This is a genomic window from Kineococcus sp. AC630 (assembly GCF_979255925.1).
The window spans coordinates 82,988-173,649 of the sequence record NZ_CEEDMJ010000013.1 but is presented as its reverse complement, the minus strand read 5'-3'; the positions used below and the strand labels follow the sequence as shown (position 1 = coordinate 173,649).

The window sequence follows — 90,662 nt, the reverse complement described above, 5'->3', positions numbered from 1 at the left end:
CACCTCCCCCACCCGCCCGATCGGCGTCGCCGTGATCGGCGCCGGCATGGCCGGCCGCGCCCACCTCGCCGGCTACCGCGCCGCCACCACCCTCGCCGGCGGCCGCTACAGCGAGGGCCTGCCGCCGGTCCGCCTGGTCGCCGTCGCCGACGCGCACGAACCCTTCGCGATCGCCGCGGCGCAGCGCTACGGCTACGAGCGCGCCGAGACCTCCTGGCAGGCCGTCGCGCAGGCCGACGACGTCGACGCGGTCAGCGTCGTCGTCGCCAACCACCTGCACCGCGAGATCGTCGAGGGGCTGCTGGCCGCGGGCAAGCACGTCCTGTGCGAGAAGCCGCTGGCCCCCTCCGTCGCCGACGCGGAGGCGATGGTCGCGGCCGCCGCCCAGCACCCGGACCTCGTCGCCGCGGTGGGTTTCACCTTCCGCCGCTCCCCCGCGATCAACGGCCTGCGCGAGCAGGTGCTCAACGGTCACCTCGGTACCGTCCGCCACTTCAACGGCCACTACTGGTGCGACTACGCCACCAATCCGAACGCGCCGATCAGCTGGCGCTACAAGGGGGGCCTGGGGTCCGGAGCGCTCGCGGACATCGGCAGCCACCTGATCGACCTCGGTGAGTACTTCTGCGGACCGCTGGAGTCGGTGCGGGGGACGGTGTTCTCGCAGGTGACGAAGCGCCGGCCGAAACCGGTCGGCGCCGTCGTCGGGCACGCCCTGTCCGAGGTGAGCGCCGAGTTCGAGGACGTCGAGAACGAGGACCTGGCGACGTTCACGGCGACGTTCGCGAACGGAGCGACCGGGACGTTCTCGGTCTCGCGCATCGCGCACGGCCTGCCCAACGGATTGGGTTTCGAGATCTTCACCGAGCACGGCGCGGGCGCCTTCGACCTCAACCGCACCGGTGAGTTCACCATCGCCGACTCGACCGCGCCCGGTGCGGTCAACGGCTACCGTCAGGTCCTCGTCGGCCCCGAACACCCCTACGTCGCGGGCGGGCTGCCGATGGACTTCCCCAGCGTCGGCCACGGCCAGAGCGACTTCTTCACCTTCCAGTGCCGCGCGTTCCTCAACGAGGTCGCCGGTGGGGTCGGAACCCCGATCGGCGACCTGCCCGTGGTGCCGCCTATGGCCCACGGCCTGCACAACCTGCGCGTGCTCGAGGCGGTCACCCGGGCCGCCGACGGCACGGGCGAACCCGTCCCCGTCGACTGAGGGAGAACAGACCGTGAAACTCGGCGTCTACAACGCGATCCTGCACGACCGCCCCCTGCCCGAGGCGCTGCAGGTCGTCGCCGGCCTCGGGCTGGAGGGCATCGAACTGAACTCCGGCGGGTTCCTCCCCCCGGTCCACATCCCCACCTTCGACGACATCCTGGTCAGCGACACCGCCCGCGACGAGTTCCTCGGGACCTTCGAGGGCACCGGGGTCTCGATCGCCGGCCTGAACTGCAACGGCAACCCGCTGCACCCGAACCCGGTCATCGGCGACGAGCACGCCGAGGACGTCCGCCGTTCGATCCGGCTGGCGAACCGCCTGGGCCAGCACCGCGTCGTCACCATGTCGGGGCTCCCCGGCGCCGAGCCCGGGGCGACCCGCCCCACCTGGGTGGTGAACGCCTGGAACTCCCGCGACCTCGACGTCATCGACCACCAGTGGAGCGTCGCCGTTCCGTTCTGGCGCGAGATCGACGCCCTCGGTCGCGATCTCGACGTCAAGGTCGCCCTGGAACTGCACCCGCAGAACGTCGTCTTCAACCCGGCGAACGCTCGCGAACTCGTCGAACGCACCGGGGCGACCCACGTCGGCGTCGAACTCGACGCCTCGCACCTGTTCTGGCAGCAGATGGACCCCGTCGCCGTCGTCCGCGACCTCGGTCCGCTGGTGTTCCACGCCGCGGCCAAGGACGTGCGGATCAACCCGGCCGCCGCGGTCTACGGCGTGCTGGACAACCGGTTCCGTCGCCTCGACCCCTCCGAGGACCGCACGAACCTCGGGGGCGACGAGTGGGTCAACGAGTGGCCGAAGGAGTCCGCGTGGGACTTCGTCGCCCTCGGCAGGGGCCACGACACCGCGTTCTGGGCCGAGTTCCTGCGTGCCCTGCACGAGGTCGACCCGGACATGGCCGTGAACATCGAGCACGAGGACACCTCCCTCGGGCGGATCGAGGGCCTGGAGGTGGCGGCGGAGGTCCTCAAGGACGCCGCCCGGGCCGCCGGGGTCTGAGCGGCGGCCCGGACGGACGGGACGCCCTGTCGCGCAGGGCGTCCCGTCACGGGTAGGCGATGGTCTCCGTCCGTCCGCTGGCCAGGGCGCGGGTGGCCGCGTCGGCCACGGCCTGCGCCGCGAGACCGTCCTCCAGCGTGACGGGCGGGGTGGTCCCCCGCTCCAGCGCGTCGACGAAGGCGGCCAGCGTCGCGGCGTAGGTCGGTTCGACCCGCTCGAACCAGCCCGGCGGCAACGCGTCGGCGACGGCCCCGGTCGCGCCGTAGTGCACGACGTTTCCCCGGTGGTGACGCCGGGACTCCACCAGCCCCGTGGACCCCATGACCTCGATGCGCTCGTCGTAGCCGTACCCGGTCCGCCGGACGCTGTCGATCTGCACGAGCGCCCCCGAGGGCAGGGTCAGCACGGCCACCGAGGTGTCGACGTCGCCGAAGCGCGCGATGCGGGGATCGGCCAGGGCGGAACCGGTGACGGAGACCGAGACCGGGTCCTGACCGCTGATCCACCGCGCGAGGTCGAAGAAGTGCACGGTCTGGTCGCGCAACTGGCCCCCGGAGACCTCGAGGTACTCGATGGGCGGGAGGGAAGGGCCGCGCGACGTCAGCTGCAGGAGTTCGACCTCCCCGACGCCCCCCTCCGCCACCACGCGACGGAGCGCGGCGTGGTCGCGGTCGAAGCGGCGGTTGAAGTCCAGCATGGCCGGCACCCCGCTGCGGCGGACGTGCGCGACGACGTCGCGCGCCGCGGCGAGGTCGGGGGCGAGGGGTTTCTCGCAGATGACGGCCAGGCCGGCGTCGGCGGCCGCGCGCAGGTGCTGGGCGTGGGTGTCGGTGGAGGAGGCGATGAACACCGCGTCGACGCGGTCGGCGTCGAAGACCTCACCGAGATCGCCGGCGGCCCGCGAGCCGTGACGGCGGGCGAGGTCGTGGGCGCGGGCCTCGTCGATGTCGTAGACGAGGACGAGGTCGACGTCCGGGTGCGCGGCGAGGTTGCGGGCGTGGACGGAGCCGATGAACCCGGCACCGACGAGGGCGAAGCGTTGCACGGGGCTCAGCCGACCAGGATGGCGAGCAGGTTGCGCATGGTCGTCGCCACCACCAGCGGATCGTGCTCGTTGGCGCGGTCGGAGAACATCTCCGAGACCCACCAGCCGTCGTAGCCGGTGGACTCGATCGCGTCGACCCACTGCTGCAACGGGATCGCTCCCCCGCCGATGACGACGTTGCGGTGCACGCCCTGGTCGGCGACGTCGTGCTCGCGGTCGAGGTCGAGACCGTCGGAGAGGTGGACGGCCTTGATGAGTTCCGGTGGCAGGGCGGCGACCTCCTCGAGGGTGTCCCCCGTGGACCAGAAGTGCCAGGTGTCCAGCGCGATCCCGACGTTGGGCCGCCCGGCGGTCTCGATGATCCGCAGCGCGTGGCGGCAGCGGTTGAGCCGGGCCCAGGCGAGGGGTTCGAGGTAGAGCTCGAGGCCGTGGTCGGCGGCGATGTCGGCGGCCTCGCGGACGTTGCCCGCGGTCACGGCGACGGCCTCGGCCTCGTCCATCCCCAGGGTCGCGCGGTAGCGGGCGTCGTCGTCGGCCAGGGTTCCCGCACGGTGGTCCTTGACCACGCCGACGTCCAGCGGGCCGGTGCAGAGCTGGACGATCGGGGCGCCGAGCGTGGCGGCGATCGAGCACATGCGGCGCACCTCGGCGAGGAAGTCCTCCCGCGCGGCGCCCTGGCGTTCGACGTCGAGGACCGCGCCGAGGCCCGTCACCTCGAGGCCTTCCAGGAGGGGCGGCAGCGTGTGCACCGAGAAACCCGCGTCGAGGTAGCGGTAGAGCTTGGGGCTCTGCAGCTCGATGCCCCCGAACCCGGCCTGCCTGGCGACGGCGATGTCCTGGACGACGTTGCCGAAGAAGGTGGTGGTGACGTTCATCGACAACTTCGGCAGCGACGACGGGGACGACGGGGACCCCGCCGGGGGTGCCGCCGGGACCGGGCGGGTCGTGGAGGTGGACACGGTGCTCCTCACTGAGCGACTGGACAGGTGTGGACCGGTCCAGGTTAGCGTCCAGCGATCCACGTGTCTGCCCCTAAGCTGCCCCCGTGGAACACCGCGACGGACGCACGCCGGCACCGCGGATGCCCACGATCCGGGACGTGGCCGAGCAGGCCGGGGTGTCGAAGTCGCTGGCCTCGCTGGCGCTGCGCGGGGATCCCGGGGTGAGCGAGGCCCGCCGTGCCTCGGTGCGGCAGGCGGCGGAGGAGCTGGGCTACCACCCGAACCGGCTGGCCCGGGCCCTGGCCCAGCCGCGGTCGGGCACGGTCGGGGTCCTGCTCAACGACCTGCGCAACCCCTGGTTCGTCGAGCTCCTCGCCGGCCTGACCGCCTCCCTCGACGGCGCCGGGCTGGCGCCCGTGCTCGCCGACTCCTTCACCTCCCGGCGGGTCGGGCGCTCGGCGGTGGACCAGCTGCGCTCGCAGCGGGTCGACGCGGTCGTCGTCGTCGGCACCACCGACGACGACCAGGAGCTGCGCCGGGCCGCGAGCGCCGGCCTGCCGATCGTGCTCGCCGGGACCTACGACCCGGGCGACCTGGACGCCGACGTGGTGGTCAACGACGACGAGGCCGGCGCGACCAGCGCGACCCGGCACCTGCTGGACCTCGGTCACCACCGCCTCGTGCACCTGCGCGGCCCGGGACGGGTGGGTTCGCTGCGCGCCCAGGGGTTCGACCGGACCCTCGCAGACGCCGGCCTGCCGGCGTCGGTCGTGGCCGGCGGCACGGGTGAGGAGAGCGGGTACGCCGCCGCCCGGCGGGTCCTCGAGAGCCGTGAGCGCCCGACCGCGATCTTCGCCTACAACGACCTGGCGGCCATCGGCACCCTGTCGGCGGCGCACGACCTGGGGCTCGGCGTTCCCGGGGACCTGTCGGTCATCGGCTACGACAACACCTACCTCGCCGCCATCCGCCACCTGTCCCTGACGTCGGTCGACAACGGGACCTTCGCCATCGGCGTCCAGAGCGGACGTTTCGTCACCGAACGCCTCGCCGGCGGCGGCCAGGGGGGCCGCGTGCACCGGGTCGCCGCCACGCTCGCGGTCCGCCGCACGACGGGGCCCGCACCGGCGACCACCGGCTGAACCGCGGCGCCGGGTGCCGACCCCGTCCGCCGGGGCGACGATGGGCCGGTGCCCCTCCTGCCTCCCCCGCCGACCGAGCGCGACGCCGTGCGCGCCTGGGTCGCCACCCACCTCGGGCACCTGACCTGCGAGGCCCCGGACGAGGAGGTGCCGGTGTCCCCGGTGCGCGGCGGGCAGACCGCCGCCGACACCGCCCTCGCCACGCTGGACCTGACCGGCTACGCCGCCCGCCGCAACGAGGTGTTCCCGCGGGAGCGCCGCGGCGCGACGCGGCTCTCCCCCTACATCCGCCACGGCCTCCTGCCTCTGCCCGCCGTGTGGACGGCGGCCGCCGACGCACCGGCCCGGGACCGCTCGAAGTTCCGCGACGAACTGCTCTGGCAGGAGTACGCGCGCCACCTCTACGCCCGCCTCGGCCACCGCACGGCGGACGCCCTGCGCTTCGAGGCTCCCGTCCCGGCGCAGGCCTGGCCCCGCGAGCCCTGGCCGCAGGAGATGGCGTGCGTCGCGGCGACCACCGCGGAACTGCACGAGGACGGCTGGCTGGTGAACCAGACCCGGATGTGGCTGGCGTCGCAGTGGTCGGTGCGGGCCGGGGCGGACTGGCGTGAGGGCGCGCAGGAGATGTACCGCCACCTGCTCGACGGTTCCCAGGCCGCCAACCGCCTCGGCTGGCAGTGGGCGGTCGGGACCGGGACGGGCAAGGTCTACGGCTTCAGCCGCTGGCAGGTCGAGAAGCGCGCCCCCGGTCTGTGCCGCAGCTGTCCCCTGCAGCGGGCCTGCCCCGTCCAGGAGTGGCCGGACACCGAGGCCGGCCCCCGCGCCGAGGCCCCGGACGCGCTGGTGGGCGGTCCCACCGACGCCGGCCCCCGGTCACCGGAGGTCACCGGGGAACCCGACACGGTCTGGTTGACGGCGGAGTCCCTCGGGGACACCGACCCGGCCCTGCTCGCGCACCCGGACCTCCCCGCGGTCTTCGTGTTCGACGAGCCGTTGCTGGCCCGCCTGCGGTTGTCCGGCAAGCGACTCGTCTTCCTCGCCGAGACCCTGGCGGAACTCGGCTGCGACGTGCACCTCGGCGACCCCGTGGCGGAACTGGCCGGACGCCGTCTGGCCGTCACCCATGCCCCCGTCCCCGGGTTCGCCCGTCGGTCGGCGCGGGCGGACGTCGTCGCCCGCCACCCGTGGCCCTGGCTGCGCCGACCCGGTTCAGGGTCCTTGCGCTCGTTCAGCGCGTGGGTGCGTTCGGCGGGCTGAGGACGCTTGACCTCAAGCGCTTGAGGGCGCGCAGGATCTCCCTGTGCGCACACGAGTCGACGACCTGAGCATCGCCGAGATGGCGGCACGGTCGGGTTTCAGCGAACCCACGCTCCGCTACTACGAGAAGATCGGCCTGCTCGGCCGGTCCCGCGCGACGTCGACAGCGGGCACCGGCGCTACGACGAGGCCACGGTCGTCCGGATCGAGGCGCTGGCCTGCCTGCGCTCGGCCGGCGTCGGAGTCGCCGACCTGCGTCGCTACCTCGACCTGCTCGCGCGTGGTGACGCGGAATCCGCTGCCGCGCAACGTGACCTGTTCAACACTCAGGCGGCACGCGTCGAGGCCGAGATCGCCCGGCTCCGGGTCCGCGCCGAGTACCTGCACCGCAAGACCGACCTGTGGGACGCCCGGGTGCGCGGGGACGCCGACGCCGAACAGCGCGCCGTCGCCGCCGTGACCGAGATCCTCACCAGATTCTGAAGGAGAACACCGTGGACCGCACCATCGTGGTGACCGGGGCGACCGGTCACGTCGGGAACCACTCGCTCGTCCGCCTGCTCGCCGACGGCGAACGCGTCCGGGCGCTCGTCCGCGGCCCGGAGGGGAGGGGCGTCGTGCTCGCGGCGGTGGACCGGGCCGGCGTCGACGCGACGGCGTTGGAGTTCGCGACGGCGACCCTCGACGTCGACGACGGCTGGAACGAGGCGCTGGCCGGCGCGGACGGGGTCCTGCACCACGCCTCACCGTTCCCGTCGCGACAACCCGAGGACCCTGACGACGTCATCCGGCCGGCCCGGGAGGGCGCACTCCGCGTCCTGCGCGCCGCCCGGGAGCAGGGCGTCCGCCGGGTCGTCCTGACGTCGTCGTTCGCGGCGGTCGGCTACTCCCGCAGCAGCGGGGGACCGTTCACCGAAGCGGACTGGACGGACGGTGACGACGTCACCGCCCCGCCCTACGTCCGGTCCAAGGCGCTGGCCGAACGGGCCGCGTGGGCGTTCGTGGCCGACGGCGGACCGGAACTGGCCGTGGTGAACCCGACCGGGATCTTCGGCCCGACGCTGTCCCCGCGCCTCTCGGCCTCGGTCGCGATGGTCGCCGCGCTGGTCGAGGGCCGACCCGTCGGCGATCCGGGACGGGCGTTCGGGATCGTCGACGTGCGCGACGTCGTGGACCTGCACGTGCGGGCGCTGGACGATCCCGGGGCGGTGGGGCGCAGGTTCCTGGCGAGCGCGGGGCCGGCCGTGACGCTCGAGTGGCTCAGCCGGGTCGTGGCCGACCGCGCCGCACCCGATCTCGCCCTGCCGGGTTCTCCGGTCATCGCCACCGAGGCGGCCCGCACGGTCCTGGGGTGGCGCCCCCGGGACGTGGTCAGCACCGTTCTGGACACCGTCGACAGCCTCGGGTAGTCAGCCCGCATCGGTGGCTCTCCACGTGCTGAGCTTGGCGGGGTTCAGCTGGATCCAGACGTCGGTGACGAGACCCGCCCGCACCCGGAGGTTCAGCAGGGCCCGGACGTCGGGGCCCTGCTCGAAGCGGTAGGCGAGCCCGTCGCCGGTGACCTCCTCGACGGCCACCGTCCCCGGGTTCTTGCGGGTGATCCCGAGGAGGAACCGGGCGGCGTCGTCGACGCCGCGCACCGGTCGACGGGCCGCGCTGACGACACCCCCGCCGTCGGAGCGCACCGTGACCGACGGGTCGAGCAGGGCCGCGAGCGCGGCGAGGTCCCCGGTCCCGGCGGCCCGGGCGAAGGCCCGGACGACGGCGTCGTGCTCACGCCGGTCACCCCCGACGGCGTCGTGCTCGCGCACCCGCCGCCGCGCCGAGGACGCCAGCCGGCGCACCGCGGCCGGGGTGCGCCCGACGACCAGCGCGATCTCGGGGAAGGGCAGGCCGAACACGTCGTGCAGGACGAAGGCGACCCGTTCGGCCGGGGTCATCGCCTCCATGACGACGAGGACGGCGGTGCTCACCGACTCCTCGAGGGTGATCCGGTCCAACGGGTCCTCAGCCCCGTCGCGGGAGCCGGAGAAGAACTGCGCCGGAACGGGTTCCGGCAACCACTCCCCGACGTAGCGTTCGCGGCGCTGCCGGGCGGAGCCCAGGACGTCCAGGCAGACCCGGCCCGCGACCCGGGTCAGCCACCCCTGCGGGTTCCCGATCGCGGCCCGTTCGGCGTCGCTCAGGCGGTACCAGCGGACGTAGGTCTCCTGGACGGCGTCCTCGGCCTCCGCGATCGTGCCGAGCATCCGGTAGGCCGACGACACCAACCGCCGACGCTCCTCGGGGACCTCACCCATCCCGGCTCCTCCCGCTCCTCGTGAGCGGACAGCCTGCCCGGTCGTCGGGCCACCTCACACTCCGGCCCGCCGCGTCGTCAGGAGGACGTGAGCACACCGTCCCAGGAGGTCAGCCCGTGAAGATCGCCGTCGCCGGGGGAACCGGCACCGTCGGACGCCACGTCGTGGACGTGGCCCGGGAGCACGGACACGACACCGTCGTCCTGTCGCGGGCCACCGGCGTCGACCTCGTCACCGGATCGGGCCTGCGACCCGCACTGGAGGGGGCCGACGTCGTCGTCGACGTCTCCTCGGTCGGGACGCGGTCGGCAGCCACCTCGCGGGAGTTCTTCCGGGCGGTGACGCTCAACCTGCTGCGCGCGGAGGAGGCCACCGGGGTCGGGCACCACGTGGCGTTGTCGATCGTCGGCGCCGAGCGCGCTCCGTTCGGCTACTACGCCGGCAAGGCCCTGCAGGAGGAACTCCTGACCCGGAGCCGCGTGCCCTGGACGGTGCTGCGCGCCACCCAGTTCCACGAGTTCGCGGAGCAGGTCCTCGGTCAGGCCACCCTCGGCCCCGTCGACCTCGTCCCCGTCATGCGTTCCCGGCCCGTGGCGGCGCGGGAGGTTGGCGAACGCCTCGTCGAACTCGCCGGGGAGGGGGCCGCCGGGCGCGTGCGGGACCTCGGCGGACCCGAGGTCCTGCGCCTGGTCGACATGGTCCGCGCCTACGCCCGCGCCACCGGCCGCAGGGGGCCGGTGGTCGCGGTGCCGCTGCCGGGCGGGTTCGGGAGGGCGCTGCGGGACGGGACGATCCTGCCCGGCCCCGACGCCGACCGAGGGCGGCAGACCTTCGGCGAGTGGGTCGCGCAGTCGTGAACGGGTCCTCCCGCGTCAGGCGCGGGGGTCGGCCAGCACGTCGCGCCAGGAGTGCTGCGGCTCGTAATCGAGCAGTCGGCGCGCCTTGTCGATGCTGTAGAGGGTCTCGTTCCGTCCCAGTTCCCGGCGGACCTCGACCCCCTCGTAGAAGGTGTCGAGGAGCTCCTGGGTGCTCGCCGCGACGGACGTGTCGTCGTTGGCCACGTTGAACACCTCGAACCCGAGGCCGTCGGTCTCGAGTGCGCGCAGGGTCATCTGCCCCAGGTCGCGGGTGTCGATGTAGGAGAAGATGTTGCGTCGCCGCAACGCCGGGTCCGCCAGGAAGGGCGGGAACTTCTCGGCGTACTCGTGGGGCTCGATGACGTTGTTGATCCGGAAGCCGTAGACGTCCGCGCCGGTCCGGGCCTGGAAGGAGCGCGAGACGACCTCCCCCGCCACCTTGGACATCGCGTAGGAGTCCTCCGGGACGACGGGGTGGTCCTCGTCGACGGGCAGGTACAGCGGTTTGCGCTCGCCGCGGGCGAAGCAGATGCCGTAGGTCGTCTCCGAGGAGGCGAAGACCACCTTGCGGATGCCGAGCCGGGTCGCGGCTTCCAGCACGTTGTAGTGCGCCAGGATGTTCGTCGCGAACGTCGTGGCGTCCGGGGCGATGAGGATCGCGGGGATCGCGGCGAAGTGGACGACGGCGTCGTAGGCCGAACCCTCGGCCGCGGCGGGGCCCAGCTCGTCGAGGTCGGCCATCGTCGGCATGCCCGCCATCGCGGAGTAGACCTGGCCGGCGTCGGTCAGGTCGACGCGCAGGTCGGTGACGTCGGGGTGGCGCAGCGGGGTGAGGTCGGCGTTGGTGACCTGGTGGCCCTGGGAGGCCAGGAACGGGGCGACGTGGTGTCCGGCCTTGCCACTGCCGCCGGTGAAGAAGATGCGCATGGGACCAGCCAACCACCCATCTCGCGTTGCGCCAGGCCGGGCTCCCGCCGACCCCGGACGCGGAAGGACCCCGGCAGGGAAAACCCTGCCGGGGTCCGGTGGTCCGATCCGCGTCAGGTCAGCGCGTGCCGGCCTTCGCGTACGCCGACACCGCGTCGATGTTCGAGGCGTCGATGAACGCCGGGCCGGTCAGGACGGCCTCGCCACCACCGATGGTGTTCCCGTTGGTCAGGTACAGCCAGAGCGAGTCGACCGCTTCGTAGCCCTGCAGGTAGGGCTGCTGGTCGATCGCCCACTGGACCTTCTTGTCCTGGACGGCCTGGACGAGTTCGGCGTTGGTGTCGAACGTCTCGACCTTCGCGGAACTGCCGGCCTCCGTGACCGACTGCGAGGCGATCAGGGCGAACGGGGCACCGAGGGTGATGACGTTGTCGATGCTCTTGTCCTCCTGCAGCTTCGCCGTGATGGTCGACTGCACGGCGGAGGAGTCGGTGCCGTTGACGTAGATGTTCTCCACGGACCCCGCGGAGCCGAGACCGGCCTTGACGCCGGCGCAGCGCGCCTCGAGCTGGACCTGGCCCTGCGCCTGGATGACGCAGAGGACCTTCTTGGCGCTCTCGGAGGCGAGGCGGGTGCCCGCGGCGGTCCCGGCGATCGTCTCGTCCTGACCGAAGTAGCCGATGAGCTTCTGGGCCTTCCAGTCGCCGTAACCGGCGTTCAGCCCGATGACGGGGATCCCCGCGGACTCGGCCTTGCCGATGGCGTCGGAGAGCGCGGCCGCGTTCGGCATCGTCACCGCGATCGCGTCGACCTTGGAGTCGATCGCGTTCTGGATGAGCGTCGCCTGCTGGGAGGCGTTGTCGTTGTTGGTGTACTGCAGGTCGATGTTGTCCTTGTCGGCGGCCGCCTGGGCTCCCTTGCGGATGATGTCCCAGAACGTGTCACCGGCGGCGGCGTGGGTGATCAGGGCGACCTTGTACTTCGGGGTGCTGGCTGTCTTGCCGCCGCTCCCCGAGTCGCCGCTCTTGTCCTCTGCGCCACCGGTGCTGCTGCAGGCCGCCAGACCCAGGGCCGCGACCGCCAGAACAGCAGCGGTGCGCAGGCCTCCACGAGCGATTCTCATGTCTTTCCCATCCTCGTCGACAGGCACCACCCGCACCGTGCGGGTGGCCATCAGTCCGGCCTAGTAGAACTCACCTGCGCCGACGGCCGGGCCGGGCGGTGCGTCTGTGGTTCACCAGCGGTCGACGTGCTCCTGGATGCGCTGGCGCATCAGGCGCGACGACTCTTCGGCCTTCTCCTCCCAGGCGAAGACGCTGGAGCAGAGGGCTCCGGAGAACCCGACCTCACCCAGAGCGGAGAAGATGCCGTCGAAGTCGACCTCACCCTCGCCGATGTTCAGGTGCTGGTGGATCCGGGCGGTGGAACCCGGCGGGTTGACGATGTAGCGCAACCCGCTGGAGGCCCGGAAGTCGAAGCTGTCCGCCACGTGGACGTGGCGGACCAGGTCACCCGCGTAGCGGATGATCCCCGGGCCGTCGCCGCCCTGGTGGTAGGTGTGCGGGGTGCAGTAGACGAACCCGATCCAGGGCTGGTCCAGACCCCGGACGAGGTCGACGGCCCGGTAGCCGTCCTCGACGAAGTCGTCGGGGTGAGGTTCGAGGCGCAGTTCGATCCCCTTCTCCTCGAAGTGCGGGAGCAGTTCCTCGAGGGAGTCGAAGAACCGCGCCTCGCTGGCCTCGGGGAGTTCCGGGCGACCGTTGAACTCGCTCTGCACCACGGGGACGCCGAGTTCCGTCGTCACCTCGAGGATGCGCTTCACGTTGCGCACGGCCTGCTTGCGCTCGTCCTCGCCCGGACCGGACCACCGCTGGACGAACTGCGTGGAGGCCACCCCGACCCCGGCCGCGTCCAACGCGGACCGGAACTTCCGGACGGTCGCGAGGTCGACCCGCGGGTGGCGGAAGAAGGGGATGAAGTCCTCGCGCGGCGAGAGCTCGATCCACTCGTAGCCGAGGTCGGCGACCAGTCCGGGGAGGTCCAGCAGCGGCACCTCGCGGAACATGTAGGTGTCGAGCGCGATCTGCAGGTCCGCGTTGCGCGGTACGGCGTCGGCGACGAACCCGGGAGCCAGGCTCACGGTTTCGCCCCCAGGTCGATCTCGACGCGCTCCCCGGTGCGCAGGGACTCCACGCCGGCGGCGCACACCGCGGCCGCCGCGTAGCCGTCCCAGACGCCCGGCCCGTCGACGTTCGCCCCGGAGCGGACGGCGTCGATCCAGCGCTGGAACTCCACGTCGTAGGCGGCACCGAACCGTTCCTTGAAGTCCTTGGGGATGCTGCCACCCCAGCCCTGGCCGGACTGGGTGACCATGCCCTCGGGCAGGCCGATGCGCGCCTGCCCCTTCTCGGCCACGAGTTCGGTGCGCACCTCGTAGCCGAAGGTGGTGTTCACGAAGATCTCGACGTCCACGAGGATCCCGGATTCGGTCTCCATGATGACGAACTGCGGGTCCCGCAGTCCTTCGGGGGCGGCGCTCGTCGACCGCGGCGCGATGACGCGGATGGCCACGATCTCCTCCCCCGTCAGGTAGCGGGCGATGTCGACCTCGTGCACGACGGAGTCGAGGATGAGCATCTCGGAGGAGAAGTTCGGCGGGGTCGTCGCGTTGCGGTGGGCGCAGTGCAGGAACAGCGTCCGGCCGTACTCACCGGACTCGACGAGCCCCCGCAGCTGCTGGTACCCGGCGTCGAAGCGACGCATGAAACCGACCTGCACGAGCGGGCGCCCCAGGGCCGCCTCGGCCTCGACGATCCGCCGCGACGTCTCCGGCGAGGTCGTGAGGGGCTTCTCGCAGAGGACGGGCTTGCCGGCCTCGAGGGCCACCAGCACGAGGTCCTCGTGGGTGAAACCCGGGGTGGCGATGACGATGGCGTCGACCTCGGGGTCGAGGATCGCGGCCTTGGGGTCGTGGATGGCCCGGACCCCGAACTCGGCGGCCACGGCGTCGGTCCGCGCCGCGTCGACGTCGCTGACGGCGACCAGTTCCGCGCCCGCGGTCAGCGTCGCCAACCGCCGGGCGTGGTCCTGGCCCATCATGCCGACCCCGAGCACGGCGACCCGCACGGCGCGGTCCCGGTCGTAGCCCGCCCGGGCGCTGTCCGGTTCCAGGGCGGTGGTGGTCGAGGTGCTCATGACGGGTCGTCTCTCCTTCTCGTGCTGCGTGTTCTTCGGGGTGTTCGGGGTGTTCGGGGTCAGAGCTTGTCGGTCGCCGCGGTGACGGCCGACAGTTCGTGGCTGAGGGCTTCGAGCTCGGCGCCCCCGGCCATCTCGTTGGTCAACTGGTCCAGCGAGATCTCCGCGCGCGAGGAGTCCAGGGACACGTTGCCGCGGTTGAGGATCACGAAGTGGTTGCCGACGAGGTACGCGTGGTGGGGGTTGTGGGTGATGAAGATGACCCCGAGCCCCGCGTCACGGGCCTTCGCGACGTACTTGAGCACCACCCCGGACTGCTTGACGCCGAGCGCGGCCGTCGGCTCGTCCAGGATCAGCACCTTCGCCCCGAAGTAGATCGCCCGGGCGATCGCGATGCACTGGCGCTGGCCCCCGGAGAGCGCGCCCACCGGACGGTCCAGGTCGGGCACCGAGATGCCCATCTTGGTCAGTTCCTCGCCGGTGATCCGCATCATCGACTTCACGTCCAGGCTGGCGAAGGGACCCCAGCCCTTGCGCATCTCCTGACCGAGGAAGAAGTTCCGCCAGATCGACATCAGCGGCACCAGCGCCAGGTCCTGGTAGACCGTCGCGATGCCCCGTTCCAGCGAGTCGCGCGGCGAGGAGAAGCGCACCTCCTCACCGTTCACGGTGAGGACCCCGTCGGAGTGCGTGTGCAACCCGGCGATGATCTTGATGAGCGTGGACTTCCCGGCGCCGTTGTCCCCCAGCACGCAGGTGATCTCGCCCTGGCGCACGGACAACGTCACCCCCCGCAGGGCGTGCACGTTGCCGTACTTCTTGCCCACGTCGTCCAGGCGCAGGATCTCCTGGTTGGGCGACTGCGCGCCGTCCTGGGAACCGTCGATGGGCTGGGCGTTCGTGTTCGGGGTCATCGCTTGGCCGCCTGGTTCTTCACGACGAGGTTGACGACGGTCGCGACGACGAGCATCGCGCCCAGGAAGAGCTTGTTCCAGTCGGCGTTCCAGCCGGCGTAGACGATGCCGTTGGTGACGACCCCGTAGATCAGCGCGCCGATCGCCGCACCGATCGCCGAGCCGTAGCCACCGGTCATCAGGCAGCCGCCGACGACCGCGGCGACGATGTAGTACAGCTCGTTGCCGACGCCGTTGCCCGACTGGACGTTGGAGAAGGCGAACAGGTTGTGCATCCCCAGCAGCCACGCCGTGAACCCGACGCCCATGAACAGGCCGATCTTCGTCGCCCTGACCGGGACACCCACCGCGCGGGCGGCGACCGGGTCACCGCCGGCGGCGAAGATCCAGTTCCCGACCCGGGTCCGCAGCAGGATCCACGTCGCCACGACCACGAGGACGACCCAGAAGATGATCGGCACCCGCAGCCCGTTGCCCACCGGCAGCGAGTAGTTGAAGAACGCCCGCGCCGAGGAGTACCCGGCCATGTCGGTGATCGTCGGCGAGGACACGCCACCGGAGACGACCTTCGTCACCCCGAGGTTCAGGCCGGTCAGCATGAAGAACGACCCGAGGGTGATGATGAAGCTCGGCAACCCCGTCCGCACGAAGAGCCAGCCGTTGAAGAGACCGACCGCCAGCGCGACCACCAGCGAGATCAGCACGCCGACCCAGATGTTCAGGTGGAGCTGGTAGGCCGTGGTCGCTGCGGTCAACGACGCCGTCGTCACCGCGACACCGGCGGAGAGGTCGAACTCACCGCCGATCATCAGCAGCGCCACGCTGACGGCCATGATGCCGATCGTGGAGCTGGAGTAGAGCACCGTGAAGATGCTCGCCCCCGACCGCAGGGTCGGTGCGACCGCGAAGAACAGCACGATCAGGGCGATCGCTCCGATGAGCGACCCGATCTCCGGCCGCGAGACCAGCGAGGCCAGCACCGAGCGGCGCTGGACGCGGTCGTCGGCCGAGGTGGCCTTCCCGCCCGAGTGCGTGGTCGGGGGTTCCTGTCCCGTGGCGCTCTGCACGCTGTGACTCACGGGGTCACGCTCCCCGTCTCAGTGCGAATCTCCATCGATCCGTTCCTCTCTGGTGTGCCGAGCCGATCCGGCGTTCGAACGGCGAAGGTCTAGCGGCAGGAGTTGAGGTACGTGCGGGTGCGGGTGGCGATCGGCAGGGGTGCGTCGAAGGCCACCGGGTAGAGGTCCTGCTCGACGATCGCGAAGAGGTCGCGGCCGAGGCCCTCGAGCGCCTCGAGGATCGGCGGCATGGCCGGGATCCCGTGCGGCGGCTCGACCATGGCGCCCAGCTTGACGGCCTCGCCGAACGGGAGGTCCTCGGCCTTCACCCTGGCGACGATCGCCGGGTCCACCTGCTTGAGGTGGACGTAGGCGATCCGGTCGGGGTGGTCGGCGATGATCTTCAGGTTGTCGCCACCGGAGTACGACACGTGCCCGGTGTCGAGGCAGAGCTTCACCACGTCGGGGTCGGTCAGTTCGAGGAACCGGTCGACCTCGGCGTGGGTGTCGATGTGGGTGTCGGCGTGGGAGTGGACCGCGATCTGCAGGCCGTAGCCGTTGCGCACGTCCCGGCCGAGGCGGTCCATGCCGGCGGCGAGGCGGGCCCAGCCGTCCTCGTCCAGCTCGCGCGGTTCGATCTGCTCGCCGGTCTTGTCGCTGCGCCACTGGCCGGGGATCACCACGAGGTGGGTGCCGCCCATGGCCTGGGTGAGCTTGGCGACCTGCTCGACCTGCGCCCACGCCTCGTCGTAGTGGTCGGGGCGGTGCAGGGCGGCGAAGATCGTGCCGGCGGACACCTTGAGCCGGCGCTTCTCGAGCTCGTCGGAGAGCTCGGCGGGGTCGGTCGGGAGGTAGCCGTACGGCCCCAGCTCGATCCACTCGTAGCCGGCGTCGACGACCTCGTCGAGGAAGCGGGCGGCGGGGGTCTGCAGCGGGTCCTCGGCGAACCAGACGCCCCAGGAGTCCGGAGCGGTGCCGATGGTCACGGCGCCTGTTGTCGGGGTGCGGCCCATGGGGAAGTTCCTCCACGTCGTCGTGCGTCGCCGTCCCGGCGGGGAGGGCGACTGCGGAAACTGTCGCGCGTGAACGCGCGAACTGTCAAGCGATTGTCGTTACATACTTACCTCTCCGCGACCTCAGGAGAAGCGGCACCCGGCCCCACCGGGGCCGGGACGACGAACGTCCCCCCGGGTAAGTGCTTACCCGGGGGGACGTGACGTCAGAGGAGGGGGCGCTGCGTCTCCTTCTTCCCCTCGTACCAGGTGCGCGCGGTCCGGGTGGACTCCAGGCGCGACACCTCCGAGACCGGGACGTCCCACCAGCCGCCCCCGTCGGGGGCCTCCGAGTAGAGGTCGGTCTCGACGTACACGCAGGTCGACTCCGTGGACGCCTTGGCGTCCTGGAGGGCCGCCACGAGCTCCTTGCGGGTCCCGGCGCGCAGCGTCCGGATCCCGAGGCTCTCGACGTTCGCCGCGAGGTCCACGGGGAGCTTCGCGCCCTCGAGACGACCGGACTCCGCACGCCGGCGGTACTTCGTCCCGTAGCGCTGCGACCCGTGCTGCTCGGACAACGCGCCGATCGAGGCGAAACCGTGGTTCTGCAGCAGGACGACGATGAGCTTCACGTCCTCCTGGACCGCCGTCACGAGTTCGGTCGGCATCATCAGGTAGGAACCGTCCCCGACCGTGACGAACACGTCCCGGTCCGGGGCGGCGAGGGCCACCCCGATCCCGCCGGGGATCTCGTAGCCCATGCAGGAGAAGCCGTACTCGACGTGGTACTGCTTCGGGTCGCGGCTGCGCCACATGCAGTGCAGGTCACCGGGCAACGAACCCGCGGCGCACACCACGACGTCGCGGTCCCCGGCCACCTCGTCGACGGCGCCGATGACCTCGGCCTGAGCCAGCAGCCCCGTCTCCTCACCTCTCCCGGAGTGGAAGAACTCCTCCACCACGGCGTCCCACTCCCGGTTCAGCCGGGCCGCGCGCTCGCGGTAGGCGTCCGGGGTCGAGAAGCCCTCCAGCGCGGCGGTGAGGGCCTCGAGGGCCTCCCGGGCGTCCGCCTGGACGGGCAGGCCGGCGTGCTTGACCGCGTCGAGGGAGGCGACGTTCACGTTCACGAACTTCACGTCCGGGTTCTGGAACACCGTCCGGGAGGCCGTCGTGAAGTCGGAGTAGCGGGTGCCGATGCCGATCACGACGTCGGCCTCCGCGGCGATCTCGTTCGCGGCCGTGGTCCCGGTGGACCCGATGGCCCCCAGCGACAACGGGTGGTCGTAGCGGATCGCCCCCTTGCCCGCCTGCGACTGCCCGACGGGGATGCCGGTGGCCTCCACGAACGCCTTGAGCGCCTCGGTGGCCCGGGAGTACACGATCCCACCCCCCGCGACGACCATCGGCGCCTTCGCGGAGCGGATGAGTTCCGCGGCCTCGGCGATGACGACCTTCTCCGGGACGGGCCGGGCGATGCGCCAGGTCCGTTCCCGGAACAGCTCCACCGGGAAGTCCCACGCCTCGGCCTGCAGGTCCTCGGGCAGGCAGATCGTCGCCGCTCCCGTCTCCGCCGGGTCGGTCAGCACGCGCATCGCGCCCAGCAGCGCCGAGGGGAGCTGCTCAGGGCGCCAGACCCGGTCGAAGAACTTCGACAGCGGTCGGAACGCGTCGTTGACCGACACGTCGTAGCCGTAGGGCTGTTCGAGCTCCTGCAGCACCGGCGAGGCGACCCGGGTCGCGAACACGTCGCTGGGCAGCAGCAGGACGGGGATCCGGTTGACCGTCGCGAGCGCGGCACCGGTCAGCATGTTCGTGGACCCCGGGCCGACCGACGCCGTCACGGCGAGGGTCTGCAGCCGGTCCTGCTGGCGGGCGAAACCCACGGCGGCGTGGACCATGGCCTGCTCGTTGCGACCGGTCATGTACCGCAGCTGCGCCGGCGGGTTCCAGTCCGGGGTGCCGACCTCGGCCTCCAGCAGGGCCTGCCCGATCCCGGCCACGTTGCCGTGACCGAAGATGCCGAAGACGCCGCCGAAGAACTGCTGACGGACGCCATCGCGTTCGCTGAACTGGGCCTGCAGGAACCGCACGACGGCCTGCGAGACCGTCAACCGCACCGTCTGCACCGTCGGGTTGGGGGGAACCGCACTCATCTCGATCTCTCAGTTCTCAGCGGGGTACGGGACTGGCGCCCGTCGGGGTGGAGTAGAAGGGCAGCCGGGGGTCGACCGGCTGCTGTTCCCAGGTCGATCGCACCCAACCGTGGGCGGGATCGTCGCAGATCTTCCAGGCCCGTTCCGTCTCCGGTCCGGCCATGACGTTCAGGTAGTACATGTCGTAGGCGGGGTTGGCCACCGAGGGCCCGTGCCAGCCGTGCGGGATCAGCACGACGTCCCCGGACCGGACCTCCTCCAGCACCTCGATCGGTCGCGCGGGGTCGTCGACGTCGCCGTAGACCTGCTGGAACCCCACGCCACCGGGAACGGTCGGCACACCGGCCGGGGCCAGCGCGCGGAACTCGTAGTAGTAGATCTCCTCGAGGTCGCTCTCCACGTCGCTGGTCCGGTCGTGGCGGTGCGGCGGGTAGGACGACCAGTTGCCGCCGGGGGTGATGACCTCGCAGGCGATGAGCTTGTCGGTCTCGAACGCCGCCGGGGTGGCGAAGTTGTTGACCTGACGGCTGCACTGCCCGGCCCCGCGCAGTTCGACGGGGACCCCCGAGGCCGGGCCGTAGCGGAAGGGCAGGCGGCGTGACGCCCGTGCGCCCGGGAACGAGAACACGCCGCCTGCGGCACTGTGGACGCTCAGCTCGCTGTCGCGGCCGACGTAGGCGAAGTCGCTGACCCCGTCGAAGACCCCGGTGCGGCCGTGGAGCTCGAGCGTCTCCCCCTCGACCGTCACCGAGCAGGAACCCGACAGCGGCAGGACGAGCAGTTCGTCCGCACCGGTGGTGAAGGTGTGGCGGGCGCCGGGCGCCAGGGTCAGGGTGCGCAGGCCGGAGAACCCCCAGCCCGCCGACTCCGGCGTCACGACCAGGTCGAAGCCGTCGGCCCCCGCGCTACCGGCGGGAACGTGGAGATCGGTCACGGGAGACTCCTCAACGGACGAGCGAGACGGCGGTCTTGACGGCGGTGGCGACGTCACCGTCCGACGGGTAGAGCAACGTCCGGCCCACCGTGAGGCCGCGCACCGACGGCAGCGCGAGCGCCTTGCGCCACGTCGCGAAGGTCTCCTCCGGGGAGGTCGCCGGGTCCCCGCCGAGCAGCAGGGTCGGCAGGGTCGTGGACTCCATGACGCGTTCCATGTCATCGACGACGGGGATCTTGAGCCAGGTGTACGCCGTCGTGCGACCCAGGGCCTGGGCCACGTTGACGGACTTGATGACCCCCTCGGCGCTGAGGTCGTGGACGACCTTGCCGCCCTCGTTGCGCGACCAGAAGGGTTCGATCATCGCGATGAGCCTGCGGGCGGCGAGTTCGCTGATGGCGTCGGCCGAGGCCGTCAGCGTCGGCAGGGTGCCGGCGTCGTCGAGGGCGATGCGGGTGAGGAACTTGCCGCCGTCGAGGTTCATGTCCTCGATGGCCTGCGCGTCGTAGCCGGTGAAGCGGTCGTCGAGTTCGAACGCGGCCCCCTGCAGGCCACCGCGGTTCATCGACCCGAAGACGACCTTGTCCTCCAGCGCCCCGAGGAGGGTGAGGTCCTCGATGATGTCGGCGGACCCGAGGAGACCGTCGACGCCGGGGACGGCGAGCGCCACCTGCAACCGGTCGAGGAGTTCGGTCCGGTCGGCCATCGCCATGGCGTTGCCGCCGACGCCGTTGGCCCCGCGGGCGGGGTGGTCGGCGGCGATGACCATGAGGCGACCGTCGGACCCCAGCACCGGACGTCGTCGCCGCGCCCGGGAGAGCTCGAGGATGCGTTCGGGGTGGCGCGCGCGGATCTCCGAGACCTCGGCGTAGTCCTTCGCGAACTGGTCAGGCACGGGCAGCGACCTCCTCGAGCAGGGCCTCCACCTCGGAGGTGAACGGCATGGCGGTGGAGCACTCGCGCCGGGTGGCGACGATCGCGCCGGCGGCGTTGGCGAAGCGCAGGACCTTCTCGAGGTCCCAGCCGGAGAGCAGGCCGTGGCAGAGCGCGCCGCCGAACCCGTCGCCGGCGCCGAGCCCGTTGACGACCTCGACCGGGGTCGGGGGGACCTCGACGAACTCGGTCCCGTTGGGGCCGCGGGTCGCGCCGAGCACGCCCTTGGGTCCCTGCTTGACGATGGCGATCTCGACCCCGGCGGCCAGCAGCGCCTCGGCCGCCCTGCGGGGTTCCGTCTCGCCCACGGCGACCTCGCACTCCTCCTTGTTGCCGACGGCGACGGTCACGTGCTGCAGCGCACGCTGGACCTGTTCGGTCGCCTCGGCCGCGGAGGACCAGAACATCGGGCGGTAGTCGAGGTCGAGGACGGTGAGCGGGGCGCGTCCGCGGGCCTGCCAGGCGGCGAAGTGCGCGCCGCGGCTGGGTTCCTCGGAGAGTCCCGTGACCGTGGCCCAGAAGACGCCGGCCGCGCGGACGGCGTCGAGGTCGAGTTCCTCGGCGCGGATCTGCAGGTCCGGCGCGGTGGGCTGACGGTAGAAGAGCAGCGGGAAGTGGTCGGGCGGGTACATCTCGCAGAACGCCAGGGGCGTGTTGAGCCCGTCGACCCCCGAGACGAACCGGTCGGAGACGCCGAAGTCCGCGAGCGCCTTGTGGATGAACGTCCCGAACGCGTCGTGGCCCGTGCGGGTGATGACGGCCGCGGCGCGACCGTGCCGGGCGGCGGCGACGGCGACGTTGGTCGCGCTGCCTCCCAGGTACTTCCCGAAGGTCTCGACGTCCTCGAGGCCCGTGTTGTCCTGCAACGGGTAGAGGTCGACGCCGACCCTGCCCATGGTCACGACGTCCAGCGCGGCCGTGTTGCTCACGCGAGGTCCCCTCCCAGTCCGGATGATCTGTGCCGTCCCGGGCCGCAGCGGCGCGGTGGCAGGGACGAGCGTGCTCCGCGGGAGGCCTCCGTGTCAAGCTTTGTCAGGACAAACGAACCTCCTGACGTGCACACCTCCGGACGGCTACGATGACGGCTCGGCGGCACGGCGACGTAGCTGCGCCGCCCATCGCGACGTTCGGAGCTGTGGTGAACGATCTGTTCTACGACCTGGACCGCTCGAGCCCGGTCCCCCTGTACTTCCAGGTCGCCCGCCAGATCGAGCAGGCCATCGAGGGCGGCAAGCTCCCCCCGGGTTCCCGGCTCGACAACGAGATCCACCTGGCCGACCAGCTCGGGCTGTCCCGCCCGACGATGCGTCGCGCGATCCAGCAACTGGTCGACAAGGGCCTGCTGGTCCGCAAGCGCGGGGTCGGCACCCAGGTCGTGCACGGTCAGGTGACCCGCCCCGTCGAGCTGACCAGCCTGCACGACGACCTCGTGCAGTCGGGCCAGCACCCGGCGACGCAGGTTCTGCTGCACGAGATGGACGGGGCCGCCGACGACGTGGCCGGCAGTCTCGCCATCGCCCCCGGGACCCCTGTCCTGCACCTGCGCCGGCTGCGGACCTCCGGTGGCGAACCCCTCGCGGTGCTCGAGAACTGGCTGCCCGCCCCCTACACCGACCTGACGCTGGAGGCCCTCACCGAACGCGGCATGTACCAGTTGCTGCGCAGCCGCGGGGTGGGGATGCGCGTTGCGCGGCAACGGATCGGGGCCCGCCGGGGCAGCGCCGAGGAGTGTTCGCTGCTCGACGAGCGCCGGGGTGCGCCGCTGCTGACGATGGAGCGCACGACCCACGACGACTCGGGCCGGGTCGTCGAGTACGGCCGGCACGTCTACCGGGCCAGCCGCTACGCGTTCGAGGTCACCCTCGTCGACCGCTGACGCTCAGCCGTCGATCAGCCGTAGATCAGCACCGCGCCGGCCGCCTCCGCGAGTCCGGTCCCGAAGAGTTCGACCGGGGTGAAGGCCCCCGGTCGTCCGTCCCCCGCGGCGAGCCGCAACGCGACCTCGGTCGCGGCGGCGACCGTGAAGTCCATGGCCTCCTCGGCCCGCAGCCACGCCGTGCGGCTCGTGCCGTCCGGCCACTCGACGCGGGCCCGGGCCCAGGTGTGGGCGCGCGGGCGGGGGCCGGCCTTCGTCCGGACGCGGGCCAGCGCACGGCCCGCCACCCGGGCGACGGGCCGCGTCGCCAGGACCGGCGCGAGGGCGCGCAGCACCCCGGCCGGTACCCCGGTGGGGACGAACGCCGAGGCCGCGGTGACGTCGTCGGTGCGGCTCAGCCGTGCGGCGGCGAGCAGTTCCCCCGACGGCAGGGTCCCGGTGACGACGGAGTCGCCGTCGGGGGTCCGGACGCGTTCGGGCTCGCGTCCGAGGGCGTCGGCCGCGGAGAACCCGCGGACGATCGTGCGGGCCAGCGCCTCACCCAGCCGCCCCTCCTCGCCGGCGAGGGAGGCGATCGCGTCGATCCGCACCCGGCTCGGGACCCCGTGGGCCTCCTGCCCGGCGAGGGCCGCCCCGAGCGCGGCCTGGGTGCCGAGCACCCCGAACCCGGCACAGCCCACCGCGGTCCGCCCGGTCGCCACGAGGGCGTCGTGGCGGTCCAGGACCTCTTGCAGCGCATCGGGTTCGTTGCCGACGTCGACGTAGTGGGTGCCGGACGGGCAGGCGTCCAGCACGGGGCCCGCGGTCTCCAGGAACGGGCCGACGGTGTTCACCACGACGGCCGGCCCCGCCTGGGCGATCGCCGCCAGCGCACGGGGCGTGTCGGCCTCGAGGACCCGGACGTCACCGCTGATCCCGAGCGCCTCGAGCCGACCGCGGTCGCGGCCGACCAGGACGACGGGACGCCCCGTCGCCGCGACGTGCTGCGCGACCCGTCGACCGACCCGGCCGGTGGCCCCGAGGACCCACACCTCTGCACTCACGCGTTCCTCCTGATGACATGGCGTGTCATGACCCTAGCCGTGATGACACGCCATGTCATCCCTCTACGATGAGCAGGTGGGCCGATGGGAACCGGGGACGCGGGAACGTCTGGAGCGCGCTGCCCTCGAGCTCTTCGTCGAGCAGGGTTTCGCGGAGACGACGGTGCCGCAGATCACCGCGCGGGCCGGCCTCACCACGCGGACGTTCTTCCGGCACTACGCCGACAAGCGCGAGGTGTTCTTCGCCGGCGAGGACGAGGTCCTCGCCTCCGTCGCGGGCCACCTGGCCACGGCCGACCTCTCCGACGGGGCCCTTCCCCGACTGCTGGCCGACCTGCCCGGCGTGGCGCTGGCGATGTTCGGCGACCGTCGCGAGGAACTCCGGCTGCGCCGGGGCCTGGTGGCCTCCGACGAGGGGCTCGTCGAACGGGAACTGCGCAAACGCGCCGCCCTCACCGCGACCGTCCAGCGCGGCCTCCTGGACCACGGGGTGGCCCGGGAGGAGGCCGCGCTGGCCGCGGGGATCACCACGGCCCTCATGCACACCGCCGTCCAGGCCTGGCTCGACGGGGCGGAGGGCACGATCGACGTCGTGGTGCGTCGCACGACCTCGCAGCTCGTCGATCAGCTGGCGAAGTCGCGCACCTCCTTGTCGTAGATCCGGCCCGAGGTGACCGCGTCCTCGAGTTCCTCCAGCGTCCGGCCGCGGGTCTCCGGGACCTGGGTGTGCACGAACACCAGGGCCAGCAGGTTGATGACGGCGAAACCGAAGAAGCACCCGGTGATGCCGACGGACGCGACCAGCGTCGGGAAGTACAACCCCAGGAACGCGTTGGTCAACCACAGGACGAACACCGACGTCCCCATCCCGAGCGCCCGCATCTTCTGCGGGAAGATCTCGGACAGGGTGACCCAGGTGGCCACGTTGAGGAACGTCTGCATCGACCCGACGAAGGCCACCACGAGGAACAGGATCACCCACGGACGCAGGGCGTTGCCCACCGGCAGGGCCAGCGACGCCGCGCCGATCAAGAGGTGGCAGACGGTCGTCAGGGTGTAGCCGATGACGAACGTCTTCCGGCGGGAGAAGCTGTCCATCATCCGCAGCGCGATGAGCGCGCCGACGACGGCGATGATCCCGGGCGCGATGTTCACGATGAGCGCCGTGCTGTCGTCGAACCCGGCCTCCTTCAGGATGGCCTGGCCGTAGTACATGATCGAGTTGATCCCCGTGAGCTGCTGCGCCACACCGAGTCCGATGCCGATCAGCAGGATCCGCCGCAACCACCGGTTGGACAGGATCTGGCGCCAGTCCAGGGCGACGCGCTTGGAGTCCTCCCACGTGGCGTCGGCGATCTGGCGGGCCTCGGCCTCCGCCCGGCCGGCGGGACGGAGTTCGCGCAGGACCTCGACGGCCTCGTCGAACTTGCCGTGGTCGATCAGCCAGCGCGGGGACTCCGGCACCCGCAGCATCCCGACGAAGAGCGCGATCGCGGGCAGGGTGACGAAGGCCAGCATGATGCGCCAGACCCCGCCGTACTCGCCCCACACGTTGCCGACGATGGCGTTGACGACGAACGCGGCCAGCTGGCCGATGACGATCATCATCTCGTTGCGCCCCGACAGGGACCCGCGGATCTCGTAGGGCGCGAGTTCGGCCAGGAACACCGGCACCACCGTCGAGGCGGCCCCGACCGCCAGGCCGAGCAGGACGCGACCGACGACCATGACCGCGAAGGTCGGCGAGAACACGCAGACCAGGGCGCCGACGAAGAAGAACGCCGACATCAGCAGGATGGCCTTGCGCCGACCCCACGCGTCGGAGAGCCGTCCGCCGGTGATCGCACCGACGGCGGCGCCGAAGAGGAGCGAACTCGTGACGACCCCCTCGGTGAACGCGGTGAGCCCGAGCTCCTCGACCATCGGGTCGAGGGCCCCGTTGATGACGCTCGTGTCGTAGCCGAAGAGCAGGCCGCCGAACGTCGCGACGAGGGCCACGACCCCGAGCCTGCGGCGGTACGGACCTGCGCTCAGGGGCGGCAGCGCCGTACCCGCTCCTCGTCCGGACGGGGCCGGCTTGCCCTGGGTGGTCGACACGGGAGAACTCCTTCGTTCCGGATGCACCTCGCCCGGAACCGTAAACGCATGCTCGTCAAGATGTCAAGACAAAGTAACCTCACGAGGCCCTCCGACCCTCCGGCGAGGCAGCCGGCGCAGCGGCGCGAGAGGATCACCGGGTACCCGCATCCACCGCGATCCCCTGGGGAGTCCCGTGAACGACGCCGACCTGCTCGCCCGCCTCACCGCCGACGAGGAGGAACTGGTCCTGGACCGGTTCGACGAGGACGACGCGTGGCGCCTCGGTTCACTGCTCGTGCAGCGCGGGCGGGCCGAGGGACTGCCGCTGGCGCTCGCGATCCGCCGCAACGGTCAACGGCTCTTCCACGCCGCGCTGCCCGGTTCCGCCGCGGACAACGACCGCTGGCTGCAGCGCAAGATGAACGTCGCGGACGCCTTCGGCCACTCGTCCTTCCTGGTGGGGACGCGGTGGCGCCTCAGCGGGGCCGACTTCGACGTGGACGCGCGGCTGGACCCCCGCGAGTTCGCCGCGCACGGCGGGGCGTTCCCGCTGCGGGTGCGCGGGGTCGGCGTCGTCGGATCCGTCGCGGCCTCGGGGCTGCCCCAGGCCGAGGACCACGCGTTCGTGGTCCGCGTCCTCGCCGAGTTCCTCGCCCCTTCCCACCCGTGATCTTGCGGGGAATCCCAGCAAGATCGCGAACGGAGGGTGCGGGGGCTCAGAGCTCGATGCCGCGCTCCAGGACGGCCAGCAGGCGACGGGCCATCGCGAGGTTGGCGCGGGAGCGGTCGAGCACGAGGTAGAGGAACAACCCGGAGCCGTTCTTGCTCTGCAGCAGGCGGAGCAGGTGGAACTGGGTCCCGAGGGTGACGAGGATGTCCTCGGGGGCGTCGTCCAGGCCGAGGCGGGCCAGGGTGCGCAGTTCGGCGCGCACGACGTCGGTGTTCCCCGCGGCGGCGACCTCGAGGTCGAGGGTGCCGCCCCCGGCGGAACCCAGGGTCATGCCGGACTCGTGGTCGACCAGCAGGGCCGCGATGGCGCCCTCGATCTCGAGGGCGCTCTTCAGGGTCTCGTTGACGTTGCTCACAGTGGTGCTCCTGGGTTCGAGGGGGGGCGAGGTGGTCTGGGAAGTGGTGGGCGGGGCTGCTCGCCCCGACACCTCAACCATGGCTCGATGACCGTGAGTGTTCAACCAGCGACCCTGCGGTTACCCCCAGTGGCAGAGCGACCCGCTTCTGGGCGGGTGAGACCCCACTGGGCCGGACGAGTGAGAAGGTTCCCCTCACCGCCCCGCGCCGGGCCCCGGCGCGTGCTCAGACCAGCGGATCGGCCACGATCCGAGCCAGCGTCGAGCGCCCCAGTGCGCTCATCCGCGGGTTCGTGACCTCGTAGTACCAGACGAGACCCATCGCCTGCTGGAACGCCCACGCCTGCGACCGGACCCAGGCGAGCCCGTCGCTCCCGACCGCGGTCCGGAACTCCTCGCGCTCCGGGTCGTCGAAGAGGTGCCAGCCGACGACCAGGTCGAGCGCGGGGTCCGCCGGAGCGAGGCCCCCGACGTCGAGGACACCGGCGAGGCGCCCCGCGGCGACGAGCACGTTGCCCGGGACGAGGTCCCCGTGCACGACGACGTCCGCCGACACGTGCGGCAGCCGCCGGAACCCCGACCACAGCGCACGCAACCGCGGGACGTCGAGGAGGTCCTCGCTCCGCTCGAAGCACTCCGCCATCCAGGCGTCGTGCGCGTGCAGGTCACCCCCGCGGCCCGGACCGGCGAAGCGCCTGCCGTGCAACGGGAGGGAGCGCACGTCGCGGACGAACCCGGCGAGGTCGCGGGCCAGTTCCGCGCCGTGGGCCACGTCGACCTCGTCCGCGGTGGTGCCCGGCAGCCAGGTGAAGACCGACCACTCGAAGGGGTACCCCTCCCCCGGCGCTCCGAGCGCCACCGGTTCCGGGGTCGGGAACCGGGTGACCCCGAGGAGTTCGCGGGCGGCCTCGACCTCGCGGCGGACGAGCCCGGCCGCGCCGGGGTGCAGCGGCAACCGCACCACCCACCGGTCCCCCAGGCGGAACACGGCGTTCACCGTCCCCGGTCCGTCGAGGGCGCGGACCGGTTCGTCCCGCCAGCGCGGGAACTGCCCGTCCACGAGCCGCCTCACCAGCTCGGCGCTCACGTCGACCTGGTCCTCGTGCATCCGCAGCGTCACGACGTCGCCCCCACGGCCGCGGTGACGAGGTCCGGATCGGTCCGGTACCGGGCCCCGAACCCCGCGTCGGCGGCCAGCAGCGACCGGGCCGAGAGGTGGACGTCACCCACCCCGGTGGCGGCCAGCAGGTCCGGGACCCGCTCGGGACGCACCCCGCCGCCCGCCATCACCGTGAGCCGGCCGGCCGCCGCCACGACGGCGCGGGCGATCCGGGCCGTCCCGTCGTGGGCGGAGGCCGCACCCCCGGACGTGAGGACGCGGTCCGCGCCGACGGTCAGGAGGTCCTCGACGCCGGACTCGACGTCGGGGTTCACGTCGAAACCCCGGTGGGCGGTGAGTTCCGCACCCGCGGCGACGTCACGGAAGCGACGCAGGGCGTCGAGGTCGAGACGACCGTCGGGCCGCAGCGGCCCCACGACGATCCCCGCGGCGCCCGCCTGGAGCACCACCCCGGCGTCGCGCAGGACGATCGCGAGGTCGTCCGCGTCGTGGACGAAGTCGCCCGGCCGGGGCCGGAGCAGGACGTGCACCCCGACCGGTCCGGCGGCCTCGACCGCCCGTTCGACGAGGCCGAGCGACGGGGTCAGACCGCCGACCTCGAGGGCGACGCACAACTCCACCCGGTGCGCCCCGGCGGCGCGGGCGACCCGCACCCCGTCGACGTCGGTCACGGCCACTTCGACGACGGTGCTCACGCCCCCACCCTGTCGGGCCTCAGGCGAAGTAGCCACCCCCGGCGAGGTCCTCACCCAGCGTCGGGCCGACCGGCTCCCAGTCCAGCAGGGCCTGGGTCCTGACGCTGGAGGCGGGCATGTCCATGCCGAAGAAGGAACCGATCCACCCGAGGGTCGAGGCGACCTCGTCCCCCTCGACGGAGACGACGGGGAGGCCGAGACCTGCACCGATGGCGGTGGCGATCTCCCGGGTGGTGATCCCCTCCTCCGCGGCGGCGTGCAGTCGCGTCCCGCTGGGAGCGCCCTCGACGGCGAGACGGACGAGGCGAGCGGCATCGGTCACGTGGACGGCCGACCAGCGGTTGGCCCCGTCGCCCACGTAGGCGGCACGGCCCGCGGCACGGGCCGCGGCGACGATCGCCGCGATGAAACCGTGGTCCCCCGTTCCGTGGACGGTCGGGGCGAAGCGTGCAGCGAGGACGCGAACCCCTCGGTCGACGTAGTCGAAGGCGAGGTTCTCCGCACCGCCACGCATCGAGTCGGGGCCGACGAACGGACTGACGTCGTCCTCGGTGCCGAGACGCCCGGGGGCCAGTCCGCCGAGCCCGCCGGCCAGCAGGAACGGCCGGTCGGAACCCACGAGGGTGTCCGCGATCGTCTGCACCGCAGCACGTTCAGCAGCGTTGGAGACGGCCGGGTTGGCGAAGTCGTGCTTGTTGGCGAGGTGGACGGTCCCCTCGGTGGACTCCGCGCCACGACGCAGGGCGCCGAGGTCGTCGAGGTCGCCGCGCAGGACCTCGACCCCCTTGGCCTCGAGCTTCGCGGCGGAGGCGTCGGAGCGCGCCAGGCCGAGGACCTGGTGCCCGTGGGCGAGGAACTCGTCGACGGTGTGCGAACCGATCCAGCCCGATGCTCCGGTGATGAAGACACGCACGAGGTTCTCCTCAGGTAGTGATGTCAGCTTGCGACATCACCGTAGCGCTCGATGTCAGGTTCTGTCATCACCTAGGATGGGGACATGGCACGGTGGGAACCCGGTTCGTCGCAGCGGCTGCAGCAGGCGGCCCTCGACCTCTTCGACGAGCAGGGCTACGAGCGGACCACCGTGGCCGAGATCGCGGCCCGCGCCGGGGTGACCGAGCGGACGTTCTTCCGCTGCTTCAGCGACAAGCGCGAAGTGCTGTTCGCGGGCAGCGAGCGCCTGCTGGAGGAGTTCACCCTCGCCGTGGCGAACTCCACCGCCACCGACCCCGCCGAGGTGGCCGCGGACGCCCTGACCGGTTCGGGCGAGTTCTTCGGCGAGGAACGCCGGCCGTGGGCCCGGCGCCGCGCGGCCGTCGTCTTCGGCCACCCCGCGCTCGCCGAACGCGAGCAGCTGAAGATGAGCGCCCTGGCGACGGCCGTGGCCGCTGCCCTGCGCGAGCGCGGGGTCGACGAACCCGCGGCGACCCTGCTGGCGCACTCCACGATCACGGTGTTCCGGGTCGCGTTCGAGACCTGGATCGCGGACGACACGGGCCGGACGATGACGCAGATCCAGCAGGAGTTGTTCGCGGCCCTGCGCCTCAGCCTGGCCGGCTGGCCCGGCTGACCCGGCACCCGCCGGCCCGGCGCGGAGCGGGCGGTCTCAGCTCCAGGGTTCGCCGCCGACCCGGACGTCGGCGTGCGAGCGGGCCGACTCGGCCATGGCCAGGCTGATCGCGTGGTCCTGGCAGGCCTGCGCCAACGGGTAGGGCTCGTCCCCCTCGCCGCGCGCCCAGGCCCCCGTCCGGGCCAGGAGTTCGGCCACGGCCACGTCGTCGTCGCTCATCCTCGTCCCGGCCCAGGCGTTGCGGTGCACGACCCGGCCGTCGAGGGCGATCGTGTCGAGGTCCACGCCCTCGAGGTTCAGGTCGATCCCGCGCCGCCGGTAGGAGAGGAGCGAGGTGACCGGGGTGACCGGGTCGACGAGCCGCGTCACGGCGTCGTCCGCGATCTCACCGCGGGTCCCCCGCACCAGGAGACGACGGCCCCGCAGCGGGTTCCACCACTGGTTGTCGGTGAAGTCGTAGAGCCCCGTGCGGCCGCCGAAGTCGAGGGTGGCGAGGGTCGTCGTCGCGTCCCGGGGTCGCGCCGACGGGTCCCACCCGGCACCCGAGAGCGGGTCGAGGAGCGGGGCGGTGAACTCGCGGGCGTTGACGACGACGTCGTCCGTCCCGACGCCGAGGAGGCCGCGGACCAGCGACACCGCGTGGTACATGTGCGTCGAGGAGATCTGCACCGACGTCGGTTCCCCGACGGTCCCGTCGCGGACGACGGCCAGCCGGGCCGCGTGACCGGGCATCAGCAGGTACTGCTCCGCCACCTGGACGCGTCCGGAACCGCCCACGTCGTGCCACAACGACCGCAGACCCTCGACGTCCGGGGCGGGCGGCGTCTCGGCCAGGACCGGCACGCCCGCCGCGACGAGTTCGCGGACGAGGTCCGGCATCGCGGCCCAGGGCACCGACGCGATGACGAAGTCGGGTTCCTCGCGCAACGCCTCCCTGAGGGTCAGCACCGCGGGAACCCCCCACCCGGTGCTGATCTCCTCGGCGCGACCGGCGGTGCGGGTGACCACCGAGGTCACCCGCAGCCGGTCGGGCGCCATCCGGGCGAGGCGCACGAAGAACTCCGACCTCCACCCGCTCCCGACGACGGCGAAACGGGTCGGGGCGGGTGGGGTCACAGTTCCTCCTGCGTTCGCGTCACCGGGTGGTGGGGTGGGGAGAGGGGACTCAGCCGAAGTGCTTCGGCAGCGTCCCCGTGTGCGCCTCGCGGAGTTCCGCGACGGGGACCTGGAACCGGCCCTGCACGTCGAGCAGACCGGGCACGCTCCCGTCGCCGTCGTCGGTCACCCCGATGCGCACGTGCGCGAGACCGCGCGCGGTGCACATGTCGGTGAACCGGATCTCCTCCTCGCGCGGCACGGACACGATGGCCCGGCCGGCCGACTCGGAGAACAACGCGGTGAACGCGTCGATCCCGTTGCGGTCGAGGAGTTCGTCGAGCCACACCCGCGCGCCGACCCCGTAGCGCAGGACGGACTCGACGAGGGCCTGGGCGAGGCCACCGTCGGACAGGTCGTGGGCGGCGTCGATCAGACCGTCGCGCGAGCACTGCACGAGGATGTCCCCGAGCAGCTTCTCGTGGGCGAGGTCGAGCACCGGCGGCAGGCCGCCGAGGTGACCGTGCTCGGCCCAGGCCCACTCGGAACCACCGAGTTCGTCGCGGGTGGTGCCGAGCAGGTAGACGTTCTGCCCGGACTCCTTCCAGCCCGACGGGGTGCGACGACGGACGTCGTCGAGGACGCCCAGGACGCCGATGACGGGGGTGGGGAGGATCGCGGAGTTCAGACCGTCGTCACCGGTCTGGTTGTACAGCGACACGTTGCCGCCGGTGACGGGAACCCCGAGTTCCTCGCAGGCCAGGGCGAGACCCTGGACGGCCTCGGCGAACTGCCACATGACGCCGGGGTCCTCGGGCGAGCCGAAGTTCAGGCAGTCGGTGACCGCGAGGGGTTTCGCCCCGGCCGCGGCCACGTTGCGGTACGCCTCGGCCAGCGCGAGCTGGGCCCCGGTGCGCGGGTCGAGCCGCGCGAACCGGCCGTTCCCGTCGAGGCTCAGCGCGACCCCGAGGTTCGTCTCCTCGTCGACGCGCACGACACCCGCGTCGTCGGGGGTCGCGAGCGCCGTCCCCCCCATGACGTAGCGGTCGTACTGGTCGGTGACCCACGCCCGCGAGCAGAGGTTCGGCGAGGCGACCATGCGCAGCAGGGTGTCGCGCAGTTCCACGTCGGTGCCGGGACGGGGCAGGGAGTCGGGGGTGTTCGCCTGCAGCGCGTCCTGGGACGCAGGACGTTCGTAGGGGCGCTCGTAGACCGGGCCGTCGTGGGCGACGGTGCGCGGCGGGACGTCGACGACGGTCTCGCCGTGCCACTGCACGACGAGGTGGGTGCCGTCGGTGACCTCGCCGAGCACGGCGGCCTCGACGTCCCACTTCGCGGTGACCGCGAGGAACTCCTCGATGTTCGCCGGCGTGACGATCGCCATCATGCGTTCCTGCGACTCGCTCATGAGGATCTCCTCGGGCGAGAGCGAGGGGTCGCGCAGCGGGACGCGGTCGAGGTGGATGACCATCCCGCCGTCACCGGCCGAGGCCAGTTCGCTCGTGGCGCAGGACAACCCGGCCCCACCGAGGTCCTGGATGCCCTCGACCAGACCGGCGTGGAACAGGTCCAGGCAGCACTCGATGAGCACCTTCTCCTGGAACGGGTCCCCGACCTGGACGGCCGGCCGCTTCGAGGGGCCGGTCGCGTCGAACGTCTCGCTGGCCAGCACCGAGACGCCGCCGATGCCGTCGCCGCCGGTGCGGGCGCCGAAGAGCACGACGAGGTTGCCGACGCCGCGGGCGTTGGCCAGGTGCAGGTCCTCGTGGCGCAGCGAACCGATGCAGAGGGCGTTGACGAGGGGGTTGCCCTGGTAGGTCGGGTCGAAGACGACCTCGCCGCCGATGTTCGGCAGCCCGATGCAGTTGCCGTACCCGCCGACCCCGGACACGACGCCCGGGACGACGCGGGCGGTGTCGGGGTGGTCGATCGTGCCGAACCGCAGGGAGTCCATGACGGCGATCGGGCGGGCGCCCATGGCCATGATGTCGCGGATGATCCCGCCGACGCCGGTGGCCGCACCCTGGTAGGGCTCGATGTAGCTGGGGTGGTTGTGGGACTCGACCTTGAAGGTCACGGCCCAGCCCTGGCCGATGTCGACGACCCCGGCGTTCTCGCCGATCCCGACCATGAGGGAGGTCTTCATGTCCTCGGTGAGGTGGTCGCCGAAGGTCTTGAGGTGGACCTTGGAGCTCTTGTAGGAGCAGTGCTCGCTCCACATGACCGAGTACATCGCGAGCTCGGCACCGGTGGGGCGGCGCTGCAGGATCTCGCGGATCCGCTCGTACTCGTCGGCCTTGAGGCCGAGTTCCTTCCACGGCTGCGGGTGGTCCGGCGTCTGCTCCGCACGACCCACGGTGTCCAGGGCGGTGAGCGTGCTCACGCGAGTGCCTCCAGTCCGGCGCTCAGCACCGAGGTGAACAGGCCGAGGCCGTCCAGTCCCGGGCCGAACAGTTCCTCGACGGCGTGCTCGGGGTGCGGCATGAGCCCCACGACGTTGCCGCGTTCGTTGCTGATCCCGGCGATGTCGCGCATCGACCCGTTGGGGTTGCCGTCGAGGTAGCGGAAGACCACGCGGCCCTCCCCCTCGAGGCGGTCCAGCGTCGCGGTGTCGGCGACGAAACCGCCCTCACCGTTCTTCAGCGGGATCGTGATCTCCTGTCCCGCCGCGTACGTGGACGTCCACGCGGTGGCGGTCGACTCGACCCGCAGCCGCTGGTCGCGGCACAGGAACTTCTGGTGGTCGTTGCGGACCAGCGCACCCGGCAGCAGGTGCGACTCGCACAGCACCTGGAAGCCGTTGCAGATGCCCAGGACGGGCATCCCACCCTCGGCCGCGCGGACGACCTCGGCCATCACGGGCGCGAAGCGGGCGATCGCGCCACAGCGCAGGTAGTCGCCGTAGGAGAACCCGCCCGGCAGGACGACCGCGTCGACCCCGTGCAGGTCGGCGTCGGCGTGCCAGAGCGCGACGGCCTCGCCGCCGGCGAGACGCACCGCGCGACGCGCGTCGCCGTCGTCGAGCGACCCGGGGAAGGTCACGACGCCGATCTTCACGCGGTGACCCTGGCCGGGGTGCCGGAGGCGTCCCGGACGCTGACGACGTCCTCGATCACGGGGTTCGAGAGCAGCGTCTCGGCGGCCTTCCGGGCCTGCTCGAGCACCCCGGGGGTGACCTCTCCGGCCACCTCCAGCTCGAAGCGCTTGCCCTGACGGACGCTGGTGAAGAGATCGAACCCGAGGCGCGGAAGGGCGCCGACGACGGCCTTCCCCTGCGGGTCGAGGATCTCGGGTTTCGGCATGACGTCGATGACGACGCGGCCCATGCGCGGCGCTCCTTCGAGGAGGGGGGAGATCGGCGTGCTCAAGGCTACCGCCGCCGCGGAGGCTCAAGGACCGCCGCGGTCCTGCCGACCAGAGGACGTGGACACCGCTCGCGCCCGACGCCGTGTGAGCACGTCCGTGCTCTTCGACGTCGGTGTCTTCGTGGCGGGACTGCTCGTGCTGGTGGGCGCCGCCCTGTGGTGGCACGCGACCGGGGCCAGCCAGGACGTCTTCACGGCGCTGGCCCTCTGCATCCCCGTCGGCTGGGTCCTCACCCGCTTCCCGCTGATGGTGACGAGCGTGGCGACCGGCATCCAGGTGCCCTTCGCCCCCGTGCTGCTGTTCTACCTGCAGACCTTCTACGACACCCCCGTCGCGCTGCTGGCCTGGCCGCTCACCGCGCTGCCCGCCTACCTGGTCGACCGGCGGGCCTGGTCGAGCCGGCTCTTCAACGCGGGATCGTCGATCGTCTCCAGCCTGCTCGCGACCTTGGTCGTCGCCGCGCTGCAGCCCACCGACCCGGTCAGTCCGGTGCAGCTGTTCGCGGTGCTGGCCGGCGCGGCGACCTACTTCGCCGCGGACACCCTGCTCTCGGCCGTGTCCATCGCGATCGAGTACCACCGGACGCTGTTCGAGGAACTGGCCGACCCGGGCGCGCTCATCGGTGGGGCGCTGTTCCTGCTCGTCTCCGTCCTCGGCTACCTCGCGGCGGCCGTCCACGTCGTCATGCCCACGTGGGTCGCCTCGCTGATCCTCGTCCCCGGGATGGCCGTCGTGGTCGCGGCGTGGGCGTGGCGACGCGCCCACCAGAGCCGTGCGCAGCAGCGGGAGCTGTTCGAGGCCGCCGTCCGCATCCACGAGGTGACCACCGCGGACGACCTCGTGGCCGTGCTGGAGACCCGCTGCGCCACGCTGGTCTCCAGCGAGCGCCTCGTGGTCCGGAGCCAGGCCCCCGGTGGGGGTGAGGTCGGGTACGAGCTCGGCGACGAGGGCCCGCTGCGCTGGATCGTCGCCCCCCGGGCGAGCAACCGGGAGGGTCAGCAGTTCGACGAGGTCGCCCTGGCCTCGCTGGGCTCGCTGGCCTCGGCCGCGCTGGTCCGGCTGCGGCTGGCCGCGGAGGCGGAACGGCTGGCCCTCGTCGACCCGCTGACCGGGCTGCCGAACCGGCGGGCCTTCACCAGCCGGCTGGAGCAGGCCGTGGGCGCGGAGTCGGCGATCGCAGTCCTCTTCGTCGACCTCGACGGGTTCAAGGCCGTGAACGACACGCTCGGGCACGCGGCGGGTGACGAGCTGCTCTGCGAGGTCGCGGACCGGCTGCGCAGCGCGGCCGGGGCCGGCGGTTTCGCCGCCCGGCTCGGGGGCGACGAGTTCGCCCTGGTCCTGCCCGACCTCTTCCCCGGGGTCGCCGACGACACGGCCGAGGCCGTCGTCGTGGCGCTGCGCACGCCGTTCCTGCTCTCCGCCGGGCCGGCCACGATCAGCGCCAGCGTGGGGCTGACCGCCTTCGAGGACGGCGACGACGCCGACTCGCTGCTCTCCCGGGCCGACGCCGCGATGTACGCGGCCAAGCGCTCCGGCGGCGGGCGCTGCGTCCTCGCCGAGTGATGACGGGCTCCGGGACGGGCTGCGGGACGAGGTCCTGGGGAGTCCTCGCGGAGATCCGGTGACCGGCGCCCCTCGACGGGGGTGCCGGGCCACCATCGGAGAGTGACGACCTCGACGCGGCGGGCAGTGCTCGCGAGCGGTGCCGGCGTGCTCCTCGTGGGCGGGGCCGCGGTGGTCCTGGAGGTCCGGCCCGTCCGGAGCCGGATCCGCTCGACCCTGGGCATCGGGCAGGTCGCGGACCCCGTGCCGTCGGCCGGGGCCGGGGAACCCGTCTTCGCGACCTTCGACTCCGCCGCCCGCGCTCGCCCGGTGACCTGGGGCTGGGCGACTCCCCCGGGCGTGGTCCCGTCCGGTCTGCCGGTGCTCCTCGTCCTGCACGGCCGCGGTGACGACGCGCGCGTCGCGTTCACCCAGCTCGGCGTCCACCAGTTCCTCGCCGCGCACGTCGACGCCGGTGGGTCACCGCTGGCCGTGGTCTCCGTCGACGGCGGGTCGAGCTACTGGCACCCCCGCACGGACGGTGACGACCCGCTCGCGATGCTGCGCGGGGAGCTGTTCCCCCGACTCCTCGACACGGGGTTCGACCTGTCCCGCTGGGCGGTCGCGGGGTGGTCGATGGGTGGCTTCGGCGCCCTCCTGCTGGCCCGGGAGGTCACCGCGGGACGGTTCCCCACGTCCGGGGAGCTCGTCGCCGCGGCCGCGGGGAGCCCGGCGTTGTTCGCCTCCGCCGGGGCGACGTCGGCGGGGTCCTTCGACGACGCCGCCGACTGGCGGGAGTTCGGCGACCTGGTCCCCGACCCGGCGACGGGGTCGGTCGCCCTCTCGGTGTCCTGCGGGGTCGACGACCCCTTCCGGGGGCAGACCGAGGCGTACCGGGCGGCCTGCGATCCCGCCCCGGCGGGCGGGATCGGCGACGGCGCCCACACCACGGGCTACTGGCGCAGCCTGGTCCCCGGGTGGTTGCAGTTCGTCGACGCGCGGCTCGCGTGAAGCGTCACCGGGCGGACGATCACCGTGCGGACGTCTTCTCGCGGGCCTGCGCGAAGTCGCGCGGGCGGAACCGGCCCTCGTGCAGCCGGCTCTCGATCTCCTCCAGGCTGTGCCCCGTGAGCTCGGGCATCCTGCGGTACAGGAAGACGAACGAGACGACGTTGAACGCGGCGTAGAGCCAGAACGTCTGGCCCGTGCCGATCGTGTCGATGATGCTCAGCAGCGACAACGTGATGAGCAGGTTCGTCCCCCACAACGACGCCGACTGCGCCGCGGCACCGGCGGAGCGGGTGGCGAGCGGGTAGATCTCGGAACCCGTGAGCCAGCCCATGAGCTGGATCCCCCCGGCGGTGAAGGCCATGAACGCGACGAGGGTGGCGACGATCCACGGGACCTGCGCCTTGCCGTCGTGGCCGGTGACGAAGAACGTGCCCAGCACGATCAGCGACAGGGCCGCCCCCGGGAGCGTGATGAGCGTGAGCCGACGCCGACCGACCCGGTCGATGATGGCGAGGCCGATGAGCTGGGTGAGCAGGTAGGTGGCGCCGAGGGCGACCGAGACCTGCAGCGCGGCGCTGTCGGAGAACCCGTTGTCGGTGAGGATCGTCGGGGAGTAGTAGACGATCATCTCGATCCCGGACAGCTGGGTGAAGATCGCCAACCCGCAGCCGACGATCAGCGCCGGCCGCACCCACGCCTCGCGCAGACCCCGCCAGCCCTTGGTGCTGGCCTCGCTCTCGGCGTGCACGAGTTCGCTGATCTCGCGCAGTTCCCCGTCCACGTCGGAGCGGTCGGGACGGACGCGCTCGAGCGCCTCACGGGCCCGGTCCTCCTGGTCCGACTTCAGCAGCCAGCGCGGGCTCTCCGGCAGGCGGAGCATCAGGAGGAACATGATCGCCGCCGGGACGGACGCCGCGCCGATCGAGATCCGCCAGTCCACCTTCTCGCTGGCCCCGACGATCGTGGCGATGAGGATGCCGACCCCGATGGCGATCTGGAAGCACAGGACGAGGCGACCGCGGTACTTCGTCGGCGACAGCTCGGCGACGTAGGTGGGGGCGGTCTGGGTCGCGCCGCCGACGGCGAACCCGAGCACGAGCCGGGCGAGGGAGAGGGTCACGGGATCGGGGGCCAGCGAGGCCCCGAGGGTGCCGATCACGAAGATCACGGCCACGACGAGCAGGGTTCCCCGACGGCCCCGGCGTTCGCTGAGCCGGCTGCACGTGAGGGCCCCGACCACCGCGCCGGCCAGGATCGAGGCGGCGATGACCTGTTCCCAGCCGTTGCCGGTCTCGAAGTCGTCACTGATCTGCAGCAGGGCACCGGAGATGATGCCGGTGTCGTAGCCGTAGAGCAGACCCGAGATGGCCGACACCAGGGCGACGACCACCACCGCACCGGTGAGGCCACCACCGCCGTCCGCGGCACGATCCGGCCCGTGGTGCTCGGTCATGGGGTTCCTCCGACGTCGTCGTGGGCGGTTTCCTGGTCTCAGGTGCGAAACGTCTAAGACAAGCACTCCGCCCGACGTCCCGCCCGTCGAGGGATCTGAGACGATCCACTCCCCGGACCGTCCGACCTGCGAGGAACCCCGTGACCGCCAGCCCCCTCTTCGACGTCTCCGGCCGCCTCGCCCTGGTGACCGGTTCCACCCGCGGCATCGGGCGCGCCCTGGCCGGAGGTCTGGTCCGGGCCGGGTGCGACGTCGCCGTCAACGGACGGAGCGCGGAGGCCGCGGAACGGGTCGCCGCCGAACTCAGCGCGCTCGGTCCGGGCACCGCCCACGCCTGCGCGTTCGACGTCACCGACTCCGCCGCGGTGGACGCCGCGGTCGCCGCGCTGGAGGAGGGGGTCGCGCCGATCGACGTGCTGGTGAACAACACCGGGATGCAGCAGCGGAAGCCCTTCACCGAGTTCACCGACGACGAGTGGCAGCGGATGCTCGACGTGAACCTCACCAGCGCGTTCACCGTGGCCCGCGCCGTGGCCCGGCGGATGGTCCCGCGCGGGCGGGGGAAGGTCGTCAACGTCCTGTCCGTGCAGAGCGAGGTCGTCCGCCCGGGGATCGCGCCCTACGCCGCCACCAAGGGCGGGCTGAAGATGCTGACCAAGGGCATGTGCGCCGACCTCGGCGGGTACGGGATCCAGGTGAACGGCCTGGGTCCCGGGTACTTCGCGACCGAACTCACCGCGGCCCTGGTGGCCGACGAGGAGTTCACCGCCTGGGTCTCCGGGCGGACCCCCGCCGGCCGCTGGGGTGACGTCGCGGAGCTGGTGGGCCCGCTGCTGTTCCTGTGCTCCGACGCCTCGGGTTTCGTCAACGGGCAGACGATGCACGTCGACGGCGGGATGCTCGCGGTCCTCTAGCCCCCGCTCCGTCGCGATCGAGCACAGTCCTCGTCGCTCAGGTTCCGTCGCGCTGGAGTGGAGCGAAGAGCGTCTCGCAGAGCAGATCGAGCCGACTTCCGCTCCAGTCGGTCCGGCGAGGGTGAGGCGCGGGGTCAGCTCTCGAGCTCGGCCAGCGCGTCGTGGGCCTGCGCGACCTCACCGACGCGGTGCCGACCTGCACTGCCACGTCGGGCGAGGACACCTTCGGCCAGCACGGCGACCGTCGTCATGACCGCGGCGTAGCTGTCGAAGGCTCCCGGACCGTCGACCGGGACCACGAGCCGGTGCGCGACGGGGGCCGCGGGCGGCCCGGCGGCGGGATCGGTGAGCAGGACGCACGGGACCCCGAGCTCCGCGGCCAGTTCCAGCACCGCCGGGACCGCCGGTGTCCGACGCCGGAAACCCACGACGACCAGGAGGTCCCGCGCGTCGAGTCCCGCGACCTCCTCGGCAACGGTCTGTCCCGGCAACGGTGCGACGGAGACGTCAGGCCGGGCCTGGAGGAGTTGTTCACGGAGGTGCAACGCGACCGGGTAGCTGTTGCGCCAGCCGAGGACGAGAACCCGCCGGGCCGCCGCCAACGTCGTGACGACGCCGTCCAGATCGGTGGCAGAGAGGTTCTCCGCGGTCCGGGTGAGGTTCTTGACGTCGTGCGCGACGTGCGCCGCGACCGGCCCTGGGCTGCCGTCGGGGAGACCGCCCGTCGGCACCCCCCGGGCCCGCAACGACCGCGCGTCCACCCTGGCCTCGGCGTAGGAGGTGAAACCGAGCCGCCGGAAGAACCGGCTGACCGTCGCCTTCGAGGCACCGGAGAGTTCCGCCAGTTCCGCGCCGCTGAACCCGGCCAGGTCGTCGGCCCGTTCCAGGACCACCTCGGCGACCTGACGTTCGGAGGGGGTGAGTTCGGACCACACCGCCTCGATGCGGCCCCTCACACCCGGCTCGTTCACGCCCGGTTCGCTCATGCTCGTCGGCGGGCCACGTCGAGCACGGTGGCCTCGAACGCGTCGATCCCGATCGCCACGTCCTCGAGGGTCACCTTCTCCCCCGGGGCGTGGCTGATGCCCTCCTCGCAGCGCACGAAGATCATGGCGACGGGGGTGACGGCGGCGACGGCCATGGCGTCGTGCCCGGCCCGGCTCCAGATCGTCAGGGGTTCGGGGTCACCGGTCGCGGCGATGCCGGCGGTGACGGACTCCACGAGGTCGGCGTCGCAGTACACCCCCGCCGCGGCGTGGACCTCGGTGAGTTCGAAACCCAGACCGCGCAGGCCGCAGAACTCCTGCGCGTGGGCGGTGATGGCGTCGACCAGGACGTCGCGCTGCTCGTCGTGCTCGGCCCGCACGTCGAGGGAGAACTCGACCAGGCCGGGAACGACGTTCACGCCACCGGGGAAGGCCTGCAGCCGACCGACGGTGGCGATGCCGCCGAGTTCCACGGCGAGGCGTTCGACGGCGAGCACCACCTGGGACGCACCGACGAGGGCGTCCTTCCGCTTGCCGTACGGGGTTCCCCCGGCGTGGCGGGCCTCACCGACGACGCGGCCGGTGAAGCGCCGGGCTCCCGCGATCGAGGAGACGACCCCCAGGGGGCGCCCGGCGGCCTCGAGGTGCGGACCCTGCTCGATGTGCAGTTCCAGGTACCCGACGAGTTCCTCCGGTGCCCGGGCCGCCTCGCCGATCCGGGCGGGGTCGAGGCCGAACTCTTCCGCCGCCGACCGGACGCTGACGCCGTCGCGGTCGGTCCGCTCCCACCAGTCCTCGTGCCAGTTCCCGGCGACCGCGAAGCTGCCCGTGAGCGCAGTGGAGAACCGGGTGCCCTCCTCGTCGGAGAACGCGACGACCTCGAGCGCGAACGGCAGTTCCGCGGCGCGCGGGACGAGTCGGGCGGCGACCTCGATCGCACTCACGACGCCGAGCATCCCGTCGTAGCGTCCCGCGTCGGTCACGGTGTCCAGGTGGGAACCGAGCACGAGCGCGGGCAGCCCGGGTTCGCGGCCCTCCAGGCGACCCCACTGGTTGCCCGCCTGGTCGCGCCAGGTGCGCATCCCGAGCCCGGCCATCCACCCGGCGGCCATCTCGTTGACCCGGGCGTGCTCGGGCGAGAGGTGGACGCGTTCGATCCCGTGCCCGATCGCGGAGACGGCGGCGAGTTCGTCGCAGCGGTCCATCGCGCGCTGTGCCGCGCTCACCGGGCGTAGACCTGCTGCGCCGCCACGGTTCCGCCGCCGGGCGCCACGTCCGCACCGTGGGCACGGAGCACCTGTTCCAGGGACGCGAGCGTCACGAGGACGGTGTCCTTGCGGGCGTTGTAACCCATCGTCCCGATGCGCCAGACCTTGCCGGCGAGCGGCCCGAAGCTCGTGCCGATCTCGATGCCGTAGTCGTTCAGCATCTCCGCGCGGACGGCGTCGCCGTCGACCCCGAAGGGGATCAGGACGGCCACGACGTTGTGCATCTTGTGCTCGACGTCGCCGTAGACCTCCAGCCCGAGGCCGCGGACGCCGGCGAGCATGGCGTCGCCGTGCAGCCGGTGCCGGGCGATCCCGTTCCCGAGCCCCTCCTCGAGCACCAAACGGGCGCACTCCCGGGCGCCGTAGAGCATCGTCGTGGCCTCGGTGTGGTGGTTCAGCCGCTTCTCGCTCCAGTAGTCGAGGATCATCCCGAGGTCGAAGTAGTTCGAGCGGATGCGGGCCGGGCTCGGCAGGGTGTCCTCGTCGGACTCCGGGTCGGCGCGCAGCCCGGCCTCCACGCTGTGCCGGGCCCGGATCACCTCGACGGCGCGCGGGGACAGCGAGACCGGGGAACTGCCCGAGGGACCACCGAGGCACTTCTGCAGACCGGCGGTGGCGGCGTCGACCTCCCACGCGTCCATCTCGAAGGGGTTCCCGGCGATCGAGGCCGTGCAGTCGACGTAGAGCAGGGCGTCGTAGCGGTGGCACATCGCGCCGACCCCTTCGAGGGGCTGGTTCATGGTGGTCGAGGTGTCGCCCTGGACCATCGCGACGAGCTTCGGCCGCACCTCGCGGACGGCGGCCTCGAGGGCCTCGAGGGTGAACACCTCACCCCAGGGGACCTCGATGGTGTGGACCTCCGCGCCGCAGCGTTCGGCGACCTCGCGCAGGAGGTGGCCGAAGCGACCGAAGACGGGCACGAGGACCACGTCGCCGGGCGAGAGGAGGGACACCAGCGCCGCCTCGATGCCGGCGCGCGAGGTGCCGTCGACGAGGACGGTCGCCTCGTTGGTGGTGCGGAACACCTCGCGGTAGAGGGCCTGCGTCTCGTTCATGTACGCCGTCATGGCCGGGTCGTACTGCCCGACGAGCTGGGCGGACATGGCGCTCAGGATGCGCGGGTCCACGGTGATCGGCCCCGGGCCCATGAGCAGTCGCGGCGGCGGCGCGACGGGCGCCCCGACCGAGGAGCGGAGCAGACCAGGGTTCAGGAGCGGGATCGACTGTTCCACGACGCCGATCATATGCAACGATCGTTCCAGAGACCAGCCCTGAGGAGGCCTCCCGTGACGGTCCACCTGCTTTCCTCCACGCCCAGCACCGTCCGGTGGGGCGACCTGCCCTGCGCCGGGGACCGCCCCGTGCTCGAGGTCGACCCCGGCGACGTCGTCGTCGTGGACACCGTGAGCCACGAGGGGATCCTCGAGGACCAGGGCCGCGACCCGCTCACCTTCTTCACCGCCCGCGGGATCGACGCGGCGGCCGTCCTGGCCGACGCCGTCGAGGTCGCCCGTTCCGTCGCGCACGACCCGCTCGTCCAGGGCCCGCACGTCGTCACCGGCCCCGTCCGCGTCCGGGGCGCGCGACCCGGCGACGTGCTGTCGGTGACCGTCGAGGCCCTGGAACTGCGCGCGGACTACGGCGTGGTCAGCAACCGGCACGGCCGAGGCGCCCTGCCCGGGGAGTTCCCCGTCGGTGGTGTCGACGTCGTCTCCGTGCTGGCCCGGGTCGAGACCGATCCCGGCACCGGTCTGCGCCGCGGCAGCCTCCCCGCCGGCCCGGACACCGATGTCCGGGTGCGGTTCCCGCTGAGACCCTTCCTCGGTCTCGTGGGCGTCGCGACTCCCGGCCCGGACCACCTGCACTCGGTGCCGCCGGGGATGCACGGCGGGAACGTCGACGTCTCGGCGCTCGGGGTCGGATCCACGCTGCACCTGCCCGTCCAGGTCGACGGCGCGTTGTTCTACACCGGCGACCCGCACTACTCCCAGGGCGACGGGGAGGTCGCGCTGACCGCCTTCGAGGCACCGCTGCGCGCCACCCTCCGCCTCGACCTCGTCCCCGCGGACGCCGTCCGGGTCCGCGACGCGCTGTGGGGGGAGACCCCGGAACTCCTGGTACCCATCGGCATCGACCTGGACCTCGGCGAGGCCATGCGGAAGTCGGTCCGCACCGCGATCGCCCTGCTGGTCGACCTCGGGATGGATCCCGCCCACGCGCTGGCCTACCTCTCCGCCGCCGGCGACTTCGCGGTGTCCCAGGTCGTGGACCGGGTGAGCGGCGTGCACGGGACGATCCGCAAGGCCGACCTGGTGGAACTCAGCCGGCTCCGCGACTGACGTCGTTCACCAGGGGATGACACCGTCGTCCTCGAAGAACCCACCCGTCGGTCCGCCGTCGGGCAGGGTCGCCAACCGGATCGCCGTCGCCGCCCCCTGCTCCGGGGTGCGGGTCCCGCGGTGACCGTTGAGGTCGGTGGCGACGAAACCCGGGCACGCCGCGTTGACGAGGACGTTCGTCCCGGCGAGTTCCTGGACGTACTGCAGCATCACGGCGTTGAGGAACGTCTTCGACGGCGCGTAGGCCACCGCGACGGGGCCGGTGGTCGTCGCGCTCCCCGCACCGGCCTGGCGGGTCAGCGAACCGACGCTGCTGGAGAGGTTCACGATGCGCGGGGACGCGGACCGGAGCAACAACGGCAGCATCGCGTTGGTGACCCGGATGACCCCCAGGACGTTGGTCTCGACGACCGCACGGACGATGTCCAGGTCCACCCCGGTCGGGTTCTGCGGCATCCCACCGGTGATGCCGGCGTTGTTGACCAGCGAGTCCAGTCGACCCCAGCGTTCCTCGACCGCTGCGGCCGCGGCCGCGACGCTGCTGTCGTCGGTGACGTCCAGCGCGACGCCGAACGCGTCGACCCCTCGCTCCCGCAACCTCGACACCGCCTCCTCCCGTCGGAGGCTGTTGCGGGCGCCGACCCCGACACTGAAACCCGACGCCCCCAACCCGGCGGCGATCTCGAACCCGATGCCCTTGTTGGCCCCGGTGACCAGGGCGACCTTCTGCTCACTCATGCCGACGATCGTGCGGGCGCAACGGTTCCCGGGTCCAACACCGTCCCGGTCATGACCGATACCCGTGGAGTATCGATGGGGGTAGCCTTCCCGGATGGAGACCCGGGAGCTGCGCTACTTCGTCGCCGTCGCCGAGGAGCTGCACTTCGGTCGCGCGGCGGAGCGGCTCGGCATCGCGCAACCACCCCTCTCCCGGGCCATCAGCCGGCTGGAACGTCGGTTGGGGACCCCCCTCCTCCTGCGGACCAGTCGCTCGGTGACGCTGACCGAGGCGGGTGACGTCCTGCTGCACGAGGGACGGGCCGCGCTCGACGCCGTCGAAGCGGCGGAGGTGCGTACCCGCCGCGCGGCGACGGCCGAACCCTCCGTCGTCCTCGCGACCAAGGCCGCGGCCTCGAGCGAACTCCTCGCGAAACTCCTGCACGCCTACGCCGCCGAACCCGGGGCCGTGCACGTCGAGGTCCTGCTCTGCGGTCCCGCCGAGCAGGGGCGGCTGCTGCGCACCGGCCGCGCCGACGTCGCGATCCTGCACCGCCCGTTCGACGACACCCGGGTTTTCGACACCGAGGAACTGCTGACCGAGGGCCAGGTCGCGATCCTCCCCGCGGGCCACCCGCTCACCACCCGCCGCACCGTCCGGCTCGCGGAACTCGACGGGCAGGCGGGGCTGCCGATGCCCCGCTGGCCCCGGCCCGACGGGAGCTACCCCGACGGCCCCGGTCCCGAGGTCCGCGACCACGCGCAACTGCTGCAACTCGTCGCCCTCGGTCGCACCCTCACCGTCGTCCCGGAATCGGCCCGCTCGCAGTTGCGCGACGACGTCGTCGCCGTCCCGGTCGTCGACGCGGAGGAGGTCACCACGGTCATCGCGTGGCCGCCGACCAGCCGGTCCCGCGCCGTGGCCCACCTCGTCCGCACCGCGACCCGCCTCTAGGGTCGAGCGGTGCCCGCGCTGCCGTTCACCCAGGTCGACGTCTTCTCCGCCGAGCCCCTCGGCGGGAACCCGGTCGCGGTCGTCCACGACGCCGACGACCTGACGAGCGAGCAGATGCAGCGGTTCGCGAACTGGACGAACCTGTCCGAGACGACGTTCCTGTTGCGTCCCGGTTCCTCCGCCGCCGACTACCGGGTGCGCATCTTCACGACGGAGGAGGAACTGCCGTTCGCCGGGCACCCGACCCTCGGCTCGGCACGGGCGTGGCTGACCGCGGGCGGTGTTGCCCGGCGACGAGGTGTCGTCGTGCAGGAGTGCGGGGCGGGTCTCGTGGACGTGCGCCTCGACGGGACCACTCTGGCCTTCGCCGCACCGCCGCTGGTCCGGGAGGGCCTGCTCGAGGCGGAACTCCTGCGGCGGCTCGCGGCGGGCCTCGGGATCTCCCCCGCGGACGTCGTCTCGGGTTCGCACCTGCACAACGGACCCCGCTGGGTCGTGCTGCAGGTGACCGACGCCGCAACGGTTCTGGGTGTGGTGCCGGTTCCGGGTCCGCTGGCCGGCCTCGACGTGGGCGTGGTGGGCCGACACCCCGCCGGGCACGAGGCGCAGGTCGAGGTCCGGGCGTTCCTCAGCGACGGCCGGGCCGTCGTGGAGGACCCCGTCACGGGCAGCCTGAACGCGGGGATCGGGCAGTGGCTCACCGACCTCCCGCCCCGTTACGTCGCGGCCCAGGGAACGGCGCTGGGTCGGAGCGGACGGGTGCACGTCGAACGGGACGGTTCCCGGGTGTGGGTCGGTGGGGCCACCACCGTCGTGGTGACCGGGGTCGTCCACCTCTGACCGGGCGCGCCACGCCGACAACGCTCCGAGGTGCACGAAGGTCGACTTCGAGACCACGTTGCGGCTGCGGGAACTCGGCGACCGCTACCTGATCCAGCTGTCGCCGGAACCCGACCTCGACGCGAGGCTCAGCTGAGCGGACGCGGCCACCGCCGGGGTGGCCGCGTCCCACGTCGAGGTCAGACCAGCTTCATCGCCTCGATCAGGGTCGTCCGCAGGATCTGCTCCATCTCGTCGAACTCCGCCTGACCGGTGGTCAGCGCGGGCGCCACCTGGATGACCGGTTCCCCGCGGTCGTCGGGACGGGCGTAGAGACCGTTCCGGAACAGCGCCGACGGCAGGAACTGCTTGATGAGCGTCTCGCGCTCGCTGAGGTCGAACGTCTCCTTCGTCGTCTTGTCCTTGACGAGTTCGACGGCCCAGAAGTACCCGTCGCCCCGGACGTCGCCCACGATGTCCAGGTCCAGCAGCTTCTTCAGGGTGTCGCCGAGGGCCTGCTCGTGGTCGAGGACGTTCTGGTTCAACCCCTCGCGCTCGAAGATGTCGAGGTTCGCCAACGACACCGCCGCCGACACCGGGTGCCCGCCGAAGGTGTACCCGTGGGGGAAGAAGTTCTTGCCCTCGAGGAAGGGCGCCATGATGCGGTCCGAGGCGATCATCGCGCCGATCGGGCCGTAGCCGGAACTCATGCCCTTGGCGCAGGTGATGATGTCGGGCTGGTAGCCGAACTTCTCGCAGGCGAACATCGTGCCGTGGCGGCCGAAACCGCAGATGACCTCGTCCGAGACGAGCAGCACGTCGTACCTGTCGCAGATCTCCCGCACCAGCTGGAAGTAGCCGGGCGGTGGGGTGAGGCACCCGCCGGAGTTCTGCACGGGTTCGAGGACGACGGCCGCGACCGTGTCGGGGCCCTCGAAGAGGATCGCCTCCTCGATGCGGGCCGCGGACCACCGGCCGAACTCGACCGGGTCGGTCGGGGCGCCCATCCGCTCGGCGCGGTAGATGTTCGTGTTCGGCACCCGGAAACCGCCCGGGGTCAGCGGTTCGAAGGCCTGCTTCATCGCCGGCAGGCCGGTGATCGCCAGCGCCCCCTGCGGGGTCCCGTGGTAGGCGGTCGCCCGCGAGATGACCTTGTGCTTCAGCGGTTTCCCGGTGAGCTTGAAGTACTGCTTGGCGACCTTCCAGGCGCTCTCGACGGCCTCGCCACCCCCGGTGGTGAAGAACACGCGGTTGAGGTCACCCGGGGCGTAGGACGCGACGCGTTCCGCGAGCTGGATCGCGGGTTCGGTGGCGTAGCCCCAGACGGGGAAGAACGCGAGGGTCTCGGCCTGCTTGGCCATGACCTCGGCGAGTTCCGCGCGGCCGTGCCCGGCCTGGACGACGAACAGGCCGGAGAGGCCGTCGAGGACCTTGTGGCCCTTGTCGTCCCAGACGTAGGCGCCCTCGCCCTTGACGATGACGGGAGCCGGCCTGTCCTGGTAGGCACCCATGCGCGCGAAGTGCATCCACAGGTGGTCGCGTGCGGCGGTGGTGAGGTCGGAGGACCCCGCACCCTGGACGACCTGCTCGGTCACGGTCATGCCGAACCCTCCTCGCGTTCCAACGACGACGTCCGCCGGGAGTTGCCCGCCGATCCTCCCACCCTCCCGCCGCGGACGACAGGGGCACCAGCGACGCTTCGTCGGCGCTGCGCGAGGACCACCGACGAACCGTCGGCGCTAGCCTGCCCCCGTGCTCACCGTCGCGGACGTCCTGGCGCTGCCCGTCCTGGCCGCGGGCGGCCCGCAGGTGCGCGCCGGTGAGGACCGCCTCGGGGTGCGCGTGCGGTGGGTGCACGTCAGCGAGCAGACGGAGGTCGCCGGGCTCCTGGGCGGCGGCGAACTGCTGCTCTCCACCGGCATGGGTCTGCGCGACGTGGACCTCGCCGCCTACGTCGCCTCCCTCGTCGACGCCGGCGCCGCCGGACTGGTCGTCGAACTCGGCGACCACCTCGACGCCCTGCCGCCGGCGCTGGTCCGCGCCGCCCGGGCCGCCCGGTTCCCGCTGGTCGAGCTGCACCGGGTGGTCCGCTTCGTCGAGGTGACCGAGCAGGTGCACGCCCGGTTGCTGGTGGACCAGCACGAGCGCCTGCGCTTCGCCGAACGCGTCCACGCCTCCTTCGCGGGGCTGAGCACGACGGGGGCCACGACGGCGGAGGTCCTGGACCGGGCGGCGGAACTCCTCGACGGGCCCGTGGTGCTCGAGGACGTGGCCCACCGCGCGGTCGCCCACGTCGCCGGGCCGGCGGGGACGTCGCAGGTGCTCTTCGACTGGTCGCGGCGCTCGCGGCGCGGAGGCGGCCACGAGGGGTGGTCGACGGCGCCGGTGGGCGCACCGGGCAACCGCTGGGGCCGACTCGTCGCCCCGGGCCCGAGCGGGGGCCGCGACGCGGTGCTCGTCCTGGAACGCGCCGCGGAGGTCCTGACGGTGCTGCGGCTGCTGTCCCCCGAGGGGGACCGCGACCTCGCCGACCGCGCCCACGCGGACCTCGTGCAGGACCTGTTGCGGGCCCGTCCCGTGGACGAAGCCGCACTGCGCCAACGGGTCCGCGCTCTCGGGTTGCCGACCCGCGGGGGTTTCGCCGCCGCGGCCGTGCACACTCCCGGCGGCGCGGACCGGGCCACGGTGGCGCAGACGCTCGCCCACGTGGGCGGGGTCGGCATCACCGGCGTCCTCGCCCAGGACGTCGTCGGTGTGCTGCTGGTGGGGCGGGAGGACGCGACGGCGACGCTGCTGCCCCGGCTCGCGCAGGCCCTCCCCGCCGCGGCCACCCTCGGCGCCACCGGGGTGGTCGGTGAGCTCAGCGCCACGGCGGAGGGTTTCGCCGAAGCCCGTCACGTCGCCCAGGTCGCGGCCGCCGCGCCGCGGCGGGTCCCGGGTGCGGTCCACCGCACCGCCGACCTCGGCGTGCGGGGGTTGTTGTGGCACCTGCGCGGCGACCACCGGGTCGCGCAGTTCGCGGAGGCGCAGCTGTCCCCCTTGCTGGACGCCGTCGACGGTGGCGACGCCGACCTCGCCCTGCTCACCGCCCACCTGGAGGTCGGCGGTTCGATGACCCCGCTCGCGGCGCGGCTGCACCTGTCCCGGCCGGCGACCTACGGTCGGGTGGAACGGCTCACCCAGCGCCTCGGCCGTGATCTCGACGACCCCGAGACCCGGGTGGCGCTGCACCTCGCGCTGCTCACCCGGGCCCAGCAGGGACTGCTCAGGGACGGGTGAGGAGTTCCCCGCGGGGTTGCGCCCCGAGGTCGAGGAGTTCACCTCGACGCCAGGTCGAGCGCACCGCGCCGGTGAAGGTGCGCCCCTGGTAGGGCGTGACCTTGTTCTTGTGCTGCAACGTCTCCGCGTCCACCGTCCACTCCTCCTCGGGGGCGAAGACGGCGAAGTCGGCGACGTTCCCGGCGGCGATCCGGCCGCGGTCGGTGAACCCGGCGAGGTCGGCGGTGGCCGAGGACATCCAGCCGACGACGGTCTCGAGCGCGACCCCGCGGCCGCGGGCGGCCGTCCACACGGCGGGCAGACCGAGCTGCACGGAGGCGATGCCGCCCCAGGCGGTCCCGAAGTCCCCCTCCTCCAGGCGCTTCAGCTCCGCGGTGCACGGGGAGTGGTCGGAGACGACGCAGTCGATCGTCCCGTCCAGCAGCCCCCGCCACAACGCGTCCTGCTCGGCGCGGTCGCGGATCGGGGGGCAGCACTTGAACGACGTGTCGCCGTCGGGGACGTCGGCGGCGTCGAGGGTCAGGTAGTGCGGGCACGTCTCGACGGAGATGCGGGTGCCGGTCGCCTTCGCCGCCCGGATCTCGGCGAGGCCGGCCGCCGAGGACAGGTGCACGACGTGCGCGCGGGCCCCGGCGCGGGCGGCCGCCTCGGCGACGGAGCGCACGGCGAGCGCCTCCGCGGCCGGCGGACGCGACCCGACGAAGTCCGCGAAGCGGCGACCACCCGGGTGGGCGTGCGCGCCGATCTCCCCGGCGTCCTCGGCGTGGGCCAGCAGCAGGCCGTCGAAGCGGGCGAGTTCGGTCAGCGCCTCCTGCAGACCTTCGGCGTCCAGGGGCTGGAACTCCTCGATCCCGGAATCGAGCAGGAAGCACTTCACCCCGAACACCCCGGCCTCGTGCAGCGGTTCGAGCTGGTCGGCGTTGCCCGGCACGGCACCGCCCCAGAAACCCACGTCGATGACGCACTTCCCCTGCGCAGCCGCCCGCTTCAGCTCCAGCGCCTCGGGGTCCAGGGTCGCCGGGGTGCTGTTCAGCGGCATGTCGAGGATCGTCGTGATCCCCCCGGCCGCCGCGGCGCGGGTCGCCGAGGCGAAACCCTCCCACTCGGTGCGCCCGGGTTCGTTGACGTGGACGTGGGTGTCGACGAGCCCCGGCAGCAGCACCTCGTCGTCGGCGAGGACCACCTCGCGGGCCGCGTCCCAGACGTGGTCGAACGCCTCGACGCCGACGACCAGACCGCTCCGCACCCCGACCGAGACCGGTCGCTGCGCACCGTCCACGACAGCTCGTGCCGCCCGCAGCACCAGATCCACCCGCACGTCCTCGCTCACCGTTCGTCCTCCGCCTTCGAACCTGTTCCGCCGGTTTCTCGTCCGCCCAGTGTGCGGTAGCGCGTCCGGCGCACCGGAGCCACCGCCGGCGGTGAGGACGACCGGCGGGACCGGACCCGCGCGGTCAGGTTCTCCTGGTGCGCGGAGGCGGTCGCCAGCAACGCCTCCGCGTCCCCCGCGGCGAAGGCCGCGAGCATGGCGGCGTGCTCGGCGTGCAGGTGCGCGGCCTCCGCGGGGGCGAGGTCCTCCATCGGCCGGTACGGCTCGGTGAGGTCCCAGATGCGGTCGAAGACGGCCAGCAGTCGCGGCATCGCGGACGGCCGGGTCACCGCGACGTGGAACGCGCGGCTCTGGTGGTGGTAGCCGCGTTCGTCCCCGTCGACGACGGCCTGCCACAGCTTCTCGTGGGCCTCCCGGGCGGCCTCGACGTCGTCCGGACGCACGAGCCGGACGGCGACGGCGAGCGCTGCGAGTTCCAGGGTGCCGCGGACGTCGAAGAGTTCGGCGAGCTCCCCCTCGGCGAGCAGGGTCACGGTGTACCCGCGGCGGGGCTGGTGCTCGACGAGCCCTTCCCCGACGAGCGTCATGAGCGCCTCGCGCACCGGGATGCGACTGACGTCGTGGGTGGCGGCGAGGACGTCGACCTCCAGGGCCGAACCGGGTGGGACGACCCCCTCGACGATGTCGTTGCGGATGGCGTCCAGCACCGGACGCGCGCTCCTAGCGGACCGGACCACCCGACGACCGACCTCCCGCGCCCGGGCCCCCGCGCAGGGGCCATCCCCGCACGTCCTCGGCCCGGGGCGGAGCGTAGCTGCGGGCCTTGGAGGTGGACAGCCCCAGGGCGATCAGCGATTCGGCGAGGCGGGCACCGGCGGCGACCCCGTCGACGACCGGAACGGCCAGCGCGGCGGTGACGGTCTCGTGGACGCCGGACATCCCCGCGCAGCCGAGCAGGACGACCTCGGCGCCGTCCTCCTCGACGAGGCGGCGGGCCTGCTCGACGAAACCTTTGGCGGTGACCTCGGGGTTCGCCTCGAGTTCCAGGACGGGCAGGTCGACGCTGCGGATGCCGACGCAGCGCCCTGCGAGGCCGGCGAGCAGCAACCGGTCGTGGATGGCGGGGGCGGCCCGGTCCAGCGAGGTGACGACCCCGTAGGTGCGGCCGAGCAGGCACGCGGTGTGCGCGGCGGCCTCGGTGATGTCGACGACGGGCACGTCCAGGACGTCCTGCAACGCCTCGCGACCGACCTCGCCGAACCCCGCGTGGACGACGGCGTCGAACTCCCCGTCGTGGTTCTGGACGGCGTCGAGGACGCCGACCGCGGAGAGGTAGCTCTCGTAGTTCGACTCGACCGAGGCCGGGCCGAAGGTCGGGGTGAGCGCCACGACCCTGGTCGTCGCCGAGACCGCGGCCTGCGCGGAGCGCCGGATGACCTCGGTCACCGCCTCGGAGGTGTTGACGTTGACGACCAGGATCGTGGGCATCAGACGGTTTCCCGGCTCGGGATGGAGTTCTTCAGGGCCAGGTAGAGCAGGAACGAGATCGCGGCCCCGATGAACCAGCTGAACGAGGCGGCGGTCGGGTTGGTGAAGAACACGATGCCGATGCCGATGACCGCGGCCACCGCGGTCGCCGCGACCGCGACCGGGTTCCAGCCCTTGGTGTAGTGGTAGGCCCCGTCGGGGTTCATCGTGAACAGGTCGTCGACCTCCACCTGCTGCTTCTTCACCAGGTAGTAGTCGGCGATGAGGACCCCGTACAGCGGCCCGATGAACGCGCCCAGCGTGTCGAGCGTGTAGTGGATCATCCCGTCGGTGCTGTAGAGGTTCCACGGGGTGATGAGGACGGAACCGACGGCGGCGATCATGCCGCCGGTGCGCCAGGAGATCTTCTGCGGCGAGACGTGCGAGAAGTCGAACGCGGGCGAGACGAAGTTCGCGACGATGTTGATGCCGATGGTCGCGATGATGAAGGTCAGGCAGCCCAGGACCGCGACGGTGAGGTTGTCGAGGCGGTAGACCGTGGCGACCGGGTCGGTGATGAGCTCGCCGTAGACGGGGACCGTCGCCGAGGCCGTGACGACGCAGAGGACGGCGAACACGAGGAAGTTCACCGGCAGGCCGAGGAAGTTCCCCCGCTTGACCGCGGCCATCGACGTCCCGTAGCGCGCGAAGTCGCCGTAGTTCAGCATCGGTCCGGAGAAGTACGACACGACGAGGGCGACCGCGGAGATCATCATGCCGACCGCACCGATGCCGTGGTGGGTCACGTTGCCCAGGTTCAGCGAGATGTTCGACGGGCCCGCCTCGGTCACCAGGTAGGCGGCGAGGGCGAACATCACGACGTAGACGGCCGGACCGCAGAAGTCGATGAACTTGCGGATCGCCTCCATGCCGCGCCAGAACACCAGCGCCTGCAGGACCCACATGACGCCGAACGCGGCCCAGCCGATCGTGCTGAGACCCACGAACCCGTGCTGCGCCTTGTCGGCCCAGGGTGCGAGGTCGGGGTCGATCTTCAGCACGAGCAGCACGAGCGCGTTGGAGGCCAGGAAGGTCTGGATGCCGTACCAGGCCACTGCGATGAGGCCGCGGATCACGGCCGGGACGTTGGCGCCCAGCACCCCGAACGTCACCCGGGAGACCACGGGGTAGGGGACCCCGGTCGCCTGGCTGGGTTTCGCGACGAGGTTGCAGAGGAAGTACACGATGACGATGCCGACCAGCAGCGAGATGAGCACCTGCCAGGCGGCGAGCCCGAGGGCGAACAGGCTGCCGGCGGTCACGTACCCACCGACGCTGTGCACGTCGGACATCCAGAACGCGAAGAAGTTGTAGGACCGCCAGTTCTGCTGCTTCAGCGGTGCGAGGTCGGAGTTCGTCAGGCGCGGGTGGTACCCGTCCTTGACGAGGCCGACCCCTGCTGCGTGCGAATGGCCGGTGAGTTCCACCTCGGCTCGCGTCACCTCGGTCATGGCAGCTCCTGCGCTTCGTGGTGCATCCGGGGCCCGTCTCGGGCGCACCGGCGGGACCGGCGCTGGAAGAACGCTATTGACCTCAGGTTTCGCGCTTGTAACCTCGCGGATATATTCCGTGACCATGCGCGTCACGCACTTCGGCCACTCGTGCCTGCTCGTCGAGACCGGTGCCGCCCGGATCCTGGTGGACCCCGGCACCTACAGCCACGGTTTCGAGGAGCTCGAGGACCTCGACGCCGTCCTCGTCACCCACGCCCACCCCGACCACGTCGACGTCGAGCGCCTGCCGTCGCTGCTCGACAGCAACGACGCCGCGGTGCTGCACGCGGAACCGTCGACGGCGGCCTCGCTCACCGAGTCGGGCCTGCGGGCCTCGCCCCTGCACCCCGGGGACTCCGTGGTCGTCGCGGGCGTCACGGTGACCGCGGTCGGCGGGCGGCACGCCGTCATCCACGCCGACATCGCCCGCATCGGCAACGTCGGCCTGGTCTTCACGGCCGAGGGGGAACCGACGCTCTTCCACCCCGGCGACTCCTACGAGGCGGTCCCCGACGGCGTCGACGTGCTCGCCGTCCCCCTGAACGCCCCGTGGGCCGCGTCGAAGGAGACCGTCGACTTCGTCCGCGCCGTCGGCGCGCGCGAGGGCCTGCTCATCCACGACGCGTTGCTCGCGCCGCCCGGCCGCGCCACCTACGCCGGCCACGTCCGCACCCTGGGCGGTCTCGCCGTCCGCGAGACCGAGGGCACCACGCCGCTCACCTTCTGATCACCCGCTCACCCGATCGTGCGCAGGTGGTGGGCGGTGGCGCCGACGCCCGCCGCCAGCACGTCGGCCGGAGTCCCCTGCGCGACCACGCGGCCACCGTCCTCACCGCCGCCGGGGCCGAGGTCGACCAGCCAGTCGGCGCCGAGCAGCACCGCGGCGTCGTGCTCCACCACGAGGACGGTGCTGCCCGCGTCGACGAGTCCGTGCAGCAGCCGCAGCAGGCGCTCGACGTCCGCGGGGTGCAGGCCGGTGGTGGGTTCGTCCAGCAGGTAGAGCGTCCCCGCCACGCTGGTGCGCTGCAGTTCCGTCGCGAGCTTGATGCGCTGGGCCTCCCCACCGGAGAGTTCGGTCGCGGGTTGACCCAGGCGCAGGTAGCCCAACCCGATGTCGCGCAGCGCGTTCAGACCGCGCAGCGCGACGGGGAGGTCGTCGAGCGCCGCGCAGGCCTCGTCGACGGTCAGGGCGAGGACGTCGGCGACGGTGAGGCCGCGGTGGGTGATCTCCAGGGTCTCCGGCGCGTAGCGGGTGCCGTGGCAGTCCGGGCAGGGCGACCACGTCCCGGGCAGGAACAGCAGCTCCACCGACAGCGCCCCCTCTCCCTTGCAGGTGGGACAGCGGCCGGCGGCGACGTTGAACGAGAACCGGCTCGCCGTCCACCGGCGGCGCCTCGCCTCGGGTTCACGGGCGAAGGCCTCGCGGACGGCGTCGAACAACCCCGTGTACGTGGCGAGGTTCGAGCGCGGGGTGCGCCCGATGGGCCGCTGGTCGACCCGCACGAGGCGGGTGACCCCGTCGAGGCCGGTGGCGCCGCGCACGACGGGGCGCTCCCCCGTCGGTCCGTCCGCCTCGTCCGCCTCGTCGGACTCGTCGGACTCGTCGGGCTCCTCGCTCCCCAGGTGGTCCGTGACGACGTCGGCGACGATCCCCGCCAACGTCGACTTCCCCGCCCCGGACACCCCCGACACCGCGGTGAGTACCCCCAGCGGGAGGTCGACGTCGAGGTCCCGGACGGTGTGCGACGAGGCCCCGGTGAGGCCGAGCCATCCCGTCGGGGTCCTCGCGGGCCTCCGCAGCCCCGGACGGAACCCCGGGGCCAGGAACTCCCGGGTCACCGACTCCGCGACGTCCTGCAGACCCGTGACCGGGCCGGAGTGCAGGACCTGGCCACCGGCCGTCCCCGCCCCGGGCCCCACGTCGACGAGCCAGTCGGCCGAGCGGACGACGGCCATGTCGTGCTCGACGACGAGCACGCTGTTCCCGGCGTCGCGCAGGCCGGCGAGGACGTCCAGCAGCGCGACGGTGTCCGCCGGGTGCAACCCCGCCGAGGGTTCGTCCAGGACGTAGACCACGCCGAACAACCCCGACCGCAGTTGCGTGGCGAGCCGCAACCGCTGCAGCTCCCCGGTGGAGAGGGTCGGCACCGTGCGGTCCAGGGCGAGGTAGCCCAGACCCAGGTCGACCACGGCGGCGGCGCGGGCGAGCAGGTCACGCACGATGACGTGCGCCGGCCCGTCGGCGGGGACGTCGGCGCCACCGAGGGCCTCGACGAGGCGCCGCACCGGCAACCCGGCCAGCTCGACGACGTCGTGCCCCGCGAAGGTCACCGCCAGCGCCTCGGGCCGCAACCGGCGACCACCGCACGCCGGGCACGGGGTGGCCTGCAGGAAACCCCGCAGCCGTTCCTTCGTGCTCGACGACCCGGTCGTCGCGAAGGTGTGCATGACGTGGTCGCGCACGCTGGTCCAGGTGCCCTGGTAGGGACGCTGGATGCGGTGCGCCTCGCGCACGGGGTGCACCGTCACGACGGGTTTCTCGTCGGTGAAGAGGATCCAGTCGCGGTCCGCGCGGGGCAGGTCGCGCCAGGGGGCGTCGACGTCGTGGCCGAGGGTCGCGAGGACGTCCCGGAAGTTCTTGCCCTGCCACGCCCGCGGCCACGCGGCGATCGCCCCGTCCCGGATGCTCAGGGACGGGTCGGGGACGACGGACTCCTCGGTGACCGAGAACTCCGTGCCGACCCCGTGACAGCGCGGGCAGGCCCCCACCGGGGTGTTGGGTGAGAACGCGTCGGAGTCGAGCCGGGGCGCACCCGCCGGGTAGTCACCGGCCCGCGACAGCAGCATCCGCAACGAGTTCGACAACGTCGTGACCGTGCCCACGGTGGAACGTGACGACGACCCGGACCGGTTCTGCTGCAGGGCGACCGCCGGCGGGACACCGGTCACGGAGTCGACGTGCGGCGCCGCGACCTGCTGGATGAGGCGCCGGGCGTACGGCGCGACGGACTCGAGGTAGCGCCGCTGCGCCTCGGCGTAGATCGTGCCGAAGGCCAACGACGACTTCCCCGAACCCGACACCCCGGTGAACGCGACGACCGCACCACGGGGCAGGTCGACGTCGACGTCGCGCAGGTTGTGGTCGCGGGCGCCGCGGACCCGGATGAGGTCGTCCCCGGGGGCGTGGAGGTGCACCCCACCACCGTAGGGTCAGCGGCGCACGGACGACATGTCCGGGTAGCGCTCACCCGCCCCGGCCCCCACCGGCAGGACCGCGTCGAGGGCCGCCAGGTCCTCCGCCGTGAGCTCCACCTCGACCGCGGCGATGTTCTCGGCCAGGTAGCTGCGCCGTTTGGTGCCGGGGATCGGGACGACGTCGGGCCCCTTGGCCGACAACCAGGCCAGCGCGACCTGGCCGGCGCTCACCCCCTTGGCCGTCGCCAGGGCGCGCACCTCGTCGACGAGGGCGAGGTTCTTGTCGAAGTTCTCCCCCTGGAACCGCGGGTTGTGGCGGCGGAAGTCGTCGGGGGCGAGGTCGTCGACGCTGCGGATCGCCCCGGAGAGGAACCCACGACCCAGCGGGGAGTACGCGACGAAACCGATGCCCAGTTCCCGCACGGTGGCCAGTACGCCGTCCTCCTCGACCTCGCGCGTCCACAGCGACCACTCGGTCTGCAGCGCGGTGACCGGGTGGGTGGCGTGCGCGCGCCGGATCGTCTCCGGCGCAGCCTCGCTGATGCCGAGGCGGCGGACCTTGCCGGCCGCCACGAGTTCGGCCATCGCCCCCCAGGTCTCCTCGACGGGAACGGCCGTGTCGACGCGGTGCTGGTAGTAGAGGTCGATGTGGTCGACGCCGAGGCGTTCCAGGCTCGCGTCGCAGGCGGCGCGGACGTACTCGGGCCGGCCGTTGACGGCGCGGGAGCCGTCGGCGCGGCGTTCGTTGCCGAACTTCGTCGCGAGCACCACCTCCTCGCGCCGTCCCGCGATGGCCCTGCCGACGAGCTCCTCGTTGGTGAACGGGCCGTACATGTCGGCCGTGTCGAGGAACGTGACACCGGCGTCGAGCGCCGCGCCGATCGTGGCGAGGGACTCCGCCTCGTCACCGGGCCCGTAGAACTCGCTCATGCCCATGCAGCCCAGGCCCTGGGCCGAGACCGTGAGCTCGGTGCCGTTGGCCGTGCTGCCGAGGGTGCGTCGGGGGTAGCTCATGGCCCCACCCTGCGACTTCGAGCGCGCTCGAAGTCAAGCCGGGGTGACCGGCCGCGGAGGACGCGGTGGGTTCCCGACGCTGGGGTGCGGATCGGGTCGTGCAGTGGTCTCCGGGTTCCACGCGGCGGTGGCGGAAGGGGTTGACTGGCCCGAAGCACACTCCGCTCCGCCTCCGCGCGGCCGACTGATCCACTCCGTCCGGAAGAGAGCACCCATGACCGTCTCCACCGCCCGTGTCGTCGTCGTCGGCGCCGGCATCCTCGGCGCCTCCACCGCCGCCCACCTGGCCCGCTCGGGTGCCTCCGTGGACCTCGTCACCGAGGGCGACGTCGCCTCCGGGGCCTCCGGCCGCTCGTTGTCCTGGCTGAACTCCGCCGGTGCCCGCAGCGACGCGTACCACCTGCTCCGCACCGTCGCGATCGACCGCTGGCGCACCTTCGCCCACCGCGCGGACCTGCAGCGGGCGGTCCGCTTCGACGGCGGGCTGACCTGGGCCCCTGCGGGGCAGAGCTACCGCGAGCGCCACGCCCACGAACTCTCCATCGGCTACGACTCGCTCTGGCTCGCCCCCGACGAGGTCGCCGCCTGGACGCCGGGCGTCGACCCGGCCGCGGTCGCCGCCGAGGGCGCGGTGTTCAACCCCGGTGAGGGCTGGGTGGACCTGCCGCTCGCCGTGGACGAACTGCTCGCGCGGTTGCGGGCCGCGGGTGGGCGTCTGCACACCGGGGTCGGACGCGCCCACCCCGTCGTGGAGAACGGCCGGGTGACGGGCGTCCGCACGGACTCCGGCGCCACTTTCGCCGCTGACGCCGTCGTGCTCGCGACCGGCCCGTGGGTTCCCCGCGACCTCGCCGAGCTCGGCGTCACCGTCCCCGAGGACACCCCCGTCTCGCTGCTGCTGCGGACGAAGCCCGTCGACGTGGCGCTGCGCGCGGTGCTGAACACACCGCGGGTCGCGGTCCGCCCCGCCCCGTCCGGCACCCTGGTGCTCGACTCCGGCTGGTCGGAGCAGGAGGTCGTCGTCCACGGCGAGGGTGACTACGAGGTGAAGGAGAGCACCCTGGCGGGGCTGCTGGCCGAGGCCTCCCGCGTCCTCGCCGGGAACCCGTCCCTGGAGCTCGCCGGTCACGGCGTGGGGCCGAAGCCGATCCCCGGCGACGGTGAACCCGTCGTCGGCCCCGTCGACGGGATCGCCGGACTGCACGTCCTGTTCACCCACAGCGGTGCGACCCTCGGGCTGGTGCTGGGCGAGTTCACCGCGCGCGAGGTGCTCACCGGGACGGCGCACCCCCTCCTGGCGTCGTTCCGTCCGGCGCGTTTCACCCCGGGGGCCTGAGGCTCGAGGGGTCGCCCGGCGCGGTCGACGGCCCGGCCTCGTAGAGGTCGATCTTGGCCGTGATCGCGCCGAGGTGGTGCGTGACCTCCTCGAGCTGGGACAGGACGCGTTCGCGGTGGGCGCGCAGGACCTGCAACCGCGCCTGCTCGTTCCCCGCCCCCGCCCGGCACAGCTCGGCGTACTCGCGGACCTCGCGCACGGGCATCCCGGTGGCGCGCAGCCGCTGGACCATCACGATCCAGCGCAGGTCGGCCTCTTCGTAGCGGCGCCGGCCCGCGCTGGTCCGGGCGGGCGTCCCCACGAGCAACCCCTCGGTCTCGTAGTAGCGCAGCGCGTGGGTGCTCAGACCCAGCCGTTCGGCCGCCTCGGCGATGCTCAGCCCGGCGCGTTCGTCGGTGGTGCTCACCGCAGGAGTGTCACCCCAGCAGGGGGCGCGGGTCGAAGACGACCCGGATGCGGTCGATGCCGTCCGGGCCGACGTGCATCCGGTTCACCACGGGGAACGGATCGACGCCGTCGAGGCGGGTCCGCATCTCGAACCACGTGACGACCTCGTCGCCGTCGACCAGCAGCTTCTCCACCACGACCTCCTCGAGGAAGCCCCGGCGCATGCCGAGCAGCCCGGCGACGCACTCGTCGGGTCCGTCCGCGGCGCCAATCGGTCCCCGGAAGGACACCTGCGGGTCGAACAGGCCGCGCAGGGCGTCGGCGTCCCCGGCGTTCCAGCCGCGGAAGTAGTCCTCGGCGTGCTCACGTGCGGTGGCCCCTGCGGTGGTCATCGTGATCTCCTCTCGTCGTCCTGGTCCTCCGAGCCTGCTCCGGCTCGAGCCAGAAGTCCAAGACCGGTTCGTAACCGCTGCCATACGATGCGGTGATGGAGCTGAGGGCGCTGGAACACTTCGTCGCCGTCGTCGACGCAGGGGGTTTCACCCGGGCCGCGGCGAAGCTGCGGGTCGCCCAACCCGGGGTCAGCGCCCAGGTCCGCAACCTCGAACGCGAACTGGGACAGGCGTTGTTCGAACGCCACGCCCGCGGCGCGACCCTCACCGCCGCGGGGCAGGCTGCGCTCCCGCACGCCCGGGCGGCACTGGCCTCGGCGGCCGCGGTGGCCGACGACGTCGCCGCGCTCGCCGGGTTGCTGCGCGGGACGCTGCGGGTCGGGATGCTGCTCTCCAGCAGCGGGATGCAGATGCCCGCCCTCCTGCGGGAGTTCCGCGACCTCGCCCCCGCCGTCGAACTGCGGGTGACCGAGGACGACGCCGCGAACCTGCTCGTCGCGGTGCGGGAGGGGACGCTCGACGTGGTGTGGACGGCGACCGCGGACCGCGAGTTCGACGACCTGACCGGGGTCACCGTCGCCCACGAACCCCTCGCCGCGCTGGTGGCCGCGGACCACCGGTGGGCCCGCCGTCGCACGGTGACCCTCGCCGAACTGTGCGGGGAACCGTTGCTGTCGGTCCCGCCCGGCGGGGGTCTGCGCACCGTGTTGGAGGGGACCTGCGCCGCCCAGGGCCTGACGTACCGGGTCGCCCTGGAGGCGAACTCACCCGTCCTGCTCGCGTCCCTGGCGGCTCAGGGGCTGGGCGTGGCCCTCGTCCCCGCCTCGTTCGCCGACTCCTCCACGGGAGGCACCGTCCACCCGCTGCGGATCGTGCGGCCGGGGCTGGTGGGCCGGGTGCAGGTGCTCTGGCGGCGGGAGAACCCCTCCCCCGCGACGCGCGCGTTCACCCGGCTCGTGACGCGCACCACCCACGGCTGACGGCCCGGCCGCCGGCGGGCAGGATGGTGACGTGTCCAGTCCCGTCCTGTTCCTGATGTCGACCGGTCCCGACGGCACGACGACGTTCGCGCCGGCCGACCCGACCGCCCCGCACCTGCGCGTCGACGACCTCGGGGCCACCCGCGGCGACGGGATCTTCGAATCGGTGAACGTCGTCGGTGGCGTCGCGCAGAGCCTGCGCCACCACCTCGACCGGTTCGCGCGCTCTGCCGCGATGGTCGACCTCCCCGCCCCCGACGCGACCGCGTGGGCCGTCGCGCTGAAGCAGGCCGTGGCCGCGCACGACCCGGTGCCCGAACTGCTGGTCAAGCTGATCATGACCCGCGGGGTCGAGGGCAGCGGTGTCCCCACCGGATGGGTGCACGCCTTCGTCGCCGCCGACCACACCCGCGAACGGGTCGAGGGCATCGACGTCCTGGCCCTGGAACGCGCCTACCCCAGCGACGTGATGACGCGGGCGCCCTGGCTGTTGCAGGGAGCCAAGACGTTGTCCTACGCGCTGAACATGGCCGCGCTGCGCCACGCCCGCGCCTGGGGCGCCCACGACGTCGTGTTCCTGTCCTCCGACGGCGAGGTCCTCGAGGGCCCGAACTCGACCGTCGTCGCCGTCTTCGGCGACCGCTGGGTCACGACGCCACCGGAACTCGGCATCCTCGAGGGGACGACCCAGGGCCGCGCCTTCGACTTCGCCCGGGGCCGTGGCGACCGCGCCGAGATCGGCCAGCTCGCGCTGGCGGACCTGCACTCCGCCGACGCGCTGTGGCTGGTCTCCAGCGGCCGCCTCAGCGCCCCCGTGCGCAGCGTCGACGGGACCCCCCGCCCCGTCGACGTCGTGCTCTCCGCCGAACTGCTGCAGCACCTGCTGACCGTCCACGACTGAGCCGCCGGGGTTGTGGGTCGTGGTCACCACGCGCCGAACCTAGTGGCGTGTGGTGACCACGACCCGAAACCGCGGCCACAGGACGACTACAGGCCGTAGGTCTCCAGCAACCGCAGCCAGACCTCGCTCATCGTGGGGTAGCTGGGGACGGCGTGCCAGAGCCGCTCCAACGGCACCTCGCCGACGATCGCGACCGTGGCCGAGTGGAGCAGTTCGGCGACGTCCTGCCCGACGAACGTCACGCCGACGATCACCGTGCGCTGCTCGTCGACGACCATCCGCGCCTTCCCGACGTAGCCGTCGGCGACGAGGGAGGCGCCCGCGACGTTGCCGAGGTCGTAGTCGACGACCTTGACGTCGAGGCCCTTCTCGCGGGCCTGGGCGGCGGTCAACCCGACCTGCGCGACCTCGGGGTCGGTGAACACGACCTGCGGGACGGCGTGGTGGTCGGCCGTCGCGGTGTAGCGCGACCACGGGGGCGTCTCGATCGGCCCGGCGGCCCGGGCGGCGATGGCGTCGCCGGTGGCGCGGGCGTCGTACTTGCCCTGGTGGGTGAGCTTCACCCGACCGGACACGTCGCCCGTCGCGTACAGCCAGGAGCCCTCGACCCCGGCGACGAGCCCGGTGTCGTCGACCTCGAGGGATCCGCCGTCCTGCAGCCCGACGGTCTCCAGCCCGATGCCGCTGGTCGCGGGGCGACGTCCGGTGGCGACGAGGAACTCGTCGGCGTCGACGGTCGAACCGTCGCCCAGGGTCACGTGCACGCCGCTGTCGTCCCGGGAGACCCGTGCGAGTTCCGCGCCCGTGCGGACGTCGATCCCGTCGGCGCGCAACGCCTCCGCGACCATCTCGCCGGCGAAGTCCTCCTGCCCGGCCAGCAGCCCGGAGCGCACGAGGAGGGTGACCTGCGACCCCAGACGCGCCCAGGCCTGCGCGAGTTCGCAGCCCACGACGCCGCCACCGATCACGGCGAGGCGCGCGGGCACGCTCTTCGCGCTCGTCGCCTCCCGGCTCGTCCAGACCCGGGAGTCCGCGAGCCCCGGGACGTCGGGGAGGACGGGCACGGAGCCGGTCGACACCACGACGGCCTGACGGGCGGTCAGCTCCACCGTTCCCTCGGCCGTCTCGACGGAGACCGTCCGCGTCCCGGTCAGCCGCGCGGTCCCCCGCACCAGACCGAGTCCCGCGGAGTCCAGCCACGTCGCCTGACTGCTGTCGTCCCAGCCGCTGGTGAAGCCGTCGCGGCGTTCCAGGACCTTCGCCGCGTCCAGCGACCCGGTCACGGCCTCGGCCGCGCCCTTCAGCCGCTGCGCCGCGGCGAGGGCCTGCCCGGAACGCAGCAACGCCTTCGACGGCATGCACGCCCAGTACGAGCACTCGCCACCGACGAGCTCCTTCTCCACCACCACGACGTCCAGCCCCGTCCGCCCGGCCCGGTCGGCGACGTTCTCGCCCACCGCCCCGGCTCCGATGACCACGACGTCGACCTCTCGCTGAGTGCTCACGCTCGCGACGCTAGGGCAAGCCCGTCGTGCGGCGACAGGGGCCCCGGTGTGGTGTGATCGTCGCGTGGGTCGACGTGACGTGGAGTTCAACGCCTCCCCCCGCCCGACGCTGGGCGTCGAGTGGGAGATGGTGCTCGTCGACCGGTCCTCGCGCGACCTCGCCTCCCGGGCCTCGGAGGTGCTGGACGCGGTCGACCGCGAGGACTCCCCGACGGGGCCGCGGATCACCAAGGAACTGCTGCGCAACACCCTCGAGATCGTCACCGGCGTCTGCGACACCGTCGGGGACGTCGTCGAGGACCTCTCGGGTTCCATCGCGGCCATCCGCCGGGTGAGCGATCCGCTGGGCCTGGAGCTGATGTGCGCGGGGACCCACCCCTTCGCGCGCTGGGACGAGCAGCAGGTCACCCCCGACGAGCGCTACGCGGAACTGCTGGAACGCACCCAGTGGTGGGGCCGCCAGATGCTCATCTGGGGCGTCCACGTGCACGTCGGGGTCAACTCGGTGCACAAGGTCCTGCCGATCCTCAACACCCTGCTGAACCACTACCCGCACCTGCAGGCCCTGTCCGCGAGTTCTCCGTACTGGACGGGCTTCGACACCGGCTACGCCAGCAACCGCGCGCAGATGTTCCAGCAGCTGCCGACGGCGGGGCTGCCGTTCCAGTTCGGCGCCTGGGGCGAGTTCGAGACCTACGTCGACGACATGCTGGTGACCGGCGTCATCGACGGCCTCTCCGACGTGCGCTGGGACATCCGCCCCTCCCCGAAGTTCGGCACGATCGAGGTCCGGGTCTGCGACGGGACCCCGACGATGCGGGAACTGCGGGCCGTGACCGCGCTCATCCACTGCCTCGTCGTGCACCTCGACGACCGGCTCGAGGCCGGTGAGGAACTGCCGACGATGCCGCCGTGGCACGTCCAGGAGAACAAGTGGCGCGCCTCCCGCTACGGCCTCGACGCCGAGATCATCGTCGACGGTGCGGGCCGCGAACGACTCGTCACCGACGACCTCACGGACTGGCTGAACCGCCTGGAACCCGTCGCCCGGCGGCTGGGGTGCGCCGACGACCTCGCCCTGGTCGCGGAGGTCCCCCGCCGCGGCGCGAGCTACCAGCGGCAGCGCCGCACGTTCGCGGAGGCCTGCGAGCGGGGCGCCGAGAACCCGTTGCACGACGTCGTCGACTCCCTCGTGCGGGAGATGCACGAGGCCTGACGGGGGGCGTCAGCCCGCCAGCGCCTCGGTCACCGTGATCGCCGAGAGACCGTGCGCCGCAGCGACTTCGGCGTTGGCGAGTGAACCGGCATGGGTCGAGAGCCCACCGGCGAGCGCGACGTCGGCACCGAGCGCAGCCTTCCATCCCGCGTCCGCGAGCTTCACGACGTAGGGCAGCGTCGCGTTCGTCAGGGCGTACGTCGACGTGTGCGGGACGGCACCCGGCATGTTGGCGACGCAGTAGAACACCGACCCGTGCACGGTGAACGTCGGGTCGTCGTGGGTGGTGGGGCGGGAGTCCTCGAAGCAGCCGCCCTGGTCGATGGCGATGTCGACGAGGACAGACCCGGGACGCATCTGCGCGACGAGGTCGTTGCTGACGAGTTTCGGCGCCTTCGCGCCGGGGACCAGCACCGCACCGATGACCAGGTCCGCGGCCCGCACGGCGCGGGCGAGTTCGTAGGAGTTCGAGACGATGGTGCGGACCGCACCCCCGAAGCGGGCGTCGACCTCGCGCAGCTTGGGCAGCGACAGGTCGAGCACGGTCACCTCGGCGCCCATGCCCAGCGCGATCTGCGCGGCGTTCTGACCGGAGACACCGGCGCCGATGACGACGACGTCGGCCCCACGGACGCCGGGGACACCGCCCATGAGCACGCCCCGGCCACCGGCGGCGCGCATCAACGAGTAGGCGCCCACCTGCGGCGCGAGGCGGCCGGCGACCTCGCTCATGGGGGCGAGCAGCGGCAGCGAACGGTCGGCGAGCTGGACCGTCTCGTAGGCGATCGCGGTGGTGCCGGACGCGAGCAGCGCGTCGGTGCACTCCCGGGAGGCCGCGAGGTGGAGGTAGGTGAACAGCACCTGGTCGGCGCGGAGGCGGTGGTACTCCTGCGCGATGGGCTCCTTGACCTTGAGCAGCAGGTCGGCACCGCCCCAGACCTCGTCGACGTCGGCGAGGACCTTCGCACCCGCGGCCTCGTAGTCCTGGTCGGGCAGGGAGCTGCCGAGGCCGGCGCCGGCCTCGACGAGGACCTCGTGGCCGTGACCGACGAGTTCGTGGACCCCGGCCGGGGTCAGCGCCACGCGGTACTCGCGGTTCTTCACCTCACGGGGGACGCCGATGCGCATGGTGCTCTCCTCAGGTCAGTCGGTGGTGACGGGTCGGTCGCTCTCCGTCCAGGGTGAAGAGGGTTCGAGGGGACGGCAAGCAACCTGCAGGAGATTCGTGGGAGGGTCGGTTCGTGGTAGATCCTTCGACAGACCGCCCCCTCAACCTGCCGTCGCCGAAGAAGCTGCAGCGGGTGGTGGACCCCGTCGACCGCGCGATCCTGCGCGTCCTGGCCGAGGACGCCCGCACCACCAACGCGGCGCTGGCCCAGCAGGTGGGGATCGCCGCCTCGACCTGCCTGCTGCGGGTCCGGGCGCTGCGCGAGTCGGGGGTCATCCGGGGTTTCCACGCCGACGTCGACCCCGCGGCCCTCGGGCTCGACCTGCAGGCGATGATCGCCGTGAAGCTCGCCGCGCACGCCCGCGGCAGCATGGGGCCCTTCGTGGCCCGGATGCGGCGGCGTCCCGAGGTCCTCGACGTCTACTTCGTCGCCGGGGCCGACGACTACCTGCTGCACGTGGCGGTGGAGAGCACCGCGGCCCTGCGCGACTTCGTCGCCGAGCACCTCTCCCACGACGCCGACGTGGGCCTCACCGAGACGAGCCTGATCTTCGAGCACACCCGCGGGGTGGGGCGCGGCTGAGCCCGGCCCCGCACGACTCGCGACAGGACGCGGCTGGACGCACAGGTGAGAACGGCTGACAGGTGCTTCAGCCGGGCACGGTGCCCGGGGCCCAGCGGTGGTCGTGCAGCTCGCGGGGCGCCGTCCGCAACGACCCGGCCCCGAAGGGCACGACGAAGGTCGCCCGGTCGGGGCGGGTGAACGTCCGGGTGAACTCGACGACACGACCGTCGGTGTCCCGGCTCGTGCACGTGAAGGCCATGACGGGCGAAGCCACGTCGACGTCGAGCACGCGGGCGTCCTTCTGGTCCAGGACGGCGAGGTCGAGCGTCTGCCACGCCCGGCTCAGCTGCACGCCGTAGAAGCTGAACAGCTCGTAGAGGGAGAACACCCCGAGGTCGAGATCACCGGCGAGGGGGAGCAGGTCCGCCGGGAAGAGGATCTCCTCCAGGGAGAAGGGTTCCCCGCCCGCGAGGCAGAGGCGCTTGATGAGGCAGAGGTCGTCGTCCTCGGCGATCGAGAAGACGTCGGCGTAGCGCGGCCCGGCAGCGCGCAGTCCGTGGACGAGGATCCGCACGGACGGCCGCGCTCCCCGGTCGGTCATGGCGCGGGTGAAACCGTCCAGGGTCTCCAGCTCGCGCGCGACCTTCTCGCCGACCACGAAGAACCCCCGACCGGCAGCCGACCTGAGCAGACCTTCCTCCACGAGCGCCTGCAGTCCCTTGAGCACCGTCAGTCGGTTGACGAGCGCTTCCGCGGCGAGTTCGGCCACGGGGGGCAGCAACGCCCCGGGTTGGTAGTGGCCGGTCTCGATGCGACGGCGGACGAGCCGTCGGACGGCCAGGTACTGCGGTCCCTGCTCAGCCGTCACGACCGGCTCCTCCCGACCCGACGGCACCGAGTTCGCTCGCGAACCGGACGAGGTCGGCCCGCACGAGCGACGTGAAGGTCTCCACCGGCCGGTCCTCTCCGTCGTGCGCGACTCCGGCCAGCGCGAACACGGACGTTTCCGGTCCGCACTCCAGCAGCGCGGCCGCGTCGGCGTCCAGGGGGGCCACGGACAACTGCTCGTACCCCCCGACCACCTCGACGTTCCACCCGGTTCTCAGCGTCCGGTAGAGGGAACCCCCTTCCGGGTCGTACCGGGCGGGCAGGTCGGGAAACCGTTCGCGGGACAGGACCGACTCCTCGATCGCCGCGGGGGTGCCGTCGAGGAGACGGAGCCGACGCAGCCGGTGGACAGGCGCCCCTGCCGGCAGGTCGAGACGGTCGGCGACGTCCGGGGCGGCCGGGAACACCGCCCATCCCAGGACGCGCGTCGCGAAGGCGCGCCCGGCGGCTGCCTCGGCGAAGGACCGCAGGTCTCGCAGGTCTCGGGTGACCCGCGGGACGGAGACGTAGGTGCCGGACCCCTGGACGTTGTGGATCGCGCCGGCGTCGACGAGGCGGCGGATCGCGGCGCGCACGGCGGCCCGGCTCGCGCCCCACCGGGCGGCGAGCTCGCGTTCGGTCGGCAACCGGTCCCCGGGCTGCAGACCCTCACGGTCGATCAAGGCCTCGAGCCGCTCCTGCGCCGCGACGCTCGGACGGACGGGGAGCCGTTGCACGCCTGCAGCCTAGGCCGACTCCGATCACCGTTCTGAACGCACTCGCACAGTGGTCCGATTTTCGACCACAGCCATCTAGTCACGACGAGGCGTGACTGCTACGTTCTCATTGGCTCGCTTTTTGCGGGCACCCATCTACTCGACGACGGACGCTCCCGGCGAACCGTCGTGCTCGACGCGTCCGCGGGCCGCCCCACCGGCGGAGTCGACCCCGGACACCCACGGACAGAGGAGTCCCCAGTGCGCAGACGAACGATGCTCGACTACGTCGCGGACACCCCGGACGTCCTGCGGGCGCAGGTTGCAGGAGACGTGGAGCGCCCCCTGGTCACGGCCCTCACCGCGGCCGCACGACCCCGGGTCCTGCGCATCGTCGCCACGGGGTCCTCGGCGAACGCCGCCCTCTGCGCCCGCCAGCACCTCCGCCGTGCCCTGGGCGTCGAGGTCCTCGTCACCGATCCGCACTCCTTCGTGCTGCACGAAGCCGAACTACCGCCGGACGAGTTCGTCGTGTGCATCTCCCAGAGCGGGTACAGCGGTGCTGTCCTGGACGCTCTCGACGCCGTGCGCGCCTCCGGTCGTCCCGCGATCGGCGTCACGGGGGACACCGGCAGCGACATCGCCGACCACTGCGACGTGCTCGTGGACTACGGGGTCGGCCCCGAGAGCGTCGGGTACTCCACCAAGGGGGTCAGCGCCCTGCACGCCTTCCTCTGCCTCGTCGGGGACACCGCGGCCGAACACCTCGGATCCGCCGCTCCGGGCCACCGCACGTTCCGCGACAGCCTGCCAGAGTACCTGCAGACCTTCGAGACCACCCTCGCAGCCACCCACGACGTCCTGCGCGAACACGTCAAGGACCTCACCTCGATGGGACCCGTCGTCGTCTGCGGTTCCGGACCGGACCTCGGTGTCGCCCGCGAGGGTGCCCTGAAGTTCGGCGAGACGATCCAGGTACCGGCCTCCGGCGTGGAACTCGAGGAGTTCCTCCACGGACCGCACCTGCAGCTGACTCCGCAGCACACGGTGGTCCTCCTGGCCACGGGAGCCGCCTCGTGGCGCCGTGCCCGCGAACTCCACCGGGCCGTCCAGATCGTCACCGACCGGGTGCACCTCATCACCGACGACCCCGGCGCGGACGCCCGACCAGGACGCGACGTGCGGACCGCCCCGGCGACCAGTCCCAGCGCCACCGCACCCGCCGTGCTGCCGTTCTTCCAGGTCCTCGCCCACGAGGTGACCGACCGCCTGCACCGCTGGCACAAGCACCCGCTGCTCGTGCCCTTCGAAGCCGCCATCAGCGGCAAGACCGAGAACTACGTCGACAAGGAAGTCGTCTGACGGCTTCCGCGCGAAACCCCGGGACCCGAACGCGGCCGGCGCCGCGAAACCCCATCTCGAAGGAGAGATCCGTGACCGACACCCCATCCGCAGCGGCCCCACCCGGCCGTGGAACCTTGCAGCGCAACCTCGGCCTGACCACGGCCCTCGCCCTGGGCGTGGGTACGACGGTCGGCTCGGGCATCTTCACGTCGGTCGGCGCTGTCGCCGGTGCGGCAGGAACGCCGTGGCTGGCGGTCGCCGCTTTCCTCGTCGGCGGCCTCATCATGGTTCCCCAGATCCTCCTCTACTGCGAGTTCTCGACCGCCTACACCGAGAGCGGTGGGCAGGTCGTGTACTTCCGCGAGGCGGGCTGGTCCTTTCCCAGCATGTTCATGTCCTGGTCGTGCTACTGGGCCACGGATCCCGTCGGCATCGCCACCATGACCTTGACGGTGGTGAGCTACGCCGCCTACTTCACCGGCTGGGACGGGATCACCGGTCGGCTCGTGGGGTGCGCCCTCATCGTGTTCTTCACGTGGCTGCACATCTGCCACAAGAGGGCCGGGGCCGCCTGGCAGGACTTCATCACGGCCGCCAAGATCCTCCCCTTCGTCGTGCTCGTCGTCATCGGTCTGTTCTTCGTCGACGGGACGAACTACAGCGACCCGTCCAACGGTCTGCGCGGCGACGGACCGAGTTCGGGGCCCCTCCTCGCCCTCGTCACCGGCGTGGCGCTCACGACGTGGGCCTACGACGGGATGCAGACCTCGGTCACCATGGCCGGTGAGATCAAGAACCCCCGGCGCAACATGCCCATCGCTCTCATCGGCACGGTCGTCCTGGTCACCCTCCTCTACACCGGGCTCGCCGCGGCGGCGGTCGGCCTCGTCGACATCGAGGACCTGGCGTCCTCCGAGGCACCGGTGGCGACTGCTTTCTCCCAACTCCCCGGGGTGGGTGAGAACGCAGGAACCCTGGCCGCCGTGCTGGCCGTCGTCGTGGTCGTGGGATCGCTGTCCAGCCTCATCATGTTCCAGGCACGCATGCAGATGAAGGCCGCCGAGGAGGGCTACTGGTGGCGTTCGTGGGCGGCGATCCACCCGAAGTACAACACTCCCGCCACCTCCATGCTCTGGCAGTCGGGGCTGGCCCTCGCCCTCGTGTGGTTCTCCTCGGTCCAGCAACTCCTGGGCCTGTTCACCCTCATCGTCCTGCTGCGCAACGCACTCCTGTTCTGCGCCTGGTTCAAGCTGCGGCACCGTCCGAGCTACCGGCCGACCTGGAAGGCCCCCTTCGGTCCCGTCACCGCCGTCTTGGCCGTCGTCCCGAGTGTCGTGCTCATGGTCTCGACGTTCTTCGACGCCCCGACCGAGTCGGTCGTGGCGGGACTCGTGGCCCTCGCCACCGCCGTCCCCTTCTACTTCCGTTGGCGCCGGGTCAACGCCGACGTGATCCGGCAGGCGCAGGACGCCCGCGACGCCCGCATCCTGGGTCAGGTGGACGCGTGAGCCCCCGACCGGTGCCCTCCGGCCCCCTTCCCCTCCGGTACTTCCCCTCCAGTCCATCCCCGTACGACGAGAAGGCGACGACGCAGTGATCAAGTTCGACGAGACGAAGCAGCTCGACCACGTCAGCGGGGCGCTCGCCCTGCGCCGCGACATCGAGGCCGTCGTGGACGACCTCAGCGACCGCGGCTACGACCAGCTCTGCTACCTGGGAATCGGGGGCACCTGGGCCTCCGGTCTGCAGGCGGAGTCCCACGTCAAGCAACTCGGGGACATCCCCGTCGCGGTGGAGAACGCCGCCCAGTACACGACCACGGGCAACCGCCGCATCACGGAACGGTCCGTCGTGGTCGTCTCGTCCGTGACGGGCACGACGCCCGAGGTCGTGCGGGCGGTCGAGCAGCTCCGCGAAGTGGGAGCGACGGTCGTCGGCTTCGTGGACGAACCGGCCTCCCCGTTGGCCGAACTCGTGACCACGTGCTTCTCCTACCCGGGGGCCGAACAGGTCAAGTTCTTCACCGTCGCCGACCGGTTCCTGCGCAACGCCGGTCAGTTCGACGGCTACGACGACCTCTACGCCGGCCTCGACGCCTCGCTCGCCCCCGCGCTCGTCGCCGTCGGCAAGGAGGCGGACCCGTTCGCCGCCAACTTCGCCCAGCAGCACCACGACGACGCCCTGCACTACTTCGTCGGAGCGGGGACGCAGTACGGGTCCACCTACTCCTACGCGATGTGCTACTGGGAGGAGCAGCACTGGTTGCGGAGCAAGTCGGTGCACGCCGCGGAGTTCCTGCACGGAACGCTGGAGGTCGTGGACCGCGACACCAACGTCACGGTCTTCCTCGGTGAGGACGCCGAGCGTCCGCTGGCCGAACGTGTGGCCGAGTTCCTCCCCCGCGTCTGCGCCAACGTGACCCTGATCGACTCCCGTGACTACGCGCTGCCCGGGATCGCCGCGGAGCACCGCGGCCACCTGTCCCACCTCGTCACCCACGCCGTGACCGAGCGCATCGACGCCCACGTGGAACTGCTGAACCGCCACCCGGTCGACATCCGGCGCTACTACCGCGCCCTGAGCTACTGACCAGTTCCGGGGAGGATGACCGTGGTGATGTTCACGTGAAGGTCGCAGCCGCCGGTGACAACTGCATCGACGTCTACACCGGGCTCGGTCAGCGTCGGCCGGGCGGGAACGCCGTCAACGTGGCGGTGTACCTGCGTCGCCTCGGCGTCGACAGCTCCTACCTCGGGGTGGTGGGCGACGACGACGACGGCCGGTCGTTGCGCGAGGCCCTGCAGGGACGCGGCGTGGACACGAGCCACCTGCACGTCAGCACCGGCCGCACGGCCCGGACCGAGGTCCTGCTCCGGGACGGCAACCGGGTGTTCGGCACGCACGACGAAGGGGTGATGGCCGACTTCCGGCTCAGCCCCGGGGACATCGCGTTCGTGGGCGACCACGACCTGCTCGTGACGGGCATCTGGGGACACACCGCCGAGGACCTCCCCGCCCTGCGGGCGCAGGGCCTGCGCATCGCGTTCGACTACTCCGACCAGCCGGAGGACCCCGTGGTCGACGCGTCGCTGGGCGACGTCGACTACGCCTTCTTCGGACTCGACACGCAGGAGGGACCCGACTCCCCGTCCCTGCGGGAGTTCGTGCGGGACAAGCAGGCGCGCGGGCCGCGGTGCGTCGTGGTCACCCTCGGCGAGCACGGCAGCCTCGCCTTCGACGGGCAGGAGTTCACCGTCACCGCAGCCGAGCCCTGCACCGTCGTGGACACGATGGGGGCCGGCGACAGCTTCATCGCGGGGTTCCTCAGCGGTGTGCTGGAGGGACTACCGACCGCGGACTGCGCGTCCCGGGGGGCGGCGAACAGCGCCGTGACCCTGCAGTACCTCGGGGCCTGGTGAACCGGGGGCGGGGTCCAGGACCCCGCCCCTCGGATCCAGCCGTCCTGCTGCGCGACGGCGATGGCGTCCGTACGGCTCCGCACGGCAGCTCGGTGTCCCTGCGGAACCCGGGACCCGGAAAGTCCCCTCGGTGGCTCGACCAGGTTCAGGCGACGGGCAGCGCGGCCAGGAACTCCTGCAGGACCGGCACCGGCAGGTCGCGGCGAGCCGCGCCCAGGCTGCGCAACGAGGCCCCGGTGGAAGGCACCCGCTCGCGCAGCGCCTGCGCGTGGTGCTCGACGAGGCGTTGCAGCGCAGCGCGACAGCGGTCGTGATCGGCGACCCAGGCCTGCCGGCGGGCGAACGCCTTGACCAGGCCGGGGAAGCGGTAGCGGCCACCGGGTTCGGCTCGCAGGAGGTGTGCGTCGACCAGTTCCTCCAGCACCCCGCGGGCGTGGACCGGGGCGACGTCCAGCACCGCGGCCGCGGCACCGCCGTCGAGCCAGGCGCAGTCGGGCACCGCGAGCAGGCAGAACGCCTGCCCCAGTTCGCGTCCCAGGCTGTCCTGCACTCGTTGCAGCGGCGCGTCGACGATCGCGCAGTCGGCGGCCATCACCACCGGCTCGCGCAGGTCGTCGGCGAGCTGGGCCGCGATCTGGGCGATGCTCCACCCCGGCCGGTCCAGCAGGCGCGCAGCCGCGACGCGCACCGCCAGCGGCAGGTGCGAACACGCGGCGACCACCTGCTCGGACACCTCCCGCTCGGCGAGGACCCGCTCGTGGCCGGCCACCGCTCCCAGCAGCTCGAGCGACTCGTGCGCGGGCAAGGGTCCGACGGTGGTCCAGCGCACCGGGGACAGCGCGGGCAACCGCCGGGCGCTGGTGAGCAGGACGGCGCTGCCGGCTCCGGCGGGCAGCAGGTCGCGCACCGTCTCCGCCGTGGCGACGTGGTCCAGCAGCAGCAGGAGGCGCCGTCCGTCGGTCACCGTGCGCCAGGTCGCGATCCGTTCGGCGAGCGCCTCGGGGACCGCGTGCGGGGCGGTCCCCAGCGCGCGCAGGAACGCACCCAGCACGTCGTGCGCGCTCACCGGGCCCGCACCGCCGCGGAGATCGGCGTAGAGCTGACCGTCGGGGAAACTCCCCCGCACCCGGTGCGCGACCTGCACGGCCAGGGCGCTCGTCCCGGTTCCGCCCAACCCGGTGAGACCCTCGACCACGAGCCGGCCCGCGTCCGGCAAGGACGCCGCCAACCGGTCGAGGAGTTCCGCCCGCCCCACGAACGGCTCGGCCCGCGGCGGCAGTTGCGCCGGAACTCCGGCGGGCACCCCGCCCGGGGCGTCGGCGTCGCGGCGGCGGATCGCGGTCCGTCCCGCCAGCGCGGGGTCGGCCCGCAACACCCTCTCGTGCAACGACTGCAGACCGGGACCGGGATCGACACCGAGTTCGGCGGCGAGGAACTCGTGGGCCTCGCGGTAGGTGGCGAGCGCCTCCGCCCGACGGCCGCTGCGGTAGAGGGCGAGCATCAGCAGTTCCCGGCGGCGTTCGCGCAGCGGTTCCGCGGCCACGGCGTCCACCAGCTCGGCGACGGTTCCGGGCCCGGGCCCGGCCGTCTCGAGCTCGGCCGCCCACAGGTCCTCCACCGCGTCGGCGTGCAGCAGTTCCAGGTGGGCGCGGCGAGCGGTCAGGTACGGGCCGTCCACCCCGGCCAGCGCACGACCGGTCCACCGCGCCAGGGCCGTGCGCAACCGCTCGTGCGCCAGGGAGTCCCGCCCGTCGCGCGCGGCGGCGCGGGCCGCGGCGACCTCACCGCGGAACAGGTCGACGTCCACCACCCCCGGGGGCAGGAACAGGCCGTACCCCCCGGAACGGGACTCCAGCCGGACCTCGCCGTCGGCTCCGCAGGCGGAGAGGACCCGCCGCAGGCGGGAGACGTAGGTGCGGACCGTCGCGCGCGCCCCGGTGGGGGCCTCGCCGTCCCAGAGCGCCTCGACGAGTTCCCCGACGGGGACCACCTGCTGAGACCGCAGCACGAGGACCGCCCAGAGGGCCCGCTGCTGAGGGGTGCCGAGGTCCACGTCCGTGTCGCACCAGCGCATCGAGACCGCACCGAGGACCGTCAGTTCGAGGTCCGGTGCGGGCTCCCGGTCCTGCCGGGAGACGTCGTGGGGCACGGGACGGTCCTCTCGAGTGCGCGGTGGGTGTGCTCGTAGGGTGAGCGCTCGGGCCCCCGCGGGGACAGAGCTGCAGCGCCAGAGATGGACGGCCCCACCTTGTGGATCTCACAAGGTGCAGGGGCTGGAGGGGGAACCGGTGACCGGAACGTCCGAGCGGATCGAGCGCGGGGCCGACCGGCCCCCGATCACGACGCTGACGGAACTCTTCACCCGCGCCCAGGACAGCGTCCCCGCCCTGACCCTGGAGGTCATCGACCTCATCCACGACCGGGTGGCGGAGTACGGCTCGACGACGGTGACCCAGCAGATCGGGCACACCGAGGGGCAGCTCCGCGACATGGTGACCGGGCTGGCCTGCGGTCGGGGCCCCGACGAGCGCGAACTCGAGGCCGCCCGCGACCTGGGCCGGCAGCGGGCCCTCGACCGCGTCCCGCTGCACGCGCTGATCAGCGCCTTCCAGGTCGGTTTCCAGCGGCTCTGGGCCCACCTGCAGGAACTCGCCCGGGAGTCCGGGCGCCAGGAGCTGCAGCTGGACCTGCTGGCGGGCGTCGACGGCGTCTGGTCCTGGATGCAGGCCATCACCGCGGCCGCCTCCCAGGCGCACAGCGAGGCCACCGTGGCCCTGGAGGCGGTCGACATCCGCTCCACCCACCGCTTCGTGCAGGCCCTCAGCCAGGGCGACGTCGAACGCGACGTCGCCGAACGCGCCGCGGTCAGCCTGGGCTACGACCTCGCGGGGCAGTTCCAGGTGGTGTGCTGGTCGGTCGGCGGCTGGTCGGAACTGCAGGTGCAGCGCTGGCACGAACGCGACGGGGTGCCGAGGCCGGCGACGCAGCACCTCCAGGTGGCCGGCGTCGGGCAGACCATGGTCGCCGTCCTGCAGGGCGCGGACCCCGCGAAGCTCGTCGCCCGGGTCCACCGGGTCGACCCCGCCGCCCGGGTCGGCGTGGGCCTGAGCCGTCCGGGCGTCCCGGGGGCGGTCGACAGCTACCGCGACGCCGTCCTCTGCCTGGCCCACGCCGACCCTCGCCGACCGGTCGTGGCCTTCGAGCGGTGGTGGCTCCCGGTCAGCCTGAGCGAGCAGGCCCCGCGGTTGCGCCAGGTGCTCGAACCCGGTCTGCGGGCTGCCGTGGACAACCCGCACCTGCTCCAGACGGTCACCGCCTTCGCCGACGCGGGGTCGTCGCTGTCGACCACGGCGAGCGCCCTGCACGTGCACGTCAACACCGTCCGCTACCGGCTGGACCGCTGGCGGACGCTGACCGGGTGGGACCCGACGACGTGGGACGGGTTGTGCCGCACGCTCCTGGTCGACTGGACCCGCGACGGGTGACCCGCAGCGAGCGGCCCGAAGCGATCGACCCGTGGTCAGACGAACGCCGCCACCTGCTCCTGCGAGCCCAGCAGGGTGCGGGCGTAGACGTCGACGTTGAGCCCCGGGGCGAGCAGCGGGTGGCGGGAGAGGACCTCCACGTCGCGCCAGACCGCCTGCAACGGGTTGCCCGCGGCGAAGGAGCGGGCCCCGCCGGCGTCGAGCAGGTGCCCCAGCGCCGCGCGCGTGGAGACGGTGATCGTGGCCAGGTCCGCCCGCACGCGCGCCCGGGTCGCGACGTCGAGCTGACGTTCTTCCCGCGCCCCCCGCTCGACGTCGCCGGTGGCGCGGGCCAGGTGCAGGCCGGCGGTGTCCACCAGCCGGGCGGCGCTCGCCACGTCGAACCGCACACCCGGCGCGTCCCGCGCGTCGGCGTAGGTGGAGGAGGCGAGCGGACGGCCCTCCCCGAGGGCGTCGAGCACGAACTCGAGACCGGCGCGTGCCATCCCCACCAGGACGGCACCGGCGCACACGCCCAGGGCCGAGTAGGCGGTCGTCGACCGCAGGGGGTCAGCCGCGTCGGGCGCGCCCGCCCCGAGGAGGGCCCCGAACGGCGCGCAACGCCGCTGGGGCACGAAGACGTCCTCCGCGACGGCGGTGTCGCTGCCCGTGCCCGCCATCCCGACGACGTCCCAGGTGGGTTCGACGTCCAGCGCCTCGACGGGGACGAGGACCGCCTCCACCGCGGGCCGCTCGTCCTGGACGTCCTGGACGAGGACGGGCAGCAGCGCCCACCGCGCGTGGTGGACGCCCGACATCGGCTGCCAGCGTCCGCTGACCCGCAGCCCGTCGGGGACGCGTCGGCCGGTGCCAGTGGGGGAGAAGCTCCCGCACACGCCGGCGCGCGGGTCGTCCGTCCACAGCTCTTCGCGACCGGCCGCGGGGAACCGGGAGGCGAGCAGGCCGGCGCCGGAGAGGATCACCGCGCACCACGCGGCCGACCCGGACCCGCGGGCCAGTTCGGCGTGCACGTCCACGGCGGTCGCGATCGAGGCGCCGAGGCCACCGAGGGCGGCGGGGGCGTGCAGGGCGAAGAACCCCGCCTCGTGCAGGGAGCGCGCGTCTGCCGGGGTCAGGCGGTGCCCCCGTTCCGCCGCCGGTGCCCCCGCACGCAGCGCCGGGACGAGGTCGTGGGCGGCCGCCACGAGGTGGTCGCGGGCGGCCGGCCGGGTGTCGTTCACGGGGTCCTCCACGGGTCGGTTCCGGCGTGCGTGACCGTTCCGAGCGGGCGACGGGCGCTGGTCGCCAGCTCGATCTCCGTCGCCGCGGCCTGCGCGCCGTCCTCCTGCCCCAGGGCGGCACCGATCGAGCGTGCGCGTCCGGCGGCCTCCTCGGTCAGGACGCCGCGGAGGGCCTCGACCAGCCGGGGGGCCGTCAGGTCGCGGAACGGGAACCAGGCGCCGATGCCGAGGTCGTGCAGGCGTCCGCCCCAGAAGGGCTGGTCGAAGGAGACGGCGCAGACGACGCTCGGCAGCCCGGCGGTCACGGAGGCCGCCGTCGTCCCGGCGCCCCCGTGGTGGACCGCGGCGGCGCAGCGTGGGAAGAGCAGCGTGTGGTCCACCGGCCCGACGACGCGGACCCGCTCCGTCGCGTCGGCCGCGGCGAGGTCGGTCCACCCCGCCCCCACCAGCCCGCGGACCCCCAGTTCCCGGCACACGGCCTGCACCAGGGCGAAGAGGGCGACGGGATCGGCGACGGGCATGCTGCCGAACCCGAAGAACACCGGCGGCTCACCCGCGCGCAGCCACTCCTCGAGGTCCGCGTCCCACGTCGCCTCGCCCCAGCGCTCCCGTTGCTCCGGCGTCGCCACGACGGGCCCGGTGAGCGGGAACCGCGGGGACCAGGACCTCAGTTCCGGGACCAGCGCCTCGCCGTAGGCCTGCAGTTCCAGCGCACCGGCCTGCGCCAGGCGCCGGGCGATCGGGACGGTGGTCGCGGGCAGGCCCACGGTGCGTCGGAAGGCGTTGGTGTAGCCCTCGGTGGCCTGCCACTCCCACCGGGCGTACAGGGCGTGGGTCGCCCGGTTCAGGGGCCGGGGAACGCGTCGCCGCGTCAGCATGAACGACGGGAAGGCGGAGTTCGCCCGTCGGGGGGCGTGGTGGATCGCGACGACCACGGCCCCCGACGCCTCGGCCAGGCACGACGCCTCGTCCAGCAGCAGGGTGTTCGAGACGATGACGTCCGCGCCCTCGCAGGCCCGGACCATCGCGGGGTGCAGGACGTCCGCGTGGACGGCCTTCATCCGCACGAAACCCTCCAGGTACTGGTGGACGTCGGAGTTCCGGAGGAACTCCTGGCCCTGGTCGGAGCGGAGGAACGCGCGCATGTCGAACCCGAACGGGACCACGGGGAGACCGAGGGCCTCACCGAAGTGGGTGAGGTCGTCGGTGGTGGCCAGCACGACCTCGTGGCCGCGGCGGACCAGTTCGGCTCCGAGGACGGCGGCCGGCTGGACGTCGCCGCGGGAACCCATGGCCAGGAGTGTGATGCGCACGGTCAGCCCACCTCGGTTCCGCGGAGTCCTGCGGGTGGACGGTGCCGCCCCGCACGGGTCGGGGTTCGGGTGACGGTGACCACGGGTGCTGCCTCCGGTGCTCGGTGGGGTGGGACGGGCTCGGCGGGTGCTGGCACCAGTGCCGCACGGGGTTGTCGACGTGGCGTGGACGTCCCGTCGACGCGGAAACCCAGGTCCAGCTGATCTCTTGCTGCAGAACGACTCCCAACCGGTCTGCGGTTCCCTGGTCGGGGCCGGGATCCGTGTCCGCCCTTCCGTGGACGGCGCAGCCCGCTGCGGCCGGTAGTTTCCCGGCATGAACAGTTCCTGGAGACCGGTGCACGTCCGTCGTCCCGCGGGAGGCTGGGAACTCCTCCAGATCGCACCCGAGGTGTTCTGCGCGCGGACCCCCCTCGCGAACTGGTACCTGCTGCGCGACGGGCGCGACCTGACCCTGATCGACGCCGGCTACCCCGGCCACGGGGAACTCGTCCTGGCCTCCGTCGCGGCGCTGGGGCACCAGCCCCGCGACGTCCGTGCGGTCCTCGTGACCCACGCCCACGTCGACCACGTCGGAGGGCTGGGCGCCGTGCTGCGCGCGGTGCCGGAGGTCCCCGTGCTGCTGGACCCCGCCGAGGTCGCGCACGCCCGTCGCGAGCACCTGGAACAGGTCGGCGTCCCGACGGTGCTGCGCCAGGCGTGGCGGCCCCGCGTCGCGGCCTGGGCCGTGCGGGCGGTGCGCAGCGGCGGCACCCGGGACGTGCGGATCGCCGACGCGCAGGCGTTCCCGTCCCCGCGCGCCGGTACGACCCTCGACGTCCCCGGCCGCCCCGTGCCGGTGCCGACCCCCGGGCACACCAGCGGGCACAGCGCGTTCCTCCTCCCCGACCTGGGCGTGGTCCTGACCGGCGACGCCCTCGTGACCGGGCACCCGCTCAGCGCGGTCGAGGGCCCGCAACTGCTGAAGGGTTTCTTCCACCACGACCCGGCGGCCACGCTGGAGGCCCTCGACGTGCTGGCCGCGGTGCCGGCGGACGTCATCGGACCCGGGCACGGCGCGCCCCTGGAGTTCCCGCTGGACCGGGCGGTGACCGCCGCGCGGTTGCGCTGACGAGACGTCGACACGGGCGTCCACGGGGCGTCCACACGCCGTCGACACGCCGTCGACGGGCAGGAGGTGGAGTGGTCCACGACGCCGGAACGAGCGGCGACCACGTTCCACCTCCTGGAGACGATGCTGTGAAGAACGCTGTGGACACCGCGACCGGGCAGTCCCCGGTCACCCCCGCCCCGGACGGCCCCGACGCCCTGGTCGGCGCCGTGGACGGGCAGGTCCTGCTCCCGGGCGACGACGGGTACGCCGCCGAGTGCTCGCCCTACAACCTCGCCGTGGCCCACGCGCCGGCGGTCGTCGTCGGCGCCGCGAGCGCCGCCGACGTGCAGGCCGCGGTGCTCTTCGCGGCCCGCCGGGGACTGCCGGTGGCCGTGATGGCCACCGGTCACCAGGGTTCGCTGTCCACCGACGGTGCGGTGCTGGTCACCACCCGCCGCATGGACGAGGTGAGCGTCGACCCCGTCCGGCGCACGGTGCGCGTGGGGGCCGGGGTCCGTTGGCAGGCGGTGGTGGACGCCGCCGCCGAGCACGGGCTCGCTCCGCTCAACGGGTCCTCGCCCCTGGTCGGCGTGGTCGGTTACACCCTCGGCGGGGGGTTGAGTCCCACGATGGGCCGCGCCCACGGCTGGGCCTCCGATCACGTCACCGCCCTCGACGTCGTGACCGCCGACGGGCGGTTGCACCACCTCGAGAACCGGCCGGACTCCCCCGACGCCGACCTGTTGTGGGGTCTGCTGGCCTCCAAGAGCAACGTGGGGATCGTCACGGCGCTGGAGTTCGGGTTGTTCCCCGTGACCCACCTGCACGCCGGGGGGTTGTTCTTCGCCGGTGAGCACGCCGAAGCCGTGCTGTCCGCCTACGCCGACCTGACCGCGAACGCCCCGGACGAACTCACCACCTCGATCGCACTGACGCGCTTCCCCCCGCTGCCGTTCCTGCCGGACTTCCTCAGCGGGAAGTTCGCGGTGCACGTGCGTTTCTCCCTCCTCGGGGACGCGGCCACGGCCGACGCGTTGCTCGCGCCGTTGCGCGGGTGCGCCCCGGTGGTGCTGGACACGGTCGCCGAGATCCCCTACCGGGAGAACGCGGCCATCCACAACGATCCCGTCGACCCGGCACCCTTCGTCCAGCGCACGGTGCTGCTGCGGGAGTTCACGCCCGGGTCGCTGGCCGAGCTCGTCGACCTGTTCGGTCCCGACTCCGACTGCCCGGCGCACATCGTGGAACTGCGCCAGCTCGGTGGTGCGCTCGCCACGAACCCCGACCTGCCCTACGCCGCAGCGCACCACGACGCCGCGTTCGCGTTGTGCGTCTTCGTCATCGGTCCGGCGCAGGCCGGCGAGGCGTCGGCGTGGACGGACCGGGCGTTCCGTCGCCTGGAACCACACTCGGCGCCGGGCACGTACGCGAACTTCGTCGCGGCCTGGGACACCGACCCCGAGGACGTCCGCCGGGCCTACCTGCCCGAGACCTTCGCCCGTGCGCAGCGGGTGAAGGCGACCTACGACCCGCAGAACCTGTTCCGCCTCAACCACAACGTCCTGCCCCGCTCCTGATGCGACTCCCCTGGAGAACGAGAATGACCACGCGAACCCTCACCACCGACAGCGCGACGTCCGCGGAACTCACCCGCCTCGTGGACCACCACGAGGTCGTCGACGCCGTCCTGCGCTACACCCGCGCCCTGGACCTCGCCGACGCCGACCTCATGACCTCGGCCCTCACGCCGGACGCGACCGTCGACCTCACCCCGGCCACGGCGAAGATCGGCCTGGAGTTCCCCGTCCTGACGCCCCGGGAAACCGTCGTCGGCGCTCTCGTCGGCGCCGTCGGTCCCCTGGACACCAGCCACAGCGTCACCAACCCGCGCAGCGAGATCACCGGCGACACCGCCGTCCTGACCTGCTACGCCCAGGCCATGCACTTCCTGCCCGGTCAGGGACCCGACCCCGTCCAGACCCGGCACGCCCTGATGATGAACCGCTACACCGCCCGACTGGTGCGCGACGGGGCGACGTGGCGCATCCGGCACCTCAGCATCGACAGCGCCTGGTTCGAGGGTGACCCGACCGTCCTGGTCTCCCAGGTCTGAGCCCCCGTCAGGGTGGTCGGGACGGGTGCGCGACCTCGCGCCCGAACCCGGCCACCCACCCCGGCACGTGGTCAGCCACCTGTTCTTGACTGAACGGTCCATCACGGCGTAGGTTAAAGACCGAACAGTCCACTACGAGAACGGAGCACGACGATGAACGCAGCACTCACCGGCAAGACGGCCCTGGTGACCGGCGGGACCTCCGGCATCGGCCTGGCGGTCGTCCGCCGGTTCGTCGAGGAAGGGGCCCACGTCGTCGTGACCGGGCGGCGCCAGGCGCAGCTCGACGCGGTCGCGGCCGAGCTCGGCGACGCGGTGACCACCGTGCAGGCCGACGCCTCCGACCCGGTGCAGGTGAACGCCCTGTTCGAGGCCGTCGCCGCTCGCGGTACCGGACTGCACGCGGTCCACGTCAACGCCGGCGGCGGGGAGTTCAAGCCCCTGGCCGAGGTCAGCGCGCAGGACATCGACACCGCCTTCGCGACCAACGTCCGGGGCACGATCCTCACCGTGCAGGGCGCGCTGCCCTTCCTCGGGGAAGGCGCCGCGATCGTGGTGACCGGCTCCACCGCCGGATCGGGGACGGAGAAGGACTTCGGTCTCTACGGCGCCTCCAAGGCCGCGGTGGCGACGCTGACCCGCACCTGGGCCGCCGAGCTCGCCCCGCGCGGGATCCGCATCAACACCGTCGTCCCCGGCCCCACCGAGACGCCGGGACTGACCGGTCTGGCCCCGGGCAACGAGGCCGGCCTCCTGGCGGCCATCGCCGCCGGGCTGCCCTTCGGCCGGGTCCTGCGCCCCGAGGAGGTCGCCGCCACCGTCCTCTTCCTCGTCTCCGACCAGAGCTCCGGCATGACCGGCGGCGAGGTCTTCGTCGACGGCGGCTCCACCATCGCCGCCTGACCCCCGGCCCGGACCAGCCCCCGCACCACGCCTGCCGACGAGGAGGAGACCCCGATGAGCGACCGCACCACGTCCGTCCCGGCCACGACGGAACGCGAACCCGCACCCCCGCCCGCGCACCGGGGACGACTCGGCGTCGCGTCCGTCGCCCTCGGGTCGTTCGCGATCGTGCTCTCGGAGTTCCTCCCCGTCGGGCTCCTCCCGGCCATCGCCTCCGGCCTCGACGTGCCCGTCGGGACGGCCGGGCTGATGGTCGTCGTCACCGGGCTCCTCGCGGCGGTCGCCGCCCCCGCGGTCACGGTGGCCGCCTCCGGACTCGACCGGCGCGTGGTGCTCACCGGGCTCAGCGCACTGCTGGTCGTCTCCGACGTCCTCGCCGCCCTGGCCCCGACCTTCCCGCTCCTCCTGCTGGCCCGGGTGCTCCTGGGGATCAGCCTCGGCGGGTTCTGGGCGATCGGGGCCGGGATCGCCGGGCGCCTCGTGCCCCCGGCGGACACGATCCGGGCGACCGCCCTGATCACCGGGGGGATCTCGGTCGCCACGGTCGTCAGCCTCCCGCTGGGCGCGGCGGTCTCGGCGCTCGCGAGCTGGCGCCTCGCCTTCGTCATCGGCGGTGCGGTCGGCCTCGTCGCCCTCGTCCTGCAACTGATCGCCCTGCCCGGTCTCCCTGCGGCGCACCGTGTCCGGGTCTCGACGCTCGGGGCGCTGTTCCGCGTGCCCCGGGCCCGGGTCGGACTCCTCGGGGCCGCGTTCGCCTTCGCCGCGCAGTTCGCCGCGTCCACCTACGTCACCCCCTTCCTGCAGGACCGGGCCGGCGTCGGCCCCGGGACGGTGACCTTCGCGCTCCTCGTGTTCGGCCTGGCCGGGATCGCCGGCAACTTCGCGGCCGGCGCGACGCTGGGCCGCAGCGTGCTGGGCACGGCGGGGACGGCCCAGGTCGTGCTCGCGGCGACGGTCGTGCTGCTGCCGCTGCTGGCGCACAGCACCGTCGGGGTCCTCGTGCTCGTCGTGGTGTGGGGCTTCGCGTGGGGCGCCCTGCCGCTGGCGATGCAGACGTGGATGTCCACCGCGTCACCGGCCGGGGCCGAGACCGGCCTCGCGCTGTTCGTGACGACCATCCAGCTCGCCATCGCCGCGGGTTCCGTCCTCGGCGGCCTGGTGGTGACCTCCGCCGGCCTCGACACGGACTTCCACCTCGCCGGCGCGATCGCCTTCGCCGGGGCCCTGGTGTTCGTCGTCCTCGGTGCACGGCGCACCGCGCACGCTGCCGCGCAGACCCCTTCCCCCGTCGGTTCGATCCCACCTGGAGCACCGTGAGCGCCTCTCCGGCCGTCACCACCACCCTCGACCTCGGGGGGACCACCCTCACCTACCTGCCCGACGGCGAGTTCCGCGCCGAGCCCGGCGTGGCCTACCCGGCGGGTCACCACGACCTGTTCGCCGACGACCTCGACGTCGTGGACGGGGACGGCCTGCTCGTCCTCAGTGTGGGCGCGGTCCTCATCAGCACGGGCGAGCGCCGCGTCCTGGTCGACGCCGGCATCGGAGCCCGGACCATCCCCCTGCTCCGTCCGGGGACGACCCGCGACGCCTACATGCGCGGCGGGACGCTCCTCGACAGCCTCCACGAGGTGGGCGTCGAACCCGGTGACGTCGACGCGGTCCTGCTGACGCACCTGCACGCCGACCACGTCGGCTGGCTCGGGAACGAGGCCGGCGACGGCGTCCCCACCTTCCCGAACGCGGAGCTCTGGCTCAGCGAGGACGAGTGGGACTTCTGGACCCGCCCCGAGCAGCGGGATGACCCCGTCGGTCCGCGACCCCACGAGCTGGAGATCATCGGTGCCCGGCGCCGGTCCCTGGTCGAGGGCTGCGAGTCCGTGGCCGGGGTGCGGACCGTCGCGACCCCGGGACACACCCCGGGCCACCTCGCCTTCGCCGTGCGGGGGACCCGCGGCCACGCGCTCGTCGTCGGCGACGCCGTGCACTGCCCGGCCGAGGTCCTGCACCCGGACCTGGCCTGGGTGGGCGACCACGACGCGGCGGCGGCGATCCGCACGCGGGCCGACCTGGCCGACCGCGTCGGTCGCGACGGCGCCGTCCTCGTCGGGCCGCACTTCCCGGACGCGGTCTTCCGCCGCTACGACCCCGCAGCGACCCCGTCGCTCACGCCGCTCGCCCCCTAGGCGGGGCGGACGCCGGCGGCGCCCCCGCTCGCCGGGGTGCGTCAGGATGGTGCGACGCCCAGGTACCGACCCCGGAGGGACGACCATGCCCAGACCCCGCTCGTTCGACGAGGCGGACGTCATCGCCCGCGCGCGGAAGGCGTTCGCCGAGACGGGTTTCGCGGGCACCTCGCTCGACACGTTGCTGGAGGCGACCGGCCTGGCCCGCCAGAGCCTCTACAACACCTTCGGCGGCAAGCGGGACCTCTTCATGCGGGCGTTCCTCAGCGACGCCGCCGAGGCGGTGGACGCCGTGGAGTCGATCCGGCACGGCTCGGACGACCCCATCACCCGCATCCGCGCCCAGCTGGTGAAGGTGGCCGTCGAGCACGGCTCGGCGCAGGCGCCCCCGTCCCTCTTCACCAAGGCCGCCGTGGAACTCTCCGCCCAGGACCCGGAGGTCGCGGCGACCGTCGCCGCCGCCTTCGAGTCGATGCGGGCGCACTACGCCGCCTGCATCGTCGAGGCCCAGAGCGCGGGTGAGATCGAGACCGAGGCCGACGCGGACTCCCTCGGGGCGTACTTCTGCGCGGTCCTCGAGGGCATGTCCACCCTCGGGGGGTCGGGGGTCTCGCGCGCGACGCTGCTCGACATCGGGCTCACCAGCCTGGCGGCCGTCCCCCTCACCGACCTCGGCCGCGACCACCTCGGCACGGGCGAGGGCGAGTGGTCCTGAGCCGCCGCTGCCGGCCCGGCGCCCGCCGGCCCTAAGCGCAGGCGGGCGGCACACCGATCGCCCACGCGGGCGGGGTGCCCTCCATGGGGGGCAGCGGCCCCTCCGGGGGGCAGACGGCGTCGAGCAGCAGAGCTGCGTAGCGACGCCAGGCGGAAGGGCCTTCACCGCGGGTCCGGTCGGCGATGGAGCCGATCATCGAGGACACCGACGGCACGTCGGCCGCCGTGAAACCTTCCCGGACCGCCCCCTCCTCGTGCGCGCGGTCCACGAGCCGGGTCACCACCTCGCTCAGGTCGGCCCGCAGCCGCTCGGCGTCCGCCGTGGCGGGGGCGGCCCGCATGACGGTGGTGGACAACGCCTTGTCCCCGGCCCGCAGCTCCATCGTCCCCAGCAGGTAGGACCGCAGGCCCTCCCGGCCGCTCGGCCGGTCCGCGCAGCGTTCGGCCAGCGCGAGCAGGTTCTCGAGCTTGGCCTCGACGAGCCCCCCGAGCAGGGCGTCCTTGTCCGGGAAGCGGCGGTAGACCGTCCCGACCCCCACCCCGGCGGCCTCGGCGACGTCGTGCAGGGTCACGTCCAGACCGCGCTCGGCGAAGAGGCGGCGGGCGGCGGCGACGATGAGCGCCCGGTTGCGGACGGCGTCGGCGCGCAGCGGTCGGTCGTGGGTCGTCGTGCTCACGGGTTCAAGGGTACTCGTGCGCCGGGAACAAATGGACGCGTCGCGTCCGTTTGCATGTACGCTGGTGGAAGTGGACGCGACCCGTCCGCTTGACGCCGGCCTCTGATCGCCGCCGGCACCTCGAAACTCCTGGAGAACTCGTGAGCTCCGACACCGCTCCGACCAACACACCGCCCCACACGGGGCAGCACGCCGCGGCGCACCCCGCCCACAAGGCCACCAAGGACCACCGGTGGTTCGTCCTCGCCGTCATCGGCATCGCGCAGCTGGCCGTCGTCCTCGACGCGACCATCGTCAACATCGCGCTCCCCGCGGCCCAGGCGGACCTCGGCTTCGCCGACGACCAGCGCCAGTGGATCGTCACGGCCTACTCCCTGGCCTTCGGGTCGCTGCTCCTGCTCGGCGGTCGCCTCGGCGACCTGTTCGGGCGCAAGAACCTCTTCATCATCGGGCTCATCGGTTTCGCCGGGGCCTCCGTGATCGGCGGCCTCGCCGAGAACTTCGGACAGCTCGTCGCGGCCCGCGCCCTCCAGGGCGTGTTCGGCGCCCTGCTGGCCCCCTCGGCCCTGGCCCTGCTGACCACGACGTTCACCGATCCCAAGGACCGGGCCCGCGCGTTCGGCGTCTTCGGCGCCATCGCCGGATCCGGCGCCGCCACGGGAGTCCTGCTCGGTGGCGTCCTCACCGAGTACACGACCTGGCGCTGGTGCCTCTACGTGAACGTCGTCTTCGCCGCCATCGGCGTCGTCGGCGCCCTCCTCTTCATGCCGAAGGCCGTCCGCGGACCCCGTCCCCGCCTCGACCTGATCGGTACCATCACCATCACCGCCGGCCTCGTCGGGATCGTCTACGGGTTCTCCTCCGCCGAGACCAACGGGTGGTCCGACGCGGTGACCATCACCTGCCTCGCCGCCGGCGTCGCCCTCGTCGCCCTGTTCGTGGTCGTGGAGTCCCGGGTCTCGCACCCGCTGCTGCCGCTGCGGATCGTGCGTGACCGCGACCGCGGTGGGGCCCTCGTCGCGATCGGCCTCGTCGGGGTCGCGATGTTCGGCATCTTCCTGTTCCTGACCTACTACCTGCGCCAGACGCTGCAGTTCTCCTCGCTGGAGACCGGGCTGTCCTTCCTGCCGATGCCGCTCTCGATCATGACGGCCGCGACGCAGATCACGCCGCGCCTGCTGCCGCGCATCGGGCCGAAGGCGCTCATCACCATCGGCTCGCTCGTCGCCGCCACCGGTGTGCTGCTGTTCCTGCGCACCAACACCGAGAGCCACTGGGCCGGAACGATCCTGCCCGCCCTGGTCGTGACCGGTCTGGGCATGGGGCTGATCATCTCCTCGGCCATGAACACCGCGACCAGCGGTGTGGCCCGCGAGGACGCCGGCGCCGCCAGCGCCAGCGTCAACACGTTCCAGCAGGTCGGCGGTTCCATCGGCACCGCGCTGCTGTCGACGATCTTCGCGAGTTCCGTCGCCGCTCACGGCGGGAACCCCGTCGACGCCGTCCTGCACGGCTACCACGTGGCCTTCGCCTGCGGCGCGCTCGCCCTGGTGCTCGTCGCGGTCGTCTCCGGCAGCCTCATCAACCGCCACTCCGTCCGTCAGGAACGCCTCGCCGCGATCGGCTCGATCCCGGTCCCGACGGCCGCCCACTGACCACCCGCCCCACCCCGAACCGCGATCTTGCTGGGAAACCCAGCAAGATCGCGGTTCGTGTTTCCGGGGTCAGGCCTGGTCGAGGATGCGGTCGATGTCGTCGAGGACGCGTTGCCCACCGAGCGGTCCGACCCCGGACACCCAGTAGGAGGTGTCGACGGGGGAGACCCGCGGGAACGCGGCGGGGTTGTCCCGGATCAACGTCGGGACGGAACCCGGGTCGGCCACGTCGGTGGTCGTGACGAACACGTGGTCCGCGGTGGCCTCGGGAACCCGTTCCGGGGAGACGTCGACGAGGATCGAGTCCTGCCAGTCGCGGTCGGGGATCGTGAACCCCGCGCACTCCAACGTGCTCCCGGCGAACGACGTCGGCCCGTAGAGGCTCAGCGTCGTCTCGTCCCGGGGACGGACGAGGTTCGCCGTCGTTCCCGTCAGCCGGTGCTCGGCCTTGATCTCCTCGCACCGCGAGCGGTACCCGGCCAGCAACCGGTCGGCCTCCTCCGCCTGACCGAGCGCCTCCCCGACGAGCCGCACGTTGTCCTGCCAGGGGTCGGCCTGGGTCGCCATGAACACCGTCGGCGCGATGCCGGCGAGCTCGTCGTAGAGGTCCCCGTGCCGGGAGTCCGTCCCGAGGATGAGGTCGGGTGCCAGCGCCGCGATCGCCTCGAGGTCCGGCTCGGGGACCGTGCCGACGGACTTCACGGCGTCGCCGACCCCGAGGTAGGCGGGGATCCCCGCCACGTTGCTCGCGACGGCCGCCCCGACCGGGGTGACCCCCAGCGCCACGGCGGTGTCGAGTTCGAGGGGTTCGAGCACGACGACCCGCCGGGGTTCCACGGGGACCTGGGTGGTGCCCCGGGCGTGCGTGACGCTGCGCTCGGCCGCGGCGGCGGTGTCCTCCTCGGCCGAGGAGACGTCAGAGCACCCACCGAGCAGGAGTCCGGCGGTCAGAGGGAGGGCGAGGGGTCGGGAATGCACAAGAGGGAAGCCTAGCCTCACCTGTAGCGCTCGCCGATCGGCCCCTGCGAGGATCGGGCCATGACCTCGCCGGAACGCGAGACCCTGAGGTTCAACCCGGGCAACGCCACGACCGACGTCGTCGAACGCGTCCACGCTCCCGACGGCTCCAGCCGCGTCCACAAGAGACTGCGACGCACCGGGACCGGCACCGACGCCCCGGCGCACTGGAGGTCGTCGTCGACCCCCGCGGCCTGGAACCACTGGGCCCGCGAGGCGGAGGTGTACGCCGACCCCGCCTTCCGCGCGTCGCTGGCCGGGACGGGCCTCGACCTGCCCGCCGCCGAGGTCGTTCCCGACGGCGACACGACGAGCCTGTGGCTGGAGGACGTCGACGGCACCGCCGGAGCCGACTTCGCGCTCGCCGACCACGTCGCGACGGCGACCGCCCTGGGACGGTGGCAGGCCCGACCGCCGCACCCACGACCGACCTGGGCGTCGCGCGGGTTCCTCCGCGCGTACTCCACCAGCCGCCCCGGCGACCCCGCCCTCGTCGACGACGACGCCGCCTGGGACCGGCCCCTCGTCCGCGACAGCTGGCCGGTCGACCTGCGCGCCGGGTGGCGCCGGCTGCTCGACCACCGCGAGCACCTGGTGTCCGTGGTGGAACGGTTGCCCCGCACGCTGTGCCACCTCGACGCCTGGGCCGCGAACGCGATCCGCCGGCCCAGCGGCGAGGTCGTCCTCCTGGACTGGGCGTTCGCCGGGGACGGTGCCGTCGGTGAGGACCTGGGGAACTGGCTGCCGGACGCCTGCTTCGACCTGTTCTGGCCCGCGGAACGCCTCGGGGAACTCGAGGCCGCGTGCTGGCCCGCCCACCTCGACGGGTTGCGGGCGGGCCAGCAC

At 72.6% G+C, this 90,662-nt stretch carries 84 protein-coding genes and 1 pseudogene; 38 read left to right on the top strand and 47 right to left on the bottom strand.

Translation table 11 applies throughout. The features are described 5' to 3' along the window. The first annotated feature begins 19 nt into the window (after nucleotides 1-19). Both AC0I8G_RS15440 and AC0I8G_RS15435 read left to right on the top strand, forming a co-directional pair. Nucleotides 20-1,213, top strand: coding sequence for a Gfo/Idh/MocA family protein (locus AC0I8G_RS15440; RefSeq protein WP_471730705.1), 1,194 nt, complete (start codon nucleotides 20-22; stop codon nucleotides 1,211-1,213). A 13-nt stretch (nucleotides 1,214-1,226) separates the two neighbouring features. Continuing rightward, nucleotides 1,227-2,225: a sugar phosphate isomerase/epimerase family protein gene (locus tag AC0I8G_RS15435; RefSeq protein WP_471730693.1), complete on the top strand. Its 999-nt coding sequence runs from the start codon at nucleotides 1,227-1,229 to the stop codon at nucleotides 2,223-2,225. 46 nt (nucleotides 2,226-2,271) lie between these two features. On the opposite strand, the gene AC0I8G_RS15430 is transcribed toward AC0I8G_RS15435, so the two are convergent. Both AC0I8G_RS15430 and AC0I8G_RS15425 read right to left on the bottom strand, forming a co-directional pair. Beyond that, nucleotides 2,272-3,270 carry a Gfo/Idh/MocA family oxidoreductase gene (locus tag AC0I8G_RS15430; protein ID WP_471730692.1) on the bottom strand — a complete coding sequence of 333 codons (999 nt, stop codon included), beginning with the start codon at nucleotides 3,268-3,270 and terminating at the stop codon, nucleotides 2,272-2,274. Between the two features lie 5 nt (nucleotides 3,271-3,275). After that, entirely contained in the window at nucleotides 3,276-4,229 is a 954-nt protein-coding gene (locus tag AC0I8G_RS15425; RefSeq protein WP_471730691.1) for a sugar phosphate isomerase/epimerase family protein, read from the bottom strand. Nucleotides 4,230-4,315: 86 nt separating this feature from the next. On the opposite strand from AC0I8G_RS15425, the gene AC0I8G_RS15420 reads away from it, so the two are divergent. The 4 genes and pseudogenes from AC0I8G_RS15420 to AC0I8G_RS15405 all read left to right on the top strand — a co-directional run bounded on the left by AC0I8G_RS15420 (nucleotide 4,316) and on the right by AC0I8G_RS15405 (nucleotide 8,019). Further along, nucleotides 4,316-5,353, top strand: coding sequence for a LacI family DNA-binding transcriptional regulator (locus tag AC0I8G_RS15420; protein ID WP_471730690.1), 1,038 nt, complete (start codon nucleotides 4,316-4,318; stop codon nucleotides 5,351-5,353). Nucleotides 5,354-5,401: 48 nt separating this feature from the next. Further along, nucleotides 5,402-6,610, top strand: coding sequence for an FAD-binding domain-containing protein (locus AC0I8G_RS15415; RefSeq protein ID WP_471730689.1), 1,209 nt, complete (start codon nucleotides 5,402-5,404; stop codon nucleotides 6,608-6,610). 79 nt (nucleotides 6,611-6,689) lie between these two features. Beyond that, nucleotides 6,690-7,093 (top strand): annotated as a pseudogene (locus tag AC0I8G_RS15410) (MerR family transcriptional regulator). Between the two features lie 11 nt (nucleotides 7,094-7,104). Then, nucleotides 7,105-8,019, top strand: a complete 915-nt coding sequence (locus AC0I8G_RS15405) for an NAD-dependent epimerase/dehydratase family protein (RefSeq protein WP_471730688.1) — start codon at nucleotides 7,105-7,107, stop codon at nucleotides 8,017-8,019. Here AC0I8G_RS15405 and sigJ read toward each other — a convergent pair whose 3' ends face one another. After that, complete coding sequence (gene sigJ / locus AC0I8G_RS15400) at nucleotides 8,020-8,910, bottom strand: RNA polymerase sigma factor SigJ (RefSeq protein ID WP_471730687.1); 891 nt, start codon at nucleotides 8,908-8,910, stop codon at nucleotides 8,020-8,022. 116 nt (nucleotides 8,911-9,026) lie between these two features. On the opposite strand from sigJ, the gene AC0I8G_RS15395 reads away from it, so the two are divergent. After that, complete coding sequence (locus AC0I8G_RS15395; RefSeq protein WP_471730686.1) at nucleotides 9,027-9,767, top strand: SDR family oxidoreductase; 741 nt, start codon at nucleotides 9,027-9,029, stop codon at nucleotides 9,765-9,767. Between the two features lie 15 nt (nucleotides 9,768-9,782). Here the strand turns inward: AC0I8G_RS15395 and AC0I8G_RS15390 are convergent, their stop codons facing one another. From AC0I8G_RS15390 to iolC, 11 genes are all read right to left on the bottom strand, one after another. After that, complete coding sequence (locus AC0I8G_RS15390) at nucleotides 9,783-10,694, bottom strand: NAD-dependent epimerase/dehydratase family protein (protein WP_471730685.1); 912 nt, start codon at nucleotides 10,692-10,694, stop codon at nucleotides 9,783-9,785. A 118-nt stretch (nucleotides 10,695-10,812) separates the two neighbouring features. Continuing rightward, complete coding sequence (locus AC0I8G_RS15385) at nucleotides 10,813-11,817, bottom strand: substrate-binding domain-containing protein (protein ID WP_471730684.1); 1,005 nt, start codon at nucleotides 11,815-11,817, stop codon at nucleotides 10,813-10,815. Between the two features lie 111 nt (nucleotides 11,818-11,928). Beyond that, nucleotides 11,929-12,783 (bottom strand): sugar phosphate isomerase/epimerase family protein, encoded by an 855-nt coding sequence (locus tag AC0I8G_RS15380; RefSeq protein ID WP_471730704.1) that lies wholly within the window; start codon nucleotides 12,781-12,783, stop codon nucleotides 11,929-11,931. A gap of 47 nt (nucleotides 12,784-12,830) precedes the next feature. After that, on the bottom strand, nucleotides 12,831-13,889 hold the full coding sequence (locus AC0I8G_RS15375; RefSeq protein ID WP_471730683.1) for a Gfo/Idh/MocA family protein: 1,059 nt from the start codon (nucleotides 13,887-13,889) through the stop codon (nucleotides 12,831-12,833). Nucleotides 13,890-13,948: 59 nt separating this feature from the next. Beyond that, nucleotides 13,949-14,803, bottom strand: coding sequence for an ATP-binding cassette domain-containing protein (locus AC0I8G_RS15370; protein ID WP_471730682.1), 855 nt, complete (start codon nucleotides 14,801-14,803; stop codon nucleotides 13,949-13,951). Then, nucleotides 14,800-15,882 carry an ABC transporter permease gene (locus tag AC0I8G_RS15365; protein ID WP_471730681.1) on the bottom strand — a complete coding sequence of 361 codons (1,083 nt, stop codon included), beginning with the start codon at nucleotides 15,880-15,882 and terminating at the stop codon, nucleotides 14,800-14,802. The genes AC0I8G_RS15370 and AC0I8G_RS15365 overlap by 4 nt, the downstream gene beginning before the upstream one ends. An 89-nt stretch (nucleotides 15,883-15,971) precedes the next feature. Next, on the bottom strand, nucleotides 15,972-16,874 hold the full coding sequence (locus tag AC0I8G_RS15360; RefSeq protein WP_328293065.1) for a TIM barrel protein: 903 nt from the start codon (nucleotides 16,872-16,874) through the stop codon (nucleotides 15,972-15,974). Nucleotides 16,875-17,080: 206 nt separating this feature from the next. Further along, nucleotides 17,081-19,006: a 3D-(3,5/4)-trihydroxycyclohexane-1,2-dione acylhydrolase (decyclizing) gene (gene iolD / locus AC0I8G_RS15355; protein ID WP_471730680.1), complete on the bottom strand. Its 1,926-nt coding sequence runs from the start codon at nucleotides 19,004-19,006 to the stop codon at nucleotides 17,081-17,083. 16 nt (nucleotides 19,007-19,022) lie between these two features. After that, complete coding sequence (gene iolB, locus AC0I8G_RS15350) at nucleotides 19,023-19,940, bottom strand: 5-deoxy-glucuronate isomerase (protein WP_380260581.1); 918 nt, start codon at nucleotides 19,938-19,940, stop codon at nucleotides 19,023-19,025. A 10-nt stretch (nucleotides 19,941-19,950) separates the two neighbouring features. Further along, nucleotides 19,951-20,835 (bottom strand): Cgl0159 family (beta/alpha)8-fold protein, encoded by an 885-nt coding sequence (locus tag AC0I8G_RS15345; RefSeq protein ID WP_471730679.1) that lies wholly within the window; start codon nucleotides 20,833-20,835, stop codon nucleotides 19,951-19,953. After that, nucleotides 20,828-21,769 carry a 5-dehydro-2-deoxygluconokinase gene (gene iolC / locus AC0I8G_RS15340; protein WP_471730703.1) on the bottom strand — a complete coding sequence of 314 codons (942 nt, stop codon included), beginning with the start codon at nucleotides 21,767-21,769 and terminating at the stop codon, nucleotides 20,828-20,830. Before iolC ends, AC0I8G_RS15345 begins: the two co-directional genes overlap by 8 nt. A 242-nt stretch (nucleotides 21,770-22,011) precedes the next feature. On the opposite strand from iolC, the gene AC0I8G_RS15335 reads away from it, so the two are divergent. Beyond that, nucleotides 22,012-22,749: a GntR family transcriptional regulator gene (locus AC0I8G_RS15335; RefSeq protein ID WP_380260580.1), complete on the top strand. Its 738-nt coding sequence runs from the start codon at nucleotides 22,012-22,014 to the stop codon at nucleotides 22,747-22,749. A 14-nt stretch (nucleotides 22,750-22,763) separates the two neighbouring features. On the opposite strand, the gene AC0I8G_RS15330 is transcribed toward AC0I8G_RS15335, so the two are convergent. Beyond that, on the bottom strand, nucleotides 22,764-23,792 hold the full coding sequence (locus AC0I8G_RS15330) for a saccharopine dehydrogenase NADP-binding domain-containing protein (protein ID WP_471730678.1): 1,029 nt from the start codon (nucleotides 23,790-23,792) through the stop codon (nucleotides 22,764-22,766). A 76-nt stretch (nucleotides 23,793-23,868) separates the two neighbouring features. Here AC0I8G_RS15330 and AC0I8G_RS15325 point away from each other — a divergent pair, with 76 nt between their 5' ends. After that, on the top strand, nucleotides 23,869-24,450 hold the full coding sequence (locus AC0I8G_RS15325) for a TetR/AcrR family transcriptional regulator (protein ID WP_471730677.1): 582 nt from the start codon (nucleotides 23,869-23,871) through the stop codon (nucleotides 24,448-24,450). Here AC0I8G_RS15325 and AC0I8G_RS15320 read toward each other — a convergent pair. Continuing rightward, nucleotides 24,417-25,889, bottom strand: a complete 1,473-nt coding sequence (locus AC0I8G_RS15320) for a sugar porter family MFS transporter (protein ID WP_471730676.1) — start codon at nucleotides 25,887-25,889, stop codon at nucleotides 24,417-24,419. The two genes, AC0I8G_RS15325 and AC0I8G_RS15320, sit on opposite strands and share 34 nt — an antisense overlap. 175 nt (nucleotides 25,890-26,064) lie before the next feature. Here AC0I8G_RS15320 and AC0I8G_RS15315 point away from each other — a divergent pair, with 175 nt between their 5' ends. Continuing rightward, nucleotides 26,065-26,541: a heme-degrading domain-containing protein gene (locus tag AC0I8G_RS15315; protein WP_471730675.1), complete on the top strand. Its 477-nt coding sequence runs from the start codon at nucleotides 26,065-26,067 to the stop codon at nucleotides 26,539-26,541. A gap of 46 nt (nucleotides 26,542-26,587) precedes the next feature. Here AC0I8G_RS15315 and AC0I8G_RS15310 read toward each other — a convergent pair whose 3' ends face one another. From AC0I8G_RS15310 to AC0I8G_RS15295, 4 genes are all read right to left on the bottom strand, one after another. Next, entirely contained in the window at nucleotides 26,588-26,956 is a 369-nt protein-coding gene (locus tag AC0I8G_RS15310; protein WP_471730674.1) for a hypothetical protein, read from the bottom strand. 226 nt (nucleotides 26,957-27,182) lie between these two features. Beyond that, on the bottom strand, nucleotides 27,183-28,064 hold the full coding sequence (locus AC0I8G_RS15305) for an aminoglycoside phosphotransferase family protein (RefSeq protein ID WP_471730702.1): 882 nt from the start codon (nucleotides 28,062-28,064) through the stop codon (nucleotides 27,183-27,185). An 8-nt stretch (nucleotides 28,065-28,072) separates the two neighbouring features. Continuing rightward, the gene (locus AC0I8G_RS15300) at nucleotides 28,073-28,771 is read right to left on the bottom strand and encodes a copper homeostasis protein CutC (RefSeq protein ID WP_471730673.1); all 699 of its coding nucleotides are present in this window, start codon (nucleotides 28,769-28,771) and stop codon (nucleotides 28,073-28,075) included. Between the two features lie 19 nt (nucleotides 28,772-28,790). Continuing rightward, nucleotides 28,791-29,684, bottom strand: a complete 894-nt coding sequence (locus tag AC0I8G_RS15295) for an SDR family oxidoreductase (RefSeq protein ID WP_471730672.1) — start codon at nucleotides 29,682-29,684, stop codon at nucleotides 28,791-28,793. Nucleotides 29,685-29,768: 84 nt separating this feature from the next. On the opposite strand from AC0I8G_RS15295, the gene AC0I8G_RS15290 reads away from it, so the two are divergent. Then, on the top strand, nucleotides 29,769-30,341 hold the full coding sequence (locus AC0I8G_RS15290; protein ID WP_471730671.1) for a TetR/AcrR family transcriptional regulator: 573 nt from the start codon (nucleotides 29,769-29,771) through the stop codon (nucleotides 30,339-30,341). Between the two features lie 36 nt (nucleotides 30,342-30,377). Here the strand turns inward: AC0I8G_RS15290 and AC0I8G_RS15285 are convergent, their stop codons facing one another. The 4 genes from AC0I8G_RS15285 to purS are packed head-to-tail and all read right to left on the bottom strand — an operon-like array spanning nucleotide 30,378 to nucleotide 34,762. Next, complete coding sequence (locus tag AC0I8G_RS15285; protein WP_471730670.1) at nucleotides 30,378-31,457, bottom strand: Gfo/Idh/MocA family protein; 1,080 nt, start codon at nucleotides 31,455-31,457, stop codon at nucleotides 30,378-30,380. Between the two features lie 49 nt (nucleotides 31,458-31,506). Continuing rightward, nucleotides 31,507-33,819, bottom strand: coding sequence for a phosphoribosylformylglycinamidine synthase subunit PurL (gene purL / locus AC0I8G_RS15280; protein WP_471730669.1), 2,313 nt, complete (start codon nucleotides 33,817-33,819; stop codon nucleotides 31,507-31,509). Further along, nucleotides 33,816-34,493: a phosphoribosylformylglycinamidine synthase subunit PurQ gene (gene purQ, locus AC0I8G_RS15275; RefSeq protein ID WP_471730668.1), complete on the bottom strand. Its 678-nt coding sequence runs from the start codon at nucleotides 34,491-34,493 to the stop codon at nucleotides 33,816-33,818. Before purQ ends, purL begins: the two co-directional genes overlap by 4 nt. Next, nucleotides 34,490-34,762 carry a phosphoribosylformylglycinamidine synthase subunit PurS gene (gene purS, locus AC0I8G_RS15270; protein ID WP_471730667.1) on the bottom strand — a complete coding sequence of 91 codons (273 nt, stop codon included), beginning with the start codon at nucleotides 34,760-34,762 and terminating at the stop codon, nucleotides 34,490-34,492. Before purS ends, purQ begins: the two co-directional genes overlap by 4 nt. Before the next feature lie 124 nt (nucleotides 34,763-34,886). Between purS and AC0I8G_RS15265 the strand changes: the two genes are divergently transcribed. Both AC0I8G_RS15265 and AC0I8G_RS15260 read left to right on the top strand, forming a co-directional pair. Then, entirely contained in the window at nucleotides 34,887-36,365 is a 1,479-nt protein-coding gene (locus tag AC0I8G_RS15265) for a diguanylate cyclase domain-containing protein (RefSeq protein ID WP_471730666.1), read from the top strand. 102 nt (nucleotides 36,366-36,467) lie between these two features. Further along, a complete protein-coding gene (locus AC0I8G_RS15260) occupies nucleotides 36,468-37,355 on the top strand; it encodes an alpha/beta hydrolase (protein ID WP_471730665.1) in 888 nt (295 codons plus the stop codon). A 19-nt stretch (nucleotides 37,356-37,374) separates the two neighbouring features. Here AC0I8G_RS15260 and AC0I8G_RS15255 read toward each other — a convergent pair whose 3' ends face one another. Then, a complete protein-coding gene (locus AC0I8G_RS15255) occupies nucleotides 37,375-38,748 on the bottom strand; it encodes a sugar porter family MFS transporter (RefSeq protein ID WP_471730701.1) in 1,374 nt (457 codons plus the stop codon). A gap of 200 nt (nucleotides 38,749-38,948) precedes the next feature. Here AC0I8G_RS15255 and AC0I8G_RS15250 point away from each other — a divergent pair, with 200 nt between their 5' ends. Further along, a complete protein-coding gene (locus tag AC0I8G_RS15250) occupies nucleotides 38,949-39,722 on the top strand; it encodes an SDR family oxidoreductase (RefSeq protein WP_471730664.1) in 774 nt (257 codons plus the stop codon). 134 nt (nucleotides 39,723-39,856) lie between these two features. Here AC0I8G_RS15250 and AC0I8G_RS15245 read toward each other — a convergent pair whose 3' ends face one another. Genes AC0I8G_RS15245 through AC0I8G_RS15235 form a run of 3 tightly spaced genes read right to left on the bottom strand, consistent with a single transcriptional unit; the run spans nucleotide 39,857 to nucleotide 43,124 of the window. Beyond that, complete coding sequence (locus tag AC0I8G_RS15245) at nucleotides 39,857-40,678, bottom strand: MurR/RpiR family transcriptional regulator (RefSeq protein WP_471730663.1); 822 nt, start codon at nucleotides 40,676-40,678, stop codon at nucleotides 39,857-39,859. Nucleotides 40,679-40,704: 26 nt separating this feature from the next. After that, nucleotides 40,705-41,913 carry an allantoate amidohydrolase gene (locus AC0I8G_RS15240; RefSeq protein WP_471730700.1) on the bottom strand — a complete coding sequence of 403 codons (1,209 nt, stop codon included), beginning with the start codon at nucleotides 41,911-41,913 and terminating at the stop codon, nucleotides 40,705-40,707. Between the two features lie 17 nt (nucleotides 41,914-41,930). Next, nucleotides 41,931-43,124 carry a pyridoxal-phosphate-dependent aminotransferase family protein gene (locus tag AC0I8G_RS15235; protein WP_471730699.1) on the bottom strand — a complete coding sequence of 398 codons (1,194 nt, stop codon included), beginning with the start codon at nucleotides 43,122-43,124 and terminating at the stop codon, nucleotides 41,931-41,933. A 138-nt stretch (nucleotides 43,125-43,262) separates the two neighbouring features. Here AC0I8G_RS15235 and AC0I8G_RS15230 point away from each other — a divergent pair, with 138 nt between their 5' ends. Continuing rightward, nucleotides 43,263-44,315, top strand: coding sequence for an acetamidase/formamidase family protein (locus AC0I8G_RS15230; RefSeq protein ID WP_471730662.1), 1,053 nt, complete (start codon nucleotides 43,263-43,265; stop codon nucleotides 44,313-44,315). Nucleotides 44,316-44,321: 6 nt separating this feature from the next. Here the strand turns inward: AC0I8G_RS15230 and AC0I8G_RS15225 are convergent, their stop codons facing one another. Further along, nucleotides 44,322-45,053: an SDR family oxidoreductase gene (locus AC0I8G_RS15225; protein WP_471730661.1), complete on the bottom strand. Its 732-nt coding sequence runs from the start codon at nucleotides 45,051-45,053 to the stop codon at nucleotides 44,322-44,324. A gap of 94 nt (nucleotides 45,054-45,147) precedes the next feature. On the opposite strand from AC0I8G_RS15225, the gene AC0I8G_RS15220 reads away from it, so the two are divergent. Together AC0I8G_RS15220 and AC0I8G_RS15215 are read left to right on the top strand one after the other, a co-directional pair. Beyond that, nucleotides 45,148-45,987, top strand: a complete 840-nt coding sequence (locus AC0I8G_RS15220) for a LysR family transcriptional regulator (RefSeq protein ID WP_471730660.1) — start codon at nucleotides 45,148-45,150, stop codon at nucleotides 45,985-45,987. A gap of 9 nt (nucleotides 45,988-45,996) precedes the next feature. Further along, entirely contained in the window at nucleotides 45,997-46,827 is an 831-nt protein-coding gene (locus tag AC0I8G_RS15215) for a PhzF family phenazine biosynthesis protein (protein WP_471730659.1), read from the top strand. Between the two features lie 179 nt (nucleotides 46,828-47,006). Here AC0I8G_RS15215 and AC0I8G_RS15210 read toward each other — a convergent pair whose 3' ends face one another. Next, complete coding sequence (locus AC0I8G_RS15210) at nucleotides 47,007-48,407, bottom strand: aspartate aminotransferase family protein (RefSeq protein WP_471730658.1); 1,401 nt, start codon at nucleotides 48,405-48,407, stop codon at nucleotides 47,007-47,009. A 151-nt stretch (nucleotides 48,408-48,558) separates the two neighbouring features. On the opposite strand from AC0I8G_RS15210, the gene AC0I8G_RS15205 reads away from it, so the two are divergent. Next, nucleotides 48,559-50,085, top strand: a complete 1,527-nt coding sequence (locus AC0I8G_RS15205; protein WP_471730657.1) for a PucR family transcriptional regulator — start codon at nucleotides 48,559-48,561, stop codon at nucleotides 50,083-50,085. On the opposite strand, the gene allB is transcribed toward AC0I8G_RS15205, so the two are convergent. The 4 genes from allB to AC0I8G_RS15185 are packed head-to-tail and all read right to left on the bottom strand — an operon-like array spanning nucleotide 50,072 to nucleotide 54,393. Next, nucleotides 50,072-51,397 carry an allantoinase AllB gene (gene allB / locus AC0I8G_RS15200; protein ID WP_471730698.1) on the bottom strand — a complete coding sequence of 442 codons (1,326 nt, stop codon included), beginning with the start codon at nucleotides 51,395-51,397 and terminating at the stop codon, nucleotides 50,072-50,074. The genes AC0I8G_RS15205 and allB overlap by 14 nt on opposite strands. 14 nt (nucleotides 51,398-51,411) lie before the next feature. Beyond that, nucleotides 51,412-52,122 carry a GntR family transcriptional regulator gene (locus tag AC0I8G_RS15195; RefSeq protein ID WP_471730656.1) on the bottom strand — a complete coding sequence of 237 codons (711 nt, stop codon included), beginning with the start codon at nucleotides 52,120-52,122 and terminating at the stop codon, nucleotides 51,412-51,414. 13 nt (nucleotides 52,123-52,135) lie between these two features. Continuing rightward, entirely contained in the window at nucleotides 52,136-52,903 is a 768-nt protein-coding gene (locus AC0I8G_RS15190; protein WP_471730655.1) for an aspartate/glutamate racemase family protein, read from the bottom strand. After that, on the bottom strand, nucleotides 52,903-54,393 hold the full coding sequence (locus tag AC0I8G_RS15185; RefSeq protein ID WP_471730654.1) for an NCS1 family nucleobase:cation symporter-1: 1,491 nt from the start codon (nucleotides 54,391-54,393) through the stop codon (nucleotides 52,903-52,905). The genes AC0I8G_RS15190 and AC0I8G_RS15185 overlap by 1 nt, the downstream gene beginning before the upstream one ends. Before the next feature lie 124 nt (nucleotides 54,394-54,517). Between AC0I8G_RS15185 and AC0I8G_RS15180 the strand changes: the two genes are divergently transcribed. Further along, on the top strand, nucleotides 54,518-55,162 hold the full coding sequence (locus tag AC0I8G_RS15180) for an MBL fold metallo-hydrolase (RefSeq protein WP_380260549.1): 645 nt from the start codon (nucleotides 54,518-54,520) through the stop codon (nucleotides 55,160-55,162). Nucleotides 55,163-55,170: 8 nt separating this feature from the next. Here AC0I8G_RS15180 and AC0I8G_RS15175 read toward each other — a convergent pair whose 3' ends face one another. Together AC0I8G_RS15175 and AC0I8G_RS15170 are read right to left on the bottom strand one after the other, a co-directional pair. After that, nucleotides 55,171-57,630 carry an excinuclease ABC subunit UvrA gene (locus AC0I8G_RS15175; RefSeq protein ID WP_471730653.1) on the bottom strand — a complete coding sequence of 820 codons (2,460 nt, stop codon included), beginning with the start codon at nucleotides 57,628-57,630 and terminating at the stop codon, nucleotides 55,171-55,173. 15 nt (nucleotides 57,631-57,645) lie between these two features. Further along, nucleotides 57,646-58,644 carry an aldo/keto reductase gene (locus AC0I8G_RS15170; protein WP_380260547.1) on the bottom strand — a complete coding sequence of 333 codons (999 nt, stop codon included), beginning with the start codon at nucleotides 58,642-58,644 and terminating at the stop codon, nucleotides 57,646-57,648. 214 nt (nucleotides 58,645-58,858) lie between these two features. On the opposite strand from AC0I8G_RS15170, the gene AC0I8G_RS15165 reads away from it, so the two are divergent. Continuing rightward, a complete protein-coding gene (locus tag AC0I8G_RS15165) occupies nucleotides 58,859-59,980 on the top strand; it encodes an NAD(P)/FAD-dependent oxidoreductase (protein ID WP_471730652.1) in 1,122 nt (373 codons plus the stop codon). Here AC0I8G_RS15165 and AC0I8G_RS15160 read toward each other — a convergent pair. Then, nucleotides 59,964-60,386 carry a MerR family transcriptional regulator gene (locus AC0I8G_RS15160; RefSeq protein WP_471730651.1) on the bottom strand — a complete coding sequence of 141 codons (423 nt, stop codon included), beginning with the start codon at nucleotides 60,384-60,386 and terminating at the stop codon, nucleotides 59,964-59,966. The genes AC0I8G_RS15165 and AC0I8G_RS15160 overlap by 17 nt on opposite strands. A gap of 10 nt (nucleotides 60,387-60,396) precedes the next feature. Next, nucleotides 60,397-60,759 (bottom strand): nuclear transport factor 2 family protein, encoded by a 363-nt coding sequence (locus tag AC0I8G_RS15155; protein ID WP_471730650.1) that lies wholly within the window; start codon nucleotides 60,757-60,759, stop codon nucleotides 60,397-60,399. 95 nt (nucleotides 60,760-60,854) lie between these two features. Between AC0I8G_RS15155 and AC0I8G_RS15150 the strand changes: the two genes are divergently transcribed. Both AC0I8G_RS15150 and AC0I8G_RS15145 read left to right on the top strand, forming a co-directional pair. Beyond that, nucleotides 60,855-61,739 (top strand): LysR family transcriptional regulator, encoded by an 885-nt coding sequence (locus AC0I8G_RS15150; RefSeq protein WP_471730649.1) that lies wholly within the window; start codon nucleotides 60,855-60,857, stop codon nucleotides 61,737-61,739. A gap of 31 nt (nucleotides 61,740-61,770) precedes the next feature. After that, entirely contained in the window at nucleotides 61,771-62,640 is an 870-nt protein-coding gene (locus AC0I8G_RS15145; protein ID WP_471730648.1) for an aminodeoxychorismate lyase, read from the top strand. Between the two features lie 86 nt (nucleotides 62,641-62,726). Here AC0I8G_RS15145 and AC0I8G_RS15140 read toward each other — a convergent pair whose 3' ends face one another. After that, nucleotides 62,727-64,145, bottom strand: coding sequence for a dihydrolipoyl dehydrogenase family protein (locus AC0I8G_RS15140; RefSeq protein WP_471730647.1), 1,419 nt, complete (start codon nucleotides 64,143-64,145; stop codon nucleotides 62,727-62,729). Between the two features lie 64 nt (nucleotides 64,146-64,209). Here AC0I8G_RS15140 and AC0I8G_RS15135 point away from each other — a divergent pair, with 64 nt between their 5' ends. Beyond that, complete coding sequence (locus AC0I8G_RS15135; RefSeq protein ID WP_471730646.1) at nucleotides 64,210-65,361, top strand: glutamate--cysteine ligase; 1,152 nt, start codon at nucleotides 64,210-64,212, stop codon at nucleotides 65,359-65,361. A gap of 9 nt (nucleotides 65,362-65,370) precedes the next feature. Here the strand turns inward: AC0I8G_RS15135 and ald are convergent, their stop codons facing one another. Continuing rightward, on the bottom strand, nucleotides 65,371-66,489 hold the full coding sequence (gene ald, locus AC0I8G_RS15130; RefSeq protein ID WP_471730645.1) for an alanine dehydrogenase: 1,119 nt from the start codon (nucleotides 66,487-66,489) through the stop codon (nucleotides 65,371-65,373). Nucleotides 66,490-66,662: 173 nt separating this feature from the next. On the opposite strand from ald, the gene AC0I8G_RS15125 reads away from it, so the two are divergent. Beyond that, complete coding sequence (locus AC0I8G_RS15125; RefSeq protein ID WP_380260538.1) at nucleotides 66,663-67,112, top strand: Lrp/AsnC family transcriptional regulator; 450 nt, start codon at nucleotides 66,663-66,665, stop codon at nucleotides 67,110-67,112. Nucleotides 67,113-67,179: 67 nt separating this feature from the next. Here the strand turns inward: AC0I8G_RS15125 and AC0I8G_RS15120 are convergent, their stop codons facing one another. After that, nucleotides 67,180-67,962, bottom strand: a complete 783-nt coding sequence (locus AC0I8G_RS15120) for a GntR family transcriptional regulator (protein WP_471730644.1) — start codon at nucleotides 67,960-67,962, stop codon at nucleotides 67,180-67,182. Beyond that, on the bottom strand, nucleotides 67,952-68,698 hold the full coding sequence (locus AC0I8G_RS15115) for a GntR family transcriptional regulator (protein ID WP_471730643.1): 747 nt from the start codon (nucleotides 68,696-68,698) through the stop codon (nucleotides 67,952-67,954). Before AC0I8G_RS15115 ends, AC0I8G_RS15120 begins: the two co-directional genes overlap by 11 nt. A gap of 240 nt (nucleotides 68,699-68,938) precedes the next feature. Here AC0I8G_RS15115 and AC0I8G_RS15110 point away from each other — a divergent pair, with 240 nt between their 5' ends. The 4 genes from AC0I8G_RS15110 (at nucleotide 68,939) to frlD (ending at nucleotide 73,440) form a co-directional block, all read left to right on the top strand. Continuing rightward, nucleotides 68,939-70,039, top strand: a complete 1,101-nt coding sequence (locus AC0I8G_RS15110) for an SIS domain-containing protein (protein ID WP_471730642.1) — start codon at nucleotides 68,939-68,941, stop codon at nucleotides 70,037-70,039. A 71-nt stretch (nucleotides 70,040-70,110) separates the two neighbouring features. Further along, a complete protein-coding gene (locus AC0I8G_RS15105; RefSeq protein WP_471730641.1) occupies nucleotides 70,111-71,529 on the top strand; it encodes an amino acid permease in 1,419 nt (472 codons plus the stop codon). Nucleotides 71,530-71,614: 85 nt separating this feature from the next. Further along, nucleotides 71,615-72,610, top strand: coding sequence for an SIS domain-containing protein (locus tag AC0I8G_RS15100; protein WP_471730640.1), 996 nt, complete (start codon nucleotides 71,615-71,617; stop codon nucleotides 72,608-72,610). Between the two features lie 35 nt (nucleotides 72,611-72,645). Beyond that, the gene (frlD, locus tag AC0I8G_RS15095) at nucleotides 72,646-73,440 is read left to right on the top strand and encodes a fructoselysine 6-kinase (RefSeq protein ID WP_471730639.1); all 795 of its coding nucleotides are present in this window, start codon (nucleotides 72,646-72,648) and stop codon (nucleotides 73,438-73,440) included. 145 nt (nucleotides 73,441-73,585) lie between these two features. Here the strand turns inward: frlD and AC0I8G_RS15090 are convergent, their stop codons facing one another. Further along, a complete protein-coding gene (locus AC0I8G_RS15090) occupies nucleotides 73,586-75,589 on the bottom strand; it encodes an AfsR/SARP family transcriptional regulator (protein ID WP_471730638.1) in 2,004 nt (667 codons plus the stop codon). A gap of 139 nt (nucleotides 75,590-75,728) precedes the next feature. On the opposite strand from AC0I8G_RS15090, the gene AC0I8G_RS15085 reads away from it, so the two are divergent. Further along, nucleotides 75,729-76,925: a PucR family transcriptional regulator gene (locus AC0I8G_RS15085; RefSeq protein ID WP_471730637.1), complete on the top strand. Its 1,197-nt coding sequence runs from the start codon at nucleotides 75,729-75,731 to the stop codon at nucleotides 76,923-76,925. Nucleotides 76,926-76,960: 35 nt separating this feature from the next. Here AC0I8G_RS15085 and AC0I8G_RS15080 read toward each other — a convergent pair whose 3' ends face one another. Further along, on the bottom strand, nucleotides 76,961-78,145 hold the full coding sequence (locus AC0I8G_RS15080; RefSeq protein WP_471730636.1) for an acyl-CoA dehydrogenase family protein: 1,185 nt from the start codon (nucleotides 78,143-78,145) through the stop codon (nucleotides 76,961-76,963). Then, nucleotides 78,142-79,458, bottom strand: coding sequence for a glycosyltransferase (locus AC0I8G_RS15075; protein WP_471730635.1), 1,317 nt, complete (start codon nucleotides 79,456-79,458; stop codon nucleotides 78,142-78,144). Before AC0I8G_RS15075 ends, AC0I8G_RS15080 begins: the two co-directional genes overlap by 4 nt. A gap of 316 nt (nucleotides 79,459-79,774) precedes the next feature. On the opposite strand from AC0I8G_RS15075, the gene AC0I8G_RS15070 reads away from it, so the two are divergent. The 7 genes from AC0I8G_RS15070 (at nucleotide 79,775) to AC0I8G_RS15040 (ending at nucleotide 86,468) form a co-directional block, all read left to right on the top strand. Next, a complete protein-coding gene (locus AC0I8G_RS15070) occupies nucleotides 79,775-80,569 on the top strand; it encodes an MBL fold metallo-hydrolase (RefSeq protein ID WP_471730634.1) in 795 nt (264 codons plus the stop codon). Between the two features lie 128 nt (nucleotides 80,570-80,697). Further along, on the top strand, nucleotides 80,698-82,128 hold the full coding sequence (locus AC0I8G_RS15065; RefSeq protein WP_471730633.1) for an FAD-binding oxidoreductase: 1,431 nt from the start codon (nucleotides 80,698-80,700) through the stop codon (nucleotides 82,126-82,128). Between the two features lie 23 nt (nucleotides 82,129-82,151). Beyond that, on the top strand, nucleotides 82,152-82,664 hold the full coding sequence (locus tag AC0I8G_RS15060) for a nuclear transport factor 2 family protein (protein ID WP_471730632.1): 513 nt from the start codon (nucleotides 82,152-82,154) through the stop codon (nucleotides 82,662-82,664). Between the two features lie 153 nt (nucleotides 82,665-82,817). After that, nucleotides 82,818-83,567, top strand: coding sequence for an SDR family NAD(P)-dependent oxidoreductase (locus AC0I8G_RS15055; protein WP_471730631.1), 750 nt, complete (start codon nucleotides 82,818-82,820; stop codon nucleotides 83,565-83,567). A 54-nt stretch (nucleotides 83,568-83,621) separates the two neighbouring features. Beyond that, nucleotides 83,622-84,884, top strand: coding sequence for an MFS transporter (locus tag AC0I8G_RS15050; RefSeq protein ID WP_471730630.1), 1,263 nt, complete (start codon nucleotides 83,622-83,624; stop codon nucleotides 84,882-84,884). Continuing rightward, entirely contained in the window at nucleotides 84,881-85,753 is an 873-nt protein-coding gene (locus AC0I8G_RS15045) for an MBL fold metallo-hydrolase (protein ID WP_471730629.1), read from the top strand. The genes AC0I8G_RS15050 and AC0I8G_RS15045 overlap by 4 nt, the downstream gene beginning before the upstream one ends. Before the next feature lie 85 nt (nucleotides 85,754-85,838). Further along, nucleotides 85,839-86,468 (top strand): TetR/AcrR family transcriptional regulator, encoded by a 630-nt coding sequence (locus tag AC0I8G_RS15040; protein ID WP_471730628.1) that lies wholly within the window; start codon nucleotides 85,839-85,841, stop codon nucleotides 86,466-86,468. Nucleotides 86,469-86,499: 31 nt separating this feature from the next. Here the strand turns inward: AC0I8G_RS15040 and AC0I8G_RS15035 are convergent, their stop codons facing one another. Then, a complete protein-coding gene (locus tag AC0I8G_RS15035; RefSeq protein ID WP_380260510.1) occupies nucleotides 86,500-87,144 on the bottom strand; it encodes a TetR/AcrR family transcriptional regulator in 645 nt (214 codons plus the stop codon). A gap of 140 nt (nucleotides 87,145-87,284) precedes the next feature. Here AC0I8G_RS15035 and AC0I8G_RS15030 point away from each other — a divergent pair, with 140 nt between their 5' ends. Further along, on the top strand, nucleotides 87,285-88,799 hold the full coding sequence (locus tag AC0I8G_RS15030) for an MFS transporter (RefSeq protein WP_471730627.1): 1,515 nt from the start codon (nucleotides 87,285-87,287) through the stop codon (nucleotides 88,797-88,799). Between the two features lie 69 nt (nucleotides 88,800-88,868). Here the strand turns inward: AC0I8G_RS15030 and AC0I8G_RS15025 are convergent, their stop codons facing one another. Further along, nucleotides 88,869-89,777 carry an iron-siderophore ABC transporter substrate-binding protein gene (locus AC0I8G_RS15025; protein WP_471730626.1) on the bottom strand — a complete coding sequence of 303 codons (909 nt, stop codon included), beginning with the start codon at nucleotides 89,775-89,777 and terminating at the stop codon, nucleotides 88,869-88,871. Between the two features lie 60 nt (nucleotides 89,778-89,837). Here AC0I8G_RS15025 and AC0I8G_RS15020 point away from each other — a divergent pair. After that, a partial coding sequence (locus tag AC0I8G_RS15020; protein ID WP_471730625.1) for an aminoglycoside phosphotransferase occupies nucleotides 89,838-90,662 on the top strand: 825 nt, incomplete at its 3' end.

Excerpts from the sequence above, each read along its gene's own strand:
- sigJ (WP_471730687.1), bottom strand. The coding sequence starts at position 8,910 with ATGGGTGAGGTCCCCGAGGAGCGTCGGCGGTTGGTGTCGTCGGCCTAC.
- AC0I8G_RS15390 (WP_471730685.1), bottom strand. The coding sequence starts at position 10,694 with ATGCGCATCTTCTTCACCGGCGGCAGTGGCAAGGCCGGACACCACGTC.
- AC0I8G_RS15385 (WP_471730684.1), bottom strand. The coding sequence starts at position 11,817 with ATGAGAATCGCTCGTGGAGGCCTGCGCACCGCTGCTGTTCTGGCGGTC.
- AC0I8G_RS15375 (WP_471730683.1), bottom strand. The coding sequence starts at position 13,889 with ATGAGCACCTCGACCACCACCGCCCTGGAACCGGACAGCGCCCGGGCG.
- AC0I8G_RS15370 (WP_471730682.1), bottom strand. The coding sequence starts at position 14,803 with ATGACCCCGAACACGAACGCCCAGCCCATCGACGGTTCCCAGGACGGC.
- AC0I8G_RS15360 (WP_328293065.1), bottom strand. The coding sequence starts at position 16,874 with ATGGGCCGCACCCCGACAACAGGCGCCGTGACCATCGGCACCGCTCCG.
- iolD (WP_471730680.1), bottom strand. The coding sequence starts at position 19,006 with ATGAGTGCGGTTCCCCCCAACCCGACGGTGCAGACGGTGCGGTTGACG.
- iolC (WP_471730703.1), bottom strand. The coding sequence starts at position 21,769 with ATGGGCAGGGTCGGCGTCGACCTCTACCCGTTGCAGGACAACACGGGC.
- AC0I8G_RS15305 (WP_471730702.1), bottom strand. The coding sequence starts at position 28,064 with ATGCACGAGGACCAGGTCGACGTGAGCGCCGAGCTGGTGAGGCGGCTC.
- AC0I8G_RS15290 (WP_471730671.1), top strand. The coding sequence starts at position 29,769 with ATGGCACGGTGGGAACCCGGTTCGTCGCAGCGGCTGCAGCAGGCGGCC.
- purS (WP_471730667.1), bottom strand. The coding sequence starts at position 34,762 with ATGGGCCGCGTCGTCATCGACGTCATGCCGAAACCCGAGATCCTCGAC.
- AC0I8G_RS15240 (WP_471730700.1), bottom strand. The coding sequence starts at position 41,913 with ATGGACCGCTGCGACGAACTCGCCGCCGTCTCCGCGATCGGGCACGGG.
- AC0I8G_RS15235 (WP_471730699.1), bottom strand. The coding sequence starts at position 43,124 with ATGGGCCCGGGGCCGATCACCGTGGACCCGCGCATCCTGAGCGCCATG.
- AC0I8G_RS15225 (WP_471730661.1), bottom strand. The coding sequence starts at position 45,053 with ATGAGTGAGCAGAAGGTCGCCCTGGTCACCGGGGCCAACAAGGGCATC.
- AC0I8G_RS15220 (WP_471730660.1), top strand. The coding sequence starts at position 45,148 with ATGGAGACCCGGGAGCTGCGCTACTTCGTCGCCGTCGCCGAGGAGCTG.
- AC0I8G_RS15210 (WP_471730658.1), bottom strand. The coding sequence starts at position 48,407 with ATGACCGTGACCGAGCAGGTCGTCCAGGGTGCGGGGTCCTCCGACCTC.
- AC0I8G_RS15190 (WP_471730655.1), bottom strand. The coding sequence starts at position 52,903 with ATGCCCACGATCCTGGTCGTCAACGTCAACACCTCCGAGGCGGTGACC.
- AC0I8G_RS15185 (WP_471730654.1), bottom strand. The coding sequence starts at position 54,393 with ATGACCGAGGTGACGCGAGCCGAGGTGGAACTCACCGGCCATTCGCAC.
- AC0I8G_RS15180 (WP_380260549.1), top strand. The coding sequence starts at position 54,518 with ATGCGCGTCACGCACTTCGGCCACTCGTGCCTGCTCGTCGAGACCGGT.
- AC0I8G_RS15170 (WP_380260547.1), bottom strand. The coding sequence starts at position 58,644 with ATGAGCTACCCCCGACGCACCCTCGGCAGCACGGCCAACGGCACCGAG.
- AC0I8G_RS15165 (WP_471730652.1), top strand. The coding sequence starts at position 58,859 with ATGACCGTCTCCACCGCCCGTGTCGTCGTCGTCGGCGCCGGCATCCTC.
- AC0I8G_RS15155 (WP_471730650.1), bottom strand. The coding sequence starts at position 60,759 with ATGACCACCGCAGGGGCCACCGCACGTGAGCACGCCGAGGACTACTTC.
- AC0I8G_RS15150 (WP_471730649.1), top strand. The coding sequence starts at position 60,855 with ATGGAGCTGAGGGCGCTGGAACACTTCGTCGCCGTCGTCGACGCAGGG.
- ald (WP_471730645.1), bottom strand. The coding sequence starts at position 66,489 with ATGCGCATCGGCGTCCCCCGTGAGGTGAAGAACCGCGAGTACCGCGTG.
- AC0I8G_RS15070 (WP_471730634.1), top strand. The coding sequence starts at position 79,775 with ATGAACAGTTCCTGGAGACCGGTGCACGTCCGTCGTCCCGCGGGAGGC.
- AC0I8G_RS15060 (WP_471730632.1), top strand. The coding sequence starts at position 82,152 with ATGACCACGCGAACCCTCACCACCGACAGCGCGACGTCCGCGGAACTC.
- AC0I8G_RS15055 (WP_471730631.1), top strand. The coding sequence starts at position 82,818 with ATGAACGCAGCACTCACCGGCAAGACGGCCCTGGTGACCGGCGGGACC.
- AC0I8G_RS15050 (WP_471730630.1), top strand. The coding sequence starts at position 83,622 with ATGAGCGACCGCACCACGTCCGTCCCGGCCACGACGGAACGCGAACCC.
- AC0I8G_RS15040 (WP_471730628.1), top strand. The coding sequence starts at position 85,839 with ATGCCCAGACCCCGCTCGTTCGACGAGGCGGACGTCATCGCCCGCGCG.